This is a genomic window from Edaphosphingomonas haloaromaticamans (assembly GCF_001853345.1).
Taxonomy (GTDB): domain Bacteria; phylum Pseudomonadota; class Alphaproteobacteria; order Sphingomonadales; family Sphingomonadaceae; genus Sphingomonas_E; species Sphingomonas_E fennica.
In genome coordinates this window covers 3,190,378-3,301,960 of record NZ_MIPT01000001.1, presented here as the reverse complement: position 1 = coordinate 3,301,960, position 111,583 = coordinate 3,190,378, and the positions used below count along the sequence as shown (strand labels likewise).

113 protein-coding genes (2 of these 113 running past the window's edge) are annotated in these 111,583 nt (G+C 67.8%); 55 read left to right on the top strand and 58 right to left on the bottom strand.

Annotation, left to right across the window (positions count from 1 at the left end; translation table 11 throughout):
• The 4 genes from addB to BHE75_RS15260 form a co-directional block, all read left to right on the top strand.
• Positions 1-2,608, top strand: the 3' portion of a protein-coding gene (addB, locus tag BHE75_RS15275; RefSeq protein WP_070935966.1) for a double-strand break repair protein AddB. It extends 380 nt beyond the left edge of the window; only the last 2,608 of its 2,988 coding nucleotides appear in the window; the start codon falls outside the window, past its left edge; the stop codon is at positions 2,606-2,608.
• Between the two features lie 4 nt (positions 2,609-2,612).
• A complete protein-coding gene (gene addA, locus BHE75_RS15270; RefSeq protein WP_070935964.1) occupies positions 2,613-6,035 on the top strand; it encodes a double-strand break repair helicase AddA in 3,423 nt (1,140 codons plus the stop codon).
• A gap of 53 nt (positions 6,036-6,088) precedes the next feature.
• Entirely contained in the window at positions 6,089-6,409 is a 321-nt protein-coding gene (gene trxA, locus BHE75_RS15265; RefSeq protein ID WP_015457642.1) for a thioredoxin TrxA, read from the top strand.
• Between the two features lie 105 nt (positions 6,410-6,514).
• Positions 6,515-6,874: a thioredoxin family protein gene (locus BHE75_RS15260; RefSeq protein WP_236626850.1), complete on the top strand. Its 360-nt coding sequence runs from the start codon at positions 6,515-6,517 to the stop codon at positions 6,872-6,874.
• A gap of 13 nt (positions 6,875-6,887) precedes the next feature.
• Here the strand turns inward: BHE75_RS15260 and BHE75_RS15255 are convergent, their stop codons facing one another.
• From BHE75_RS15255 to BHE75_RS15245, 3 genes are read right to left on the bottom strand one after another with little or no spacing between them, the layout of a single operon-like run.
• Positions 6,888-9,203 carry a CHASE2 domain-containing protein gene (locus BHE75_RS15255; RefSeq protein WP_070934373.1) on the bottom strand — a complete coding sequence of 772 codons (2,316 nt, stop codon included), beginning with the start codon at positions 9,201-9,203 and terminating at the stop codon, positions 6,888-6,890.
• Positions 9,200-10,561, bottom strand: coding sequence for a FecR domain-containing protein (locus tag BHE75_RS15250; RefSeq protein WP_070934372.1), 1,362 nt, complete (start codon positions 10,559-10,561; stop codon positions 9,200-9,202). Before BHE75_RS15250 ends, BHE75_RS15255 begins: the two co-directional genes overlap by 4 nt.
• A complete protein-coding gene (locus tag BHE75_RS15245) occupies positions 10,558-11,259 on the bottom strand; it encodes a response regulator transcription factor (protein WP_041864788.1) in 702 nt (233 codons plus the stop codon). Before BHE75_RS15245 ends, BHE75_RS15250 begins: the two co-directional genes overlap by 4 nt.
• Positions 11,260-11,429: 170 nt before the next feature.
• Here BHE75_RS15245 and BHE75_RS25225 point away from each other — a divergent pair, with 170 nt between their 5' ends.
• The gene (locus BHE75_RS25225) at positions 11,430-11,561 is read left to right on the top strand and encodes a hypothetical protein (RefSeq protein ID WP_269078700.1); all 132 of its coding nucleotides are present in this window, start codon (positions 11,430-11,432) and stop codon (positions 11,559-11,561) included.
• An 18-nt stretch (positions 11,562-11,579) separates the two neighbouring features.
• Here the strand turns inward: BHE75_RS25225 and BHE75_RS15240 are convergent, their stop codons facing one another.
• The 3 genes from BHE75_RS15240 to BHE75_RS24540 are packed head-to-tail and all read right to left on the bottom strand — an operon-like array spanning position 11,580 to position 12,308.
• Positions 11,580-11,873 (bottom strand): hypothetical protein, encoded by a 294-nt coding sequence (locus BHE75_RS15240; RefSeq protein WP_070934371.1) that lies wholly within the window; start codon positions 11,871-11,873, stop codon positions 11,580-11,582.
• 48 nt (positions 11,874-11,921) lie between these two features.
• Positions 11,922-12,089 carry a hypothetical protein gene (locus tag BHE75_RS24545; protein ID WP_191225206.1) on the bottom strand — a complete coding sequence of 56 codons (168 nt, stop codon included), beginning with the start codon at positions 12,087-12,089 and terminating at the stop codon, positions 11,922-11,924.
• 42 nt (positions 12,090-12,131) lie between these two features.
• Complete coding sequence (locus tag BHE75_RS24540; protein ID WP_191225205.1) at positions 12,132-12,308, bottom strand: hypothetical protein; 177 nt, start codon at positions 12,306-12,308, stop codon at positions 12,132-12,134.
• 147 nt (positions 12,309-12,455) lie between these two features.
• Between BHE75_RS24540 and BHE75_RS15235 the strand changes: the two genes are divergently transcribed.
• The gene (locus BHE75_RS15235; protein WP_139181736.1) at positions 12,456-13,334 is read left to right on the top strand and encodes a hypothetical protein; all 879 of its coding nucleotides are present in this window, start codon (positions 12,456-12,458) and stop codon (positions 13,332-13,334) included.
• Positions 13,335-13,352: 18 nt separating this feature from the next.
• Here the strand turns inward: BHE75_RS15235 and BHE75_RS15230 are convergent, their stop codons facing one another.
• The 3 genes from BHE75_RS15230 to BHE75_RS15220 are packed head-to-tail and all read right to left on the bottom strand — an operon-like array spanning position 13,353 to position 16,859.
• Complete coding sequence (locus tag BHE75_RS15230; RefSeq protein WP_015457634.1) at positions 13,353-15,341, bottom strand: ATP-binding protein; 1,989 nt, start codon at positions 15,339-15,341, stop codon at positions 13,353-13,355.
• A gap of 57 nt (positions 15,342-15,398) precedes the next feature.
• Positions 15,399-16,604, bottom strand: a complete 1,206-nt coding sequence (spt, locus tag BHE75_RS15225) for a serine palmitoyltransferase (RefSeq protein ID WP_070934369.1) — start codon at positions 16,602-16,604, stop codon at positions 15,399-15,401.
• A 12-nt stretch (positions 16,605-16,616) separates the two neighbouring features.
• A complete protein-coding gene (locus BHE75_RS15220) occupies positions 16,617-16,859 on the bottom strand; it encodes an acyl carrier protein (RefSeq protein ID WP_015457632.1) in 243 nt (80 codons plus the stop codon).
• A gap of 258 nt (positions 16,860-17,117) precedes the next feature.
• On the opposite strand from BHE75_RS15220, the gene BHE75_RS15210 reads away from it, so the two are divergent.
• Positions 17,118-18,887 carry a tetratricopeptide repeat protein gene (locus BHE75_RS15210; RefSeq protein ID WP_070934367.1) on the top strand — a complete coding sequence of 590 codons (1,770 nt, stop codon included), beginning with the start codon at positions 17,118-17,120 and terminating at the stop codon, positions 18,885-18,887.
• 76 nt (positions 18,888-18,963) lie between these two features.
• Here the strand turns inward: BHE75_RS15210 and BHE75_RS15205 are convergent, their stop codons facing one another.
• The 4 genes from BHE75_RS15205 to BHE75_RS15190 form a co-directional block, all read right to left on the bottom strand.
• Positions 18,964-20,478 carry a SulP family inorganic anion transporter gene (locus BHE75_RS15205; RefSeq protein ID WP_015457630.1) on the bottom strand — a complete coding sequence of 505 codons (1,515 nt, stop codon included), beginning with the start codon at positions 20,476-20,478 and terminating at the stop codon, positions 18,964-18,966.
• A gap of 5 nt (positions 20,479-20,483) precedes the next feature.
• The gene (locus BHE75_RS15200; RefSeq protein ID WP_070934366.1) at positions 20,484-21,182 is read right to left on the bottom strand and encodes a carbonic anhydrase; all 699 of its coding nucleotides are present in this window, start codon (positions 21,180-21,182) and stop codon (positions 20,484-20,486) included.
• 101 nt (positions 21,183-21,283) lie between these two features.
• Positions 21,284-22,606: an ATP-binding protein gene (locus tag BHE75_RS15195; RefSeq protein ID WP_070934365.1), complete on the bottom strand. Its 1,323-nt coding sequence runs from the start codon at positions 22,604-22,606 to the stop codon at positions 21,284-21,286.
• A 6-nt stretch (positions 22,607-22,612) separates the two neighbouring features.
• Positions 22,613-23,323, bottom strand: coding sequence for a response regulator transcription factor (locus BHE75_RS15190; protein WP_015457627.1), 711 nt, complete (start codon positions 23,321-23,323; stop codon positions 22,613-22,615).
• 281 nt (positions 23,324-23,604) lie between these two features.
• Between BHE75_RS15190 and BHE75_RS15185 the strand changes: the two genes are divergently transcribed.
• Positions 23,605-24,210, top strand: coding sequence for a hypothetical protein (locus BHE75_RS15185; protein ID WP_191225204.1), 606 nt, complete (start codon positions 23,605-23,607; stop codon positions 24,208-24,210).
• Between the two features lie 21 nt (positions 24,211-24,231).
• Here BHE75_RS15185 and BHE75_RS15180 read toward each other — a convergent pair whose 3' ends face one another.
• The 3 genes from BHE75_RS15180 to BHE75_RS15170 form a co-directional block, all read right to left on the bottom strand.
• Complete coding sequence (locus tag BHE75_RS15180; protein WP_070934363.1) at positions 24,232-24,447, bottom strand: hypothetical protein; 216 nt, start codon at positions 24,445-24,447, stop codon at positions 24,232-24,234.
• Positions 24,448-24,578: 131 nt separating this feature from the next.
• Entirely contained in the window at positions 24,579-25,373 is a 795-nt protein-coding gene (locus BHE75_RS15175) for a ferredoxin--NADP reductase (protein ID WP_015457625.1), read from the bottom strand.
• 386 nt (positions 25,374-25,759) lie between these two features.
• Positions 25,760-26,242 carry an aminoacyl-tRNA deacylase gene (locus BHE75_RS15170; RefSeq protein ID WP_070934362.1) on the bottom strand — a complete coding sequence of 161 codons (483 nt, stop codon included), beginning with the start codon at positions 26,240-26,242 and terminating at the stop codon, positions 25,760-25,762.
• Between the two features lie 200 nt (positions 26,243-26,442).
• On the opposite strand from BHE75_RS15170, the gene BHE75_RS15165 reads away from it, so the two are divergent.
• The 7 genes from BHE75_RS15165 (at position 26,443) to BHE75_RS15135 (ending at position 34,982) form a co-directional block, all read left to right on the top strand.
• Entirely contained in the window at positions 26,443-27,345 is a 903-nt protein-coding gene (locus tag BHE75_RS15165) for a Ku protein (RefSeq protein WP_070934361.1), read from the top strand.
• Between the two features lie 6 nt (positions 27,346-27,351).
• Positions 27,352-29,901 carry a DNA ligase D gene (gene ligD, locus BHE75_RS15160; protein ID WP_084653246.1) on the top strand — a complete coding sequence of 850 codons (2,550 nt, stop codon included), beginning with the start codon at positions 27,352-27,354 and terminating at the stop codon, positions 29,899-29,901.
• A 271-nt stretch (positions 29,902-30,172) separates the two neighbouring features.
• Positions 30,173-30,922 carry a LuxR C-terminal-related transcriptional regulator gene (locus tag BHE75_RS15155; RefSeq protein ID WP_070934360.1) on the top strand — a complete coding sequence of 250 codons (750 nt, stop codon included), beginning with the start codon at positions 30,173-30,175 and terminating at the stop codon, positions 30,920-30,922.
• A 254-nt stretch (positions 30,923-31,176) separates the two neighbouring features.
• Complete coding sequence (locus BHE75_RS15150; protein ID WP_041864784.1) at positions 31,177-32,208, top strand: sulfate ABC transporter substrate-binding protein; 1,032 nt, start codon at positions 31,177-31,179, stop codon at positions 32,206-32,208.
• A 10-nt stretch (positions 32,209-32,218) separates the two neighbouring features.
• Positions 32,219-33,094 (top strand): sulfate ABC transporter permease subunit CysT, encoded by an 876-nt coding sequence (gene cysT / locus BHE75_RS15145; RefSeq protein WP_070934359.1) that lies wholly within the window; start codon positions 32,219-32,221, stop codon positions 33,092-33,094.
• Complete coding sequence (gene cysW, locus BHE75_RS15140) at positions 33,094-33,933, top strand: sulfate ABC transporter permease subunit CysW (protein WP_015457618.1); 840 nt, start codon at positions 33,094-33,096, stop codon at positions 33,931-33,933. Before cysT ends, cysW begins: the two co-directional genes overlap by 1 nt.
• Positions 33,930-34,982 carry a sulfate/molybdate ABC transporter ATP-binding protein gene (locus BHE75_RS15135; RefSeq protein ID WP_070934358.1) on the top strand — a complete coding sequence of 351 codons (1,053 nt, stop codon included), beginning with the start codon at positions 33,930-33,932 and terminating at the stop codon, positions 34,980-34,982. Before cysW ends, BHE75_RS15135 begins: the two co-directional genes overlap by 4 nt.
• A 9-nt stretch (positions 34,983-34,991) precedes the next feature.
• Here BHE75_RS15135 and BHE75_RS15130 read toward each other — a convergent pair whose 3' ends face one another.
• From BHE75_RS15130 to sdhC, 10 genes are all read right to left on the bottom strand, one after another.
• Complete coding sequence (locus BHE75_RS15130) at positions 34,992-35,966, bottom strand: ornithine cyclodeaminase family protein (RefSeq protein ID WP_070934357.1); 975 nt, start codon at positions 35,964-35,966, stop codon at positions 34,992-34,994.
• Positions 35,963-37,144 carry a membrane dipeptidase gene (locus BHE75_RS15125; protein WP_070935959.1) on the bottom strand — a complete coding sequence of 394 codons (1,182 nt, stop codon included), beginning with the start codon at positions 37,142-37,144 and terminating at the stop codon, positions 35,963-35,965. The genes BHE75_RS15130 and BHE75_RS15125 overlap by 4 nt, the downstream gene beginning before the upstream one ends.
• Before the next feature lie 2 nt (positions 37,145-37,146).
• Complete coding sequence (locus BHE75_RS15120; protein ID WP_254684464.1) at positions 37,147-38,544, bottom strand: amidohydrolase family protein; 1,398 nt, start codon at positions 38,542-38,544, stop codon at positions 37,147-37,149.
• A gap of 211 nt (positions 38,545-38,755) precedes the next feature.
• A complete protein-coding gene (locus BHE75_RS15115) occupies positions 38,756-39,046 on the bottom strand; it encodes a GIY-YIG nuclease family protein (RefSeq protein ID WP_070934355.1) in 291 nt (96 codons plus the stop codon).
• A gap of 102 nt (positions 39,047-39,148) precedes the next feature.
• Positions 39,149-40,261: a cell division protein ZapE gene (gene zapE / locus BHE75_RS15110; RefSeq protein ID WP_015457612.1), complete on the bottom strand. Its 1,113-nt coding sequence runs from the start codon at positions 40,259-40,261 to the stop codon at positions 39,149-39,151.
• A complete protein-coding gene (locus tag BHE75_RS15105; protein WP_015457611.1) occupies positions 40,258-40,704 on the bottom strand; it encodes a PaaI family thioesterase in 447 nt (148 codons plus the stop codon). The genes zapE and BHE75_RS15105 overlap by 4 nt, the downstream gene beginning before the upstream one ends.
• A 14-nt stretch (positions 40,705-40,718) precedes the next feature.
• Positions 40,719-41,504: a succinate dehydrogenase iron-sulfur subunit gene (locus tag BHE75_RS15100; RefSeq protein WP_015457610.1), complete on the bottom strand. Its 786-nt coding sequence runs from the start codon at positions 41,502-41,504 to the stop codon at positions 40,719-40,721.
• Between the two features lie 9 nt (positions 41,505-41,513).
• Positions 41,514-43,316: a succinate dehydrogenase flavoprotein subunit gene (sdhA, locus tag BHE75_RS15095; RefSeq protein WP_015457609.1), complete on the bottom strand. Its 1,803-nt coding sequence runs from the start codon at positions 43,314-43,316 to the stop codon at positions 41,514-41,516.
• Positions 43,316-43,705, bottom strand: coding sequence for a succinate dehydrogenase, hydrophobic membrane anchor protein (gene sdhD / locus BHE75_RS15090; RefSeq protein WP_015457608.1), 390 nt, complete (start codon positions 43,703-43,705; stop codon positions 43,316-43,318). Before sdhD ends, sdhA begins: the two co-directional genes overlap by 1 nt.
• Positions 43,706-43,709: 4 nt before the next feature.
• Positions 43,710-44,141 (bottom strand): succinate dehydrogenase, cytochrome b556 subunit, encoded by a 432-nt coding sequence (gene sdhC, locus BHE75_RS15085; protein ID WP_041864783.1) that lies wholly within the window; start codon positions 44,139-44,141, stop codon positions 43,710-43,712.
• 163 nt (positions 44,142-44,304) lie between these two features.
• Between sdhC and BHE75_RS15080 the strand changes: the two genes are divergently transcribed.
• A complete protein-coding gene (locus BHE75_RS15080; RefSeq protein ID WP_070935957.1) occupies positions 44,305-45,624 on the top strand; it encodes a methyl-accepting chemotaxis protein in 1,320 nt (439 codons plus the stop codon).
• A gap of 151 nt (positions 45,625-45,775) precedes the next feature.
• Here the strand turns inward: BHE75_RS15080 and BHE75_RS15075 are convergent, their stop codons facing one another.
• Both BHE75_RS15075 and BHE75_RS15070 read right to left on the bottom strand, forming a co-directional pair.
• Positions 45,776-46,996 carry an NADP-dependent isocitrate dehydrogenase gene (locus BHE75_RS15075; RefSeq protein WP_070934354.1) on the bottom strand — a complete coding sequence of 407 codons (1,221 nt, stop codon included), beginning with the start codon at positions 46,994-46,996 and terminating at the stop codon, positions 45,776-45,778.
• 185 nt (positions 46,997-47,181) lie between these two features.
• Positions 47,182-47,991 (bottom strand): TorF family putative porin, encoded by an 810-nt coding sequence (locus tag BHE75_RS15070; protein ID WP_015457604.1) that lies wholly within the window; start codon positions 47,989-47,991, stop codon positions 47,182-47,184.
• A gap of 236 nt (positions 47,992-48,227) precedes the next feature.
• Between BHE75_RS15070 and BHE75_RS15065 the strand changes: the two genes are divergently transcribed.
• Complete coding sequence (locus BHE75_RS15065) at positions 48,228-48,986, top strand: phosphatidylserine decarboxylase (protein ID WP_302622709.1); 759 nt, start codon at positions 48,228-48,230, stop codon at positions 48,984-48,986.
• Positions 48,986-49,837: a CDP-alcohol phosphatidyltransferase family protein gene (locus tag BHE75_RS15060; protein ID WP_015457602.1), complete on the top strand. Its 852-nt coding sequence runs from the start codon at positions 48,986-48,988 to the stop codon at positions 49,835-49,837. The genes BHE75_RS15065 and BHE75_RS15060 overlap by 1 nt, the downstream gene beginning before the upstream one ends.
• Here the strand turns inward: BHE75_RS15060 and BHE75_RS15055 are convergent.
• Positions 49,773-49,997: a hypothetical protein gene (locus BHE75_RS15055; RefSeq protein WP_015457601.1), complete on the bottom strand. Its 225-nt coding sequence runs from the start codon at positions 49,995-49,997 to the stop codon at positions 49,773-49,775. The genes BHE75_RS15060 and BHE75_RS15055 overlap by 65 nt on opposite strands.
• A gap of 224 nt (positions 49,998-50,221) precedes the next feature.
• Between BHE75_RS15055 and rpsB the strand changes: the two genes are divergently transcribed.
• The 14 genes from rpsB (at position 50,222) to BHE75_RS24140 (ending at position 62,521) form a co-directional block, all read left to right on the top strand.
• Positions 50,222-50,977, top strand: coding sequence for a 30S ribosomal protein S2 (gene rpsB / locus BHE75_RS15050; RefSeq protein WP_015457600.1), 756 nt, complete (start codon positions 50,222-50,224; stop codon positions 50,975-50,977).
• Positions 50,978-51,078: 101 nt separating this feature from the next.
• Positions 51,079-52,002: a translation elongation factor Ts gene (gene tsf / locus BHE75_RS15045; RefSeq protein WP_015457599.1), complete on the top strand. Its 924-nt coding sequence runs from the start codon at positions 51,079-51,081 to the stop codon at positions 52,000-52,002.
• Between the two features lie 328 nt (positions 52,003-52,330).
• Positions 52,331-53,053, top strand: a complete 723-nt coding sequence (pyrH, locus tag BHE75_RS15040; protein ID WP_015457598.1) for a UMP kinase — start codon at positions 52,331-52,333, stop codon at positions 53,051-53,053.
• A gap of 3 nt (positions 53,054-53,056) precedes the next feature.
• On the top strand, positions 53,057-53,614 hold the full coding sequence (gene frr / locus BHE75_RS15035) for a ribosome recycling factor (RefSeq protein ID WP_015457597.1): 558 nt from the start codon (positions 53,057-53,059) through the stop codon (positions 53,612-53,614).
• Positions 53,611-54,354 (top strand): isoprenyl transferase, encoded by a 744-nt coding sequence (locus tag BHE75_RS15030; protein WP_084653244.1) that lies wholly within the window; start codon positions 53,611-53,613, stop codon positions 54,352-54,354. The genes frr and BHE75_RS15030 overlap by 4 nt, the downstream gene beginning before the upstream one ends.
• Positions 54,351-55,172 carry a phosphatidate cytidylyltransferase gene (locus BHE75_RS15025; protein ID WP_070934353.1) on the top strand — a complete coding sequence of 274 codons (822 nt, stop codon included), beginning with the start codon at positions 54,351-54,353 and terminating at the stop codon, positions 55,170-55,172. The genes BHE75_RS15030 and BHE75_RS15025 overlap by 4 nt, the downstream gene beginning before the upstream one ends.
• Positions 55,163-56,329, top strand: a complete 1,167-nt coding sequence (locus tag BHE75_RS15020) for a 1-deoxy-D-xylulose-5-phosphate reductoisomerase (protein ID WP_070934352.1) — start codon at positions 55,163-55,165, stop codon at positions 56,327-56,329. The genes BHE75_RS15025 and BHE75_RS15020 overlap by 10 nt, the downstream gene beginning before the upstream one ends.
• Positions 56,326-57,465, top strand: a complete 1,140-nt coding sequence (rseP, locus tag BHE75_RS15015) for an RIP metalloprotease RseP (protein ID WP_070934351.1) — start codon at positions 56,326-56,328, stop codon at positions 57,463-57,465. Before BHE75_RS15020 ends, rseP begins: the two co-directional genes overlap by 4 nt.
• A 133-nt stretch (positions 57,466-57,598) precedes the next feature.
• A complete protein-coding gene (bamA, locus tag BHE75_RS15010; RefSeq protein WP_070934350.1) occupies positions 57,599-60,283 on the top strand; it encodes an outer membrane protein assembly factor BamA in 2,685 nt (894 codons plus the stop codon).
• Positions 60,283-60,855: an OmpH family outer membrane protein gene (locus tag BHE75_RS15005; protein WP_015457591.1), complete on the top strand. Its 573-nt coding sequence runs from the start codon at positions 60,283-60,285 to the stop codon at positions 60,853-60,855. The genes bamA and BHE75_RS15005 overlap by 1 nt, the downstream gene beginning before the upstream one ends.
• A 4-nt stretch (positions 60,856-60,859) precedes the next feature.
• A complete protein-coding gene (gene fabZ, locus BHE75_RS15000; protein ID WP_015457590.1) occupies positions 60,860-61,351 on the top strand; it encodes a 3-hydroxyacyl-ACP dehydratase FabZ in 492 nt (163 codons plus the stop codon).
• A gap of 169 nt (positions 61,352-61,520) precedes the next feature.
• A complete protein-coding gene (gene rpmE / locus BHE75_RS14995; protein ID WP_015457589.1) occupies positions 61,521-61,751 on the top strand; it encodes a 50S ribosomal protein L31 in 231 nt (76 codons plus the stop codon).
• A gap of 113 nt (positions 61,752-61,864) precedes the next feature.
• On the top strand, positions 61,865-62,230 hold the full coding sequence (locus BHE75_RS14990) for a teicoplanin resistance protein VanZ (RefSeq protein WP_070934349.1): 366 nt from the start codon (positions 61,865-61,867) through the stop codon (positions 62,228-62,230).
• Positions 62,231-62,332: 102 nt separating this feature from the next.
• Positions 62,333-62,521 (top strand): hypothetical protein, encoded by a 189-nt coding sequence (locus BHE75_RS24140; RefSeq protein WP_139181734.1) that lies wholly within the window; start codon positions 62,333-62,335, stop codon positions 62,519-62,521.
• Between the two features lie 13 nt (positions 62,522-62,534).
• On the opposite strand, the gene BHE75_RS14985 is transcribed toward BHE75_RS24140, so the two are convergent.
• From BHE75_RS14985 to BHE75_RS14965, 5 genes are all read right to left on the bottom strand, one after another.
• Complete coding sequence (locus BHE75_RS14985) at positions 62,535-62,945, bottom strand: hypothetical protein (RefSeq protein WP_015457587.1); 411 nt, start codon at positions 62,943-62,945, stop codon at positions 62,535-62,537.
• A gap of 38 nt (positions 62,946-62,983) precedes the next feature.
• Positions 62,984-63,373 (bottom strand): hypothetical protein, encoded by a 390-nt coding sequence (locus BHE75_RS14980; RefSeq protein ID WP_015457586.1) that lies wholly within the window; start codon positions 63,371-63,373, stop codon positions 62,984-62,986.
• Positions 63,374-63,427: 54 nt separating this feature from the next.
• Positions 63,428-63,970 (bottom strand): demethoxyubiquinone hydroxylase family protein, encoded by a 543-nt coding sequence (locus BHE75_RS14975; RefSeq protein WP_070934348.1) that lies wholly within the window; start codon positions 63,968-63,970, stop codon positions 63,428-63,430.
• Positions 63,949-64,410, bottom strand: coding sequence for a disulfide bond formation protein B (locus tag BHE75_RS14970; RefSeq protein ID WP_070935953.1), 462 nt, complete (start codon positions 64,408-64,410; stop codon positions 63,949-63,951). The genes BHE75_RS14975 and BHE75_RS14970 overlap by 22 nt, the downstream gene beginning before the upstream one ends.
• 78 nt (positions 64,411-64,488) lie before the next feature.
• Complete coding sequence (locus BHE75_RS14965) at positions 64,489-65,751, bottom strand: S41 family peptidase (RefSeq protein ID WP_254684463.1); 1,263 nt, start codon at positions 65,749-65,751, stop codon at positions 64,489-64,491.
• On the opposite strand from BHE75_RS14965, the gene BHE75_RS25030 reads away from it, so the two are divergent.
• The gene (locus tag BHE75_RS25030; protein WP_254684462.1) at positions 65,750-65,980 is read left to right on the top strand and encodes a hypothetical protein; all 231 of its coding nucleotides are present in this window, start codon (positions 65,750-65,752) and stop codon (positions 65,978-65,980) included. The genes BHE75_RS14965 and BHE75_RS25030 overlap by 2 nt on opposite strands.
• Before the next feature lie 53 nt (positions 65,981-66,033).
• On the opposite strand, the gene BHE75_RS25360 is transcribed toward BHE75_RS25030, so the two are convergent.
• The 5 genes from BHE75_RS25360 to BHE75_RS14940 form a co-directional block, all read right to left on the bottom strand.
• Positions 66,034-66,531 (bottom strand): murein hydrolase activator EnvC family protein, encoded by a 498-nt coding sequence (locus tag BHE75_RS25360; protein ID WP_438830626.1) that lies wholly within the window; start codon positions 66,529-66,531, stop codon positions 66,034-66,036.
• 703 nt (positions 66,532-67,234) lie between these two features.
• Positions 67,235-67,657: a 23S rRNA (pseudouridine(1915)-N(3))-methyltransferase RlmH gene (locus BHE75_RS14955; RefSeq protein WP_015457581.1), complete on the bottom strand. Its 423-nt coding sequence runs from the start codon at positions 67,655-67,657 to the stop codon at positions 67,235-67,237.
• Between the two features lie 4 nt (positions 67,658-67,661).
• Positions 67,662-68,054, bottom strand: coding sequence for a ribosome silencing factor (gene rsfS, locus BHE75_RS14950; protein WP_015457580.1), 393 nt, complete (start codon positions 68,052-68,054; stop codon positions 67,662-67,664).
• Positions 68,055-68,062: 8 nt separating this feature from the next.
• On the bottom strand, positions 68,063-68,740 hold the full coding sequence (locus tag BHE75_RS14945; RefSeq protein WP_070934345.1) for a nicotinate-nucleotide adenylyltransferase: 678 nt from the start codon (positions 68,738-68,740) through the stop codon (positions 68,063-68,065).
• Entirely contained in the window at positions 68,704-70,014 is a 1,311-nt protein-coding gene (locus tag BHE75_RS14940; protein ID WP_084653242.1) for a glutamate-5-semialdehyde dehydrogenase, read from the bottom strand. Before BHE75_RS14940 ends, BHE75_RS14945 begins: the two co-directional genes overlap by 37 nt.
• A gap of 59 nt (positions 70,015-70,073) precedes the next feature.
• Here BHE75_RS14940 and BHE75_RS14935 point away from each other — a divergent pair, with 59 nt between their 5' ends.
• Genes BHE75_RS14935 through BHE75_RS14925 form a run of 3 tightly spaced genes read left to right on the top strand, consistent with a single transcriptional unit; the run spans position 70,074 to position 71,986 of the window.
• On the top strand, positions 70,074-71,222 hold the full coding sequence (locus tag BHE75_RS14935; protein ID WP_070934344.1) for a DUF3667 domain-containing protein: 1,149 nt from the start codon (positions 70,074-70,076) through the stop codon (positions 71,220-71,222).
• 22 nt (positions 71,223-71,244) lie between these two features.
• The gene (locus tag BHE75_RS14930; protein WP_070934343.1) at positions 71,245-71,526 is read left to right on the top strand and encodes a GNAT family N-acetyltransferase; all 282 of its coding nucleotides are present in this window, start codon (positions 71,245-71,247) and stop codon (positions 71,524-71,526) included.
• Positions 71,519-71,986 (top strand): OsmC family protein, encoded by a 468-nt coding sequence (locus BHE75_RS14925; RefSeq protein ID WP_070934342.1) that lies wholly within the window; start codon positions 71,519-71,521, stop codon positions 71,984-71,986. The genes BHE75_RS14930 and BHE75_RS14925 overlap by 8 nt, the downstream gene beginning before the upstream one ends.
• Before the next feature lie 36 nt (positions 71,987-72,022).
• Here BHE75_RS14925 and BHE75_RS14920 read toward each other — a convergent pair whose 3' ends face one another.
• On the bottom strand, positions 72,023-72,925 hold the full coding sequence (locus tag BHE75_RS14920) for an AraC family transcriptional regulator (protein ID WP_015457574.1): 903 nt from the start codon (positions 72,923-72,925) through the stop codon (positions 72,023-72,025).
• 181 nt (positions 72,926-73,106) lie between these two features.
• Here BHE75_RS14920 and BHE75_RS14915 point away from each other — a divergent pair, with 181 nt between their 5' ends.
• The 3 genes from BHE75_RS14915 to BHE75_RS14900 all read left to right on the top strand — a co-directional run bounded on the left by BHE75_RS14915 (position 73,107) and on the right by BHE75_RS14900 (position 76,574).
• Complete coding sequence (locus BHE75_RS14915; protein ID WP_070934341.1) at positions 73,107-74,066, top strand: SDR family NAD(P)-dependent oxidoreductase; 960 nt, start codon at positions 73,107-73,109, stop codon at positions 74,064-74,066.
• A 49-nt stretch (positions 74,067-74,115) separates the two neighbouring features.
• Entirely contained in the window at positions 74,116-75,174 is a 1,059-nt protein-coding gene (locus BHE75_RS14910) for an NAD(P)-dependent alcohol dehydrogenase (RefSeq protein WP_070934340.1), read from the top strand.
• Between the two features lie 275 nt (positions 75,175-75,449).
• Entirely contained in the window at positions 75,450-76,574 is a 1,125-nt protein-coding gene (locus BHE75_RS14900; protein ID WP_084653524.1) for a 12-oxophytodienoate reductase, read from the top strand.
• Between the two features lie 18 nt (positions 76,575-76,592).
• Here the strand turns inward: BHE75_RS14900 and ggt are convergent, their stop codons facing one another.
• From ggt to BHE75_RS14880, 4 genes are all read right to left on the bottom strand, one after another.
• Positions 76,593-78,407 carry a gamma-glutamyltransferase gene (gene ggt / locus BHE75_RS14895; protein ID WP_070934337.1) on the bottom strand — a complete coding sequence of 605 codons (1,815 nt, stop codon included), beginning with the start codon at positions 78,405-78,407 and terminating at the stop codon, positions 76,593-76,595.
• Between the two features lie 147 nt (positions 78,408-78,554).
• A complete protein-coding gene (gene aguB / locus BHE75_RS14890; protein ID WP_070934336.1) occupies positions 78,555-79,403 on the bottom strand; it encodes an N-carbamoylputrescine amidase in 849 nt (282 codons plus the stop codon).
• Between the two features lie 77 nt (positions 79,404-79,480).
• Positions 79,481-80,467: an agmatine deiminase family protein gene (locus BHE75_RS14885; RefSeq protein WP_070934335.1), complete on the bottom strand. Its 987-nt coding sequence runs from the start codon at positions 80,465-80,467 to the stop codon at positions 79,481-79,483.
• Between the two features lie 15 nt (positions 80,468-80,482).
• On the bottom strand, positions 80,483-82,120 hold the full coding sequence (locus BHE75_RS14880; protein ID WP_070934334.1) for a M28 family metallopeptidase: 1,638 nt from the start codon (positions 82,118-82,120) through the stop codon (positions 80,483-80,485).
• 155 nt (positions 82,121-82,275) lie between these two features.
• Here BHE75_RS14880 and BHE75_RS14875 point away from each other — a divergent pair, with 155 nt between their 5' ends.
• Both BHE75_RS14875 and BHE75_RS14870 read left to right on the top strand, forming a co-directional pair.
• Entirely contained in the window at positions 82,276-84,243 is a 1,968-nt protein-coding gene (locus BHE75_RS14875; protein ID WP_070934333.1) for an alpha/beta hydrolase family protein, read from the top strand.
• 59 nt (positions 84,244-84,302) lie between these two features.
• A complete protein-coding gene (locus BHE75_RS14870; RefSeq protein WP_070934332.1) occupies positions 84,303-85,865 on the top strand; it encodes a hypothetical protein in 1,563 nt (520 codons plus the stop codon).
• Positions 85,866-85,973: 108 nt separating this feature from the next.
• Here BHE75_RS14870 and rpsD read toward each other — a convergent pair whose 3' ends face one another.
• Positions 85,974-86,588, bottom strand: coding sequence for a 30S ribosomal protein S4 (rpsD, locus tag BHE75_RS14865; protein ID WP_015457564.1), 615 nt, complete (start codon positions 86,586-86,588; stop codon positions 85,974-85,976).
• A 240-nt stretch (positions 86,589-86,828) separates the two neighbouring features.
• On the opposite strand from rpsD, the gene BHE75_RS14860 reads away from it, so the two are divergent.
• Positions 86,829-87,131, top strand: coding sequence for a chorismate mutase (locus tag BHE75_RS14860; protein WP_015457563.1), 303 nt, complete (start codon positions 86,829-86,831; stop codon positions 87,129-87,131).
• A gap of 3 nt (positions 87,132-87,134) precedes the next feature.
• On the opposite strand, the gene BHE75_RS14855 is transcribed toward BHE75_RS14860, so the two are convergent.
• From BHE75_RS14855 to rpiB, 4 genes are all read right to left on the bottom strand, one after another.
• Complete coding sequence (locus BHE75_RS14855) at positions 87,135-88,178, bottom strand: TrmH family RNA methyltransferase (RefSeq protein WP_084653240.1); 1,044 nt, start codon at positions 88,176-88,178, stop codon at positions 87,135-87,137.
• Positions 88,179-88,266: 88 nt separating this feature from the next.
• Positions 88,267-88,731: a transcriptional regulator NrdR gene (nrdR, locus tag BHE75_RS14850; RefSeq protein WP_015457561.1), complete on the bottom strand. Its 465-nt coding sequence runs from the start codon at positions 88,729-88,731 to the stop codon at positions 88,267-88,269.
• 61 nt (positions 88,732-88,792) lie between these two features.
• Positions 88,793-90,106, bottom strand: a complete 1,314-nt coding sequence (glyA, locus tag BHE75_RS14845; protein ID WP_070934331.1) for a serine hydroxymethyltransferase — start codon at positions 90,104-90,106, stop codon at positions 88,793-88,795.
• Positions 90,103-90,561, bottom strand: a complete 459-nt coding sequence (gene rpiB, locus BHE75_RS14840; RefSeq protein ID WP_070934330.1) for a ribose 5-phosphate isomerase B — start codon at positions 90,559-90,561, stop codon at positions 90,103-90,105. Before rpiB ends, glyA begins: the two co-directional genes overlap by 4 nt.
• A 126-nt stretch (positions 90,562-90,687) precedes the next feature.
• On the opposite strand from rpiB, the gene BHE75_RS14835 reads away from it, so the two are divergent.
• Positions 90,688-91,158, top strand: a complete 471-nt coding sequence (locus BHE75_RS14835) for a hypothetical protein (protein ID WP_070934329.1) — start codon at positions 90,688-90,690, stop codon at positions 91,156-91,158.
• Positions 91,159-91,212: 54 nt separating this feature from the next.
• On the opposite strand, the gene hemA is transcribed toward BHE75_RS14835, so the two are convergent.
• Together hemA and murI are read right to left on the bottom strand one after the other, a co-directional pair.
• Positions 91,213-92,451, bottom strand: coding sequence for a 5-aminolevulinate synthase (gene hemA, locus BHE75_RS14830; RefSeq protein WP_413818411.1), 1,239 nt, complete (start codon positions 92,449-92,451; stop codon positions 91,213-91,215).
• Positions 92,452-92,670: 219 nt separating this feature from the next.
• Positions 92,671-93,468 (bottom strand): glutamate racemase, encoded by a 798-nt coding sequence (gene murI / locus BHE75_RS14825; protein ID WP_015457556.1) that lies wholly within the window; start codon positions 93,466-93,468, stop codon positions 92,671-92,673.
• A gap of 124 nt (positions 93,469-93,592) precedes the next feature.
• On the opposite strand from murI, the gene plsY reads away from it, so the two are divergent.
• A complete protein-coding gene (plsY, locus tag BHE75_RS14820) occupies positions 93,593-94,198 on the top strand; it encodes a glycerol-3-phosphate 1-O-acyltransferase PlsY (RefSeq protein ID WP_015457555.1) in 606 nt (201 codons plus the stop codon).
• A gap of 4 nt (positions 94,199-94,202) precedes the next feature.
• A complete protein-coding gene (gene dprA, locus BHE75_RS14815; RefSeq protein ID WP_070934328.1) occupies positions 94,203-95,306 on the top strand; it encodes a DNA-processing protein DprA in 1,104 nt (367 codons plus the stop codon).
• 17 nt (positions 95,307-95,323) lie between these two features.
• Here dprA and BHE75_RS14810 read toward each other — a convergent pair whose 3' ends face one another.
• Both BHE75_RS14810 and BHE75_RS14805 read right to left on the bottom strand, forming a co-directional pair.
• A complete protein-coding gene (locus BHE75_RS14810; protein WP_015457553.1) occupies positions 95,324-95,848 on the bottom strand; it encodes a hypothetical protein in 525 nt (174 codons plus the stop codon).
• Between the two features lie 62 nt (positions 95,849-95,910).
• Positions 95,911-96,408, bottom strand: a complete 498-nt coding sequence (locus BHE75_RS14805) for a GNAT family N-acetyltransferase (protein WP_070934327.1) — start codon at positions 96,406-96,408, stop codon at positions 95,911-95,913.
• A 97-nt stretch (positions 96,409-96,505) separates the two neighbouring features.
• Between BHE75_RS14805 and topA the strand changes: the two genes are divergently transcribed.
• From topA to BHE75_RS14790, 3 genes are all read left to right on the top strand, one after another.
• On the top strand, positions 96,506-99,076 hold the full coding sequence (gene topA, locus BHE75_RS14800; RefSeq protein ID WP_070934326.1) for a type I DNA topoisomerase: 2,571 nt from the start codon (positions 96,506-96,508) through the stop codon (positions 99,074-99,076).
• Between the two features lie 258 nt (positions 99,077-99,334).
• Positions 99,335-99,961, top strand: a complete 627-nt coding sequence (locus tag BHE75_RS14795; protein WP_070934325.1) for a glutathione S-transferase family protein — start codon at positions 99,335-99,337, stop codon at positions 99,959-99,961.
• Positions 99,954-100,451, top strand: coding sequence for a DUF4019 domain-containing protein (locus tag BHE75_RS14790; RefSeq protein WP_070934324.1), 498 nt, complete (start codon positions 99,954-99,956; stop codon positions 100,449-100,451). Before BHE75_RS14795 ends, BHE75_RS14790 begins: the two co-directional genes overlap by 8 nt.
• Positions 100,452-100,515: 64 nt before the next feature.
• Here the strand turns inward: BHE75_RS14790 and BHE75_RS25025 are convergent, their stop codons facing one another.
• Positions 100,516-101,733 carry an NF038122 family metalloprotease gene (locus BHE75_RS25025; RefSeq protein ID WP_051128695.1) on the bottom strand — a complete coding sequence of 406 codons (1,218 nt, stop codon included), beginning with the start codon at positions 101,731-101,733 and terminating at the stop codon, positions 100,516-100,518.
• A gap of 343 nt (positions 101,734-102,076) precedes the next feature.
• Here BHE75_RS25025 and alaS point away from each other — a divergent pair, with 343 nt between their 5' ends.
• Positions 102,077-104,743, top strand: coding sequence for an alanine--tRNA ligase (gene alaS, locus BHE75_RS14780; RefSeq protein WP_070934323.1), 2,667 nt, complete (start codon positions 102,077-102,079; stop codon positions 104,741-104,743).
• A gap of 44 nt (positions 104,744-104,787) precedes the next feature.
• Here the strand turns inward: alaS and BHE75_RS14775 are convergent, their stop codons facing one another.
• Positions 104,788-105,306 (bottom strand): hypothetical protein, encoded by a 519-nt coding sequence (locus BHE75_RS14775; protein WP_070935948.1) that lies wholly within the window; start codon positions 105,304-105,306, stop codon positions 104,788-104,790.
• Between the two features lie 11 nt (positions 105,307-105,317).
• Positions 105,318-105,833: a hypothetical protein gene (locus BHE75_RS14770; RefSeq protein WP_070934322.1), complete on the bottom strand. Its 516-nt coding sequence runs from the start codon at positions 105,831-105,833 to the stop codon at positions 105,318-105,320.
• Positions 105,834-105,938: 105 nt separating this feature from the next.
• Here BHE75_RS14770 and BHE75_RS14765 point away from each other — a divergent pair, with 105 nt between their 5' ends.
• Genes BHE75_RS14765 through BHE75_RS14755 form a run of 3 tightly spaced genes read left to right on the top strand, consistent with a single transcriptional unit; the run spans position 105,939 to position 107,621 of the window.
• On the top strand, positions 105,939-106,160 hold the full coding sequence (locus tag BHE75_RS14765) for a hypothetical protein (protein WP_015457544.1): 222 nt from the start codon (positions 105,939-105,941) through the stop codon (positions 106,158-106,160).
• Between the two features lie 53 nt (positions 106,161-106,213).
• Positions 106,214-107,134 (top strand): EamA family transporter RarD, encoded by a 921-nt coding sequence (gene rarD / locus BHE75_RS14760; protein WP_070934321.1) that lies wholly within the window; start codon positions 106,214-106,216, stop codon positions 107,132-107,134.
• Between the two features lie 55 nt (positions 107,135-107,189).
• A complete protein-coding gene (locus tag BHE75_RS14755) occupies positions 107,190-107,621 on the top strand; it encodes an ExbD/TolR family protein (RefSeq protein ID WP_070934320.1) in 432 nt (143 codons plus the stop codon).
• A 154-nt stretch (positions 107,622-107,775) separates the two neighbouring features.
• On the opposite strand, the gene BHE75_RS14750 is transcribed toward BHE75_RS14755, so the two are convergent.
• The gene (locus BHE75_RS14750) at positions 107,776-107,946 is read right to left on the bottom strand and encodes a DUF1674 domain-containing protein (RefSeq protein ID WP_070934319.1); all 171 of its coding nucleotides are present in this window, start codon (positions 107,944-107,946) and stop codon (positions 107,776-107,778) included.
• A gap of 67 nt (positions 107,947-108,013) precedes the next feature.
• Between BHE75_RS14750 and htpX the strand changes: the two genes are divergently transcribed.
• Both htpX and BHE75_RS14740 read left to right on the top strand, forming a co-directional pair.
• Complete coding sequence (gene htpX, locus BHE75_RS14745) at positions 108,014-108,949, top strand: zinc metalloprotease HtpX (RefSeq protein ID WP_070934318.1); 936 nt, start codon at positions 108,014-108,016, stop codon at positions 108,947-108,949.
• 75 nt (positions 108,950-109,024) lie between these two features.
• Positions 109,025-110,293 (top strand): RsmB/NOP family class I SAM-dependent RNA methyltransferase, encoded by a 1,269-nt coding sequence (locus BHE75_RS14740; RefSeq protein WP_084653238.1) that lies wholly within the window; start codon positions 109,025-109,027, stop codon positions 110,291-110,293.
• 11 nt (positions 110,294-110,304) lie between these two features.
• Here BHE75_RS14740 and BHE75_RS14735 read toward each other — a convergent pair whose 3' ends face one another.
• Positions 110,305-111,123 (bottom strand): ATP-binding protein, encoded by an 819-nt coding sequence (locus BHE75_RS14735; RefSeq protein ID WP_015457538.1) that lies wholly within the window; start codon positions 111,121-111,123, stop codon positions 110,305-110,307.
• A gap of 119 nt (positions 111,124-111,242) precedes the next feature.
• On the opposite strand from BHE75_RS14735, the gene BHE75_RS14730 reads away from it, so the two are divergent.
• Positions 111,243-111,583, top strand: partial view of an amidohydrolase gene (locus BHE75_RS14730; protein ID WP_070934317.1) — the 5' end (the start) only. Its footprint extends 976 nt past the window's final position; 341 of the gene's 1,317 nt are visible here — the first part of the coding sequence; it begins with the start codon at positions 111,243-111,245; the stop codon falls past the right edge of the window.

Genomic DNA, 111,583 nt, shown 5'->3' with positions numbered 1-111,583 from the left:
GCTGGCGGCGGAGCTGGCCCGCACGCTGGATCAGCTTCTGGTCGAGGATAAGGAGCCGAAGCGGCTCGCCCGGCTGATCGATCCGGCGACCGAGCCCGATCTCGCCCGCCACTGGCAGGCGGCGCTCGCCACGCTGGAGCTGGTGCTGGAACGCTGGCCGAGGGAGCTGGCCGCGCGCGGCCGGATCGACGCCGCCGATCGCCGCAACCGCCTGCTCGATCGCGCCGCGCGCCGCTGGGGGCAGGGGGTGCCGGCGGGCTTCGTCGTCGCGGCGGGCATCACCACCTCGGCTCCGGCGGTGGCGCGGCTGCTGCGCACGATCGCGCTGGCGCCCGAAGGCATGGTTGTGTTTCCCGGCCTCGATCTCGCCATGCCGGCGGACGCATGGGACATGCTCGGCCCGCACGATCCCGATCCCGAAACCGGGCGCCGGCGGCGCTCGATCGAAACCCATCCCCAATTCCATCTGAAGCTGCTGCTCGATCGCATGGGCGTGGGGCGCGGCGAGGTGCGGCTGTGGCGCCGGGGCGGCGGCCATGATGCGCCGGCCGCGCGCACCCGTGCCATCGGCCATGCGATGACGCCGGCGCCGCTCACCGGCGGATGGGCGACGCTGAAGCCCGCCGATCGCCGCCTGAGCGGGGTCCGCGCGCTGGAGCTGGACAGCCCGGCGGAGGAAGCGCAGGCCATCGCCATCGCGCTGCGCGAAGCGACCGAGACGGCGGGGCGGACGGCCGCGCTGGTGACGCCCGATCGCGATCTCGCCCGCCGCGTCTCCGCCCATCTGCGCCGCTGGGCCATCGAGGCGGACGATTCCGCCGGCCGGCCGCTCACTGCCACGCCGGCCGGCGGGCTGCTGCTCGCGCTGGCGGAGGCGGCGGCCGAACGGTTCGCGCCGGTGCCGCTGCTCGCATTGCTCAAGCATCCGCTGGTGCAGGCGGGCGACAAGCGGCTGGATTGGCTGGAAGGCGCGCGCCGGCTGGATCGCGCCCTGCGCGGGCCGCGCCCGGCGGCGGGGCTGGCCGGCATCACCCGCCACCTGGGCGAAGGCGACGCGCGCGAACGCAGGGTGCGCGCGCCCGCTTCGGATTGGTGGACGGCCGCCGCCGCCCTGCTCGCCCCGCTGGAGGCCGCCTTCGCCGATGCCGGGGCCGGCCCGCGCGCGCTGATCGCCGCGATCCGCGAGGCGGCGAGCGCGCTGGCCGGCGATGCGGCGTGGNGCGGGCCGGACGGGCGCTCCGCCGCCGATCTGGTCGCCGCGCTGGAAAGCGCGGCCGATCTCGGCCCCGCGCGCGCCGGGGCGGACGATATCCATCGCATCCTCCGTCAGCTCATGGACGGCACGGCGGTGCGGCCGCCGCAGGGCGGGCATCCGCGCATCTTCATCTGGGGCCTGCTGGAAGCGCGGCTGCAACAGGCGGATCTGATGATCCTGGGCGGGCTCAACGAAGGGGTATGGCCGGCCGCGCCCGCGCCGGACCCGTGGCTGGCGCCCGCCATGCGCGCCGCGCTGGGCCTGCCGGGGCTGGAACGGCGGATCGGCCTCGCCTCCCATGATTTCGCCTGCGCGCTCGGCGCCCGTCAGGTGCTGGTGACGCGCGCGCGGCGCGATGCCCGCGCGCCCGCCATCGCATCGCGGCTGTGGCTGCGGCTGGAAGCGATGACCGGCGGCATCACCCGCCACCCGCGCCTGAAGGGCTGGGCGCGCGCCATCGATCGGCCGGCGGGCGAACCCGCGCCCGCCGCGCGCCCCGCGCCATGCCCGCCGGTGGCGGATCGTCCGCGCCGCATCGCCGTCACCCGGCTCGACCGGCTGAAGGCCGATCCCTTCGCTTTCTATGCCGATGCCATGCTGGGCCTGTCGCGGCTGGATGCGGTGGATGCCGATCCCGGCCCGGCCTGGCGGGGCAGCGCCGTCCACCGCGTGTTCGATGCCTGGCTGAAGGAGGATGGCTGCGATCCCGCCAGGCTGATGCCCCGCGCCCGCGCGATGCTGGATGAAACCGCCGCCCATCCCGTGCTGCGCGCGCTCTGGACGCCCCGGCTGATGGAGGCGGTGGAATGGGTGGGCCGCACCGTCGCCGAAGGCCGCGCCGCCGGCCGCGTGCCGATCGCCTCGGAAATCTTCGGCGAGGCCGACGTGGCGGGCATCGCCCTTTACGGCACGGCCGACCGGATCGATCGCCTCGCCGATGGCGGCCTCGCCATCGTCGATTACAAGACCGGCCAGCCGCCCCGCACCGCGCAGGTGGCGGCGGGCTTCGCCATGCAGCTGGGCTTGCTCGGGCTGATCGCCGAAAAGGGCGGGTTCAAGGATGTGGAAGGCGTGCCGGCGGCGTTCGAATATTGGTCGCTCGCGGCCAAGGCGGGCGATCTCGGCCATGTCGCCAGCCCCAATAGCGGCCGTTCGGCGACGATCGCGGCGGAAGATTTCACCACGGTCGCCGCCAGCGTGTTCGCGGAAGCCGCCGGCCGCTGGCTGACGGGGGAGGCGCCGTTCACCGCCAGGCTGCACCCCGAATATTCGCCTTATGCCGATTATGATCAGCTGATGCGGCTCGATGAATGGCTGGGCCGCGACGGCGGCGGCGCGGAAGGGGAGGCATAGGGGCATGGCCAATCGTCTCCGGCCTTTCGATCGGCTGCTCGGCGATCAGGCGATCGCGTCCGATCCCGAAAAGCTCGTCTGGCTGTCCGCATCGGCCGGCACCGGCAAGACGCATGTGCTGAGCGCGCGGGTGCTGCGCCTGCTGCTGGGCGGCGCGCGGCCGGAAACCATCCTCTGCCTCACCTTCACCAAGGCGGGTGCCGCGGAAATGGCGGAGCGCATCCACGCCCGCCTCGCCTGGTGGGTGCGGCTCGACGAGGCGAAGCTGCGCAAGGAATTGTTCGCGCTGGGCGCCGCGCATGATGACGATGCGGTGGCCCGCGCCCGCGCGCTCTTTGCCGGCGTGCTCGATGCGCCGGGCGGGGGCCTGCGCATCCAGACGATCCACGCCTTCTGCCAGACCTTGCTGGCGGGCTTTCCCGACGAGGCCGGGCTCGCCCCCGGCTTCCGCCCGCTGGAGGGGCGGGAGGAATCCGCGCTCGCCCGGCGCGTGCTGGGCGAGATGCTGGAACGGGCCGAGGCCGGCGGCGAGCTTGGGCTGATCGCCGACGTGCAGGCGCTCAGCCGGCGGCTGGGGGAAAGCGAGGCCGAATCCTATCTGATGGCCTGCGCCCGCGCGCCGGAGGCGATGGAGGCGCTGGGACCGGGCGTCGCCGCGCGGGTGCGCATGGCGCTGGATGTGCCGCTGGGCGATGTGGAGGAAGCGATCGCCGCGGCCTGCGCCGATGCCGCCTTCGATGTCGCGGCGGTCCATGCCGTCTCCCGCGCCAATGCCGCCTGGGGCACGGCGACGGGGCTGAAGGCGGCGGATGCCTGCGCGGCCTTCCTCGCCGCCTCCGCCGGCGCGCGCGCGGCGATGCTCGACGATCTCGCCGCCGTGGTGCTCACCAGGACGGGGGAGCCGCGCAAGGCCAGCGCCAGGCTGCTTGCGGAGGAGCCGGCCTATGCCGATCTCGCGCAGCGGGTGGGCGATGCCTGCGCGGCGCTGATCGGCCTGCGCCTGCGCGCGCAGCTCGCCGATCTGCTGGCGGCCGGCCTGCGCGCGGGCCAGGCCTATGCGCGGGCCTATGCCGATGCCAAGCGGGTGGCCGGCGTCGTCGATTTCGATGATCTGATCCGCTCGGCCGTGCGCCTGCTCCAGACGGAGGGGATGGGCGATTGGGTGCGCTACAAGCTCGATCAGGCGATCGATCATATCCTGGTGGACGAGGCGCAGGATACCAATGTCCGCCAATGGATGATCGTCGCCGCGCTCGCGGGTGAATTTTTCGCGGGCGCGGGCGCGCGGCATCCGGCGCATCGCACCATCTTCACGGTCGGCGATTTCAAGCAGGCGATCTTCGGTTTCCAGGGCACCGATCCCGCCGCCTTCCTCGCCGCCAGCCGCGTGTTCGATCATCGCGCGCGGGAGGCGGACCGGCAGTTCCACCAGCTCTCGCTCGATCGCTCCTTCCGCTCGACCCCGCCGGTGCTGGATGTGGTCGATCGGCTGATCGCGGATCTCGGGCATGAGGCGATGGGCCTCGATCGGCCGCCGCCCCGCCATCTCAGCGCGCGCGAGGGGCGGCCCGGCGTCGTCACCCTGTGGCCGCCGGTCGCCGCCGGATCGGCGGAGGAGGAGGATGCCGAGGAAGGCTGGATCGACGATGCCGCCCGCGCCTTCGCCGCCCGGCTCGCCCGGCAGGTGCGGCAGTGGATGGACGATCCCTTCTGGGTGGACGGGCGCGGTCGCCCGTTCCGGCCGGAAGACCTGCTGATCCTCGTCCGCAAGCGGGGGGAGCTCGCCTCGCTGATCGTCGCCCGCCTCCATGCCGAAGGCGTGCCCGTGGCCGGCGTCGATCGCCTGCGGCTCACCGCTCCGCTCGCCGTGCGCGATCTGCTGGCCGCCGTCCGCTTCGTCCTCCAGCCGGAAGACGATCTGAACCTGGCGGGCCTCATGGTCTCCCCGCTGGTCGGCCTTTCGCAGGACGATCTCTACGCCGTCGCCTTCGGCCGCAAGGGCAGCCTGTGGCAGGCGCTCCGCGCCGCCGATCGCTTCGCCCCCGCGCGCGATGCGCTTTCCAACCTGTTGGGAATCGCGGACCTGACCACTCCCTACCGGTTCCTTGAGCATATCCTTTCCGGCCCCCTCGACGGCCGCCGCCGCCTGATCGCCCGCCTCGGCCACGAGGCCCGCGACCCGATCGAGGAGCTGCTGAACGCCGCCCTCCAGTTCGAAAGCGACGCCACCCCCTCCCTCCAGCGCTTCATCGACTGGTTCGATCGCGGCGATGTCGAAATCAAGCGCGATCCCTCCGCGCCGATGGATGCCGTCCGCGTGATGACCGTCCACGGCTCCAAGGGCCTCCAGGCGCCGGTGGTCGTGCTGGCGGACGCCACGGGCGATCCCTCCGCCTCGCCGGTCCGCGGGCTGGACTGGACGATGGAGGAGGGGCTTTCCGTCCCCGTCTTCCGCCCGCGCAAGGCGGAGCTGGCCGGCGGCGGCATGGCCGAGGATGTCGAGCGCGCCCGGCGGCGCGACATGGAGGAACATTGGCGGCTGCTCTACGTGGCGGCGACGCGGGCCGAGGAACGGCTGGTGATCGGCGGCGCGCTGGGGCCGAAGGCGAAGGGCGCGCCGCCGCCGGCAAGCTGGTATCGCGCGCTGGCGGACGCGATGGAAGCGCTGGGCGCCGTTGCCGAGCCCGATCCCGAATGGGGTGAGGCGCGCCACCATCGCGGCGGCGCCGCGCGCGGCGGGCGGGCACGCGCGCCGCGCGCCGCCATCCCCTTCGCCCAGCCCGAATGGCTGCGCCGTCCCGCGCCGCGCGAGGCGCAGCCGCCCCGGCCGCTCGCGCCATCCTCGCTGGGGCTGGATGCGGTGGCCGATCCGCCGCCGACGCCGGCGATGCAGGAAGCCGCCCGGCGCGGCACCTGGCTCCATGCCCTGTTCGAACGGCTGCCGGCCTTGCCGGCCGACCGGCGGCACGCGGCGGCGCTCGCCTGGCTGGAACATTCGGCCGGCGTGACGGACGCGGCGTTGCGCGAGCGGCTGGCGGCCGATGCCTGCGGCGTGATCGCCGATCCCGCCTTCGCCGACGTGTTCGGCCCGGATTCGCTGGCCGAGGCGCCGATCGCCGCCGTGGTGGAGGGCCGGGTGGTGGCCGGCACGGTCGATCGGCTGCTGGTGGGGGACGGGGCCGTGCGCATCGTCGATTTCAAGACGGGCCGGCGCGTGCCCGCCGGCCTGGAAGCGGTGCCGGACCACCATCTGCGGCAGATGGCGGGCTATGCCGCCGCGCTCGCCGTGGTATTCCCCCGCCACCGGATCGATGCCGCGCTCCTCTATACCGGCGGTCCGCGCATGATCGTGCTGCCGCCCGACCTGCTGGCGCGTCACAAGCCGAGCTTGACCCCCGAGGAGCAAAACCTGCCCCTTGCCCGTTGAGGAAGGCGGCGGCGCTGCCTACATCGTTCCGGAACACCAAGGAGTCTGCCAGCATGGCCACCAAGACCGTTACCGACGCTTCGTTCCACAGCGATGTCCTGAATGCCGACGGCCCCGTGCTCGTCGATTTCTGGGCGGAGTGGTGCGGGCCGTGCAAGATGATCGGCCCAGCGCTGGAGGAAATCTCCGACGAACTCGGCGAGAAGGTGACGATCGCCAAGCTCAACATCGACGACAATCCCGATGCGCCCAGCAAATATGGCGTGCGCGGCATTCCGACGATGATCCTCTTCAAGAACGGCGCCCCTGCCGCCACCAAGGTCGGCGCGGCACCCAAGAGCCACCTCAAGGGCTGGCTGGAGGGCGAGCTTTAAGATCGGGCCACCCGATCGAGCCTGCCGTAAAGACATCGACTTGCAAGCGGGGCGGAGCTGTGGCCAAAGGCGGCCATGCTTCGCCCCTTGCTTTTCAGCCTTCTAATGATCCTCCCTGCGGCCGCGCCGGCGGAGGTGATCCGTCCCGTCAGCGAGAAGAGCAGCTTCCAGATCGCCCTGGAAGGGGAGCGGCCGGTGCTGGTGCTGTTCCAGGGCAAGAATTGCGCCGCCTGCCGCGCGGTCGAGCAGTGGATCGACCAGCTTTCCGGCGAACTCGACGGCAAGGTCGACATCGTAAGCCTCGATATCGACGAGAATCCCTACACCAAGGAAGCCTTCGGGGTTGAGGGCACGCCGACCCTGCTGATGTTCAAGGATGGCGAGCAGGTGGGCGGCATGGTCGGCGCCACCGCGCGGGAAGACCTGCGCGCCTTCATCGCCAAAAGCGCGCACATCCCGCTCTGACGCGGGCGGCCGTTCAGTCCGCCGCTTCGGGAGGCATTAGCGGCAGTTCGATCGTGAAGGTCGTGCCTTCGCCCGGCCGGCTTTCGCAGCGGATGATGCCGCCGTGGCGCGCCATCACCGTGCGGACGAAGGCGAGGCCCAGGCCCACCCCGTCGATATGGGCGGCGTCCGCGCCGGGCGCGCGCTGGAAGGGTTCGAACAGCAGGGCGATCTGGTCTGGCGCGATGCCGATGCCCTGATCGCGGATGGCGCACAGGCCCACCGGCCCCGAATCGCGCTCCGCCCGATCGAGCCGGCAGAGGATGCGGCCGCCATCCGGGCTGTATTTGATGGCATTGTCGATCAGGTTGATAAGCGCGCGGGTGAGGAGCGATCGGTCCCCGGCGACGATCAGGTCGTTCCGTTCGCCCTCGATCGCGATCGCGATCGCCCGGCCGGAGGATTGCGGCCAGAGATCGTCCACCGCGTCGATCAATATCTCGGCAAGGTCGATCTCCTCCTTAACGAAGGCGAGCGTATGCGCGCGGGCGAGCTGGACGAAGCCGTCGGCCAGATCGAGCGTGCGCTGGGCATAGCCCCTGATCCGGCGACCGATTTCTTCGCTGACTTCCCCAGGCTTGCTGTTGTCGATCACCGCCAGGATCGATGCCTGGGGCGACCGCATGTCGTGGGTGAGGAGCTGGCGGAGATCGTCCTGCTGGCGCTGCGCGGCCTTGGCGGCGCTTATGTCGATGAAGCGGGCGATCCAGCCGGCGGCAGTGCCGTCGCCCGAATATTGGCGGGCGAAGCGGATGTCGAACCAGCGTCCGTCGGGCGCGATGGCTTCCACCGGCCGATCGTTGGCCTGGGTCGCATCGGCCGGGGCGGCGGAAGGGAGCGATGGCGTCGCGCCTTCCGGCCCGCCCGCCAGACGCAGTTTCGCGAGCAGGCCGGCGATGCCCATGCCGGTGCCGCCGGGCAGCGCGAGGCTGCGCAACAGCCGTTCGGCATCGCCGTTCATCAGCAGCACGGCGCCGGTGGGATCGAGGACGAACACGGCATCGGGCATCTGGTGCAGGCGATCGGTGGCGAAGCGGCGGAGATCGCGCACGTCCGCGATCGCTCCTTCCAGAAGCTGCACCTGCCGGTCGACCACATCCGTGGCGCGGGGCCGCGCGCGGGCATAAGGCAGGATGGCAGGCTCCCCGCCCAGCCGCTCCAGCTCGCGCACCATATAGGCGCTCACCGCCGCCAGCCGCCGCCAGCCCCAGAGCGGATAGATGATGGCCAGCGCGATCAGCGCCGAAGCCGGGGCGAACCATATCCCGCCCAAAAGCAGCCCCGCCACGGCGGCGGCGACCAGCGCAACGAGGCCAGCCAGCAGCAGCACGGTGCGCCGGGGGCTGAGCATGCGGAAACCCGCCAGCAGCAGCCAGAGCGGCAGCAGCGACCCGACCAGCAGGGGGATGCCTTCCACCGGCCGGATCGTCCGCCCCGCCTCCATCGAATCGAGCACGTTGGCGACGATTTCGACACCGGACATCACGCCCTTACGGCCGGCGAAGGGCGTGGGATATTGATCCCCCAGCCCATCGGCGGTGGCGCCCACCAATATGGTGCGGCCGGCGATGAAATCCGCCGGCACCTCGCCCCGCAGCACCGCGCTGGCCGATATGGTGGGGAAATGGCCCGGCGGCCCGGCGAAGGCGATCATCTGGGGGCCATCCTCCGGCGAGGCGGGATTCCGGCCGGGTTCCGCCACGGCGGGATCGCGCCGATGGGCCAGCACCGCCAGATGCGGCCAGATATGCCGCGCGTCGCCCACTGCCGGCCAGAAACGGCGGACCAGCCCGTCCGCATCGAAGGCAAGGCTGGCATGGCCGATGCCGGCGGCGGCCGCGCGGACGGGGGCGATGGGCTGGATGTCGTCGAAGGCGGCGCCGTTGCTGCCGGGTGCGCTCAGCAGCAGCGGCACGATCACCGGCGCGGCGACGCTGGCCATCGCCCGGCCCAACGCGGCATCGTCGGCGGGTGCGCCGGGTTCCACGAACAACACGTCATAGAGGATGGCGCGGGGGCGGGGGGCGTCGATCCGCTGGAGCAGTGCGGCGTGGCGCGCGCGGGGCCAGGGCCAGGGGCCGACTTCCTTCAGGCTGCGATTGTCGATGGTGACGAGGAGGATATCGGGCTGCGGCGCCCGGCGGGTGAGGCGCAGCAGATTGTCATAGATCAGATTGTCCAGCCGGATCGCCGTCCGGTCGGCCGTCAGCAGGATCGTCAGCAGCGTGGATATCAGCGCCACCAGCCACCATTCGGCGCGGAGCCGCGAAGCGCCGGCCGGCCGGATCATCGCGCCGATGCGATGTGGAAGCGTTCCATCGCGGACCAGTCGCCCGCCGCCTTGCCGTCGCCGATCCTGAGCGACATCACCCGCCAGCAATAGGTGCCGGCAGGCAGGTTGCGCAGGGTGACGCTCTGGCTGTCGAGGCCGATCTCGTCCACCAGCGGCGGCGCATCGCCCTCGCACTGGCCGAGCTGGAAGCGGAAGCGGTGCGCGCCTTCGCCCAGCACCTGCCAGCCGAACTGGTAGTAGCGGTCGCGGCCCGCGCGCTTCTCCGTCATCGCGGTGCGCACCATGTTCAGCCGCCGTTCGAAGGCATAGGTTTCGGCAAGGCCGGCGAGGCCGTGGCCGTCGATCGCGGCGATGCGGACGAAATAGGTGCCGTCCGCCACCGGCGGCAGGATTGCATCCGGCGTCGCGCTTTCCTTCTCACGGACGATATCGAGGAAGCCGGCATCGCGGGCGAGGGCGATGCGATAGGCGGCGGCATCCGCCTGCGGCACGATGCGGAAGGTGAGGTCGCCCTCATTCTGCACCCGGCCGGGATCGGCGAGCGCAGGCGCGGGCAGCAGCGCGATCGGCGCCGATATCCCGTCGGCTTCGGTGATGGCGCCGAAACCCGCGCCCACCAGCGTCGCGGCGGGATTGCCGGGGGCGGAAAAGCCCACCGTGCCCTCCGTCACCTCGGTCGCGGCGCGGGCGCCATCGGCGTCATAGGCCACGCGGAAGGCGGTGCCCCGCACGGCCGACACCGCGACCGGCGTGGAGATGTGGAAGCTGCTGCCGGGGTCCTTCATGGGCGCGACCACGGCATCCGCCCGGCCGCGCCGGATTTCGAAGCTCCGCGTCACCGTGCCGGTCAGCGCGGTGCGCCGCAGCCTTTCTATGCGCACCCGGCTCTGCGACGGGATGGCGACGGTCGATCCGTCCGCAAGCCGGAGGCTGAGGAAGGCATCGGCCCCGGTCTCGATCTCGGCGCCCTCGTTCACCGGCAGGCCGGGGGTGATCTTCACCGGCCGGCCGGCGACCGCGATCGTCACCGGGCCGCTGAAGGCGCGCACGCTGGCGGACACCAGCTCCTCGCGCAGCAGGGCCACGGGGATGCGGATCGTCCGGCCGATCGGGATGCGATAGGGATCGGCGATCCGGTTCAGGCGCTGCACCACGGCAAAGTCCCGCTGCCGGGTCAGATAGCGTTCGGCGATGACGTAGAGATTGTCGCCCTTCACGGCGACATAGCTGGCCGTGGCGGCCTGCGCCGGGGCGGACGGGGAGGAAGGCGGCGCGGCCTGCGCCGTCGGGCTCCACAGCATTGCGGCGGGCCACAGCAGGGCCGCGGGGCCGATCGCCCGCCTCAGTGCATTCATCCCGATATCTCTCGCAACAGCTTTTCCAGCCGATAGCCATAGGCATAGACCGGGGCCAGCCGGTAACCATTTTCGGGGCGGAGATTCAACTTGCTGCGGATCTTGGAGACATGGGCGTCCAGCGTCCGCGTCGGCAGGTCCGGGCTGCGGCCCCACAGGGCCTCGAAGATATAGGCCCGCGAAAGCGCGCGGTGCATGTTGCGGAACAGCAGCAGCGCCAGCAGGAATTCCTTGGCCGTCATCGCCACCGGCCGGCCGGCATGCGTCACCCGTTCCTGCCCCAGATCGAAGACATAATCGTCGAACGTCTCGATATTGGCGGGCGGCGGCGCGGGATAGGCGCGGCGCAGCGCCGCCTCCACCCTGGCGACGAGGATCGCGGCCTGCACCGGCTTCACGATATAGTCGTCCGCGCCAGCCCGCAGCCCGTCGACGATATCCTCCTCGGTCGATCGGCTGGTGAGCAGGATCACCGGGGGATATTTCTCGATATGCTCCTTCATCCAGCCCAGGATGTTGAGGCCGGAGAAATCGGGCACGTTCCAGTCGAGGATCAGAAGGTCGAAAGTCTCGTGGTGAAGGACGTTCAGCAGCCGGCGGCCGCTGTTGAAGATCATGCAGCTATGGCCGGCCGCCGTGAGGATTGCCTCCACATGCGATGCCAGCGTGGGCTCATCGTCCAATATCCCGATTCTCATGTCGATCCGCCACGCCCCTCCATGAAACCCGAACCCCCTCTAGGGCCGCATGAGGCGTAAAGAAGGCGTTAGCCAACGATTTTACAATCTTTCACAAGCTTGGCGCCCACCGCCATGGCATTGGCGCCGCGTGGGCGGCACCGCCCGGCGGCGCGGACTGGCGAAAGACGATGCGGAAAAGGGGCGTCCGCCGGACGCTGGCGGCGATCTGGCCGCAACAGGATCGAGGCTTCAGGCACAGGGCCGCGCTGGTCGCGGGGCTTTACCTGCTGGTGCTGCTGATATTGATGGGGGTGGCGTGAAGGCCACCCCGTCGTCCGCTAGAATCTGCGCTGGCCGGGATCGACCTTCTCGCAGGTGCCCGAAAAGTCCTGGCCGGTGCCCTTGATGTTGATCTCGCCCGTCTCGCGATCGATGCGTATCTTGGGCTTGTTCAGGCCGTTCAGCCGGTAGCTGGCCCTGATTTCGTTCTGGCCGACGATAAGATCGTCGAGCTGCCACCAATGGCGATGGTCTCCGCCGGAATTGATCGGCGGGATCAGCTTCTCGGGCAGCCGGATGCGCCCGTCATTCCCGTAAATCTGCAGCGTGACGGCGGATTCAAAGCCCCGCATGCTCGTTTCATAGCCGCTGCGCGTCCGGTATTTGTGATCGTAGCGATCTCATTCCAGGCTGCTGGTATAGCCGCTCGCCAGCTTCTCTCCCCGCCCCGTGCAGATCAGGTTGATGGCCTCGCTATCCCCGTTCCCGTCGTCGGCCGGTTGGGCAAGGGCTGGCGTGCAGATGATGAGCGCGGCGCCAAACGCCTTCAAGGCCGATCGCAAGTGCATGGCTATTCCCCCTTTTGTGACGAGACGTTAGATGATGGTGCCTCAGCGGCGGTCCTTCAGCCAGAAAGCGACGGATATCGCCGCGCCGATCGCGGCGCCGACCAGCAGGCCGGCGGAAGGCTGGCCCAGGATGCTGCCCACCGCCGCGCCGGCGAGGATAGCGAAGGCGAGAATCGATCCGGTGGCGCGCGGCGCGCGGCTATTGGGGGACTGCGACATGGCGGCTCCTTTGCCATCACTCGCCGCCGGATTCCAGCCCATGGGGAGGGAAGATGCCATGGCGCGGGGCCGCGGTGTCCGTCCCGCTTTGGCTTTCGCGGTCACGAATGCTATTAGCCGCGCTTCGCGTTTGGCGCGGGAGGGGGAATGCGGCGGCGATCGGGCGGAGACAGGCCGGTGGATGACGGCACGCCGTTGGCCGATCGCGCCATGCGGCCGGCCGGCACGCCCGCGCGCTTCGCCGGGACGAGCGAGCTGCTGCTTGCCGAGGATGATCCGCCCGAAATCGGCCCGCCGGCTGCCAATGGCGGCCTCGTCTACAGTTATTCGCGGGTCGAGGAGCAGTGGGATATCCGGCTCCGTCCCGATGGATCGGCGCGGGCTTCGGTGGTGGTGCGCCGCGAACGGCAGGTCAGCAGCGATCGGCGCTGGCGATTCGTGGCGCGGCGCGAGCTGCCGCAGCAGGCGGATATCCGCCGTTCGCGCCTCGCGATCGGCCTGTCCTGCGCGGCGGCGCTGATGGCCGGCATCGCTGCCGTCGGGGCCTGGTGGGCGGCGAATCGGCCGGTGCCGCGCGACACGCTGGTGCTGAGTCTGCCGCCCGTCCCGCCGCAGGCGCCGCCCGTTGCCATCATGCCCCCTCGGGGCGAAGCATCCTCCGCAAGGCCGATCGTCGCCGCTCCGCCGCCCCGCCGGGATGCGCAGGCGGATGCCGGGCCTGCCGGGCCGCGCGCGCCGAAGCCGCTGCTATATCCCGCTGCGCCTGCGCCGGCCCGGACCGAGGCGAGCAAGCCCTTCGCGCCCGATATTCCGCTGGAGCGGCGGCCGGCGGTGCGCGCGGCGATGGCCCGTGCCTTTGCGTCGGGGGAGGCGGAGGCATGGCGCGAGGACGGTCTCAGCGGCTTTGTGGTGGTCGGGCCGGCCGAGATGGAAGGCGCGGCCGCGTGCCGCAACACCGTGATCCTCGCGCGCGGCGGCGAGGATGGCGACCGCACCGTCAGCCGGCGGCGCTGCAGCCCCGATTGAAATTCAGGAGTTCAGGGTTCAGGCGGCGTCGGGCGCGGCCGTGCTGCGGGCCAGTGCCCCCGCCACCGCGCTTTCCAGCGCGCTGACCGTGAAGGGCTTGCGCAGCACGTCGCGGCCGGTGAGCTGGCCGGCCTCTCCCGCCTCGCCGACGAAGCCGGTGACGAACAGCAGCCCCAGCGCCGGATGGCGGCGGGCGATCTCCTCGGCCAGCTCCGGTCCGGTCATGCCCGGCATCACCACGTCGGTGATGACGAGCCGGATTTCCGGGTGGCCGGCCAGCAGTCCCAGCGCTTCCTCGCCGCTGCCGCAGGGAAGGGGGCGGTAGCCCAGTTCCACCAGCGCGCCGACCGTGGCGGTGCGCACGCGCGGATCGTCCTCCACGACGAGGATGGTCGCGCCGGCGGCATCGGCCGGCGCCACGGCGACGACATTGTCGCGCGTCCGATCGCGGTCGACGCCCGTGGCGCCGATGTGGCGCGGCAGATAGAGAGTGACGGTAGTGCCTTCGCCGGGGGCGGACCGGATCGCGATCTCGCCTTCGGACTGGCGGATGAAGCCGAATATCTGGCTGAGGCCCAGCCCGGTGCCCTTGCCGACGGGCTTGGTGGTGAAGAAGGGTTCGAACGCGCGGTCGCGCACTTCGGGGGACATGCCGATGCCCGTGTCCGTCACCGCGATGCGCACATAATCGCCGGCCGGCGCGTGGCCCACCTCGCCGGCGCCGAGCGTGACGTTGTCGGCCTCTATCGTTAGGTCGCCCTCGCCGTCCATCGCGTCGCGGCCATTGACTGCGAGGTTCAGGATCGCATTTTCGAACTGGCTGGGATCGCACCAGACCGGCCATACGTTCTCGGCCGGGATCAGCCGCACGCGGATGCGCTCGCCCAATGCGCGATCGAGCAGGTCGGACATGCCGGCGATCAGCCCGGCCGGGTCCAGCCCCTCGGGCAGCAGCGGCTCGGCGCGTGCGAAGGCCAGCAGCCGCTTGGTGAGCGCGGCGGCGCGATTGGCGCCTTCCATCGCATTGTCGAGATGGCGGCCGACTTCCTGCGCCTCATGATCCAGCCGGCGCCGCGCGAGATCCAGCCCGCCGACGACGACCGCCAGCATATTGTTGAAATCATGCGCGATCCCGCCGGTGAGCTGGCCCACGGCCTCCATCTTCTGCACCTGGCGGAGCTGGGCCTCGGCGGCCGCGCGTTCCATCCCTTCGCGGCGGAGCGATTCATTGGCCTCGCGCAGTTCGCGTGTGCGCTCGGCGACGGCCTGTTCCAGCGTCTCGGCGCGCTCCGCCTCGGCCAGCGCGTCGCGCCGGGCGAGCCGCCGTTCGGTGAAGGCGCCCACCGTCGCCCAGCCGAGGCCCATCGCCGCCAGCACCAGCAGCACGCCCAGCCCGGACAGCAGGGCCGCGAGATAGTTGGAGCGTTCCGCCGACATCGCCGCCAGCTGCGATCGCTGGCGCAGCACGGCGCGTTCATGATCGCTGATCTTGGTGAGGATGGCGGTGATGCGCGTGAGGCTGGCCGCCTGGCCGGCCTGGTAGAACAGGCCCACTGCTTCCCAGCCGCGCCGGTAATTGGATCGCGAGGCCGGCGCCGCCAGCTCCCGCCCGCGCGCTTCGTAGAGCTGGGCCAGCTCGGTCGCCAGCGCCGCCTGTTCGGCATTGTCGCGGGTCAGCTCGCGCAGGCGGTTGAGCAGGCGCCCGGCCCGGCGCCATTCGTCATAATAGAGCGCGCCGGTCTGCTTGTCGGAGCTGACCACGTAGCGGCCGAGCGCAGCCTCCGACCGGGCGAGCGCGGCATCGAGCGCGCGGCTGACGATCACCAGTTCGTAGCTGTGCCGTTCGCGCTGCAGCGCCGCATCGCGTTCCCGATTGGAGGAGGCGACGAGAAAGACGAGCGCGATCAGCGCCGCCGCCGCGGCCAGCGCCGTGACGCTGGCCAGGCCGCGACGCCAAGCATCCCGCAGCGCCCCTTCGTCCGTGGCTTCGATGCCCTCTCTCCCCATGTCCAGGCGAGACTAGCCAGCACCCCGAAGCTTGGCAACGGCCGGTTAAGGCGGAGTTTACGAAATGCAGCCCACTGCCTGGCCGGCCGCGCGGAAGCGATCGAGAATGTCGCCCACTTGATCGTCCGAATGTTCGGCGCAGAGCGAGCAGCGCAGCAGGAAGGTGCCGGCGGGCGTGGCCGGCGGGCGCGCCATGTTCACATAGACGCCCTGTTCCAGCAGGGCCTGCCACATGCGCACGGTGGTTTCCTGATCGGGCAGCATCACCGCGATGATCGCCGATTGCGCGGTCTCGGTGCCGAGGGTGAAGCCCATTTCCCGCAGGCCGGCGTGGAGCCGCTTGGAATTCTTCCACAGATGCGCGCGCTTGTCGCCGGCATGCATCAGCTTGCGGATCGAGGTCGCGGCCGTCGCCACCACGGATGGCGGCAGCGAGGCGGTGAACACATAGGGCCGGCAGACGAGGCGCAGCACCTCGAACTTCGGATGGTTGGACACGCAGAAGCCGCCCACCGTGCCGACCGACTTGGAGAAGGTGCCGACGACGAAATCGATATCCTTCTCGACCCCCAGCTCCTCATAGACGCCGCGGCCGTTGGGGCCGAAGAAGCCCATGCCGTGGGCCTCGTCCACCAGGATCATGCAATTGGGATGCTTGCGGATCGCGGCGACCATCTCCGGCAGCGGCGCGATATCGCCGAGCATGGAATAGACGCCTTCCAGCACCACCAGCTTCTGCGCGTCGGCGGACAGGCGGCCGAGGCGCTTGTCCAGATCCTCCACCGAATTGTGGCGGAAGCGGACGACCTCCGCATTGCCGAGGCCGCAGCCGTCGTAGATCGAAGCGTGGCTGTCGGCATCCAGCACCACATAATCGCCCTTGCCGGCGATGGTGGAGATCATGCCCAGATTGGCCTGATAGCCGGTGGAGAACACCATGGCATGCGCGGTGCCGTAAAACTCCTTCAGCGCATCCTCGCACGCCTTGTGGCCCTGATAGGTGCCGTTCAGCACGCGGCTGCCGGTGGTGCCCGCGCCGAAATCGTCGAGCGCCTTCTTGCCGGCGGCGATCACGTCCGGATCGAAGGTCATGCCCATATAATTGTAGGTGCCGAGCAGGATGGTGGGCCTGCCCTGGATGATCGCCAGCGTCGGCGATTTCACCTCGTCCATGACGATGGCGAAGGGATCGCGCACGCCGGTGTCGAGCAGGGCCTGTCGCTCGGCGATGAGCGCGTCGAACTTGGAGAAGAGGTCGGTCATCGCTCTATCCGATCAGCCGCGCAGCTTCTCGACCGCGTCGACAAGCTGGCCGACGGTTTCGATTTCCGCCTGCATGTTCATGGTGATGATGATGTCGAACTCGTCCTCGATCGCGGCGACGAAATCCATCACCGTCAGGCTGTCCCATTCGAGATCACCGGCGAAGCTGGTGGATTCCGCAAGGTCGATGCCCTTCTTGTTGAAGGGTTCGATGGCCTCGGCCACCTTGGCGAAGGTTTCGTCGCGATTGCTCATGGAAAGCGTCCTTAATGCTGTGCCCGGCCGCTTGCCAAGCGAATGCGGCGGCAAAGGGGCGGCAGCCGGGCAAAGCACGAATTTTCGAACCGGCGGAAATGCCCCGATCGCTGGAGAAGGGCGGCCCCCGGATCAGGGCCGGCATCAATCGCAATATCCGCCGCGACTATCCGATTGCGCGTTTGTGGCCGCAAGCCTGGGCATGATAGCAGCCCGCCAGGACCAGTCGGCCCGAACCTTTGGGGAAGGGGATGAAGCATGGGGGCCTTCGTTAAAGCCGCGATCCTGGCCGGAGCGGGTCTTTCGCTGACAAGCTTCTCCTTGGAGCCGCGCCTGTCGCCCGCGATCCTTGCGGCGCTCGACCCCAGCCGTATCGCCGGCACGCTTTGCGGCGCGCAGCGCGCCGGATCGGCGCTGGCCGCCAGGCTGCTCGTCGCCGCGGCGTTCGCGGCGCCGGCAAGCGCGGCCCTGCCGATCCCGCTTTATGACGATCTGGCCGGATCGCCCTTTCCGGTGACGACGGCCAGCCTGCAGGCGCGACGCTATTTCAGCCAGGGCCTGCTGCTTTCCTATGGCTTCAACCATGCGGGCGCGGTCCGGTCCTTCCGAGAGGCCCAGCGGCTCGATCCCGACTGCGCGATGTGCTGGTGGGGGGAGGCCGTGGCGCTCGGGCCGAACATCAATGCGCCTATGGACGACCGCGACCGGGCGGCGGCGCTCGATGCGATGGACCGCGCCATGGCGCTGCGCGACCGGGCATCGCCGATGGAAAAGGCACTGATCGAGGCGGTGGCGCTGCGCTATTCGCGTGATCCGGCGGCGGATCGCGCCGCGCTGGATGCCGCCTATGCCGATGCCATGCTGGCGGCGGCGCGGCGCTTTCCGGGCGACGACGATGTGGCAGTGCTGGCGGCCGAGGCGGCCATGGACACGACGCCGTGGAACTATTGGGAAGCCGACAAGATAACGCCGATCGGCCGGACCGGCGAGGCCGTGCGCCTCGTCGAGGCGGTGCTCGCCCGCAATCCCGCCCACCCGCAGGCCGCGCACCTCTATATCCATCTGGTCGAAGCCAGCGACGCGAAGCGGGCGGAAGCCGCCGCCGATCGCCTTTCCAGCCCGGTCGCGCCCAGCGCCGCGCATCTCGTCCACATGCCGGGCCATATCTACTACGTGCTCGGCCGCTATTCCGATTCCATCCGGGTCAACATCGCCGCCGTGCGTTCGGACGAAGCGTTCATCCGCGCGACGGACGATCGCAGCCTGGTGCGCTACGGCTATTATCCGCACAATATCCATTTCATCGTGACGTCGGCGCAGATGGCGGGCGACATGGATACGGCGATCCGCGAGGCGGCGCGGCTGAGGACCGTGCTCGATCCCGAGACATCGGCGAAGATAGCCTGGATACAGGCGATCGACGCCGCGCCTTACCAGGCGATGGCGCAGTTCGCCGCGCCGGACGAAATTCTCGCCATGCCCGCGCCGGATGCGCGGCTGCCTTATGCCGCGGCGATGCGCCATTATGCGCGCGCCGTCGCGCATGCCGGGCGCAAGGATCGCGCGGCTTTCGATAGCGAGATCAAGGCGATGGACGCGCTCCTCGCGTCGGATGCCTTTGCCGATATGGTCGCGCAGGGCATGCCGGCGCCGGACCTGATCGCGCTGGCCAAGGCGGTGGCGCAGGGGCGGCTGGCGACGGCGCAGGGGCGGTATGACGAGGCGGCCGGTTTCTATCGCGCGGCGATAACCATCGAAGGCACGCTGCCTTATATGGAACCGCCTTACTGGTATTATCCCGTCCACCAGTCCCTGGGCGCCGCGCTGTTCCTTGCCGGCCGCTATGACGAAGCCAGCCAGGCCTTCCGCACGGCGCTGGCGCGCGCGCCGCGCAACGGCTGGGTGCTCTACGGCCTGTCGCGGAGCGAGGCGGCGCAGGGGCGCAAATCGGAAGCCGCGGCGGCGCGGCAGGCTTTCTCCAGGGCGTGGGCCGGGAAGGACGAATGGCTCCGGATGGAGCGGCTCTGACCGCGGCTTCGTGAAGCCAGCGGGGTCGAAGCAAAAAGGGGAGGGACGGCCTTTTCCCGCCGTCCCTCCCATGCGCTCAGGCCGGTGCCAGCATGCCGGCAATGCGGCCCTTCGCGCCATGCGCCTCGACAATGGCTCCCCCGGCGCGGCGGCGCTGGAACCATTCGGCCAGCATCTCCGCGCAGGTATGGTCGACCGAACGCAGATTCTCGCAGTTCACCCGCACCGGCTTGCCGGTGGGCACCGCATCCAGCGCGGCGGAGAGCTTGGGCAGCGAGACGAAGCTCGCCACGCCGTCCAGCCGGATCTCGCACGCATCCTCGGCTTCACGCTGGTCCACGTTCAGCTTCAGGCGCTTGAGGTTCGGCACGATCTCGATCAGCGAGAGGCCAAGGCCCACCAGCACGCCGGTCAACAGATCGGTCGCCACCACCATCACCAGCGTCGCCGCCCAGATCACGGCGGGTAGGGGCCCGTGATTGTGGAACAGGTGGCGGACATGCTGGAGGCTGACGAGGCGCCAGCCGGTGACGACGAGGATGCCGCCCAGTGCCGCCATCGGGATCTCGCGCAGCAGCCAGGGGAGGGCCGCCACGAAACCGAGGATCCAGACGCCGTGCAGCACCGCCGACATGCGCGTCACGGCGCCGGCCTGCACGTTGGCGGAGCTGCGGACGATCACGCCCGTCATCGGCAGCGCGCCGGCAAAGCCGCAGAGCAGGTTGCCCACGCCCTGGGCGCGCAGTTCCTTGTTGTAATCGGTGCGCACGCCATCGTGCATGCGATCGACGGCGGCCGCCGACAGCAACGTCTCGGCGCTGGCGATGAAGGCGATGGCGAAGGCCGTCGCCAGCAGCGCGGGCGAGAAGACGCCGAGCAGGTCGCCCGATGACGGCACCGCCACGGCGGCGACGATCGATTCCGGCACGTCGACGCGGGCGACGTCCAGCGCCAGGAAGAAGGCCGTCAAGGTCGCGATCACCACGCCGACCAGCGCGCCCGGCACCAGCCGCATCGAGGCGGGGCGCACCTTTTCCCAGATCAGGGTGGCACCGATCGACAGCAGGCCGATGGCGAGCGCCGGCACCGCCGGGTGCCCGTCGGCCGGCCACAGGCCCAGCACGCGGCCGGGGATGGCGATCAGGTTCTCAAGCCCGTTGGGCAGCGGCTTGGCATCGAACAGCACATGGAACTGGCCCACCACGATCAGCAGGCCGATGCCGGCCAGCATGCCGTGGACCACGGCGGGCGAGATCGCGCGGAACCAGCCGCCCAGGCGGAAGATGCCGGCCACGACCTGGATGGCGCCGGCCAGCACCAGGATCGGCCCCAGCGCCGAAAGGCCCTGCTGCTGGACGATTTCGAACACGATCACCGCAAGGCCGGCGGCCGGCCCGCTCACCTGCAGCGGCGAACCCGCCAGCAGGCCCACGACGATGCCGCCGATGATGCCGGTGATCAGGCCCTTTTCCGGCGGCACGCCGGATGCGACGGCGATGCCCATGCAGAGCGGCATCGCCACCAGGAACACGACGATCGACGCGGTGAAATCCCGCGCGATCCAGCCGCTCTTCTTCTCAGACGCAACCATGTTGCTCACTCCGCAGCCTCAAGCTGCACCACATCGGCCGCAAGGCGGCGGGCGGCGGGCAGCGCCACGGGCAAAGGGCGGTCGTCGCGCAGCGGCATGAAGCGGCCGGTCACGCCGTCCAGCCCCAGGATGGCGCCGGCATGGATGTCGACGAACCAGCCGTGCAGCGAGATTTCGCCGCGCGCGATGCCGGCCGCGACGGACGGGTGGGTGCGCAGATGGGCGAGCTGGGCGACGATATTCTCCAGCGCCATGATCCGCACGCGGGTATTGTCATCCCCGCCTTCCGGGTAGCTTTCCGCCGCGACGCGCTGGGCGGCGGAGGAATGGCGCAGCCAGGCGGCGACGTTGGGCATGGTTTCCAGGCTGGCCGGGTTGACCAGCGCCTTCATCGCGCCGCAATCCGAATGGCCACAGACGATGATGTCGCGCACGCCCAAGGCCACCACGGCATATTCGACCGTGGAGGATACGCCACCATTGGCGGTGGCGAAGGGCGGGACGATGTTTCCCGCATTGCGGCAGACGAACAGGTCGCCCGGCTGCGCCTGCATGATATGTTCCGGCACGACGCGGGAGTCCGCGCAGGATATCATCAGCGCCTTGGGGAATTGCCCGTCGGCGGCCAGCTTCGAATAAAGGTCGATCTGGCTTGGGAAAACCTGCTTCTCGAAATGGAAGACACGCCCGATAAGCTCGTTCATGGCGATTTCCTCGATGAATGGGGGGCAGCGGGCGCGCCGCCGCCTTCATCTTCGGAAATTAAGGATCGGCTATTGCTGCGGAGCAGCGTTGGCGTAAGGAATCATTGCTGCCCGGCAGAGCGTTTCGGCAGCACGATTTCCGCCCGCAATCCCCCTTGCGCGCGGTTGGAGAGGGTGAGCGATCCCTTCTCCCGCGCAACCATCTGCTGGACGATGGCGAGGCCGAGGCCGAGCCCCTTGGTGTTGCGGCTGCGCGCGGGATCGAGCCGGGCAAAGGGCTGGAGCACCTCGGCCATCCGTTCGGGCGGGATGCCGGGGCCGTTATCCTCGACGCGGAGCACGATGGCGTCCGGCCATTCGGCCAGGCTCACCACCACGTCGTCGCCATGGTGGTGGGCATTGTCGATCAGGTTGTAGGCCGCGCGCTTGATGCCGTTGGGGCGCAGCTCCACCTCCAGATGGTCCGGCCCTTCATAGCGGGTCGCGGCGCCGGCATCGCCGAAATCGTCGACCAGCGTCGCCAGCAGCACGGCAAGGTCGGTGCGGGTGGCGGGCTCGGGATCGTTCTCGCCGCCCAGATAGGCGAGCAGCGATCCGATCATCGCCTCCATCTCGGCCACGTCCTCCTCCGCCGCGTGGCGCAGATCGCGGTCGGCGGCGCCTTCGAGGCGGAGCTGGAGCCGGGCGAGCGGGGTGCGCAGATCATGGCCCACGGCGGCCAGCGCCTGGGTGCGATCGGCGAACATCCGCTGGATCTGTTCCTGCATGCGATTGAAGGCGCGGATCAGGTTGCGCACCTCGCGCGGGCCTTGTTCGCGCACGATCGCGCTTTCGCCGCGCCCGATCCGTTCCGCCGCCTGGCCGAGCATGTTGAGCGGGCGGAGCGTCCGCCGGACGAGCAGCCCGCCCAGCACCGCGAGCGCGATCGCCGGCACCAGCGCCAGCACGATGCGGTTGAGCTGGAGGCTCCAGCCCGAGACCAGATCGTGCATCTTGAAATGGATCCACGTCCCGTCCTCCAGCGTGAGGGTGCCGACGACGATGTCGTGCCGGCCGGGCGAGGCGAGCTGGAGGCGCAGGTCGCTGCGGGCGAGCGCGGGTTCCCACTCCACCACCTGATCGCGCATCACGCGAAGCTCGGGCGCGAGCGGGCGGGGTTCGGGCGAGGAGCGCTGCCAGTGGACGCCGTAGCGATCGGTGGAGAGATAGCTGGCGATCGCGGGCCGCTCGGCGGGCGGGCGCTCCCCGATCAGCCGGTGGACGATCACGAGATGCTCGGCCAACCGCCGGGCCTCATCCTCCTTGATCGAGAATTCGCTGGCGCGTTCGTAGAGCAGGGTGCTGGCGGCGAACTCGATCGTCACCGTCAGCAGGATGATCGCGACGATCCGCCCGAGCAGGCCGAGCGAGGGGCGCCCCAGCACGGCCGGTCAGTCGCGGGTGACGGGCGTGTTCAGCATGTAGCCGACGCCGCGCACCGTGATGATCGGCGCGGGCCTGCTGCCGGTGGAAAGTTTCCGGCGCAGGCGGCTGACCAGCACGTCGATGCTGCGATCGGAGGAATCGCCGATCCGGGCGCGCGACAGCTCGATCAGCCGTTCGCGCGCGATCACCCGCTGCGGATGGCTGAGGAAGCTCGCCAGCAGATCGAACTCCGCGCCGGTGAGCGAGATCAGCGCGCCGCTTTCCGAATAAAGCTCCCGCCGGGAGAAATCGACCGTCCAGCCATCGAACCGCGCCTTCTGCGAGGGCACGCCGTTGCCGCGCTGCTCCAGCCCGCCGCGGCGGAGCACGGCGCGGATGCGGGCCACCAGCTCGCGCGTGCTGAACGGCTTGGCGAGATAATCGTCGGCGCCAAGCTCCAGCCCGACCACCCGGTCCGTCTCGCTGCCCTTGGCGCTGATGAAGATGATCGGCACGTCGCTCTTGCGGCGGATCATCTGGCAGAGGTCGATGCCGCTGGTGCCGGGCAACATGATGTCCAGCAGCACCAGATCGACGGGGCCGGCATCGAAGGTCGCCCACATCTCGGCCGCCGTCGCCGCCGGGCGGACGACATAGCCGTTCTCCTGCAGCGCCCGCGTGGTCAGCGTGCGCAGCGGCGGATCATCCTCGACGAGCAGGATCGACGGCGCGGTCATGGATGCGGGACGGTCAATGGATTCATCTCGGCAAGGAAATAGGTGGCCAAATCCCCGCGTCAACGATCGCACGGCGCTTATGCCCTTGAATTTGCCGGTGCTGGCGCATGGGCAACATTTCCTCACAAGGAAAATGCAAGCCGGAAACGATCCGGCCGTCCCGATATCGGACGATGAGGCGATTCCGGCAAGATTTTCCGTGTCAGGCACCGCCGGCCGGGCCTATCCTTTATATGCCGTTGACCATGTTCGGCGGCCTGACGATGGAGGTTGCGATGCGCGTGTCCGTTCCGGTCCTGGCTGTTCTGGCGGCTGCGCTGGCCACGGGGCCGGCGGTGGCGGGCGGCGTTTCCCCACCGGACGCGGCCACCTTCCGCGCCGCGATCACTGTCGCGGCGGACGATCTGGAACCCGACACCCTTCTTTCCACCCGCACGGCCCATGCCCGGCAGGTCCGGCTTGACGGTGGCACCTGGGGGGATGGCTATCTCGTCGCCCGGATCGACCGGCGGAGCGGTGCTGCGCGCTATGAGGTGCATCAGCGGGTGCGCTATATCGGCCAGCGGCGCGATTATGCCGCCGTCCATTACCGGCTGGCGGACGGCACGCTCGCCATCCGCCCGATCGCTGGCGACAGGCGCGGCGAGGATGTCTGCTCCACCGGCGAGTTCAACGGCGCCTGTCCGCTGACGAGCGAGCTGGTCTTCCAGATCGAGGAGGGCGTGCTGGCCGCCATCGTCGACGGAGGGGCGCAGGGCTGGGACGTGAAGTTCAAGGAAGCGGACGGCGATGCCGGTGTCCGCGCCACGGTGCCGATGGCCGAGATTCGCGGGCTGATGCTGGCGGTCGCGGACTATCGCGCCGGCCGGCTTTCGCCGCGCGGCTGATCCCGCTCCGGCCTTTCCGGTTCAGCGGAAGGCCATTCTGGTGGGGCCGACCTGGAAGATGCGGCGCCACCAGGCCCTGTTTCGGGGGCGTTCCCCAAATCGAGCTTCGCCTGCGTCGATGGGTGGATGCTGAAACGAGTTCAGCATGACGAAGGCGGGGAGGGCTTGCTTATCCTCCGCGCCCATCTCTCCAACGTCATGCCAGCGCAGGCTGGCATCGTCGGCGGCGACGATCATGCCGGAGGAGGTTCGACAGGGGCAACGCGATGCCAGCCCGCGCCGGCACGGCGTCATCATGGGGCATCATATTCGGGGATGCCCATCGGCTTTCGGGGCTCCAGGGCGGGTGGGCGCCCTGGAGGTCCGTGTCAGCCGACGAAGGCCCGCTCGATCACATAATGGCCGGGCTTGGCGTTCGATCCTTCCTCGAAGCCGATGCCGTCGAACTGGGCGGCGAGATCGCGGATCATGTCCATGCTGCCGCACAGCATGATGCGATCGGTTTCGGGATCGAGGTGGCGCGGCCCGTTCAGCCCGTCGAACAGGCGGCCGCTTTCGATCAGCGCCGGGATGCGGCCGCTGGTGTGGAACGGCTCGCGCGTCACCGTCGGCAGGTAGCTGAACTGGACCAGCGCCTGATCCTGCACCAGCGGATCATCGGCAAGCTGGGCCTCCAGCACGTCGCGGAAGGCGAGGTCGCTGACATGGCGCACGCAATGGACGAGCACGATCTGCTCGTAATATTCATACACGTCCGGATCGCGCACCAGGCTGAGGAAGGGGGCAAGGCCGGTGCCGGTGGAAAGCAGGAACAGCCGCTTGCCGGGCAGCAGCGCATCCGTCACCAGCGTGCCGGTGGGCTTGCGGCCGAGAAAGAGCTGGTCGCCCGGCTGGATCTTCTGCAGGCGCGAGGTGAGCGGACCGTCCGGCACCTTGATCGACAGGAATTCCAGCTCGTCCGAATAAGCCGGGCTCGCGATCGAATAAGCGCGCAGCAGCGGGCGGTTGTCGCCGGGCAGGCCGATCATCACGAATTCGCCCGAACGGAAGCGGAAGCTGGCCGGGCGGGTGATCGAGAAGCTGAACAGATGCTCGTTCCAGTGGCGCACGGAACGAACCTCCTCCACCGAAAGCGCGGTGGAAGGCGCGAGCGCGGGCTGCATCTCGCTCACGGCCTTGCGTTCCGCTGGGCGGCGTAAGCCCGGATGGCCAGGCGATCGGTGAACAGGTACATGATTGTCCTCAGCTTGCGGTGACGGTGGCGGTGAATGCGCGAGATCGCGTGCCTGTCCGGTCGTCCATCCTCGCCAGTTGCTCCGATACACGGGCGGCATCCGGCCCAGCCAGGCCGCCCGCCGCCCCTATGATATGCGTGTCGCGATTTTCGAAGCGCGGATTTGTTTAGCCCCGCTCACAATCGCTTTAATGCGAAAGATTCGCAATAGTGCGTATTATTGTCTTCCGCCTGACCGGTCAAGCCGGCGCGGGCGCGCCATAAGGCCCGGCGTGGCCGCCTGCAAGCCTTTCCCGCAGGCGGCCGCCATCTCCCTTATTCCATGACCGACCAGCGCTCGCTGAAGCGGCCGTGGCGGGCATCGGCGCAGAGGCGGGCGAACTCGCCGCCGTCCATGTGGATCAGCGAGGCATGGTCGCCGGCCTCGAAATAGATGTCGGGCTGGTCCTCCAGGCTGTCGTCGACGATGGTGACGACGCCGTAGCGCGTGCCGAAGGGCGGCACCGCGCCGATCGCGCAATCGTCGAAGATCAGGCCCACCTCGTCCTCGCCGGCCAGCCGGGGCTTCTGCCCCAACTCGGCCCGCAGGTCACCCAGCTGCACCTTGCAGTCGGATGGCAGCACGGCCAGCAGATAATCTCCTTCCGTATCCAGCAGCACCGCCTTGGCCAGCCGATCGGGCGGGATGTGGGCGAGGCTGGCGGTCTGAATCGCCGATTTGGTCGGCGGGTGGACCACGAGATCGTAATCGGCATGCTCGTCATCCAGGAACTGGCGGAGCTTGGGTGCGATGCTCATCTCGTCTCTCCCCTGGCAATGGCGCCCGGAAGGCCGGGCCGGGGGCCGCGCGCGAACGATCGCCCGTGGCGGCGATCATCCCAGAACGTCCGGCCACACCGTTCGATCCTGCGGCCCGGGGCGCCGCCCCGGCGATCCGGCGGAACCTCCGCCCTCCTCCCGGATTGAGGGGTGGGAAGGGCGCTCATGGAGGGACCGCGATGGCGGCACGGCCCAGTTGGCGCGGCCAGATCAGGCTCGCATTGGTATCGATCCCGGTGGAGATCTTCCCCGCGACGAAGAGCGGCGCGACCATCGCCTTCCACCAGATCCACGAGCCTTCGGGCAAGCGCATCCGATATGAGAAGGTCGTGCCCGGCATCGGCCCGGTGGATACGGACGAGATCATCAAGGGCTTCGAATATGAGAAGGGAGAATATGTCCTCCTCGACGAGAAGGAGATCGAAGGCGTCAAGCTGGAAAGCCGCAAGACGCTGGAGCTGACCCAGTTCGTCGACAGCGACGATATCGATCCGATCTATTTCGAAAAGCCCTATTATGTCGTCCCGGCGGATGACCTGGCCGAGGAAGCCTTCATCGTGCTGCGGGAGGCGCTGCGCCGCACCCGCAAGATCGGGCTGGGCCAGCTTGCCATGCGCGGGCGCGAATATGTCGTCAGCCTCAAGCCCTGCGGGCGCGGCATGGTGCTGGAAACGCTGCGCTATGCGGACGAGGTGAACAAGGCCGCCAGCTATTTCCGGGGCATCGGAGATGCCAGGCCCGATCCCGAGCTGCTCGACATGGCCGAAACCCTGATCGACAAGAAGGCCGGCAGGTTCGACGCCGCCGAGTTCCACGATCGCTATGTCGACGCGCTGAAGGCGCTGATCGAACGCAAGAAGAAGGGCCGGGCGATCAGCATCGAGGCGGACGAGGCCCCCGCGCCGCGCGGCGGCAACGTGATCGATCTGATGGCGGCGCTCAAGCGGTCGCTGGACAATCCCCCCGGCCGGGGCGGCGGCAAATCCGCCTCGACCAAGAAACCCGCCGCCAAGCCGGCCGCGCGCAAGGCGCCGGCGGCGAAGGCCAAGCCCGGCCGCGCCGCCAGCCGCAAGCGGGCCTGACCGGCCATGGCGCGCGCGAAATCCGCCGTGTCCCGCGCCGCGGGCAAACCCCGGCCGAAACCCAAAGTGAGGGCGGCGGCGGCGAAGGGCGAGGCGGCGCTCGATCGCTATCGCGCGATGCGCGATTTCAGCCGCACGGCCGAACCTTCCGGTGCGACGCGGCCGGCATCGGGGCACGGCTTCGTCGTCCAGAAGCATGATGCCACCCGGCTCCATTATGATTTCCGGCTGGAAATGGACGGCGTGCTGAAAAGCTGGGCGGTCACGCGCGGCCCCAGCCCCGATCCGGCGGACAAGCGGCTGGCGGTGCGGACGGAGGATCATCCGCTCGATTACGCCCATTTCGAAGGCATCATCCCCAAGGGCCAATATGGCGGCGGCACGGTGATGCTGTGGGATGAAGGCACGTGGGAGCCGATGCCCGGCAAGGACCCGCGCCGCACGCTGGAGGAAGGCCATCTCCATTTCATCCTCCACGGCCGCCGGATGAAGGGGGAATGGCTGCTCGTCCGCCTCAAGCCCCGCGCCGGGGAAAAGCGCGAGAACTGGCTGCTCCGCAAGGTGGACGATGATTTCGCAGGCGGGCCGGACGATCTGGTAGGCCAATATCTCACCAGCGTGGAAAGCGGGCGCAGCATGGCCGAGATCGCCGATGGCGCGGCCCCGCCGAAGCGGGCCACCGCGAAGGCGGCGGCCGGGACAGGGAAGGCGAAGCCCGCCACGATGCGGGGCCGCGCGGATTCGCCTCCACCCTTCCGGCCGGTGCAGCTTGCCACGCTGGTCGATCATGCGCCCGCCGGCGACCGCTGGCTGCATGAGCTGAAATATGACGGCTATCGCCTGCTGCTGGCGGTGGGCGGCGGCAAGGCGCGGGCCTATACCCGCTCGGGCCTCGACTGGTCGGATCGCTTTCCCGCTGTCGTCGCCGAGGCCGCCGGCCTTGCCGTCCGTTCCGCGCTGATCGACGGCGAGGCGGTGGTGCTGGATGCGGAAGGGCGGTCCAGCTTCCAGGCTCTCCAGGCCGCGCTCAAGGGCGATCCGGCGGCGATCATCTTCTTCGCCTTCGATCTCCTCACCCTCGATGGCGAGGATCTGACGGCGTTGCCGCTCCTCGAGCGCAAGCAGCGGCTGGCGGCACTGATCGGGGCGGGCGGCGATCATCTGCATTATGCCGATCATGTCGCCGGCCGGGGCGAGGCCTTTTTCCAAAAGGCGTGCAAGGCGGGGCTGGAGGGCATCGTCTCGAAACGGGCGGACGCGGCCTATGCCGGCAGGCGATCCGGCAGCTGGGTGAAGGTGAAGTGCCTCCACCGCCAGGAATTCGTGCTGCTGGGCTGGACTTCGTCGGACAGGAACAGGGGCTTCCGATCCCTGCTCCTCGGCCTTAACGAGGAGGGCGGGCTGCGTTATGCCGGCAAGGTCGGCACCGGCTTCGACATGGCCGAGATCGATCGCCTGCTCGCCGCGATGAAGCCGCTCGAAACCGCCACGGCCCCGGTCTCCGCCCCCCGTGCCGCGACCCGCGGCGCCCATTGGATCGAACCCCGGCTGGTCGTGGAGGTCGCCTTCACAGAATTCACGGGCGACGGCGTTCTCCGCCACCCAAGCTATATCGGCCTGCGCGAGGACAAGCCCGCCGAAGCCGTCATCCGTGAGGAGGAAGTGCCCGTGGCCGAGCTTGCCGAACGATCGCCCAGCCCCGTGCGGATCACCAATCGCGATCGGGTGATCTTCCCCGATGCCGGAATCACCAAGGGCGCGCTCGCCGATTATTATGAGGCGATCGCGCCGGCGATGCTGCCCTGGGTTGCGAACCGGCCGATCAGCCTGGTCCGCTGTCCGCAGGGTCGGGCGCGAAAATGCTTCTTCCAGAAACATGATGCCGGCAGCTTCGGCGATCATGTCCACCACATCCCCATCCGCGAGAAGGACGGCGGGGAGGAGCCCTATCTCTATATCGAGGATGCCGCCGGCCTGCTCGCCTGCGTGCAGATGGGCACGATCGAATTCCACGGCTGGGGCGCCCTTATCGCCGACATCGAGCGGCCGGACCGGCTGGTCTTCGATCTCGACCCGGACGAGGGGCTGGAATTCGGCGAGGTCACGGCCGCCGCCGCCCATATCCGCGACGAGCTTGCCGCCATCGGCCTGGCGACCTTCGCGATGGTCACGGGCGGAAAGGGCGTCCATGTCGTGGCGCCGCTCCGGCCGGAAGCGGAATGGCCGGAGGTCAAGGATTTCGCCCGCCGCTTCGCGACAGCGCTGGCGGAGACCCAGCCCCAGCGCTTCACCTCGGCCTTGGCCAAGGCGCGGCGGAAGGGGCGCATCTTCGTCGATTATCTGCGCAACGAGCGGGGCGCGACGGCGGTGATGCCTTATTCCGCCAGGGCGAGGGAGGGCGCCCCGGTCGCAGCGCCTCTGACCTGGGAGGAATTGCGCGCGCTGGACAGGCCCGCGCCCTGGCATGTCGGCGATGTGGACGATCTGGTCCGCCGCGCGGCCTCCCGCGATCTGGCGGGCTGGGGCAGGGCCGATCAGGCGCTGCCCGGCGTGTGACCCCGCTCGCGTGGCCGCCGATCGCTCCGCGCCGAATATCCTTGAGAATCAAATCGGATGGCAAATCGCCTGAAGAACGGCCGGGGTCGTGACGAGATCGGAATGTGCCTCCAAGCAGTCAAGATTCCATAAAAAGTTGAAAATTGGTTAATAGTGTGAGAGCGTCCTTTCGGATTTCTCGATACTATTGAGGAGTATCAACATGGAGACGGGCCGATAGAAAAGGAGTGATTCAGGGTCGCACCTAATGGCATGGTTTTGGGGATTAATCATGCAGTGTACAATTAGTATAGCGATTCTCGCTCCTTATGAGCTGGTCCGTGAAGGCCTGCGCCGGGTGCTGGCGAACGGTGCCTTCAATGTCGTCGCAGCCGCCGGCGGTTGGAACGCGCTGGAGGCCGATCTTGCCCGGTCGCCGGCCGATATCCTTGTGGTGGATGGCGACGCTGCCTTCAATGCCAGCGAACTCACTGAAATCAGGAAGCGATTTCCCGAAATGCGGATCGCCATGTTCGTCGACGGGGCGGACATGGAATATGCGATGCAGGCGCTCGAGTCGGGCGTGGACGGCGTGCTCGAGAAGGAGGTTTCCTGCGAGCAGGTGGCGGCCGCGCTCAACATGGTCGCGCTTGGCCAGCGGGTGGTGCCGTCGCGCCTCGTCGAATCGCTGGCCAATCTGCATTTCGGTTATGCGTCCAGCGACTGGGAGGCGAACCGGGCGACCGCGAAGCTTTCCGATCGCGAGATCGAGATATTGAAATGCCTGGCCGTGGGCGAGGCGAACAAGGTGATTTCCCGCCGGCTGAACATCACCGAGGCGACCGTGAAGGTCCATATCAAGGCGATCCTGCGCAAGCTGCACGTGATGAACCGCACGCAGGCGGCGATCTGGGCGGTGGTGCGCGGGCTCAACGGATCGGCGCTTCCCCGTCCAGAGCCGTCCCGCTCCATGCCGGCGCACATGGAGCCCATCCGCATCGCGGCGAACGGCGCCGATATCGCGGCGACGGAGGCGATCTAGGGCGGATCGCCGCCAGTGGGAGCGTCGGCCCGCCCGGCGATCCCGTCCAGCCCGCCTGCCCGGCAATATGCCGACCGAAGGTAGGATTCCGCTGCCGGCTCCGTTAGGTAGGGGGCAATGAAATGCAATTGCCCTCGCCGTTTCGGAGGCCGCCGGCTGGCGGCCGCAACGGCAGCTTCGCCTTCGCCAAAGATTGCTTTGTTCTCTACTCTGGTGATCGAGATATGAGGGCGTGTGGGAGGAAAACGGCCATCATGCCCATCAGCAGACGAAATCTGACTATCGCCATGCTTCTGGGCGCGGTTGCGCTCACCGGCTGTTCCGGCGGCAAGGCGCCGGGCGACGGTGTCGTCCTGCTCAACGTTTCCTATGATCCGACGCGCGAGCTCTACAAGGAGATCAACGCCGGCTTCGCCAACCACTGGAAGGCGGATCATGGCCAGACGGTGAGCTTCAAGATGAGCCACGGCGGATCGGGCAAGCAATCGCGTGCGATCCAGGACGGGCTGGAGGCGGATGTCGCCACGCTGGCGCTTTCCTACGACATCGATGCCATCGCCGCCGCGAAGCCGGGCCTGCTCGATCCCGCCTGGCGCCAGCGCCTGCCGGACAACAGCGCGCCCTATACCTCGACGATCGTGTTCCTCGTCCGCAAGGGCAACCCCAAGAATATCCGCGACTGGAACGACTTGGTGAAGCCGGGCGTGAAGGTGATCACCCCCAATCCCAAGACCGGCGGCGGCGCGCGCTGGAACTTCCTGGCGGCCTGGGCCTATGGCCGCAAGGCGGGCGGATCGGAAGCCGCGGCGCAGGATTATGTATCGAAGCTGCTGGCCAATGTGCCGGTGCTCGATTCGGGTGCGCGCGGTTCCACCACCACCTTCGTCGAGCGCAATATCGGCGACGTGCTGATCACCTGGGAGAATGAGGCCTTCCTCGCCCAGAAGGAGATGGGAGCCGGCAAGTTCGAGATCGTCGTGCCGTCCATCTCCATCCTGGCGGAGCCTTCGGTCGCCGTGGTCGACGGCAATGTGAAGAAGCATGGCACCGCCGAGGTCGCCAAGGCCTATCTCGAATATCTCTACACGCCCGAGGCGCAGGACGTGATCGCGCGCAACTTCTATCGCCCGCGCGATCCGCAGGTGGCCGCCCGCTATGCCGCGACCTTCCCGACGCTGAACCTCGTCACCATCGACAAGGATTTCGGCGGCTGGAAGGCGGCGCAGGCGAAATATTTCGCGGATGGCGGCGTGTTCGATACGATCTTCGCCAAGATCAAGCGCTGAGGCGAACCGCATGACTTCGCTTGCCGCCGACGGGCCGCGGGGCCGGGTGAGGCGGCGTCCGCTGTTCCGGGCGCCATCGATCATCCCCGGCTTCGGCTTGACCTTCGGCCTCAGCCTGACATGGCTGTGCCTGATCGTGCTGATCCCGCTTTCGGCCGTCTTCATCAAGACGGCGGGAATGGGGTGGCAGCATTTCGCGGACGTCGCGCTCTCCGAACGCGCCATCGCCGCCTACCGGCTGAGCTTTGGCGCGTCGCTGGGGGCGGCCTTCATCAATTCGGTGTTCGGCCTGCTGATCGCGTGGATGCTGGTGCGTTACGACTTTCCCGGCAAGCGGGTGGTGAACGCGCTGGTCGATCTGCCCTTTGCCCTGCCCACCGCCGTGGCCGGCATCGCCTTCACCACGCTCTACACCGCCAATGGCTGGATCGGGCGGGTGCTGGAGCCGCTGGGCATCCAGGTGGCCTTCACCTGGGTGGGCGTGGTCATCACCCTGATCTTCATCGGCCTGCCTTTCGTCGTCCGATCCGTGGAACCCGTGCTCGCCGATGTGAGCCGGGACGTGGAGGAGGCGGCGGCATCGCTGGGCGCGACGCGGGCGCAGACCTTCCGCCGCGTGATCCTGCCCGCCATCTTCCCGGCTTTGATGACCGGCTTCGCGATGGCCTTCGCGCGGGGCGTGGGCGAATATGGATCGGTGATCTTCATCGCCGGCAACATGCCCTATCGCACGGAAATCGCGCCGCTGCTGATCATCACCCAGCTCGAACAATATGATTATCAGGGGGCGACGGGCATCGCGACGGTGATGCTGATCGCCTCCTTCTCGCTGCTGCTCGTCATCAACCTGCTGCAGGCGTGGAGCCGGAAGCGGACGGTGGACTGATGCGCAACGGAGCCACTTCGGAATCGCGGCTGGCCCGCGCCGTCATCATGGCGATCGGCCTCGGCTTCTTCGGCCTTTTCCTGCTGATGCCGCTGCTGGTGGTGTTCGCGCAGGCGCTGGCCGGCGGCATCGGCGCCTATCTCGACGCGATTGTCGAGCCGGATGCGCTGGCGGCCATCCGCCTGACCCTGCTGGTCGCCGCGATCAGCGTGCCGGCCAATATCGTCTTCGGCATCGCCGCGGCCTGGGCCATCACCAAGTTCGATTTTCCGGGCAAGAGCATCCTCATCACCTTCATCGACCTGCCGTTTTCGGTGTCGCCGGTGGTGTCGGGCCTGATCTACGTGCTGCTGTTCGGCGCGCAGGGCTGGCTGGGGCCGTGGCTGGCGGAGCATGACATCCAGATCATCTTCGCGGTGCCGGGCATGGTGCTGGCGACGATCTTCGTCACCTTCCCCTTCGTCGCGCGCGAGCTGATCCCGCTGATGGCGGAGCAGGGCCGCGACGACGAGGAAGCGGCGCTGTCGCTGGGCGCGACCGGCTGGCAGACCTTCTGGCATGCCACCCTGCCCAACATCCGCTGGGGCCTGCTTTACGGCGTGCTGCTCTGCAATGCGCGCGCCATGGGGGAATTCGGCGCGGTTTCCGTTGTTTCCGGGCATATCCGGGGCGAGACGAACACCATGCCGCTGCATGTCGAAATTCTCTACAACGAGTATAATTTCATCGCTGCCTTCGCCGTCGCTTCGCTGTTGGCGCTGCTGGCCCTCGTCACCCTGGTGCTGAAGAGCCTGCTTGAATGGCGCTATGACTATCACGGCAAGGGGACCGGGCATTGAGCATCAGGCTCGACACTATCGGCAAGAGCTTCGGCGGGTTCACGGCGCTTGGCGACATCAATCTGGAGATCGAGCCGGGTGAGTTCCTGGCGCTGCTCGGGCCGTCCGGATCGGGCAAGACGACCTTGCTGCGTATCGTGGCGGGGCTGGAATTCCCGGACCATGGCCGCGTATTCTATGACGGTGAGGACATAACCGACCTGAAGGTGGCGGATCGCGGCGTCGGCTTCGTGTTCCAGCATTATGCGCTGTTCCGCCACATGACGGTGGCGGACAATGTCGCCTTCGGCCTCACCATCCGCAAGCGGCGCGACCGCCCCGCCAAGGCGGAGATACGCGATCGGGTGCAGAAGCTGCTCGATCTCGTCCAGCTCGGCCAACTCGGCAACCGCTATCCGGCGCAGCTTTCGGGCGGGCAGCGGCAGCGGGTGGCGCTGGCCCGCGCGCTGGCGATCGAGCCGCGCCTGCTGCTGCTGGACGAGCCGTTCGGGGCGCTGGACGCGCGTGTCCGCAAGGATCTGCGCCGCTGGCTGCGCGAGCTGCACGACCGGATGGGACTGACCTCCATCTTCGTGACGCACGATCAGGACGAGGCGCTGGAACTGGCCGATCGCGTGGTGGTGATGGACCATGGCGTGATCGAGCAGGTGGCGACGCCGCAGCAAATCTATGACGAGCCGGCCAGCGCCTTCGTGTTCGATTTCGTGGGGGAATCGAACCAGGTGCCGGTGACGGTGGACGGCGACCGGGTGATCGCCTTCGATCGGCTGCTGGATGTGCCGCCGGCGACGCTGGCGGGCATGGGCGGCGCGGCGCGTTTGTTCTTCCGCCCGCATGATGCGGAGATCGTGGGCGAAGGCGCGAACGGGCTCGCCGCCACCGTCACGCTCGTCCGCCCCAATAGCGGCTCGATGCGGGTGGAAGGCAAGCTGGAAGGCAGCGACCGGCTGGTGGAGATCGACGTCGCCCAGGGCGCGGCGCCGGGGCAGGGCGAACGCATCTTCGTGCGTCCCACCCGCGCGAAGCTCTATGCCGGGACGGCCGGCTGAAGGATATCGTCAGTCGAACGCGGCGTCGGTGCCGAAGCCGCGTTCCCGCGCCAGCCGGTAGAGATGCCAGCCCGCCGCCAGATCCTGCACGATCGACCCGAGCGATTTGTATAGCGTGACATCTGCGGCCGCGATCCGGCCGGGCAGCGTGCCTGCCATCACTTCGCCGATCTCGCCCAACACATGGCTCTCGTCGATCAGGCCGGCCTGAAGCGCGCGGAGGATTTCCGCCCCCTGCGCCAGCGCGCCGGCGCGGTGATCGGCAAAGAGGCGGCCGCGCGCCACCAGAGCGCCATCGACCTCGGCCGGGCCTGCCCGGCTCGATCCCACCAGATTGATATGGGCGCCGTCCGGCACGTCGGCGGAAAACAGGATGGGATCGGCGGCGGCGGTGGCGGTGCAGATGATGTCGGCATCCGCCACGGCCCCGCCCGCCGTCTCGACGGCGGTGGCAGCGATCCCCAGATCGGCGCGGATGCGCGCGGCGAACGCCTCCGCTTTCGCCCGCGATCGGCCCCAGACGGCGATGTGGGAGAGGGCACGGACATGGGGGAGGGCGGCGGCGTGATGCCAGGCCTGCTCGCCATAGCCCAGGATCGCCAGCCGCCTGGCATCGGGCCGCGCCAGCGCATCGGTGGCGGCGGCCGACGCGGCGGCCGTGCGGATCGCCGTCACCTCGCCGGCATGGACCAGCGCGACCGGCGTGCCGCTCGCCGGATCGTGGAGGACGATGATGCCCTGATGGGTCTGCTCGCCAAGGGCGGCGCGCGCCGGATAGACGCTCACCAGCTTCGCGCCGAAGGTGGCGCCGTCCAGCGCGCCCGGCATCACGCCGAAGGCATTGCCGCCTTCCAGATCGACGATCTGGCGCAGCAATTGCCGGCTGTTGCCGGTCGAAAGCGCGATCATCGCATCCCGCATCAGACCGATGCAGGCGGCCGGATCGAGATGGCGGGCCACATCCTTCCGGCCGATGACGATCATGTCCGGGTTTCCCCGGCCCAGATCTCCTCCGCATAACGGACGAAGTTGAGGCCGAGGATCTTTTCGATCCGTGCGGTGGAATAGCCCTTCTGCCGCAGCAGGCCGGCGAGCTTGCGGAACTGATCCTGCCCGCGCAGATCGACGACGAAGGGATAGGTATCGGGCCGTTCGCCGGTGGCGCTGATTCCGGCGGCGCGGCGTTCCGCGATCTCCTTCGCGAGGTCCGCCTCATAGGCCTTGAGGTCGTCGATCGGGGTGGTGCCGCCATCGGTGCCGATGCCGACATGGTCCTCCCCGCAGACGTTCACGGCATGATCGATATGAGCGACCACATCCTCCGCCCGGGCATGGCCGGTGGGGTTGAGGAAAGGCATGAAATAGATGCCGACGAAGCCGCCGCGATCGGCGACGAGGCGCAGCTCCTCGTCCGTCTTGTTGCGGGGCACATCGGTGACGGCGCGACAGCCGGTATGGTTGATCGAGATCGGCTGCTTCGATGCGCGGGCCGCCTCCAGGCAGGTGCGCTGGCCGCTGTGGGAGAGATCGACCATCACCCGATTGGCGTTCAACCGTTCGATCACCTCGCGCCCGAACGGGGTGATGCCGCGATTTTCCGGGGCCATCGATCCGTCGCCAAGCTGGTTGGCGGGATTGTAGGTGAGCTGGACGATGCGGACGCCGAGATCGGCGAAGATATCGACGCGGCTGGCATCATCGCCCATCATCGCCGCATTCTGGAAACCGAGGATCAGGCCCATCCGCCCTTCCGCCTTGGCGCGGCGGATATCGGCGGCGGTGAGGATCTTGATGAGATCGCGTGGATTTTCGCGGATCAGCCGATCCCAGCTCGCGACATCGGCCACGCTCTGCTGGAAAGGCTCCTTCTTGCCGGAGACATAGCCGATGGTGATGTTCACCGCCGTCTGCCCCGAGGCGCGGGCATCGGCGAGGACGCGGGGCTTGAGGATTAGCGGGCTGGGGCCTTCCTTGCCCTTCGCGGCATCGCCCGACCGGTCGTTGGGATCGTCGAAACCGCCGAGCGCGTTGATGACGATCATGTTCGCGATCGGATCGGCGGCGGCTGGCGTGGCCGCCAGCGCGCGTGCGGGCGCGGAGAGCGCCGGTGCCGCCAGCATGCCGGCCCCGAGCGCCAGGAAGGCACGGCGATCCTGTTCCAGGCTCATTCCTCGTCCCCCAGCTCGTCCTTGGTCAGCGGCTTGAAATCGGTGCGCGGGAAGGCGTGGCCACGCTTCACCGTCATCACGATGCTGTCGATATTGCGGATATTCTCCAGCGGGTTCCTGGCGAGCACCACGAAATTGCCGAGCTTGCCGGCCTCGATCGAGCCCATATCCTTTTCCTGCCCCGCGGCGCGTGCGCCGACGAGGGTGGCGGAGCGGATCACCTGCGCGGGCGTCATCTTCGCGCGTTCGACGAGGAAGGCCAGTTCGTCGTGCAGTTCCGGCCACGGCTTGTCCGCCGCATTGGTGCCGTCGGTGCCGGTGGAGATTTCCACGCCCGCCCGCCGCGCCTGATCGATCAGCCGTGCGGCGAGATCGGCGGTGCAGAGCGGCGGCTTGGCCGGATTGGCAGCGGCCCGCTCGTCATATTCCAGATAGACACGGCCGGTGGCGTCGAGGATCTGGCCATGCTGGGCCATTTGCCTGAACAGGCCGCCGATGACCGGATTGTCGCCCTTGGCGAGGCGATCATAAGCAACGGGCACGCGCTGCTGGTAGGAAGCGGGCACGCTGTCCGACACCTGATAGGCGAGGTAGCAGACGTGGCTGACGACATCGACGCCCGCGCCGATCACCTCGGCCGGGCTGGCAGGGAAGATCGCGCCATGCGCCCAGACCGGGAAATGCTGGCGATGCGCCTCCGCCACGATCGCGGCGACGGTGCGGCCGGGCATGTTGGCATAGGCCTTGATCGCGGTGGCGCCGGTGCCGCGCGACATGGCGACGGCGAGCGGCATGTCCGTATCGTCGGTGATCGCCTGCATCCACGGCACGGCGCCGGGGGTGACGCCCTTGGAGACGGCCCAGGTGCGCTTGTCGTCGAAGAAGCTGGGGCCGGCCATCAGTGCCGCGAAATAGATGTCGGGCGCGGCGATCTCGCCCAGGCGTGAGGCGCGGGTGATCTCGGCGACCGAGCGCAGATCGTCCGCCATGTCGCGGATCGCGGTGACGCCGCCATAGAGGTTGCGGCGGAGCACCGCCTCGGCGCGCACGCGGTCGGGCGGGGTGGCGATGTGGACATGGGTATCGATCAGTCCGGGCACGACATATTGGCCCTTGAGATCGACGACATCGGCGCCGGCAAGCGCGGCGGCGGGCAGATCGCGATCGGCGACGACATCGGTGATGCGATCGCCATCCATCACGATCGCCATGCCACGCCGGAGCGGACCGCCGGTGCCGTCGATCAGCGTGACGTTGCGGTAGACGGCACGGCTGCCCTTGGCGGGCGCCGCGAAAGGGGTGGGCGTGGCGGCCGGCGCCGATATCGCGCCGAGCGCGGCACCCGCCAGCGCCGCGCCGGTGAGCGCGCGCAATATCATTTTCATTCCAGCCATTTGCCCCTTCCCGTTTTTGCGACCTGGCCAGCTTGGTAATGACCGGACGTGGCATTGGGCAAGGGGAGATGTGGTGGGCGGTCACTGCGGGGGCTTGCGGTGCCGCGGTCATGGTGGCGGGGATGGGGAAGGGGCGAGGGCTTCGGGTGAAAGGGACGAGGGCGAGCGTTCCGAATAACGTCATGCCAGCGCAGGCTGGCATCGCTGGCGGCTACAGGATGCGATCGAACAGATCCTCCCATTCAGGATTGCCCTGTTCGATCAGTCGGATTTTCCAATCCCGTTTCCAGGCCTTCAGAGCCTTTTCGCGAGCGATGGCTTCGACCATGCTGTCATGGGGTTCGGCGAAGACGAGCCGGTCGAGACCATATTTGCGGCAGAAGGCCGAGCCCGTGCCGGTGCGGTGCTGCATCATCCGCGCGGCCAGGTTGGCGGTGACGCCGATATAGAGAATGCCCTTCGGCTTGTTCGACAGAATGCAGGTCCAGCCGCCCCTGGTCATGCGGGTTGAGGTTACACCAGCCTCAAAGCGATGCCAGCCTGCGCTGGCATGACGTTAAGAGGAATGACCACCGCCGATCCGCGCAGGCCCCTTATGCCGCCCTCAGTCCGCGCCGTGGCCGGCGGCGAGATAGTCGCGGGATTGCATTTCCATGAGGCGGCTGACGGTGCGTTCGAATTCGAAGGCACCGTCGCCCGAGGGGTAGAGCTGGGCGGGTTCGGCGTCGGCGGTGGCGATCAACTTCACCTTATGTTCGTAGAGCGCGTCGATCAGCGTCTTGAAGCGGGCGGCCTCGTTGCGCCGTTCGGGGCCGAGGACCGGGATGCCGACGATGATGACGGTGTGATAGTTGCGCGCGATCGCCAGATAATCGGTGGCGCCGCGCGCTTCGGCGCAGAGCCGCTTGAAGGAGAAGACGGCGACGCCCTTCAGGCTTTTCGGCACGTGCATCGATCGCCCGCCATGGATGGCAAGCTCCGCGCTCGGCACATGGACCGAATCCTCCGGCGGGAAATCGGTGAGGCGGAAGAAGGCGGCGCGCACCGCTTCCGTCGATTCCGGCCCGTTGGGGACATACCAGGTGGGCGCGCCGCCCAGCCGGGCGAGGCGATAGTCGGTCGGGCCGTCCAGCGTCAGCACGTCCATCCGCGCCTCGATCAGCGCGATGAAGGGCAGGAAATGCTCGCGGTTGAGGCCGTCCTTGTAGAGGTCCTTCGGCGGCCGGTTGGACGTGGTGACGACGACCACGCCGGCATCGATCAGGCCGGTGAACAGGCGGCTCATGATCATCGCGTCGGCGGTGTTGTTGATCACCATCTCGTCGAAGGCGAGAAGGCGGGCTTCCTCCGCCAGCGCGGCGACGACGGGGGCGATGGGATCGCCTTTCTCCCGCTCGCGCTCGATGCGGAGGCGATCATGCACCTCGATCATGAATTCGTGGAAGTGGACGCGCCGCTTGCGCTCCATGGCCACGCAATCGAAGAACAGGTCCATCAGCATGGACTTGCCCCGGCCGACGCTGCCCCAGATGTAGAGGCCGCGCGGCGGCGGTGGCGCCTTGCGCAGCATCCGCCACAGCACGCTGCCCTTTTCGGGCCGCACCGAAAGCTCGGCCGCCAGCGCGTTCAGCCGATCCACCACCTTGGCCTGATCGGGATCAGGGCGGAGCTGGCCGGAGGCGATGAGATCGGCGTAGCGATCCTTGACGGTGCTCATCGCTGGCCGGCCTTGCGCAGCGTGGCGGAGAAGGAGGCGACGATGCCGTGGGTCTGTTCCACCAGACCGCGCACGAAGATCAGCCGGCCGGTCTCGCGCAGCACCTCCACCACCGCGTCCAGCGGCTCATCGAGCGTGCCGCGGCTGAGAAACTGGGCGGTGAAATCCAGGGTGACGCCGTTGCCGGCCGCCTTCGCGCCGCAGGCTTCCGCGCCGGCGAACAGCGCGATATCGACGAAGCCCATCACCGCGCCGCCATGGACGGCGTTGATCATGTTGGAATGGCGGCGTTCCGGGAACATGCGGACCCGCGCCTTGCCGCCCGGTTCGGGGCGGACAAGGACACGGCCGAGCTGATCGAGGAAGCGATCGCGATCGTTGAGCTCCCAGCGGTTCCAGCCCGGATGGTCCGGGTCCGGGGCGCTGGAGAAGAGGGGTTCCACCGTTTGTCGAAGCCTCAGATCTGGCGTTCGACTTCCATCTTCTTGATCTCCGCGATGGCGCGTGCCGGGGACAGACCCTTGGGGCACACGTTCGCGCAGTTCATGATGGTGTGGCAGCGATAGAGGCGGAAGGGATCTTCCAGCTCGTCCAGCCGCTCGCCGGTGAACTCGTCACGGCTGTCGGCCAGCCAGCGATAGGCCTGGAGCAGGATCGCCGGGCCGAGGAACTTGTCGCTGTTCCACCAGTAGCTGGGGCACGAGGTCGAGCAGCAGGCGCACAGGATGCACTCGTAGAGGCCGTCCAGCTTGGCGCGGTCCTCTGGCGACTGGAGACGCTCCTTGCCCGAGGGGGCAGGCGTGACCGTCTTCAGCCAGGGCTGGATCGAGGCATATTGCGCATAGAAGTGCGTGAAATCGGGAACGAGGTCCTTGATCACGTCCATGTGCGGCAGGGGCGTGATGCGGACCTCGCCCTTGCAATCCTCGATCGCGGTGGTGCAGGCGAGGCCGTTCTTGCCGTTCATGTTCATCGCGCACGAACCGCAAATGCCTTCGCGGCAGGAGCGGCGGAAGGTGAGCGAGGGGTCCTGCTCGCTCTTCATCTTGATGAGCGCGTCGAGCACCATCGGGCCGGTTTCGTCGAGATCCAGCTCGAACTTGTCGTAGCGCGGATTTTCGCCCGAATCCGGATCGTAGCGATAGACCTTGAAGGTCTTGACGTTGCTGGCGCCGGGCTCGGCCTTGTGGACCTTGCCGCCGGACTTGATCTTGCTGTTCTTGGGAAGCGAGAATTCAGCCATGGTCCGTCCTCAGTAAACCCGCGCCTTGGGCTTGATATATTCGATCTCGTCGGTGAGCGTGTAATCGTGCACCGGACGGTAATCGAGCGTCACCTTGCCACCCTTGCCTGCCTCGCCCTCGAACCACGAGACGGTGTGCTTCATGAAGTTCTCGTCGTCGCGGTTGGGGAAATCCTCATGCATGTGCGCGCCGCGGCTTTCGTGCCGGTTGGCGGCAGAGTGCATGGTGACGACGGCCTGGGGCAGCATGTTGTCCAGCTCCAGCGTCTCGATCAGATCGGTGTTCCAGATCAGGCTGCGATCGGTGATGCCGACGTCGGCGAGGCTCTGATAGACCTTGTCGATCTTGCCCATGCCCTCGGTGAGCAGCTCCGTCGTGCGGAACACGGCGCAGTCGGACTGCATCGTGCGCTGCATGTTGTTGCGGATTTCCGCCGTGGGCGAGCCGCCCTTGGCGTTGCGGTAGCGATCGAGGCGGGAAAGCGCCTTGTCGTCCGCTTCCTTGTTGATCTTGCCGTGCGGGCTGTTGGGCTTGATGATGTCGGTGATGCGGTGGCCGGTGGCGCGGCCGAACACCACGAGATCGATCAGCGAGTTGGAACCCAGGCGGTTGGCGCCGTGGACCGACACGCAGGCCGCCTCGCCGACCGCGAACAGGCCGGGGACGACCGTGTCCGGATTGCCGTCCTTCAGCGTCACGACCTCGCCGTGATAATTGGTCGGGATGCCGCCCATATTGTAGTGGACGGTCGGCACCACCGGCAGCGGCTGGCGGGTGAGATCGACGCCCGCGAACACCTTGCCGGTCTCGGTGATGCCGGGAAGGCGCTCCGCCAGCACCGCCGGATCGATATGATCGAGGTGCAGGTAGATGTGATCCTTGTTCTTGCCGACGCCACGGCCCTCACGGATCTCCATCGCCATCGATCGCGAGACGACGTCGCGCGAGGCGAGGTCCTTCGCGGAGGGGGCGTAACGCTCCATGAAGCGTTCGCCCTCGGAATTGGTGAGGTAGCCGCCTTCGCCGCGCGCGCCCTCGGTGATCAGCACGCCCGCGCCGTAGATGCCGGTCGGGTGGAACTGCACGAATTCCATGTCCTGCAGAGGCAGGCCGGCGCGCAGCACCATGCCGCCGCCGTCGCCCGTGCAGGTGTGGGCCGAGGTGGCGGAGAAGTAGCAGCGGCCGTAGCCGCCGGTGGCGAGCACGGTCGCATGGCTGCGGAAGCGGTGGATGCTGCCATCTTCCATGCAGATGGCGAGCACGCCCTTGCACTCGCCATCCTCCATGATGAGGTCGAGCGCGAAATATTCGATGAAGAAGTCCGCGTCATACTTCAGGCTCTGCTGGTAGAGCGTGTGGAGCATGGCGTGGCCGGTGCGGTCGGCCGCGGCGCAGGTGCGCTGCGCGGGCGGGCCGGCGCCCATATTCTGCATCATGCCGCCGAACGGGCGCTGGTAGATCTTGCCCTCGTTGGTGCGGCTGAACGGCACGCCGGCATGTTCCAGCTCGTAAACGGCGGCCGGTGCCTCGCGGCAGAGATATTCGATCGCGTCCTGGTCGCCCAGCCAGTCCGATCCCTTGACGGTATCGTACATGTGCCAGGTCCAGTGATCCGGACCCATGTTGCCGAGGCTCGCCGCGATGCCGCCCTGCGCCGCGACCGTGTGGCTGCGGGTGGGGAACACCTTGGTGATGCAGGCGGTCTTGAGACCCTTTTCCGCGACGCCCATCGTGGCGCGCAGGCCCGAGCCGCCCGCGCCGACGACGACCGCGTCGTAGATATGGTCGATGATCTTATAGGCTTCGGACATCAGCCATGAACTCCACCGAACGCGATCTTCAGGATCGAGAAGATCGCGAGCGCGGCCGAGCCGACCGCATAGAAATTGAGGGCGAGGAGGGCCGCGACGCGCGAGGCATCGTCATGCACATAATCCTCGATGAAGACCTGGAGGCCGAGGCGCAGGTGCCAGAATACCGATACGGTGAGCAGGACGAGCGCCACCGCCACGAAGGGCGATCCGATCCACGTCGTGACGGTCGCGTAATCGAGCACCGGCAGGCGGAAGATCGATACCACGAACCAGAGGAGGAGGATGACGTTGCCCGCGGCCGTCAGCCGCTGCTGCCACCAGTGAAGCGATCCATGCTTGGCCGAGCCAAGCCCGCGGACGCGGCCGATGCCGGTTCCCGTTCCCATCCGATCAGCCCCTAGCCAGAAGGATGCAGCCCCAGATCAGGGCGGTGAAGGTGATCGAGCCCACGATGGTGAGGATCGACCACATGCGATTGGTCTTCAGCTCATAGCCCGCGCCCGTATCGAGCACGAAATGGCGAAGGCCGGAAAAGAGGTGCTGGAAGAAGCTCCACGTCAGCCCGATCGCGACAATGCGCGCGAGGACGTTGACGATGCAGCCCAGCGTGTCGCCCGCTTCCGCCTGGACGGCATAATAACGGAACGATTCGTAATAGTCCGGCCCGCTGGCGGCGGCGGCCAGCCACCAGGCGAACAGGATGCCCCCGCCGATGGCGAGCGCTGTGCCCGTCGCGCGATGCAGGATGGAAACCAGCATGTGCGGCCCCCACCGCCAGATGGTGAGGTGAGGAGAGAGCGGGCGTGCGGCGTTTCGAGACATGGAAGTCCCCCTAATCGATATGCGGGGCTCCTTTAGCCGAACCTCGTCGTCATGCAACCTTACGCGGACGTTCGCCGGAATAACCCTGCATTTACCACCGCGCCTTAAGATGGCCCCGAAACCGGATTTGTGCGTGGGGAGACAAGGGTTGAGCGGCCAATATATGCGACAGACCTCTGCCGATATCCATGTGCCCCTGCCGGACGAGGAAGTGGCCGAGCGGCTGGCGCTATACAATCGCGACGGGCGGCTGAGCGAGGATCTGCGCTTCCTGTGGGAACATGGCGCCGACGCCATAAGCGATGCATCGCGCGCCTTCTGGGAAGGGATGACGCCGCGCAGCCCGCTGCCGGTGGAGGAATTCATCGCGCATGCGACCGGCAAATATCGCCAGCCGGTGGATGCGGACTGGATCGCGCTCGTCGCGCGGCCCGCGGCCGACATCTACCATAGCGACGTGCCGCCGCCCGTGTTCATCGAGGCGGTGATCACCGCTTCCGAGATGATGTGCGATCAGCTCCGCCTGGCGATCGGGGACCCGGACACGCGCCGCCGCGCGATCCGCATCGTCCATCGCCTGGCCTGCATCGAGACCGAGATCATCCTGGCCCAGATCAACAATCTGAAGCGCAACGCGGCGGGCGTGCAGCGCGCCGACGCGAGCAGCCGGTTCAAGGGTACGGTTGTGGCCATCCTCGCCGATACGGTCGCGAATGCGCGCGATCTGAAGGGAAAGACGGTGAACACCGCCGCCGCCGCGCGTGGCATGCTGGGCAAGGCATCCGAGGTGGCGGCCGCCGCCGAGCAATCGGCCACCGCCATGCGCGAGGCGGCGCATACCGCCGCCGGCCTGATCCGCGCCATCGAGGAAGCGCGCGGCGAGGTGGAATCGGCGGCCCTGGTGGCGACCAAGGCGGCGACCCAGTCGGCCGAGGCCGTGGTGGTGACGGAGGCGCTTTCCGACCACGCCAAGGCGATCGAATCCATCCTCGGCCTGATCCGCGACATTGCCGGGCAGACCAACCTCTTGGCGCTCAACGCCACGATCGAGGCGGCACGCGCCGGCGATGCCGGCCGGGGCTTCGCCGTGGTGGCGCAGGAGGTGAAGAGCCTCGCCTCGCAGACCGCGCGGGCGACCGACGACATCGCCGCCAAGATCGCCGCGATCCAGGCGGCGACGCACCAGACGCTGGAAGCCAACGGATCGATCCGCGACACGGTGGGCGAGGTGCAGACATCGGCCCGGCGCATCCAGCAGGCCATGGAAGTGCAGGCGCAGACGGTGACCTCGATCACCGCCGCCGTCGACGAAACGGCCCTGGCGGCCGACTCGATGTCCGGCACCATCGCCGCGATCCGATCCGACACGGTATCCGTAGCCGGCGAGATCGACCGGCTGGAAACCGGCTTCCAGACCGTGGACGCCCGCCTTTCCGACCTGGAAGCGGCAACGAGCGAGTTCGTTTCCCGGATCGCGGCTTGAAAGGAGCGCGGCGGGCATTCCCGATCTGATCCGGGATGCCCGGCTAGGTAGTGGCAATCGACTTGAGTTGGCCGAGATACGAGTCCCAAAAGAAAAGGCGCCGCCCCGGTGGACCGGAGCGGCGCCTTTTTTGGGGCCGATGGCGGGAAGGTTACTTCCAGTTGGCCATTTCGGCTTCGAGGTTGACGCGGATCGCCTCGAAGAACTGCTCGGTCGTCATCCAGGGCTGATCCGGGCCGATCAGGATGGCGAGGTCCTTGGTCATCTGGCCCTTTTCGACCGTCTCGATGCAGACGCGCTCCAGCGTTTCGGCGAAGCGGGTGACGTCCGGCGTGCCGTCGAACTTGCCGCGGAAGGAGAGGCCCTGCGTCCAGGCGAAGATCGAGGCGATCGGGTTGGTCGACGTCGCCTTGCCCTGCTGGTGCATGCGATAGTGGCGGGTGACGGTGCCGTGGGCGGCTTCCGCCTCGATCGTCTTGCCGTCCGGCGACATCAGCACCGAGGTCATGAGACCCAGCGAGCCGAAGCCCTGCGCGACGGTATCCGACTGCACGTCGCCGTCGTAATTCTTGCAGGCCCAGACGAACTTGCCGCTCCACTTGAGCGCCGAGGCGACCATGTCGTCGATCAGGCGATGTTCGTAGACGATGCTCTTTTCCTTGAACTGGGCGGCGAATTCGGCGTCGAACACCTCCTGGAACAGATCCTTGAAGCGGCCGTCATAGGCCTTGAGGATCGTGTTCTTGGTGGAGAGGTAGAGCGGCCAGCCGCGGCCCAGCGCATAGTTCATGCTGGCGCGGGCGAAATCGCGGATCGAATCGTCGAGATTATACATGCCCATGGCGACGCCGGACGACGGGAACTGGAACACTTCCTCGTCGATCACGTCGCCATTGTCGCCTTCCCAGACGAGGCGGAGCTTGCCGGGGCCGGGCACCCTGAAATCGGTGGCGCGATACTGGTCGCCGAAGGCGTGACGGCCGACGACGATCGGGTCCGTCCAGCCCGGAACCAGCCGGGGAACGTTCTTGATGACGATCGGTTCGCGGAACACGACGCCGCCCAGGATGTTGCGGATCGTGCCGTTCGGCGACTTCCACATCTTCTTGAGGCCGAATTCCTCGACGCGGGCCTCATCCGGGGTGATCGTGGCGCACTTCACGCCGACGCCGTACTTTTGGATCGCGCGGGCGGAATCGATGGTGATCTGGTCCGCCGTCTCGTCGCGCTTCTGCACGGAGAGGTCGTAATATTCGAGCTTGAGATCGAGATAGGGCAGGATCAGCCGCTCGCGGATCCATTGCCAGATGATCCGGGTCATTTCATCGCCGTCGAGCTCGACGACGGGGGTCTTCACGGTGATCTTGGCCATGGGGGTCCGCTTTCTCCAGGGAGTGGGTTTCGCGCCCGTCTAGGCAATGCCGGGGCGAGGATCAACCTTGCGGGCGGCGGAAGGCGCGGCGGGCAAAAGGAATGGCGCGCGGGAAAAAGCGACGCCCCCGGAGCGCTGAGCCCCGGGGGGCGTGGGACGGCCGGGAAGGTCTGGCCGTCACCGCATCAGAAGGCGGCCGTGACGGAGAAGACCACCCGCCCGCTGGCGATCGACGAACCGTTCTTGGTCGACGAGAAATTGGGCTGGATATAGGCCGAATCCGCCTTGCTGATATCGGTATCGACATAGGCGATGCCGAGCGTGACCGGCCCGACGACCGCATCGGCGCCCACCAGCCAATCCCAATATTTGCCCGTGGGCGCGATGCTGGTGCCGTTGGGGCCGAGGCCGGGATTGCCGTCCGAATAGCCGATATGGGCCTTCACGCTGAGCGGGGTGGAGGGAATGCCGGCGCTGGCATCGCCCCAGAGATAGAGATTGTCCTGCTTCTGCCCCCGGCTCTGCGGCGTGTTGGAATAGTTGCCGAGCGCCTGCTGCTTGGGCGCATAGGCGACGCCGCCGAGCAGCGAGACCGGCCCCACCGTGCCGCTGACCTTCACATAAGGCTCGGCGAAGTCGGTATCGTCCGCGCCGCCCGGATACATATACCAGGTGAGGCCGACATCGATCGTCGCGCCGCCGACCGGCAGCTTGTAGCCGGCATAGAGATCAAGCTCGATATTGCCGCCGCCGAAGGTACCCCAGCCCGAGAGGCTCGACGCCCAGGTGCCGGCATAGAGGCCGCTTTCGTGCGAGACACCGATGCCGCCCTGCACGGCCATCTCCTTGTCCGACTGCGAGACGCCGCGGAACCGGTAATCGGAAACGAGGCCGGCGCTGCCGGAGATGGTGAAGGGGCCGGACGCCTCTTCCTGCGCCAGCGCCGGCGTCGCGAACAGGGCTGCCGCAACCGCGGCGACCAGACGATAAGACATGGAACATTCCCCTTTTATGGTTGGAATGTTCCTCCTGCATCCCGCGGGCGCGGCCTCTTGCGGCTGGCGGGCCGCCGTGCGCGCGTCCCCCGGGATGGAAGGCAGCCTAAAGGGCGCCTGTGATCCGCCTGTTTCCCGCGCGTAACGAAATGTTGCGCTGCCGCATCGCGTGGGCCGAAGGGGGCGCGGGGAGGGCGATTGCAACATTGTTGCCCACTGCGCCGTTGTCAGCCGCCATGGCCGATCGTAAGAACGCGGACATGACATCATTGGAAAAGCCGGACGTCGGCACCACCACCGTCCGCTGGCGCTGGCCCTCGGTTCATCCCGAAGGCCGCAAGTTCGCCCTGATCGGCGCGGCCATCACGCTCATCTTCGCGTTGATGGCCTGGGAAACGCTTGCCTGGCCGATGGCGGGCGTGACGATCTGGATCCTCGCCTTCTTCCGCGATCCGATCCGCACCTTCCCGAGGGGGGAGGGGCTGATCGTGTCGCCGGCCGACGGGCTGGTGACGATGATCGCCACCGTGCCGCCGCCGCGCGAGCTGGCAGGCCCCGACGGGCTGGGCGACGAGCCGATGACGCGGGTTTCGATCTTCATGAGCGTGTTCGACGTGCACATCAACCGCACGCCGATCGCCGGCACGATCCGTCGGGTCGTCTACATCTCCGGCAAGTTCCTGAATGCGGACCTCGACAAGGCGAGCGAGGAGAATGAGCGCCAGCACATCCTGGTCGAAGGCAATGACGGCACCCGCATCGGCTTCACCCAGATCGCCGGGCTGGTGGCGCGGCGCATCGTGCCGTTCGTGAAGCCGGGCGACATCGTCGCCGGCGGGCAGCGCATCGGCCTGATCCGCTTCGGCAGCCGGGTGGACGTGTATCTGCCGGCCGGCACCCAGCCGCGCATCGCGCTGGGCCAGCGGGCCATTGCCGGCGAGACCGTGATCGCGAGGATCGGCGAGGCGGAACGGGTATACGGAACCGCGCTCTGATGGCGCCGCGCCCCGACAATGCCCGCATCCAGCGCCCGTTGAAGGGCATTCCGCTGCGCGCGCTCGCGCCCAACGCGGTGACGGCGCTGGCGCTGTGTTCGGGGCTGACCGGCGTGCGCTTCGCCATCGGCGCGATCGGGCGCGTGCCGGGATCGGAACGCTGGTGGCTCGAATGGCAGATGGCGGCCGCGCTCATCATCCTGGCGGGCGTGCTCGACGGGCTGGACGGGCGGATCGCCCGGCTGCTGAAGGGCGAGAGCCGGTTCGGTGCGGAGCTCGATTCGCTTTCCGACGTGATCGCCTTCGGCGTGTCGCCGGCGATCATCATGTTCCTCTGGTCGCTGCAGGCGCTGCCGCGCTACGGCTGGCTGTTCGCGCTGGGCCATGCGGTATGCTGCGCGCTGCGGCTCGCCCGCTTCAACGCCCAGATCGACGCGAGCGAGCAGCCGCACAAGTCGGCCGGCTTCCTGACCGGCGTGCCGGCGCCCGCGGGCGCGGGGCTCCTGATGCTGCCGCTCTACCTCTGGCTGTGCACCGGCCTGGACATCTTCCGCGAAACCTATGTCGTGGCGCCGTGGGCGGCGTTCGTCGGATTCCTGCTGATCTCCAACGTCGCCACCTATTCCTGGTCGTCCCTCCGCCTGCGCAGCGGCATCCGGCTGTGGCTGCTGCTGGCCGTGGCGTTGCTGGGCGCGGCGCTGATCGTGGCGACGTGGGAAACGCTGGCCATCGCCAGCATCGCCTATGTGCTGTCCATCCCCTTCGGGATGCGCAGCTATGCCCGCGTCAGGCGGCAGCGCGCAGCGGCGGCTGCGCGATCCGCGCAGGAACGGCCCGCGGCTGAAGCCTGACGCGCGCCGCCGGCAGCGGCGGCAGGGCCGGCGATGCGGCCGGGCGGGCGCCGAGCGCCATCGCGATCCGATCGGCATATTCCATCACCATCCCCGCGATGATGCCGAGCGCCGTGCCGCCCATGGCGAGGAAGAAAAGGATCGTCGCAAGCTGTGCCATAACCGCCTCCCGCTTCGCCCTGCCCGATGGGGCATTTCCGCGAATCCCGTGTTGCGGCCTTTATGTTCCTGTTTTGTTCCTGTCGTCAAGGGTTGATTTCCGGCGCCCGAATGGCTAGGTGCGCCGCCATTCCACATCCGGGGTTCATAAACCGGTGCCGCTGATGGGCGTTCCGCCCGTCCGGTCACTGCCCCGGAGAGGTTCAACCGGAAGGAGACTATCCCATGGCGGTTCCCACCGTCTCGATGCAGGCGCTTCTCGACGCCGGCGCCCACTTCGGCCACCAGACCCACCGCTGGAACCCGAAGATGAAGCCCTACATCTTCGGCGAGCGCAACGGCGTCCACATCATCGATCTGTCGCAGACCGTGCCGCTCTTCGCGCGCGCGCTCGACTTCGTGAGCCAGACCGTCGCCCATGGCGGCAAGGTGCTGTTCGTCGGCACCAAGCGCCAGGCGCAGGAGCCGATCGCCGAGGCCGCCCGCCGTTCGGGCCAGCATTATGTCAACCACCGCTGGCTGGGCGGCATGCTCACCAACTGGAAGACCATCTCGGGCTCGATCAAGCGTTACAAGACGCTGGAAGAGCAGCTTTCGGGCGACACGCACGGCCTGACCAAGAAGGAAGTGCTGCAGCTGACCCGCGAGCGCGACAAGCTGGAGCTTTCGCTGGGCGGCATCCGCGACATGGGCGGCATCCCGGACGTGATGTTCGTGATCGACGCCAACAAGGAAGAGCTGGCGATCAAGGAAGCCAACACGCTGGGCATCCCCGTCGTCGCGATCCTCGATTCGAACGTGTCGCCGGACGGCATCGCCTTCCCGATCCCGGCCAATGACGACGCCGCCCGCGCCATCCGCCTCTATTGCGACGCCGTCGCCGCCGCCGCGACCCGTGGCGAGCAGGGTGGCCGCGCCGCCCGTGGCGAGGACCTGGGCGCCGCCGCCGAGCCGGTCGCCGAGGAAGCGCTGAGCGCCTGATCGCGCTCCACGCGCCCTCCCTGGAGCGCGTGCGTCATAACAAGATCACGGGGCGGGCCTATCGGCTCGCCCCGACCCGTTCATAACGAAAGGACAAGGACATGGCGGAAGTCACTGCCAAGACCGTCAAGGAACTGCGCGACCGCACCGGCGCCGGCATGATGGACTGCAAGAAGGCGCTCGCCGAGACCAATGGCGACATGGAAGCCGCCGTCGACTGGCTGCGCACCAAGGGCCTCGCCGCCGCCGCCAAGAAGGCCGGCCGCCAGGCGGCCGAGGGCCTCGTGGGCGTGACCGTGAAGGGCACCAAGGGTGCCGTGGTCGAGGTGAATTCGGAAACCGACTTCGTCGCCAAGAACGATCAGTTCCAGTCGTTCGTGAAGACCGTGACCGAGCTGGCGCTCGACACCGGCGATTCGATCGAGGCGCTGGCCGCCGCGACCTATCCGGGCGAGGGCACCGTTGCCGAGAAGCTGACCAGCAACATCGCCACCATCGGCGAACAGCAGGCGCTGCGCCGCGCGGCGACCCTTACGGTCGATCAGGGCGCGATCGTCTCCTACGTCCACAACGCCGCGGCCCCCGGCCTCGGCAAGATCGGCGTGCTCGTCGCGCTTGAGAGCGCCGCGCCGGCCGACAAGCTGGAAGCGCTGGGCAAGCAGCTGGCCATGCACATCGCCGCCGCTGCCCCGCTGGCGCTGACCGCCGATGGCCTGGACGCCGAGACGATCGAGCGCGAGCGCGCGATCGCGACCGAGAAGGCCGCCGAATCGGGCAAGCCCGCCAACATCGTCGAGAAGATGGTGGAAGGCGCGATCGCCAAGTATCGCAAGGAGAACGCGCTGGTGAGCCAGGCGTTCGTGATCGACGGCAAGACCCCGGTGGCCGACGTCGTCGCCGCCGCCGGCAAGGAAGCCGGTTCGCCGATCGTGCTGAAGGGTTATGTGCGCTTCCAACTCGGCGAAGGCATCGAGAAGAAGGAAAGCGACTTCGCCGCCGAAGTTGCCGCCGCCGCCGGCGTCTGATCCTTCTGCCTCCCTTCCGCTTGCGGAAGGGATCGGGGGCGGGCGCCTCGGTCGCGGCATTCGGGCCTGCGGCGGACGCCCGCCCCCCCCAATCCCCTCCCTGATCCGGGAGGGGAAGCAAATTGCGCCCCTGGCACTAGGCGTGCGCCCGCACGGAACCTCGATCGGGCCGGGCCATTCGCCCCGCCGGTGAATCGCGATCCCGCATAAGGGATCGGAGCCTGATTCACGTATCTTCGATGGGAGCGCATAGCGCTTCCATCTCGAACGATCAGGCTCTAGGGTGCGCGCCGTTTCCCTTCCTGATGCATGAGAGAATCCCACGGCGATGACCCGGCCGCGCTTCAACCGCATACTCCTGAAGCTTTCCGGCGAAGTGCTGATGGGGCAGGGGCAGTTCGGCATCGATCCCGAGACGGTCGCCCGCGTCGCCCAGGAGATCGCCGACGTCGCCAAGGACCATGAGCTCTGCCTAGTCGTGGGCGGGGGCAATATCTTCCGTGGCCTGGCCGCCGCCGCCAAGGGCTTCGAACGGACCAGCGCCGACTATATGGGCATGCTGGCGACGGTGATGAACGCGCTCGCCGTGCAGAACGCGCTGGAGCAGATCGGCGTCGACACCCGCGTGCAATCGGCCATCCCGATGAACACGGTGTGCGAGCCCTTCATCCGCCGCCGCGCCGAGCGCCACATGGAAAAGGGCCGGATCGTGATCTTCGCGGCCGGCACCGGAAACCCCTATTTCACCACCGACAGCGCGGCCGCCCTCCGCGCCGCCGAGATGAATTGCGATGCGCTGTTCAAGGGAACCTCGGTGGACGGCGTCTATGATGCCGATCCGAAGAAGGTGCCGGGCGCGAAGCGTTATGACAGCGTCACCTTCAGCAAGGTCCTTTCGGACGACCTGAAGGTGATGGATGCGAGCGCCGTGGCGCTCTGCCGCGACAATAATATTCCGATCGTCGTCTTCAACATCCGCGAGCGGGGCAATCTGGCCCGGGTGCTGGCGGGCGATGGCGTGGCGACGATCGTCCAGAACGAGGGAGTGTGATCGATGCCCGCCTATAACAAGGCTGACCTGGAACGCCGGATGCACGGCGCGGTGGAATCGCTGAAGGGGGATTTGCAGGGCCTGCGCACCGGCCGCGCCAGCACCTCGCTGCTCGATCCGGTGACCGTGGAGGTCTATGGCGCGCAGATGCCGCTCAACCAGGTGGCGACCGTCAGCGTGCCGGAACCGCGCCTCATTTCCGTGCAGGTGTGGGACAAGTCCAACGTGACGCCGGTGGACAAGGCGATCCGTTCGGCGGGCTTGGGCCTCAACCCGATCGTCGACGGCCAGACGCTGCGCCTGCCGATCCCCGACCTGACCGAGGAACGGCGCAAGGAGCTGGCCAAGCTTGCCGGCCAATATGCCGAAAAGGCCCGCATCGCCGCGCGCAACGTGCGCCGCGACGGCAATGACGCGCTGAAGGCCGACGAGAAGAAGGGCGAGATCAGCGAGGACGAGCGCAAGCGCGCCGAAACCGAGGTGCAGAAGCTGACCGACAGCACGATCGCCGAGATCGACGCGGCGGCGGCGGCCAAGGAAAAGGAAATCCTCGGCAAGTGAGCGCCGCCTCGGCCTCGACCCTGCGGGCGAGCGACGGCGGCGCCGGGCTTCCCCGCCATGTCGCCATCATCATGGACGGCAATGGCCGCTGGGCGAAGGCCCGGCACCTGCCGCGCGTCGCCGGCCACCGCAAGGGCGCCGAAGCGGTGCGCGCCACCATCCGCGCCGCGCGCGAGCTGGGCATCGAGGTGCTGACGCTCTACGCCTTCTCGTCCGAGAATTGGCGCCGGCCGGAGGAGGAGGTTTCCGACCTCAAGGGCCTGCTGCGCCATTATCTGTTGGGCGAGATCGAGGAACTGGCCGCCAACGGCGTGCGCCTGCGCGTGATCGGCGAATATCGGCGGTTCGGCCCGGAGCTTGCCCGCCTGCTGGACGACGCGATCGAGCGGACGGTGGGCAACCGGGCGATGACGCTGGTGATCGCGCTCAACTACGGCGCGCAGGACGAGATCGTCCGCGCTGCCCGCGCGCTGGCCGAGGATGCTCTGGCCGGCCGGATCGACCCGGCGGCGATCGATGCGGAAACGCTGGACGCGCGGCTGGACACGCGGGAACTGCCGCCGCCCGACCTGCTGATCCGCACGTCCGGCGAGCGGCGGCTTTCCAACTTCCTGCTGTGGCAGGCGGCCTATGCCGAGCTGCTGTTCGTCGATACGCTGTGGCCGGATTTCGGGCGGGAAGCATTGTTCGCGGCCGTCGCCGATTATGGCCGGCGCGAGAGACGTTTCGGAGGGCTATGACCGAACTGACGCAGCGCGTGCTGGCCGGGATCGTGATGATCGCCGTCGCATTGGGGGCGCTGTGGGCTGGCGGCATCTGGTTCGGCCTGCTCGCATCGGCGGCGGGCCTGCTGATGATCGGCGAATGGGCCGGGCTGCTGCGGGCCGACCGCTGGCGGACGCGGGTGATGCTGGTGCTGCTGGCCCTGTTCCTCGTCCAGACCCTGCTGATCGCCAATGGCGCCGCCGGCCAGTTCGGCCCCGGCCTGGTGGGGATCGTGCCGGCAACGATCTGGCCGGGCGGCGGCGTCGTGACCATGGCCATGGTGCTGGTGCTGCTGTTCGCGCTGGGTGCGCTGCTCACCCGGCGCGTCGGGCTGGCGGCGGGCATCCTCTATGCCGGGCTGCCGGCGCTGGCGCTGATCTACCTGCGCGAGGAGCGGGGCCTGCTGCTGACGCTGTGGGCGATGGCCCTGGTGTGGGCGACCGATATCGGCGCCTATTTCGCCGGGCGCGGGATCGGCGGGCCGAAGCTCGCGCCGCGCATCAGCCCCAACAAGACCTGGGCGGGCCTGATCGGCGGCGTGATCGCGGCCGAGCTTCTGAGCCTGGTCATGGCGATATTCTTCGGGCTTTCGTGGATCGCCGTCTATTTCGCGACGACGCTGGCGGTGGCCGCGCAGATTGGCGACCTGTTCGAAAGCTGGCTGAAGCGCCGGGTGGGCGCCAAGGATAGCGGACGGCTGCTGCCGGGCCATGGCGGCGTGATGGACCGGCTGGACGGACTGGTGCCGGTGGCGGTGATCGTGGCGGGGCTGGTGATCCGGGGATGGCTGTGATGCGCACCGTCAGCATATTGGGCGCGACCGGATCGGTCGGCACCTCCACGCTGGACCTGATCGATCGCAACCGCGACTCCTTCGAGGTCGTGGCGCTGACGGCGCATAGCGACGTGAAGGGCCTGGCCGATGCCGCGCGGCGGACGCGGGCGCGCTTCGCGGCCATCGGCGATGCGGCGCTGGGCGGGGCGCTGGCGGAGGCGCTGACCGGCACCGGGATCGAGACCGGGGCGGGCGAAGGCGCGCTGATCGAGGCGGCCGCGCGCGATGCCGACTGGACGATGGCCTCGATCGTCGGCTGCGCCGGCCTCAAGCCGGTGATGGCGGCGCTGAAGCGCGGCGCGACCGTGGCGCTGGCCAACAAGGAATCGCTGGTTTCCGCGGGCGATCTGATGACGCTGACGGCGCGCACCCATGGCGCGACGCTGCTGCCGGTCGATTCCGAGCATAACGCCATCTTCCAGTGCCTGGATCGCGACCGGCTGGACAAGGTGCGTCGCATCATCCTGACCGCGAGCGGCGGGCCGTTCCGCACCTGGAGCCCGGCCGAGATGGCAGGGGTGACGCCCGAACGCGCGGTGAAGCACCCCAACTGGTCGATGGGCGCCAAGATTTCGATCGATTCGGCGACGATGATGAACAAGGGGCTGGAACTGATCGAGGCCCACCACCTGTTCCCCGTCGGGCATGAGCGGATCGACATATTGGTCCACCCGCAATCGGTGATCCATTCGATGGTGGAATATGTCGATGGATCGACGCTGGCGCAGCTCGGCACGCCCGACATGCGCACGCCGATCGCCCACGCGCTCGCCTGGCCGCAGCGGATGGCGGCGCCTGCCGAACGGCTGGACCTGGCCCGCATCGGATCGCTGAGCTTCGAGGTGCCGGACCCGGTGCGTTTCCCCGCACTGGCGCTCGCCCGCGCCGCCGTGGAGGCGGGCGGCGCCCGGCCGGCCATTCTGAACGCCGCGAACGAGCAAGCGGTGGCCGCATTTCTCGGGCGGCGCATCGCTTTCCTCGATATTGCCGCAATCGTGGCGAAAGTTCTGGACAGTTATGATCCATCGTCGCCTACCAGCCTCGATGAGGTATTCGCGATCGATGCTGAGGCGCGCAGGCTCGCGACGGCAATGATGGAGGAGAAGGCCGCGTGATAGAGACCCCCGGCATCCCGCTGACGATTATAGCTTTTCTTCTCGTCATAGGGCCGCTGATCTTCATTCACGAGCTTGGCCATTATTTCGCCGGCCGGATTTTCGGCGTGAAGGCGGAGGCTTTCTCGATCGGATTCGGGCGCGAGCTTTTCGGCTGGACCGACCGGCGCGGCACGCGCTGGCGCGTGGCGGCGCTGCCCTTGGGCGGTTATGTGCGCTTCGCCGGCGACATGAACCCGGCCAGCGCCCACAATCCCACCGCCGAATGGCTGGCGATGCCGGCCGAGGAACGGGCGCGGACCTTCCAGGCCAAGCCCTTGTGGCAGCGCTTCATCATCGTCGCGGCCGGGCCGCTCACCAATTTCCTGTTCGCCATCCTGGTGTTCATGGCGGTGTTCGCGGTGAACGGGCAGGCGCGCACGCCCGCCCTGGTGGCGACGGTGCAGGCGGGATCGGCGGCGGAAGCAGCGGGGCTGCGCCCCGGCGACAGGATCACCACGGTCAGCGGCCAGCGGATCGAGCGATTCGAGGATATTCCCGCGATCGTCGCGATCCGGCCCGGCGAGCGGCTGGGGCTGGAGGTGGTGCGCGACGGGCGGCCGCTTTCGCTCAACGCCACGATCGGCGTGGAAGTAGAGCGCGATCGCTTCGGCAACGAATTCCGGCGTGGCCTGCTCGGCATCAGCCCCGGCCAGCCGGTGTGGGTTGAGGTGCCCTTCTGGCGCCTGCCGGGCGCCGCCATCGAGCAGACGGGCAATATCGTCCGCATGATGGTGGATACGCTGGGCCAGGTGATCACCGGGCGGCGTTCGGTGAAGGAACTGGGCGGGCCGTTGAAGATTGCCCAGATTTCGGGGCAGCAGGCGACGCTCGGGTGGTTCGATTTCATCCTCTTCATGACGATGATTTCGATTAATCTGGGATTCATCAACTTGTTGCCAATTCCATTGCTGGATGGTGGCCATTTGTTGTTCTACATGGTCGAGGGAGTGGTTCGGCGGCCGCTGAATCCCGCGATCCAGGAGTGGGCTTTCAGGACGGGGCTGGCGGTGCTGCTGGCTTTCATGATCTTCGTCACCGTCAACGACCTGGCGTCTTTTGGGGTGTGGCAAAGGCTTGCCGGGTTGATCGGCTGACATCGATCGGGCAGGGCAGGCGGCGGGACCGGCGTACCTTTTGGGGGGCGCCTGATTTGAAGACCAGTTGGGACAAGGGCGGGTACGCGTGACGGCAATGAAGGCACGGACCATCGGGGGCGAACGGCAAGCCATGAACTCGCTCCGGCGGATGGGACCGCTGCTGCTGGTGGGGACGATTTTGGGCGGAATGCCCGTCGCCGCCGCATATGCGCAGGATGCGGCGCCCGCAGCGTCGGCGCCGGCGGCCGCGGCATTGCCGGGCAGCGGCGTGGTGCGGACCATCGCGGTCGCCGGATCGCAGCGGCTGGAGCCGGATACCGTCCGCTCCTACATCAAGCTGAAGCCGGGCGACCCCTATACGCGCGAGACGCTGGACCAGGCGCTGAAGGACCTTTACGCCACCGAATTGTTCGCCGACGTCCAGATCCGCGACGATCACGGCGCGCTGACCATCCAGGTGCGCGAGAACCCGGTGATCAACCGCATCGTCCTGGAAGGCAATAAGCGCCTGAAGGAAGAGAAGATCCGGCCGGAGATCCGGCTGGCGCCGCGCCAGATTTTCACCCGTTCCAAGGCGCGCGCCGACGTGGCGCGCATCATCGAGCTCTATCGCCGGCAGGGCCGTTTCGCCGCCACCGTCGAGCCGAAGATGGTGCAGCTCGACCAGAACCGCGTCGATATCGTGTTCGAGATCAACGAGGGCGCGAAATCCAAGGTCCGCCAGATCAACATCATCGGCAACCAGCATTTCTCGGCCGGCGAACTGGAAGGCGAGATGGCGACCAAGGCCTCGCGCTTCTGGCGGATATTCTCCTCCAACGACAGCTATGATCCCGATCGCCTGGCCTATGACCAGCAGAAGCTGCGCCAGTTCTACCTGACCCAGGGCTATGCCGATTTCCGCGTGATCTCCGCCGTTGCCGAGCTGACGCCGGACAAGCGCGATTTCATCATCACCTATGTGATCGAGGAGGGCGATCGCTACAAGTTCGGCGATATCGACGCCGAGAGCGAGATCCGCGACATCAAGCCGGACACGCTGAAGGCACTGATCCGCATCCGCAAGGGCGACTGGTACAACGCCAAGACGGTGGAAGATACCGTCGACGCCATCACCGAGACCACCGGCCTCTTGGGCTTCACCCCCGACGTCCGCCCCGATTTCGTGCGCGACAAGGACAAGCTCACCATGTCGGTCACCTTCAAGGTGAACGATGCGCCGCGCGTCTATGTCGAGGACATCGCGATCAACGGCAACACGCACACCAAGGACAAGGTGGTGCGCCGCGAGTTCCGCCTTTCGGAAGGCGATGCGTTCAACAGCTTCCGCGTCAAGCGCTCGCGCGATCGCATCCAGTCGCTCGGCTATTTCCAGGAAAAGCTGGAGATCGAGCAGAAGCCCGGGTCGGCACCCGACCGCGTGGTGCTGGAAGCGAATGTCGAGGAGAAATCGACCGGCGAGCTGCAGGTCTCGGCCGGCTTCTCGAGCCTCGAGAAGTTCATCGTCGATCTTTCGATCCGTGAGCGTAACTTCATGGGCAAGGGCCAGGAAGTCCGCGCCGGTGTCAATTATTCGACCTATTCCAAGTCGATCGAGCTGGGTTTCACCGAACCCTATCTGATGGACAAGAATATCGCGCTCGGCTTCGACGTGTTTCGGCGCGATTACAACTCGTTCAACTATTACGGCAACGATCGCCGGACCACCTACGAGCAGACGACCACCGGCTTCCAGGTGCGCGCGGGCGTTCCGCTGACCGAATATGTCAGCCTGGCGCTGCGTTACGGCCTGAGTTTCGACGACGTCTCGCTCGACAAGAACACATTCTACATGGTGAACTCCCAGGGCGAACTGGTCTGCGATCCGCTGCTCGCAGGCCGCTATCTCTGCGATGCGCTGGGCAAGCGGACGACCTCCTCCGTCGGCTACAGCCTTGTCTTCGACAATCTGAACAACCGCGTTCGTCCCAGCCGGGGCCAGCGCGTTGTGTTCAGCCAGGATGTCGCGGGCCTCGGCGGCAGCGTGCGTTATGTCCGCTCACGCATCGATGCCGACAAATATTGGAATGTCGGCAGCGGCTTCATCTTCTCGCTGGGCGTCGAAGGCGGCGCGATCCTGCCGTTGCAGAGCAGCCCGGGGCCGGGCGTGGACGCGGTGCGGCTGACCGATCGCTTCTTCCTGGGCGAGCCGCAGATGCGGGGCTTCGCGATCCGCGGTATCGGTCCCCGCGTGCTGCGCATCCCTTACGATGCGGATGGCAAGCCGATCACCAACCGTGACCAGATGTATGACGACGCGCTGGGCGGCCGTTATTACTATATGTCGCGCGCTGAACTTGAAATTCCGCTTGGTTCGGGTGCGCGCGAGATGGGGCTGCGTCCGTCCATCTTCCTTGACGTCGGTTCGGTTTTCGGCGTCAAGAAGCCGTTGCCGACGGCTACGTTCGAGGACACGGATGGCGATGGCAAGCTCGACCCCGTGACGCGGCCGGTGCGGGATAGCTCTGGCAATCCGCTATATCTGATCCCGGAGGGGCAGACGAATGCGGGCACGTATACGACCTGCGTCACCGGCCAGAAGAACGACGCCGGTACTTGCGTAGGCAGTGTTCCCAACAATGCCGCGACCAATTCCTATGGCCCTTGGGACGAGAAGTTCCTGGGCGATACCTGGAAGCCGCGCGTTTCCGTCGGCTTCGGGGTCAACTGGAATTCGCCCTTCGGGCCGTTCCGCATCGATATCGCCAAGGCGCTGGTCAAGCGTGACGGCGACGATACAAAGCTCATCACCTTCAACGTAGGGACTCAATTCTGATGAAGACCATTTCCAAGGCGGCCGTTCTGCTTGCCGCGATTGCCGCCCTTCCGGGCGTGGCTCAGGCCCAGAAGGTTCCGGGGGCGGTGATCGTCACCGTCGACACCCAGAAGATCTATGCGGAATGCAATGCCTGCAAGGCCGCGCAGACCCAGCTTCAGAGCCAGGCGCAGCAGCTGCAGCAGCTGCAGGAATCGCTGGGCGCCCCGATCCGCACCGAAGCGGAAGCGATTTCCAAGGCGGCCGGCGGCAAGGCGCCCGACGCCGCGCTGCAGCAGCGCATCCAGGCGCTCCAGACCAAGGAGCAGCAGGCCAACCAGCAGCTGCAGCAGCGCCAGCAGCAGTTCCAGCGCAACCGCGCCTATGTCGCCCAGCAGATCACCGAGAAGCTGAACCCGATCGTCACCCAGGTGATGCAGGCGCGCGGCGCCAACATCGCGGTCGACACCGGCGCCACGCTGGCGGCCTCCGCCGGGCTGGACGTGACCAACGACGTGATGACGCAGCTCAACTCGCAGCTGCCGAGCGTCAACACGACGGCGCCGGCCGCGCCTGCGCCCGCGAGCCGCTGATCCGGTGAGCGAGACGACGGACGTGGCTGGCGACGCGGCCGGGAATCGCGGCCCGCTGGATATCCGGCGGGTGCTGGCGGCGCTGCCCCATCGCTATCCGATGCTGCTGGTCGATCGCGTCGAGGAGCTGATCCCCGACCGGTCGATCGCGGCGATCAAGGCGGTGACGATCAACGAGCCCTTCTTCCAGGGCCATTTCCCCGGCCGGCCGATCATGCCGGGCGTGCTGATCGTCGAGGCGCTGGCGCAGGCGGCGGGCGTGCTGGCGGTGGAATCGCTGGGCCTCGCCGGTTCCGGCAAGCTCGTCTATTTCATGGCGATCGACGAGGCGAAGTTCCGCGTGCCGGTGGAGCCGGGCGTGCTGCTGCGCCTAGAGGTCGAGTTCGTGCAGAAGCGCGCGACGGTCTGCAAGTTCGCGGGCCGGGCGCTGGTGGACGGCAAGGTCGCCGCGCAGGCGAACTTCACCGCCATGATCGCGGACCCGCCGGCGGCCTGAATCCTCCGGCGAAACGCAGGATCATGAAGGGGCGGTTCCGCGTGGCGGGGCCGCCTCTTTCATTCGGGACGACGGGGCAAGCGCGCCTTGTCAATCGCGGCATCTGCCGCTATGGCCGCGCCTTCATTGCCCAGGCTGGTCGGAAACCAGCCATTTCAGGAGCGAAATGATGAAGAAGGACATTCACCCCGACTACCACATGATCAAGGTCCAGATGACGGACGGAACCGTCTTCGAGACCCGTTCGGTCTGGGGCAATGCGGGCGATACGCTGCAGCTCGACATCGATCCGACCGTCCACCCGGCGTGGACCGGCGGCAAGTCGACCCTGCTGGATTCCGGCGGCCAGGTCGCGCGCTTCAACAAGCGCTTCGGCGGCCTCACGCTCGGCAAGAAGTGATCGCATGGGCGGCGGAGCCAGGAGGCTCCGCCGCTCTGCCATATCGGGCGCGACGGCGCCCCGGCGCCGCCTGAAGGCGCCATTTCCTTTCCCGATCGGATGAGGCCGGCCGCATGGCCCTGATCGAACGCCTCGCGCGGCCGCTATTCTGGGCGGCGCTGATCTTCGCCTATGGCGCGGCGATCATGCCGCAGGCCGAAGCACCGCACATCGCCGCTTCCGATAAGATCGAACATATGATCGCCTTCTTCACCCTGGCGCTGCTGGCGGGGCTGGGCTGGCCGCGCCGCGCCCTGTGGCGGACCGGGCTGGGGCTGGCGGGGGTGGGTGCCGCGATCGAAATCACCCAGGCGATCCCGATGCTGCACCGGGATGCCAACGCCATGGATTTCCTGGCCGATTGCGCGGCGATCCTGTTCGGCCTCGGCATGATCGCTGCGATCCGCCTGCTGCCTGCTTATCGCGCGCCCACCGATTGATCTGCCGTAGCGAATATCTTAACCATAAAGATATAAGCAGGAAAACGGACCGTCGGCGGCGCCGTGGGGATGGCATCGATCGGCGGGGACAAGGGGGTCGCCATGTCCTTATTATGCCGATTGGGGCTGCATCGCAGCGAGACGCCCGGCGTGTGGAATGACGGGCTGTTCTTCGATCGCTGCCGGGCGTGCGCCGAACCGCTGATCCGGCGGCCGGACGGCCGCTGGACACGAGTGCCGGACGATTATGTCGTGATATGGAGCGATCGGCGGCCCTGCCACCAGGGCTGATGTCGCACGGCCGTCAGGGAATGTCGGCTGCTTCCTGCCGGGCCTGTTCGCGTTCCGCGCGCGCCTGGCGCATGAACATCTGGTAGCAGCCGGTGGCGCCGCCGCTGCCGACTGGGGAGCAACTGTTGGGCGTGCCGGCGCGGCTGACCCATTCGAGCTGGCGCACGGTATTGGACCAGCTTTGCTGGGCGGGCTCGGCCTTCTTGCCCCTGAAGCGCTTGGGCACGCGGTAGCGTTCGCTTTCCGGTTCGCGCCCGCACACGACGATCTCGTCGCTGGTGCTGCGCGGGCAGGGATCGTCGCCATAGACGACCAGCGAGGAGACTTTCTCCGGCGGGGTTCCGGTTGTCGCGTCCTGGGCGTAGGCAGGCAGCGCGCCCAGCAGGCCCAGCGTGACCAGGCCGAGGCGGATGGTGCTGCGCATATGGTCTGTCCTCAAGGATCGGGAGGGGGGCGGCCGGCTCAGAATGGGATGCCGGTCTTCTCGCCATTGGCGGCGCGCTCGTCCCGCGCCTTGCGGAACATTTCGCGCATGCAGCCCGATGCGCCGCCGCTGCCGACCGGCGAGCAGCTCTGGGCGCCGGAGCGGCCGACATATTCGAAGCTGCGCGCGCGCTCATTCCAGGCATCGTTGCCCGTGAGTTCGGAATCGCGGAGGTCCTTGGGAATGCGATACCGCTCATTTTCGTCGAGGCGGCGGCAGACGACGATTTCCTCGCCATTGCTGGTGGGGCATTTGTCGTTGCCGTAGATGGTCAGCACCCTTTCGGATCGCTGCGCCTGCGCGACGTCGAAGGGCATGGCCGCCGACGCGGCGATCACGAAAGCGAGGCTGGCGATCACGGTCTTCATCGTGCCGATCCTATATTGTCCTACCCCAACGTCTGAACCAGGGGCAGGGATGCGTCAAATCCGCTTCGAAAGCGCTATCGCGGCCCGGCAGCCGAGACGGATGGCGCCGGAGAGCAAGGGATAAGCGGGCGCTTCCTCGGCGCCTTCGGCCAGTGCTATCTCGCGATGTTCGACCTCCTCGGCCCGGAAATCGGCGATGGCCTCGCTGAGTTCGGGGTCGCCGGTGCCGATCCGTTCGAGCTGCTCGCCATAATGGCGGTCGATCTCCGTCTCGATCGCCGCGGTGCAGGCCATCGCGGCCTTGGGGCCGATCAGCGCCGTCGCCGCGCCCAGCGCGAAGCCCGCGACGTTCCACAGCGGCTGGAGCGCGGTCGGCCGCACGCCGCGTTCGGCGATCATCGCATCGAAGCGGGCGCGGTGGCGTTCCTCCTGCAGGGCCATGCGCGCGATCAGGCGGCTGCCCGGCGCATGATCGCCCATCACGGCGAGTTGCCCGGCATAGATGCGGGTCGCGCCATATTCGCCGGCCTGATCGACCCGCAGCATCGAGGCGCGGGCTTTTTCGTCGATCGGCATCAGCGGGGGCGTTTCAGGCATAGGGCCAATATAGTCGCTCCGCCGGCAAGCGAAACGATCGCATTCCATCCGGCGAGAGAAATTCCGAACAGCGACCATTGCACCTCATCGCAACGGACCATCGGCGCCGCCATGATATCGGCGAGGACATCGCCCGAATTGCCGATCGTGCTGCAGCGGGTGAGCCCTTCCCACCAGCCATATTCGACCCCGGCGTGAAAGACGCCGATCGCGCCGCTGGCCATGATCGCCAGCGCCGCCAGGATGGTGAGCGGCCGCGCGGCGGGGCGGACGAGAAAGGCGAGGAGCGCGATCGCGATCGCCGCATAATGCGGCCAGCGCTGCCAGTGGCACATCTCGCACGGATAGAGGCCGCCGATGAACTGCGATCCCAGCGCGCCCGCCATCAGCGCCGTGGGGATCAGGAGGGCGAGCAGGCGGGCCGTGGCGAATCTGGTCATGGGGAGGGCGGAGATCCCTTGGGATTGCGGCTCCCCTCACGCGGCCTTCCGGGCCGGGAGGGGAGCCGGACGAGAGGTTTAGCGGCCGCCCTTGGGGCCGGCGCCCGCTGTCACGGTGCCCTTGGCCGCGGCGCTGGTGGTCGCGGCGGCGGCGGTTGCAGGCGCACCGCCGAGGCGGGCGAGGGTCTTCACCGCATAATCGAGCTGGAAGTCCGAAACGCCCTGCTTCTCAAGCTGGGTGGCCGTCAGCTGGAAACGGGGATCGGCCTTGGTGTCGTCCTCCAGCACGCTTTCGTCGAGCTTCGCCTCGTTGATGAGGTGACGGCGCAGATCGGCCTCGCGCAGGCGCGGACGGTCCTTGTAATCGGGGTCGGTGAGCTGGGGCACGCGGATATCCGGCTGGATGCCGCCTTCCTGCACCGAGCGGCCCGACGGCGTGAAATAGCGCGCGGTGGTGAGCCTGAGCGCGGTATCCTCGGTCAGCGGCAGCAGCGTCTGCACGGATCCCTTGCCGAAGCTGCGTTCGCCCATCACCAGGCCGCGCCGGTGATCCTGGAGCGCGCCGGCCACGATTTCGGCCGCCGAGGCCGATCCCGCGTCGATCAGGACGATCACGGGCAGGCCATGGGCGAAATCGCCAGGGCGGGCATACCAGCGTTCGATATCGCTCTTCTCCCGGCCGCGCTGGGAGACGATCTCGCCGCGATCGAGGAAGGCGTCCGAAACCTCGATCGCCTGATCCAGCAGGCCGCCGGGGTTGGAGCGGAGATCGACGACATAGCCGAGCGGCTGGCCGCCGACCGCCTTGTCGATCGACACCAGCGCCGCGCGCACCGCTTCGCCGGTCTGCTTGTTGAAGGTGTTGATGTTGACGATGCCGACCTTGTCCTTCACCTCCCACTTGACGGGCTTCAGGGTGATGACCTCGCGCGTCAGCGTCACGTCGAAGGGCTTGTCGCGGCCCGGGCGGACGATGGTTAGCTTCACCTGCGTGCCCGGCTTGCCGCGCATCTGATCGACCGCTTCGTCCAGCGTGCCGCCATAGATCAGCTTGCCGTCCAGATGGGTGATATAGTCGCCCGACTTGAGCCCGGCCTTGTAGGCAGGCGTATCCTCGGTCGGCGCGATGATCTTGACCGCGCCGTCCTCCATCGAGACCGTCAGGCCCAGGCCGCCATAGGCGCCGTCCGTCTGCGTACGCAGATTCTGATAGTCGCGCGAATCGAGATAGGAGCTGTGCGGATCGAGGCTGGCGAGCATGCCGTCGATCGCGCCCTTGATCAGCGTCTTGTCGTCAACCTTGTCGACATATTCCGATCGCACGCGATCGAAAACGCTCATGAACTGGTCCATTTCGCGGAAAGTTTCCGCATCCGCGGCCGCCAATGCCGACGTGACGGTGGGAACCAGCGCAACAGCGCTGACGAGCAAGGCGGAACGCAACAATAATCTGGCCATCGACAGGGTGCCTTCGCTGGATATTGCCACCACGTTACAGCCTTTCCATCTCCGGCAACAAGGCTGCCGGATGAAAAGCCTGGGCGGGGGCATGGTCGATCACCGGCGATGAAGATGCGGTGAACGGGATGNGGGGGTAGGGGNGGCGGGGTGCGGGGCGTGCCATCAGCCCTGCCCCAGCAGCGGAACGATATCGATGGGCTGGCCGGCGCGGCGCAGCTCGACCGTCACGCCGCCGGCGCCGCCATGGGCGCGGCCGATCGGGCTGCCCTGGTCCACCGCCTCGCCCACCCTGGCGTTGAGCGCGGCGAGGCCGGTGACAAGGCTGGTCCAGCCGCCGCCATGTTCGATGATGACGATATTGTCATAGCCCCGGAAGGGGCCGGCATAGGCGATCCGGCCACGCGCCGGCGCAACCACCAGCGCATCGGCCCTGGCGCCGATGGTGAGCCCGCGGGCGCGGACGCCGGCGTCCGAAATCTCGCCGAGGCCGCGCACCAGCTTGCCGGTAACGGGCAGGCGATAAGCGAGGTTGAGCGGGCCTTCGGGCGCGGGCTCGGCGGGNGGGGCCGCCGCCTGGCCCGGGACGAGCGGGCGGAGGACCGGGCCGGGGAGCGCGGCCAGCCGATCGCGCGTGCGCGACTGGCTGTCGAGGCGATCCATCAGGTCGGCGACGGTGCGGGCCTTTTCCCCCAGCGCCATCGCCCGATCGGACTGGGCGAGCGAATCATCGGTGAGTGCCTGGGCGCGGATGCGGTGCCGGGTTTCGAGCCGGGCGAGTTCCGCGCGTTCCGCCTGCAGTCGATCGCGGCTGTCGCGCAGGCTGGCGGCCGCCTGATCGGCCTCGCGCTGGAGAGCGAGGCCGTGGGCGACCTCGCGCCGGAGCCCGGCGGTGCGATCGCGGATCGCCGGCACCTGCGCATCGAGCAGCGCGCGGACATGGACGACATCGGCGATGGAGCCGGGCTGGACGAAGGCGAGCGCGGTCGGCCGGCGGGCCATCGTCTGCAACGCGGCCGTGAGCCGGACGATCGGGGCCTGCTCCTCGGCGAGCCGCGCGCGCTGGCGGGCGCGGAGCGCGGCCACGTCGCCCATCCGCTTCTCGGCGGCGGCGATCTCCGCCTCGGCGGCCATCACGCGGCTGGCGACGGCGGCTTCCGCGGCGCGGGTGCGGGCGGCGTCCTCTGCGGCGCGGGCGGCCTGTTCCTCCAGCCCCGCCGCGCGGGCGGCGGCGGCATCGGCCTGGCGACGGATCTGATCGGCCGAAATCTCGGCCGCCGTGGGCACCCGCGCGATTGCCAGGCCCGCCACGGCGCCGGTGGCGATGGTCGCGGCGATCAGCAGGGGGCGGGCCATTGCGATGTGCTCAGCCTTCGCGATGATAGGGGTGGCCGGCCAGGATGCTGGTCGCCCGCCATAATTGTTCGGCCAGCATCGCCCTGGCCAGCATGTGCGGCCAGGTGGCGGCGCCGAAGGCCAGCAGCAGATCGGCGCGTTCGCGATCGGCGGGTTCCAGCCCGTCGGCCGCGCCGATCAGGAAGCGGGCCTCGCGCCGGCCGTCGTCCCGCCAGCGGCCCAGCTTTTCCGCGAACGCCAGCGAGGGCAGCTGCTGGCCTTTCTCGTCCAGCGCCACGAGGATGGAATCATTGTCCAGCACGGGTGCGCGGCCGCCCTTGTCGGGCAGCTCGGTAACGCGGGTCGGCCAGGCGATCCGCTTCAGATAGCGATCGACGAGCTCCGCCTCGGGGCTGCGGCCGATCTTGCCCCGCGCGACGATGTGGAGCAGCAACGCCTCAGGCTTCGCCGGCCGGGCGGCGTTCCTCCTCGAAACCCCACATGCGTTCGAGATTGTAGAAGCTGCGGACTTCGGGGCGGAACAGGTGGACGATCACGTCGCCCGCGTCGATCAGCACCCAGTCCGCCGTCGGCAGCCCTTCGATACGGGCGATGCGGCCGGTTTCCTGCTTGATGCGATCGGCGAGCTTCTGCGCCATCGATGCCACCTGGCGCGACGAACGGCCGCTCGCGATCACCATGTGATCGGCGATGCTGCTCTTGCCGGCAAGCGGGATGGTTACGGTCTCGACGGCCTGGTCGTCGTCGAGCGAGCGGAGCACGAGCTGGTGAAGCGCGGCCGACGGCTCGGGTTCGTTGGTGCCCCGAAGGGCGGCGGTACTGGCGGGCAAAGGGCCTCCTAGTCGATGCACCGGCGCGTCACGGGGTCGCGCAGGGCCTGTTGATGATATGCGTGAAACCAAAGCGGGTCTTCAGCCCGCAAGCGCGTGGCGGAACCGGGATCTGGGCGAAAGCGCAGCAGCACGAGCGCCGGCGGTCTCCACGTCGTCCAGTTTCTCGCCTGGCTTGCGGGCCGGACGAAACGCCGCAGCCAGCCCATCGCCCTCGTAGCGTGAGCAGCCCCATCATAACCCGGACGGGCGATTACGGCAATCGGAACCGTCCGCGCGATCCTGCGCCAGTCCCGCCAGCGGTGGAACTGGACGAGATTGTCCGATCCCATCAACCAGATGAAGCAGCGATCGGGGTAGAGGCGGACGAGCTTTTCCAGCGTCTCTGCGGTGTAGCGGGTGCCCAGCCGCCGCTCGATCGCGGTGACGCGGATCGGCGCGCGCCGGGCCATGGCGCGGGCGCTGGCGACGCGGGCCGACAGGGGGGCCATGTCGGGCGCGCCATCTTTCAGCGGGTTGCCGGGGGAAACCAGCCACCATGCCTCGTCCAGCCCCAGCGCCTCGATAGCGGCAAGGGTGATGCGACGATGGGCGCGATGGGCGGGATTGAACGATCCGCCGAGCAGGCCGGTCGCCCTTCTGCGATGGCTCAAGGGCGGAGCTGTCCCGTGCCGCGCACCACCCATTTATAGGTCGTGAGCCCTTCGAGCGCGACCGGGCCGCGCGCGTGGAGACGGCCGGTGGAGATGCCGATTTCCGCGCCCAGGCCGAATTCGCCGCCATCGGCGAACTGGGTGGAGGCGTTCCACATCACGATCGCCGAATCGACTTCCGCCAGGAAGCGTTCGGCGGTGGCGGCATCCTCGGTGACGATCGCGTCCGTGTGATGGGAAGCATGGGCGGCGATATGGCCAATCGCCTCGTCCGCCCCGGAAACGGCCCGCACCGCGCAGATGGCATCGAGATATTCGGCATCCCAATCCTCGTCCCCCGCCGGCAGGATCCGGGGATCGAGGGCCTGGATTTCCGGGGTTCCGCGCAGTTCGCAGCCGGCATCAAGCAGGGCCTTCACCACGGCCGCGCCCTCGGGGAAGGCGCGGTCGATCAGCAGCGTTTCGGTCGCGCCGCAAACGCCGGTGCGGCGCATCTTGGCGTTGACGGCCAGCGCCACCGCCTTCGCGGGATCGGCGGCGGCATCGATATAGGTGTGGTTGATGCCGTCGAGATGGGCGAGCACGGGCACGCGCGCCTCGGCCTGGACACGCGCGACCAGCGACTTGCCGCCGCGCGGCACGATGATGTCGATGAGGCCGGCGGCCTTGAGCATCGCGCCCACGGCCGCGCGATCGGTGACGGGGACGAGCTGGATCGCGTCCTCGGGCAGGCCGGCGGCGCGGAGCCCTTCGATAAGGGCGGCGTGGATCGCCCGGCTGCTTTGGATCGCTTCCGATCCGCCGCGCAGGATCGCGGCGTTGCCGGCCATCAGGCAGAGCGCCCCGGCATCGGCGGTAACGTTGGGGCGGCTTTCGTAGATGATGCCGACGACGCCCAGCGGCACGCGCACCCGGCTCAATTCCAGGCCGTTGGGTCGCGCGGCGCGATCGACGACCTGGCCGACCGGATCGGCAAGGGCGGCCACCGCCTCCAGCCCGGCGGCGACGCCTTCCAGCCGCGCGGGATCGAGCCTCAGCCGATCGAGCAGGGCGAGCGACAGGCCGTTTTCTCGGCCGCGCGCCATATCGGCGGCATTGGCGGCGAGAATCCCGGCCTCGTTCGCGCGCAGAGCGGCGGCGGCGGCGCGGAGCGCATCGGCCTTCACCGCGGTCGGCGTGCGGGCCAGCACCGCGGCGGCGGCGCGGGCGCGGCGGCCCATATCCTGGATCAGCGCCTCCGCATCCGGGACGGGCGCATCCGTGGCGGACGTAGCGGCGGACGAAGCGAGGCTGGCGGCGTCTGTCATGGCCGAGCCCTATCACGTCGCCCCTCGCTTCGCCACGGTCACGCCGCTATCCTGGGCACATGACCGGAGAATTCGAAGCAGCGGCGAATGTCGCGACCGGGGCCCTTGCGGCTCATGCGATCGAGGGCGAGCGGCTCGGGGGCCGCCGCGCCACCGATGACGGCCACACCCACGAAAGCGCCTGCCTGAACTGCGGCACGCCGCTTGCGGGCCATTTCTGCCAGAATTGCGGGCAGGCGGCGCACCTGCACCGCACGGTGATGGCGCTGGTGCACGATATCGCCCACGGCGTGTTCCATTTCGAAGGGAAGATGTGGGGCACGCTGCCGCTGCTGTTCTGGCGGCCGGGGGAGCTGACCCGGCGCTATATATTGGGCGAGCGGGCGAAATTCGTGTCGCCGCTGGCGCTCTTCCTGTTTTCCGTATTCCTGATGGTGGCGGTGTTCTCCTGGGTCGGCCTGCCGATCCGCGGCGCGAGCGGGCATACGGTGGAGGAGGTGGCGAGTGGGTTGCAGGAGGCCCAGCGCGAGATTGGCAGCGAGAATGACAGGTCCGCCATCCGCCTGAAGGAGTTGCAGGCCGCCCGCGACGAGCTGAAGGCGGCGGGCGACAACACCCGCGCGCTGGACCGGCAAATCGCCGATCTGCAGCGCGAGCTGGCGGTGACCAACCTCATGACCGGCCGGGTGGCCGAGCAGGCCGCCCTGGTCGGCAAGGATAGTGCCAGGGCACCGGTCGCCGAGCCGACCCATTCCGGGATCAACGCGAACACCGGCTGGCCCGCATTGGACGAAGGCATTGAGAAAGCATCGAAAAATCCGGCGCTATTGCTCTACAAGCTGCAATCCTCCGCCTATAAATTCTCCTGGGCGCTGATCCCGATATCGCTGCCCTTCATCTGGCTGATGTTCGCCTGGCGCTGGCAGTTCGGCCTCTACGATCATGCCATCTTCGCCATATATTCGCTGGCGGCGATGACGCTGATGATGGTGACGATGAGCTTCGCCGCGCTGATCCTGCCGGCNACCGCGATCATCATATTCATGACCTTCTTTCCGCCATGGCACATGTATCGCCAGCTGAAGGGCGCCTATTCGCTCGGCTGGTTCAGCGCGCTGTGGCGGACCTGCTTCCTGCTGTTTTCCGCGACCTTCGCGGCGACCCTCTTCCTGCTGCTGCTGCTGGCGATGGGCGTGACGGGGCATTGAGGAAGGCGGACGGGAGACGCAGATGGCTTCGGTGATCGACAATCCGGCGCAGCACCGGTTCGAACTGGCGCTGGACGGCGACAATGTGGCGGCGGCCTATTACCGCATCGACGAGGAAGGCCGGGTGGTGCTGACCCATACCGAGGTGCCGTTCGAATATTCGGGGCAGGGGATCGGCACGAAGCTGGCGACCGGCGTGTTCGATGCGATCCGCGCGAGCGGGCGCAAGGCCGTGCTGAAGTGCAGCTTCATGAGCCGCTTTTATGCCGGCCACCCCGAATATTCGGATATCGTCGATGGATGAGCGGGCCCAGGAAGGGCGCGGCACGGGCGGGGAGAGCGGCATGAGCGACAAGGTGGAAGTGACTGTGAGCGAGACGGGCGCGAGCCCGTTCGCGGTGCGGATCGAGACCGGCGGGCATAGCCTGATCGGCGACGAGCCGGTGGCGATGGGCGGTGCCGACCTCGGCCCGTCGCCCTATCAGATGCTGGCGGCGGCGCTGGGCGAATGCACGACGATGACGGTGCGCTGGTTCGCCCGGCAGCAGCAATGGCCCGTCGACCATATCGAGACCGAAGTGACGCACGAGAAGGCGGCCGTGGAAGGCCGGCCGGGCAAGACGGACGTTTTCCGCAAGACCGTGCGCATCCGTGGCGATGCGCTGACCGGCGAGCAGCGCACGCGCCTGCTGGACGTGGCCGCCAAATGCCCCGTCCACCGGACGCTGGAGAACAGGTCCGCGATCGAGACGCTGGCCGGCTGATTGGGGGCCGGCTGATCGGGGGCCGGGTGATCGGGATCAGGCCGCGCTGCTGATTTCCGGCAGGCCGATGCCGGCGCCGCGCAGCCGCTCCGCATCGCGCGAGGGCGGGACGCCGAACATGCGGGCATATTCGCGGCTGAACTGCGAGGCGCTTTCGTAGCCGACCCGGTAGGCGGCGCGCGTCGCATCCGCGCTGATGACGAGCAGCCGCCGCGCTTCCTGCAGGCGGAGCACCTTCTGATATTGCAGCGGGCTCATCGCCGTGGCGGCCTTGAAATGGCGGTGGAAGGAAGCGGGGCTCATGCCGGCAATCTCGGCCAGCGCCTCGACGCGGAGCGGCTCGTCGAAATGCTCCCTGATCCAGGCGATCGCCTGGCGGACCTGCGACAGGCGGCTGTCCGCCTGGGCGATCTGCCGCAGCACGCCGCCCTGCGGGCCCCGGAGCAGGCGATAGAGGATTTCGCGTTCGTGCAGGGGCGCGAGGACGGCGGCATCCTCCGGCGTATCGAGCAGGGCAAGCAGCCGGAGGCAGGCATCGAGCAGGTGCGGCGTGACCGGGCTGACGGCGAAGCCGGCGGTGCGGCCGCCGGACGCGGGCGGGGCATCCGGCAGCAGCGCGGCCAGCGCCTCCCGATCGAGCGTGAGGCTGAGCGCGACATAAGGGCGATCGGGGCTCGCCTCGACGATGCGGCCGGATGCCGGCAATTCCAGCGAGGCGACGAAATAGGATGCGGGATCGTAGCGCAGCACGCGATCGCCGATCAGCACCTGCTTGGCGCCTTGCAGGACCAGGCACAGCATCGGCCGGTAGAGCGTGGCCGTGGAACATGTCTGCCCGCTGGAAGCATAGAGGGCGAGGCGGGGGAGGGCGGCTTCCCGGTGCGGGTTGTGGAGGTGGCGCTCGGCAAGGGCGAGCATCTGATCGAGCTGATGGCGCATGGCCTCGAAGATTGGCGCGCGCCGACCCGGTGGCAAGGGCGGGCCTGCATCCCGGCCCGTGCTTTGATAGGATCAGGCAAGAGATCGACACGATCGGGCGCCCGGAAGCGGGGACTGCCATCCATATCGGCCCCGGCTTCGAGGGGGCGATGGGCCTCCTCCACGGCAATGGAGAACAGCCATGACCATATTCGGCGCGGAATCGACGACCGACGAGGTGCTGGAAGGCGTCGATCTTTCCGGCCGGCGCATCCTGGTGACCGGCGTTTCCGCCGGGCTGGGCGTGGAGACGGCGCGGGCGCTGGCGGCGCACGGCGCGGACGTGGTGGGCGCGGCGCGCGACCTCGCCAAGGCGGAAGCCGCGACCGCAAGCGTGCGCGCGGCGGCGCGGGACGGCGGCGGCAGCCTGGAGCTGATCCGGCTCGACCTCGCATCGCTGGCGAGCGTGCGGGCGGCGGCCGACGCGCTGATCGCCGATGGCCGGCCGCTGGACATCATCATCGCCAATGCCGGCGTGATGGCCTGCCCCAAGGGGGTGACGGCCGACGGCTTCGAAACGCAGTTCGGCACCAATCATCTGGGGCATTTCGTGCTGGTCAACCGGATCGCCCCGCTGCTGAAACCGGGCGGCCGGCTGGTGAACCTTTCGTCCGCCGGCCACCGATATTCGGACGTCGACCTGGACGACCCCAATTTCGATCATACCGCTTACGAAGAGTTCGTGGCCTATGGCCGATCGAAGACCGCCAACATCCTGTTCGCGGTGGAGTTCGACCGGCGCCATCGCGACCGGGGCATCCGCGCGGCGGCCGTGCATCCGGGCGTGATCCGCACCGAGCTGAGCCGCCACATGACCCAGGAGGCGCAGGACGCGCTGATCGCGTCCATCACGGCGAACCAGCCCGAGGGGGCGCCCGCCTTCCACTGGAAGACGGTGCCACAGGGCGCCGCCACCTCGATCTGGGCGGCGATCGTGGCCGCGCCGGACGAGATCGGCGGACGTTATGCCGAGGATTGCCATGTGGCCGAGATCGCCACCGGCACTTCGCGGCGCGACGGCGTGCAGCCCTACGCCCTCGATCCCGAGCGGGCGAAGGCGCTGTGGGCCAAAAGCGAGGAAATGGTCGGCGAGCGTTTCTGACCGACCCGCAATTCAACACCACACATCCACCATCACCCGAGGAGTGAAGATGAAGACCACCGGCTATGCGGCGCTGAACGCCGAGACCCCGCTTGCTCCCTACAGCTTCGACCGTCGCGAGCTTCGTTCCGACGACGTGGCGATCGAGATCCTCTATTGCGGCGTATGCCATTCCGACCTGCACCAGACGCGCAGCGACTGGCCGGGCACCATATACCCCTGCGTTCCGGGCCACGAGATCGTCGGCCGGGTGATCGAGGTGGGCGGCGACGTGACCCGGCACAAGGTGGGCGATGCCGTCGCGGTCGGATGCCTGGTCGACAGCTGCGGCCATTGCGACCAGTGCCTCGCCCATGAGGAGCAGATGTGCCGCGAGGGCGTGACGCTGACCTATAATGGCCGCGACCGGATCACCGGCGACGTGACCTATGGCGGCTATTCCAAGCATGTCGTGGTGCGCGAGGAGTTCGTGCTTTCCATCCCGGAAGGGCTGGACCTGGCGCGCGCCGCGCCGCTGCTCTGCGCCGGCATCACCACCTATTCCCCGCTGCGCACCTGGCATGTGGGGCCGGGCAGCCGGGTGGGCGTGATCGGCCTGGGCGGGCTAGGCCATATGGCGGTGAAGCTGGCCGCGGGCCTTGGCGCCGACGTGACCGTCATCAGCCGCAGCGACGCCAAGACCGCCGACGCGCTGGCGCTGGGCGCGGACCGGGTGCTGGTTTCGACCGACGCGGAAGCGATGGCGGCCGCCGCCAACGCCTTCGACCTGATCATCGATACCGTGCCGGTGCGGCATGACCTCCGCCCCTATATGCCGCTGCTCGATATCGATGCGACGCTGGTGATCGTGGGCCAGCTGGGGCTGGTGGACGAGATCAGCACCCTGCCGCTGCTGATGGGACGGCGGCGGATATCGGGATCGCCCGTGGGCGGCATCGCCGAGACGCAGGAGATGCTGAACTTCTGCGCGAAGAAGAACATCCTGCCCGAATGCGAGATGATCGCCATACAGGAGATCAACGGCGCGTTCGAACGGATGGAAAAGGCCGACGTGCGCTACCGCTTCGTCATCGACATGGCGACGCTGGAAGGGCCGGCGGCGGCATAGGTTCGCCAATGCGGCGCCGCGCAACCTTGGGGTGCGCGGCGCCGCATTCGTGATGCCCGCCCGGAAGGACGGGTGCTGCGCCAATCGATCTTGCGGCTGGGGCGGCACGATCTTCGAGGGGGATCACCGCTTTCCGGTGGTGATCCCCCTTGGGGAGGACGGGAGGTCCCGCCGGTTGACCATGACGATCCCTGGGGGCCGGATTATGGCGCTATCGGCGGGTCGGGCGTGATCGCCGGCTGGCGATGGCGCTTGCGGCGGATCATAATCCGGCCATGACCGATCCGCTCTTTTCGCCGCTGGCGCTGGGTTCGCTGGCGCTGCCCAACCGCATCGTCATGGCGCCGATGGGGCAGGGCAAGGCGCCCGGCGGCCTGCCCCATCCCGATTATCCCGCTTATTTCCGGCGGCGGGCCGAAGGCGGCACCGGCCTTATCATCAGCGGCGCGACGGCCGTTGGGCACGACAATGCCGCCTTCGACGAGAATGAGCCGCGCTTCCACGGGGCCGCGCTGGCGATCTGGCAGAAGGCGGCGGAGGCCGTGCACGGGGCCGGCGGGCGGATGATGCCGCAGCTTGCCCATGCCGGCCTGCAGGGCATCGCGCAGGTGCCGCCGCCCTGGCGCGGCATCGGCCCGTCCGGCATCTGGCTGGCGGGGGCCGAGGTGGGCCGGCCGCCAGCGCCGGAGCGGATCGAAGGCCCGCCGATGACCTTGGCGGAGATCGACGCCGTGATCGCGGCCTTTGCCGAGGCCGCCGCCGCCGCCCGGCGCATCGGCTTCGACGGCATCGAGATCCACGGCGCGCACGGCTTCCTGATCGATCAGTTCCTGTGGCACCGCACCAACCGGCGCGACGATGCCTATGGCGCCGATCGCGTGCGCTTCGCGGCCGAGATCGTCGCCGCCTGCCGCAAGGCCGTGGGGCCGGATTTCCCGATCGCGCTGCGCTTTTCCCAGTTCAAGATGACGGATTATGCCGCGAAGCTGGCGGAAAGCCCGGCCGATCTGGAGGCGCTGGTGGTGCCGCTGGCCGAGGCCGGCGTCGACATGTTCGATTGTTCGCTGCGCCGTTTCTGGCGGCCGGAATTCGCAGGCAGCGGCCTGAACCTCGCCGGCTGGATCAAGCATATCACCGGCCGTGCCACCATCGCCGGCGGCGGCATCGGCCTGGCGGCGACCGCGCTCGAATATGGGCAGGGGGACGTCTATGGCCGCGTCGCCGAGCCTTCGGACCATTATCTCGACGACGTGCGCGGCCGCATCGATCGCGGCGAATTCGATCTGGTGGCGCTCGGCCGATCGCTGCTGGGCGATCCGGCCTGGCCGGCCAAGGTGCGCGCCGGGGACCATGAATCGCTGCAGCCCTATCGGCCGGAGCTGCTGGCCGGGCTCAACTGAACCCGGCCGGGAAGGCGATCAGTAGGCTAGCGCCACGCCGTCGGCGCGCATCTCGCTTGCCGCCGCATAGACGCGCTCGCCGTTGCGGTCGATCCGCTCGACGCACTGGTAGCGGCCGAAGCCGCCGTCCGACGCCCCGATCTTCCAGCCCATCGCGGCAAGCCGGGTGCGGGTGGCCTCGGGCACGCCCTTTTCCAGCCGCAGCGTGCCGGTGGGGCCTTCGTCGCCCGAATCCTCGCCCATGCTTTCGGACGACCCTTCATGGTGCCAGCGCGGGCTGTCTCCGGCGGCCTGCGCATCGAGGCCGTAATCGGTGCGGTTGAGGATGATCTGCGTCTGCCCCTGCGGCTGCATGTCGCCGCCCATCACGCCGAAGCTGAGCCAGGGCTTGCCGTCCTTCGTCGCGAAGCCGGGGATGATCGTCTGGAACGGGCGCTTGCCCGGCGCATAGATGTTGGGATGGCCCGGCTGGAAGGAGAAGAGCTGGCCGCGATCCTGGAACATGAAGCCGAGGCCGTCGGCCACCAGCCCCGATCCCATGCCGCGGAAGTTGGACTGGATCATGGAGATCATCAGCCCGTCCTTGTCGGCGCAGGTGAAATAGGTGGTGTCGCCGCGCGACGGCGCCTTGCCGGGCTGCACGTCCGTCATCAGCCGGTCCGGGCGGATCAGCCGCGCGCGCTCCGCCGCATATTCCTTGGAGGCGAGCCACTCCATCGGGACCTTGGCATATTCCGGGTCGGCGTAATAACGGGCGCGATCCTCATAAGCGAGGCGCTTGGCCTCCGCCTGCAGGTGGATCGACAGCGCCGACTGGAAGCCCGCGCCGGCCATGTCGAAATGCTCGAGGATGTTGAGCATCTGCAGGGTGGCGAGGCCCTGGGTATTCTCGCCGATCGCCTGCACGCCGATGCCGCGATAGGTGGTTTCCAGCGGCCTGGTCCATTTCGCCTGATGGGCGGCGAGGTCCGCGCGGGTCATCCAGCCGCCGATGCGCCGGAAATAACGCTCGATCGTGTCGGCGATCGGGCCGTCATAGAAAGCGTCGCGCCCGCCCTGGGCGATCAGGCGATAGGTGCGGGCGAGATCGGGGTTGCGGAAGGGATCGCCCTCCTTCGGCGCGGCGCCGTTCGGCATCCATACCTTGCGGGCATTGTCCACTTCCTCGATGCCGGCGCCGGGCTTGGTGAAATTGGCCATGGCCCGGCCGATATAATAAGCGATCATCGGCGCCACCGGCACGCCCCCTTCCGCCATCGCGATCGCGGGCTCGAACAGCTCGGCCCATTTCAGCTTGCCGTGGCGCTGGTGGAGCGCCCACCAGCCGGCGACCGTGCCGGGCACCGAGACCGAGGCGGCACCATAAGCCGGCAGATGGCCGTTCTTCGTGCGCGACTGGGCGATATCGAACGTCAGCGCGCGGGGCGACCGGCCGGAGCTGGCGAGGCCATCGACCTTGCCCTGCTTCGGGTCCCACAGCAGCGCGTAGAGATCGCCGCCCACGCCGCAGGCGGTCGGCTCCAGGAAGCCCAGGCAGGCGTTGATCGCGATGGCGGCATCGACGGCGGAGCCGCCCTTCTTCAGGATTTCGATGCCCGCCTGCGTGGCCAGCGGCTGCGCGGAGCCGGCGGCGCCCGAAAGCCCGTAGACCACCGAGCGCGAGGCGAAGCTCGCCCCGACCGGGCGATCGCCGCCATGCACGTCCGGCCGATCGAACCGCACCTCGCCCGGCGTCCAGATCGGCGCGGGGACGGGGGAGGGCGCTTGCGCCCGCAGCATGGCGGGGGCAGCGGCGGCGGCGGGAATGGCGGCAAGGAATGTGCGGCGGCGCATGGACGGCTTTCCTGAAAGGGCTTGGACCCGAATGGGATAGCCGAGCGCTTGCCGGGAATCGACTCCCCTCCGCATGTCGGCAGGCGGTTTGCCGATCAGGAGGGGGGCCGCCGGTGCCGTTCTGCCGGCGGCAGCCGTTCTTGTCCGTCAGATATCCTGGGCGAGGCGGCCGTAAAGGTCCGGCCGGCGATCGCGGAAGAAGCCGAAGGCGGCGCGGTGGCGCTTCACGCGATCGAGATCGAGCGTGGCGGTGAGCACGCCGGTTTCGCTCGCGCCGAATTCGGCCACCAGATCGCCGCGCTCGTCGGCGATGAAGCTGTGGCCGTAGAAGGTCATCGTCCCTTCGGTGCCGATGCGGTTGGATGCGATCACCGGCACCACGTTCGACACGGCATGGCCGATCATCGCCCGGCGCCAGAGGCGGCTGGTGTCGAGATCGGGATCGTGCGGCTCGTTGCCGATCGCGGTGGGGTAGAAGAGCAGCTCCGCCCCCATCAGCATCATCGTGCGCGCGGTTTCGGGATACCATTGGTCCCAGCAGATGCCGACGCCCAGCGTGGCATGATCGGTCGGCCACACCTTGAAGCCGGTGTTGCCGGGCCGGAAGTAGAATTTCTCCTCATAGCCCGGCCCGTCGGGGATGTGGCTCTTGCGATAGACGCCGGCCACCTTGCCGTCCGGCCCGATCATGGCGAGGCTGTTATAATGGTGCGGGCCGTCCGCCTCGAAGAAGCTGGTCGGGATATGGACCTTCAGCTCCTCCGCCAGCTTGCGCATCGCCAGCACGGCGGGATGGCGATCGGTGGGCCTGGCGCGGGCGAACAGGCCCTCATCCTCGACCTGGCAGAAATAATGGCCCTCGAACAGCTCGGGCGGAAGGATGACCTGCGCGCCCTCGGCCGCCGCCTCGCGCACGAGTTCGGACACGGCGGCGATGTTGGTATCGACATCGTCGCTGAGCGCGAGCTGGAGGGCGGCAACGGTCACTTCGGTCATCAAAGGGTCTCCACGGGCGGCGGGCTCAGATAAGGATGCGGGGCCGCGAAGCCAAGGCCGGGGCCGCCGCGCCCATTTTAGGGGCTGGGCACCTGCTGGCTGATGCAGTGCAGGCTGCCGCCGCCGGTCAGCACATGATCGGCGCGGATGCCGATCGCCCTGCGGCCGGGGAAGAGCGCGCCGAAGGCGGCCACGGCGGCATCGTCATTGGCGGCGCCGTAGACGGGAACCACCACGGCGGCATTGCCGACATAGAAGTTCATATAGGATGCCGGCACGATCGCCCCGTCCCGCTCGACCTTGCCGGGGGAGGGGACGCCGACCACCTCGAGCCCGAAGGCGCGGGCGCGGGCGGCGGCATCGCGATAGACCGCCTCGTTCGGATCGTCCGCCGTCGGCTCCGGTATGGCGATCCGCCCTTCGCCCACGAAGCGGGCGAGGTTGTCGACATGGCCGTCGGTATGATCGTTGAGCAGGCCGCTGCCCAGCCACAGCACGCGATCGAGCCCGAGATCGGCCTTCAGCCGCGCCTCGATATCGGCGCGCGACAGATAGGGGTTGCGGTTGGGATTGAGCAGGCACTGCTCGGTCGTCACGACGAGCCCGGTGCCGTCCACGTCGATGGCCCCGCCCTCGAAGATCCAATCGCACGCCTTCACCGGGAAGCGCGCGGCCTCCGCCAGCGTGCGGCCCACGGTATCGTCGTTCGGCAGGTCATATTTGCCGCCCCAGCCGTTGAAGCGGAAATCGAGCGCGGTCGGCACGCCGCCGGCGCTGTCGTGCACGATGATCGGCCCGGTATCGCGCAGCCAGATATCCCCGAACGGGGCCACCACCACATCGACATTGGGGCCGGCCGAAGCCAGCGCCGCCTTGGCGGCCGTCTTGTCCGCCGCGACCAGCACGACGCGCTCGCCCGCGCCATCGGCGTCCACCGCGCGGGCGAAGGCGATCACCTCCTCCCGCGCCGGCTCCAGATCGTCCTCCCAAAGTTCCGGATGGCTGGGAAAGCCGATCCAGACGCGGTCGTGGCGGGCCCATTCGGGCGGTTGACGATAGGTCATCGGTTCTGCCCTGCCTTACTTGCCGGCGCGAGACTTGTCGCGGACGGCGCGGAACTCCGCCGTGGGATACCAGTTGGGCCAGGCATCCGAATCCGCCAGCTCGCGACCGATAGTATAGAAAAGCTTCAGGTCGGAGACCGCGCCGGACCAATCCCAATTGGGATCATATTCGTCCTTCGGCCCGTGATAGCGGTTGGTGATATAATCGGCCGCCAGCTTGCTGCCGCGCTCGCGCCCGCCATTCACCAGATCCTCGCCGCTTTCGAAATAGATCATCGGCACGCCGAGCTTGGCGAAGCTGAAATGATCCGAACGGTAATAATAGCCCTTTTCCGGCGTCGGTTCGGGCACCAGCACGCGGTTCTCGCCCACGGCGGCACGCTTCAGATAATCCTCCAGCTCGGACTTGCCGGGGCCGACGACGACGATGTCGTTGGTCTTGCCGATCACGTTCAGCGAATCCATGTTCACGCCGCCCACCGTCCGGGCCAGCGGGTAGATGGGATTGGCGGCATAATATTCGGAGCCGAGCAGGCCCGATTCCTCCGCCGTCACCGCCAGGAACACCACCGACCGATCCGGCTGGCCGCCCGCCTTATAGGCTTCGGCCAGCGCGACGAGGCCGGCGGTGCCGGAGGCGTTGTCCACCGCGCCGTTGCAGATATTGTCGCCGTCCACCGGCTCGCAGATGCCGAGATGGTCCCAGTGCGCCGAATAGAGCACATATTCGCCGGGGCGCTTCTTGCCGGGAATGATGCCGACGACATTCTTCGATTTCTGGCGGCGGATCGACTGGTCGAACGACAGCGACGCCTTCATCCCCGTGAAGGGGACGGCGTGGAAGCCCTTTTGCCCGGCGGCGGCGACCAGCGCGTCATAATCCTGGCCGGCGGACGCGAAGATGCGGCGCGCGGCATCGTTGGTGATCCAGCCGGCGGCGGCCGACTGGTCCATATGGTTGCCCGGCTCGTCGAAGCCGAGCTTGCCGCCGCTGTTGGAGGAGACGACGACGTTGAAGCCGTAGGCCGCGGGCTCGGTATCGTGGATGATGATCGCGGCCGCCGCGCCCTGACGGGCGGCTTCCTCATATTTGTAGGTCCAGCGGCCATAATAGGTCATCGCCCGGCCGCCGAAGGGGCCATCCAGCGACTGCATCTTCCAGTCCGGATCGTTGATCAGGATCAGGACGGTCTTTCCCTTGACGTCCAGCCCGGCATAGTCGTTCCAGCCGCGTTCCGGCGCGTTGATGCCATAGCCCACGAACACGATATCGCTGCCCGCGACGTCGATCCGGGGCTGCACCTGGTAGGACCAGGTGATGTGATCCGTCTTGTAATCCAGCGTGATCGGCGTCTTGCCGCCGGTGATGCTGATCGGGAAGGCCGCGTTGGGCGTCAGCTCCACCAGCGGCACGTCCTGATACCAGCTTCCCTTGTTGCCCGGCTTCAGCCCCGCCCTGGCGAAGCGATCGGCGATATAGGCCACCGTCTTGTCCTCCGCCGGCGTCGCGGGCGCGCGGCCCTGGAAGCTGTCGTCGGAAAGCGTCCTGGTGATGTCCTTCAGCGTCTCGACATTGATGGCCGGCACGGGGGCGGCGGCAGCGGCCGTGGCGACCGACAGGGCAAGGAGCGAAGCGGCAAGGGCGAAGCGCATATCGTTATCCCGGGTAATGATGTTGCGTGCCTCATGGCAGCGCTACGGCCGGCGGGCAAGGGTGGGGCGGGAAAGGGAAAAGCGAACCAGATGGCGGCTTGTTTCTTTACCGAGAGGAGATAAATGCGAAGAGGGGAATATATATGGGGGGATCGATGCTGCGTTGTTCTGCGCCTATACTTGGCGCCATGTTCTTTTGTGGGGTTGCGTCGGCGCAGACGCTGCCGCCGGAAGCGGCTTTCGGCGCGCGCGAAGGGGTAAGCGGCGCGTCGCTTTCCCCGAATGGGGAGCGTGTCGCTTTTCTTGCCCCCGGTAAGGGGCAGAGCAATGCGCTCTTTACCGTGCCGATAGATGGAAGCGCACCGCCCACGCGCGCGCTGCTTGCCAGCGGCAATCCCGAACGGATTTCACGCTGCGATTGGGTTTCGGACAAGCGGTTGGCGTGCCAGATATATTCGGTTCAACGCGGCGCCGGCCAGGTCGTCAACACCAGCTCCATGATAGCCATCAACATCGACGGCAGCGATCCCAAGCTGCTTTCGCGTCGGACAAACGGAGATGCGCTATATTTCAATGGGTTCGGTGGAACGATCGTGGACTTGCTGCCGGGGCAGGACGGAGCGGTGCTGATAGGCCGCGCCTATGTTCCCGAAGCTAGGATCGGAAAGCTCGTCGAAAGCCGCCTCGAAGGCTTCGGTGTCGATCGGGTGGATACGACCACCCTGGCTTCGAAGAGGGTCGTCAATCCCATGCGGGATGCCTCGGAATTCATCACGGACGGCCTCGGCACGGTACGGATAAAGGGTGCATGGGAACTCAAGGGTGATGGCTACACCACGGGCGTCACGCGCTATTCCTACCGGTTGGCAGGCCAGGATGGGTGGAAGGATCTGGGGGAGTATAATTCCCTGACCCGTCAGGGCTTCAACCCCTATGCCGTCGATCCCGAGGAAAATGCCGCTTATGGCTTCATGAAGAATAACGGTCGACTGGCCCTATACAAGCGATCGCTGGACGGTTCTCTACGTGACCAACTGGTTTTCAGCCATCCAGAGGTGGATGTGGATGGTCTGATCCGGCTCGGTCGGAAGAGGCGGATCGTGGGTGTGTCCTTCGCAACCGACCATCGCCAGGCGGTTTATTTTGACGAAAACCTTAATAAGCTCGCCGACGGCTTGAGCAAGGTTTTGCCAAAACAACCAAAAATCAATTTCGAAAGCGAAAGCGCCGATGGACGGAAGCTGCTGATCTGGGCCGGCGGCGATACCGATCCAGGCCAATATTACCTGTTCGATCGAGGCACCAAGCAACTGCGGCCCTTGATCCTGAGCCGGCCCGAACTGGCGGATTATCCGTTGGCACCCATGCGATCGGTTCAGGTGCGGGCTGCCGACGGGACGTTGATACCGGCCTATCTGACGCTGCCGGTCGGATCTTCGGGCAAGGGCCTGTCGGCCATCGTGATGCCGCATGGAGGGCCGGGCGCACGTGACGAATGGGGCTTCGATTGGATGGCGCAATATTACGCCAATCGCGGCTATGCCGTTCTTCAGCCCAATTTCCGCGGCTCGACCGGCTATGGCGATGAATGGTTTCGTAATAACGGCTTCCAATCCTGGAAGATTGCCATTGGCGACGTGGTGGACAGCGGGCGGTGGCTGGTATCCGAAGGTATCGCCGACCCGAAGAAGCTTGCGGTGCTCGGCTGGTCCTATGGCGGCTATGCCGCGCTCCAGTCCGGCGTGCTCGCGCCGGATCTCTACAAGGCGATCGTGGCCATTGCGCCGGTCACCGACCTTAACGGTCTGAAGGAGCAGTATCGCAACACCGCAACCTTTGTGGAGATACAGCGATTTGTCGGAAACGGCCCTCATGTCCGCGAGGGATCGCCTGCCCAGAACGCTGCGGCGATCCGTGCGCCGGTGATGCTGTTTCATGGAGATGTGGACAGCAATGTGGAGGTGCAGGCTTCCAGGCTGATGGCGGACCGGCTGACGGACGCCGGAAAGAAGCCTGAGCTCGTAATCTATCCGGCGCTCGACCATGATCTCGAAGACTCGGCGGTTCGTGCCGATATGCTCGGGAAGAGCGATGCATTCCTCCGAAAAGCGATGGGAATGTAAATATGGGCGGCGATCACGGCATCAGAACGAAACGGTCAGTCCGGCGTGGGTGGTCTCTGTTGGCGCTGCTGGCGGCGGGGCTTTCCTCCGGCACGGCCCATGCCGCCTGGCTGAAGGCCGAGACGGAGCATTTCCGCATCTACAGCGAAGGCGGCGAGGCTCAGTTGCGGACCTTTGCCTCGAAGCTGGAGGATTATGACCGTATCCTCAGGCTGGTAACGGGAACGAAGCTGCCGCCGGCGCCGGGCAAGCTCGACATCTATCTGGTCGGCAGCAACGCGGACCTGCGCCAGGTCCGCCCGGTCAGCGCCAGCGTGGCCGGCTTCTATTCGGCGACACCGGGCGCGATCGCGGCCTTCGCGATCCGCAGGGATCGTGGGGGGCTGGATGGCGACGAAGTGCTGCAGCACGAATATACGCACCATTTCATGCTGCAATATTACCCGATGGGTTATCCCGCCTGGTATGTCGAAGGCTTTGCCGAATATATGATGACGGCCGACATATTGGAGAAGGAGTTCCATGTCGGCCGTTACAATGCGGGGCGCGGCTATATGCTGGTGAATGCCCCATGGCTGCCGGTCCAGCGCATTCTGGACGGCAATGCGGAGGGCCTGAACAGTCTCCAGATGGCGCAATTCTATGCGCAGAGCTGGCTGATAACCCACTGGATGTTCGGGCAGAAAAAGCATCTGCAGTTGAAGCGTTATCTGGCGGCTCGCAACAGCGGCGAAGACAGCCAGGCGGTCTTCCAGCGCGAATTCGGCATGAACTATGCCGAATTCACCAAGGCCCTGAAGACATATGTGTCGAGGCCGCTCACCTATTTGAAAATAGGTCGGCCGGAGGATTGGGGGCCTGCCTCCGTCACGATCACGGCCCTGCCCAAATCGGCGGACGACCTGCTGTTGCCCGGTGCGGGCATATCGCTGGGGATCGATGAGGAGCGCGGCAGGCCGATGCTGGCGCGGGTGCGCAAGGCGGCCGCCGCTTTTCCGGGCGATCGGCTGGCGATGGCGACGCGGGCGGAGATCGAGCTGGACGTCGGCGATGTCGCCACCGGCCGGACGCTTGCGGAAAAGCTGGTGGCCGGCGAGGGCGCGCAGGATGCGCGTGCGCTGTTCCTGCGGGGCTATGCCGATCTCTCCGCCGCCCGGAAGCTGGAAGGGCAGGCGCGCGCGCCGCTTTACGATAGCGCCCGGAAGTGGTTCGTCCGGGCCTTCAAGGCGGACAAATATTATGTGCCGGCGCTCTGGGCCTATGTGGAAACCCGATCGCTGGAGCCATTGTCCGATAACGACCTGAACGTCCTGCTCGAAGCGCAGCGGCTTGCCCCGCAGGTGGACGAACTGCGCGGGAGCGCGGCCGTCGCCCTGATGCAGAAACGCTATTTCGACGAGGCGGCGCGCATGATCGAGCCCCTGGCCGCCGATCCGCACGGCGGCGGCTCGGCAGCGCGGGCGCGTGCGTTGCTCGCCATGGCGAAGAAGCATGAGCCCTTGTCCGGCGCGGTGCAGTCCTGGGAAGGGCTGGCCACGGCGGCGGAGGCCGATGCCGGCGATGAGGGGACGGACAAGAGCCCCGCGCCGCAGGACAAGGCCAAGGCGCCGCCGGCCGGTTGAGAGAGGCGGCGGGCCGGAGCCGCCTGCTCGCGGCCGTCCATCACCAGCAAACAAAAAGGGCGGCCCCGATCGGGACCGCCCTTTTTGCTCGAGCGATGGAACGCCGGATCAGCGCGAATAGAATTCGACGACCAGGTTCGGTTCCATCTTCACCGGATAGGGCACTTCGTCGAGCGAGGGCACGCGGACGAAGGTGACCTTGGCGGCGCCGTCGGCGGCCACATATTCCGGGATGTCACGCTCGGACAGGCTCTGCGCTTCGAGCACGAGGGCCATTTCCTGCGCCTTCTTGCCCAGCGTGATCTCGTCGCCCGGCTTCACGAGGCGCGAGGCGATGTTGCACTTCACGCCGTTCACATAGACGTGGCCGTGGCTGACGAGCTGGCGGGCCGAGAAGATGGTCGGCGCGAACTTGGCGCGATAGACCAGCGCGTCCAGGCGGCGCTCCAGCAGGCCGATCAGGTTCTGGCCGGTGTCGCCCTTCATGCGCGACGCCTCGATATAGGCCTTCTTGAACTGCTTTTCGGTGACTTCGCCGTAATAGCCCTTCAGCTTCTGCTTGGCCTTGAGCTGGATGCCGTAGTCGGACATCTTGCCCTTGCGGCGCTGGCCGTGCTGGCCGGGGCCGTATTCGCGGCGGTTCACCGGGCTCTTCGGGCGGCCCCAGATGTTCTCGCCCATGCGGCGATCGATCTTGTACTTGGCGCTGTTGCGCTTCGACATGTCACTTCCTTCAATTGCTACAGGGTCGGCCATCCGCTTGGGGACGGCCTCGTTCCCGGTATCGCCTGCACGGATCGGATCCGGCAGGGCCACCGCTTCACCGGGATGCGGGGCCAATCGCGAAGCGGCGCCTATGGCGGGATGGTGCCGGCGAGTCAAGTTCGGCGGGGCGGGGCAGGGCCTCGCGCGTTCCGCACCGGCGGATTTCCCTCCGCCCCCAAATCGATCTAGGGAGGCGGCATGACCGACATACTCGCTCCCGAAGACTGCACGACCATGATCGAGGTCCGCGCCGGCGTCGATGCGCTCGACGAACAGATCGTCACGCTGCTCGGCCGGCGCATGCGCTACATGGACGCCGCCGCCCGCATCAAGACGACGCGCGGCGCCGTGCGCGACGAAGCCCGCAAGGCGCAGGTGATCGACAATGCCGCCGCCGTGGCCGCGCGCGTGGGCGTGCCGCCCGCTCTGGTGCGCGCGCTCTACGAACAGCTCGTCGAAGGATCGATCGCCTACGAATTCGACAAGTTCGACGCGCGCTGAGCGTCAGCGCGGCCGGGGCTTGGCGAGCGCGCTGAGCACGCCGCGCATGGTGCGCACCTCCTGCGCGGTCCAGGCCGGCTTGGTCAGCATGGTGCGCAGCGTGCGCCTGGTCGCGGGCACGCGATCGGGCGGGAAGAAATAGCCCGCCCCGTCCAGCATGGCTTCGAGCTGGCCGATCATGCCGTCGAGGTCGCCCTGCGGCGCTGGGGGATCGAGGTCCGTCGCGGGCGGGGAGGCGAGCGCCTGGCCCTTCGACCATTCATAGGCGACCAGGATCACCGCCTGGGCGAGGTTCAGGCTGCCGAATTCCGGGTTGATCGGCACCGTCAGGATCGTGCGGGCGACCGCCACGTCATCGGTTTCCAGCCCCGAACGTTCCGGCCCGAACAGGATCGCGGACCGGCCGGGCTCGCCATGGATGGCGCGGGCCGCTTCCTCCGGCGTCACCACAGGCTTGGTCACGCCGCGCTTGCGCACGGTGGTGGCATAGACATGCGCGCAATCCGCCACCGCATCGGCGACGCTCTCATAGACCTTCGCATCGGCCAGCACGATATCCGCGCCGGACGCGGCCGGGCCGGCATCGGGATTGGGCCACCCGTCGCGCGGGGAGACCAGCCGCATCTCGGCTAGCCCGAAGTTCAGCATGGCGCGCGCCGCCTTGCCGATATTTTCGCCAAGCTGCGGGCGGACGAGGACGATGACGGGGGGCTGGGACACAGGAGATTCCGTTGGGTTCGAGCGAGCGTCGAGCGAAGTCGAGACGCGGGGTCGAGAACGTGCCGCGTTTGCAATCGAAGCCCAGTCCTCGCGGAACAGGGCCTCTTTCTTCTTGCGCGACCAATCCTTGATTTGTCGTTCGCGGTCGAGCGCTTCCAGGCGGGTCTGGAAGCTTTCGCTGAACATCAGCTCTACCGGGCGACGATCCTGCGTGTAGCCGGCGAAAATCCCCGATTGATGCTCAGCGATCCGACGATCGAGATTGTCGGTGTGGCCCGTATAATAGGAGCCGTCGGCGCAACGCAGGATGTAGACATGGAAGCTCATCTATGGGCTGTTCCCGATAAGCTTGTATTCGACGGATAGGGGCGGGTTCTCGACAAGCTCGAACCGAACGGAAGGAGGGGGAGGCGGCTCACCCGTCCTTGCCCGCCTCCGCCACCGCGCCGGCGAAATCCTCGAAGTCCTTGGCCTCGGTGAAGTCCTTATAGACGCTGGCGAAGCGGATATAGGCCACGCTGTCCATCGCCTTCAGCCCGTTCATCACCATCCCGCCGACCTGGGCGGCGGCGACTTCGCTTTCGCCGCTGGTTTCGATCTGGCGCTGGATGGCGGAGACCAGCCGGTCGATCCGGGCGGGATCGATCGGGCGCTTGCGGCAGGCGACGCTGATCGACTGGGCCAGCTTGTCGCGATCGAACGGTTCGCGGCGGCCGTCGCTCTTGATGAGCGTCAGCTCGCGCAGCTGGATGCGCTCGAACGTGGTGAAGCGCGCGCCGCAGCCTTCGCACTGGCGCCGGCGACGGATCGCCGCCCCATCTTCGCTGGGGCGGCTGTCCTTCACCTGGCTGTCTTCATGGCCGCAGAACGGGCAGCGCATTATCGCGCCCTCCGGGCGAGCGGCACCAGCCCGCACCCCCACCCGCGAGAGCGGATCGAACTCACTGGGCGGGGTAGATCGGGAAGCGGGCGCAGAGCGCCTCGACCCGGGCCTTGACCGCGGCTTCCACGGCCGGATCGCCATGCTCGCCCTTGGTGCGCAGGCCTTCGAGCACGTCGGCGATCATGTCGGCGATCTCGCGGAATTCGGCCGGGCCGAAGCCGCGCGTGGTGCCGGCCGGCGTGCCGACGCGGATGCCCGAGGTCTTGACCGGGGGCAGCGGATCGAAGGGGATGCCGTTCTTGTTGCAGGTGATCGACGAACGTTCCAGCGCCTCGTCCGCATCGCGGCCGGTGACGCCCAGCGGGGTCAGATCGACCAGCGCCAGATGCGTGTCGGTGCCGCCGGAGACGATCTCCGCGCCGCGTTCCTTCAGGCGGGCGGCCAGCACCTTGGCGTTTTCGACCACCGCCTTGGCATAGCTCTTGAATTCGGGCTGGAGCGCCTCGCCGAACGCCACCGCCTTGGCGGCGATCACGTGCATCAGCGGGCCGCCCTGCAGGCCGGGGAAGACGGCCGAGTTGATCTTCTTGGCGATCGCCTCGTCATCGGTCAGCACCATGCCGCCGCGCGGTCCGCGCAGCGTCTTGTGCGTGGTGGTGGTGACGACATGGGCGTGGCCGAAGGGCGTGGGGTGCACGCCGCCCGCCACCAGGCCGGCGAAGTGCGCCATGTCGACCATGAAATAGGCGCCCACCTCGTCCGCGATCGCGCGGAAGCGGGCGAAATCGATGTGGCGCGGATAGGCGGAGCCGCCGGCGATGATTAGCTTCGGCTGATGTTCCCTGGCCAGCGCCTCCACCTGATCGAAATCGATGAGGTGATCGTCGCGGCGCACGCCATATTGCACGGCATTATACCATTTGCCCGAAAGCGCCGCCTTGGCGCCGTGGGTCAGGTGGCCGCCGGCATCGAGGCTGAGGCCCATGATCGTGTCGCCCGGCTTGGTGAGCGCCAGCATCACCGCGCCATTGGCCTGCGCGCCCGAATGGGGCTGCACATTGGCGAAGCCGCAGTTGAAGAGCTGCTTGGCGCGCTCGATCGCCAGCGTTTCCACCACGTCGGAGGGCGCGCAGCCCTGATAATAGCGCTTGCCCGGATAGCCTTCGGCATATTTGTTGGTGAAGACGGAGCCCTGCGCTTCCAGCACCGCGCGGGACACGATGTTTTCCGAAGCGATCAGCTCGATCTGGTTCTGCTCGCGCGACAGTTCCTGGCGGACGCCGCCGAACACGGCCGGATCGGCATCGGCGAGGCCACGGGTGAAGAAGCCGTCGGGCTGGACCTCCGACAGGGATGCGGGGTTGGTGCTCATGCTGGCTCCTTGGCGAATGCGGGGTTGGAAAGCTTGTCGATGCGGCGCTGGTGGCGGCCGCTTTCGAACGGGGTGGCGAGGAAGGCGGATACGCAATCCTTGGCGGTATCGACGCCGATCAGCCGCGCCCCCATGGCGATGATGTTCGCATCATTATGCTGGCGCGAAAGGCGGGCGGAAAGATTGTCCGAAACGAGCGCGCAACGCACCGCCGGGTTGCGGTTCACCGCGATCGAGATGCCGATGCCCGATCCGCAGAGCGCGATGCCCCGCGCGGCGCGGCCGCCGGCCACGGCTTCGGCCAGGGCATAGCCATAATCGGGATAGTCGACCGAATCCGCCGTCGCGGGGCCGAGGTCGATCACCTCATGGCCCTGCTCGCGCAGCCATTGGGCGAGCGTGGCCTTCAGGTCGATGGCGGCGTGATCGGATGCGATGGCGATTGTCTCGGCCATGATACGGGTTCCGGATTGAGTCGAATGGCGGCTATCTAGGGGCTCGGGCGGCGAAACGCCACCTGCCATGTTGCCAAGTCGCGATCCGTGCGTTGGAAGGGCATCCACCATCAAGGGAGCTTGCCGATGAAGCCCACCATCATGATTCTTGCCTGCGCCATGCTTGCCGCCTGCGGACCGGCGGCCAAGCCGGCGGATGTCGATGCCGGCGGGGCGGACGCGGCCGGCAATGCGATCCTGCCGGCGGAACCGGACATGGCCCCCGGCAATGCCGTGGCGGACCCCGGCATCGGCAATGCCGCCGTCGCCTCGACGCTGCCGACCGCCGCGTGGATCGGCAAATGGGTGGGCGTGGAAGGGCTGGCGCTGGAGATCGAGCCGGGGCCGGAGGAGGGGATATATGCCCTCAAGGTCACGCTGCTGGACGGCACCAACAATTATGTCGGCACCGGCGCCGGCGAGACGATCCACTTCACCCGCGACGGCAAGGAGGAAGTGATCCGCAAGGCAACCGGGGATGAGACCGGCCTCAAATATCTGGCCGGCAAGAAGGATTGCCTGATGATCCGGCAGGGCGAAGGCTTCTGCCGCGATTGACGATCGCGGCCGGAGGGAGAAGCGGGCGGCGCGCCGGCCGCTTGCCCCGATGCGTCAGGCCGCGAGCCGAAGTTCGATCCGGTCCCAGATTTCGAGCAGCGCGGACGTCAGGTCGCGCATCATCGCCTCGTCATGCTGCGGGCCGGGCGTGAAGCGCAGCCGTTCCGTGCCGCGCGGCACGGTGGGATAATTGATCGGCTGCACATAGACGCCATATTCGGCGAGCAGGATGTCGCTCACCCGCTTGGCCTTCACCGGATCGCCCACCATCAGCGGCACGATATGGGTGGTGGATTCCATCACCGGCAGGCCGGCTTCGCGGAACATCGCCTTCAGCATCGCGGCGGCGGCCTGCTGGCCGTCGCGCTCCTCCGAGGAGGATTTGAGATGGCGGATGCTGGCGAGCGCGCCGGCCACCAGCACGGGCGAGAGCGAGGTGGTGAAGATGAAGCCCGGCGCATAGCTGCGGATCACGTCGATGATCGTGCGATCGGCCGCGATATAGCCGCCCATCACGCCGATCGCCTTGGCCAGCGTGCCTTCGACGATCGTCAGCCGGTGGGCCGCGCCCTCGCGATCGGCGATGCCGCCGCCGCGCGGGCCATACATGCCGACGGCGTGCACCTCGTCCAGATAGGTCAGCGCGTTATACTTGTCCGCCAGATCGCAGATCGCATGGATGGGGGCGACGTCGCCTTCCATCGAATAGACGCTTTCGAAGGCGATCAGCTTGGGGGCCTCGGGGTCTTCGGCGGCCAGCAGCTCTTCCAGATGGGCGAGATCGTTGTGGCGGAAGACCCGCTTCTCGCAGCCCGAATTGCGGATGCCCGCGATCATCGAGGCGTGGTTCAGCTCGTCCGAGAAGATGATGCAGCCAGGCAGCACCTTGCCCAGCGTCGAAAGCGTGGCATCGTTGGAAACATAGCCGGAGGTGAAGAGCAGCGCGGCTTCCTTGCCGTGCCAGTCCGCCAGCTCATTCTCCAGATCGATATGGTAATGCGTGTTGCCGCCGATATTGCGGGTGCCGCCCGAACCGGCGCCGACATCGTGCAGCGCCTCTTCCATGGCGGTGATCACCTTGGGGTGCTGCCCCATGGCGAGATAATCGTTGGAGCACCAGACGGTGATCGGCTTCGGCCCATTATGGCCGGCGAAGCAGCGCGCGTTGGGAAAAGCGCCCTTGTTGCGCAGGATATCGATGAAAACCCGGTAGCGGCCCTCCGCATGGAGCCTGTCGATCGCATCCGCAAAAACGCGCTGATAGTCCAAGGAACCTACTCCCCCGGGGGCCATCGCCCTCGAAATATGCGGGCGCTTCTAGGGAAGCTCGCCCACTTTTTCCAGCGCGAACGGTTCGCAACTGGCGGCCATATGTGCAGCGATGCTGCGCACATGGCGGTTAACATCCCGCGACCGGGCACGCGATCATGGCCGAAACATAGGATGGCGGGGCCGGGATGTGTAGCGCAAAGCCCCGTTTTCGCTGATCGTTTCCCCCGATAAGCNGCGAGATCAGAGGAAGCGGATATCTTCCAGCCCATGGGCGGCGAGGCCGGCGACGAGGCCGGCCGGAACCTCGAACGGGGCGGTGAACAGGGCGATGCCCGGCGGGGGCGATTGCGGCCATTCCTGCCCCTCGGTCAGGTGGGCGATGCGCCGGGCGATGCCGTCGCCGCCATGGACGAAAGCCAGCGGGCGCGGCGATGCGGCGGCAAGCTCCGCCTCCACCAGCGGGAAATGGGTGCAGGCCAGCACCACGGTATCGATCCGGTCGCCGCCCGGCTGATCGACGAGGCCGGCCATCACCTCGGCATAGTCGGCCGCTGCCGTGGGCTCGCCGCGCAGCTTCGCCTCGGCCAGCTCGACCAGCCGGGCCGATCCGTGGCGCAGCACCAGGCAATCGCCCGCGAAGCGCGCGGAAAGATCGTCGACATAAGGCTGGCGCACCGTGGCATTGGTGCCGAGCACGCCGATCGCGCGGGTGCGGGACTGTTCGGCGGCGGGCTTGATCGCCGGGACCGTGCCGACCACGGGCAGGTCGAGCGCGGCGCGCACCGCGCCCAACGCGATGGTGGAGGCCGTGTTGCAGGCGATCACCACCAGCCGGGGATTGTAACGCTCCACCAGCCGGCCCAGCAGGGCGGGCACGCGCGCGGCGATCTCCGCCTCGCTCTTCGTGCCATAGGGGAAGCCGCCATTGTCGGCGGCATAGACGATGGGCGCGCGGGGCAGCAGCCGGCGCGTGGGCGCGAGGACGGATAGCCCGCCCACGCCCGAATCGAAGAAGAGGAGGGGGCGGTCGTCGCTCATGCCCGCCTCATAAGGGCAAAGGGCGCGATGGGGAATCGTCCCTCGCCCGAGGGAGGGAATGTGACGGAAATCTTGCGTAAGGCACGGCAGCGCTTATTGTCGCCGCACAACGACAGGGTGGTGTGTGCTTTCTGAAACCTGGCTTTGGCCGCTGATTGCCCTGCTGGGCGGATATCTGCTGGGGTCCATCCCGTTCGGCGTGCTGCTGACGCGCGCGGCGGGCGCTGGCGACCTGCGCCAGATCGGATCGGGCAATATCGGCGCCACGAACGTGCTGCGCACCGGCCGGAAGGGGCTGGCGGCGCTCACCTTGCTGCTGGATGGCGCCAAGGGCGCGGCGGCGGTGCTGATCGCGGCCGCGATCTCGCCCGATCTCGGCGCGCCGGCGGCGGCGGGCGCCTTTTTCGGCCATCTCTATCCGGTGTGGCTCGGCTTCCGGGGCGGCAAGGGCGTGGCGACGCTGCTGGGCATCGCGCTGGCGCTGCTGTGGCCGGCGGGCATCGCCTTCGCGGTGGTGTGGATCGGCGCGGCGCTGATCAGCCGTTATTCCTCCGTCGGCGGCATGGCGGCGGCCTGCATGCCGCCGGTGGTCGCCGCGGTGATGGGGCAGTTTCCGCTGGTGCTGCTGTTCCTGGCCTTCGCGCTGATGGTGCTGTGGAAGCATCGCGGCAATCTGGAACGGCTGCTGGCGGGCACCGAACCGCGCATCGGCGCCAAATCCGCCGGCTGAAGCGATGGCGGACGGCGCCGATCCCGCGATCGAGGAAGATCGCATCGCCCGGCTCCGGCTGATCCGTTCCGCCAATGTCGGCCCCGTCACCTACCATCAGCTGCTCCAGCGTTTCCGCCGGCCGCAGGATGCGCTGGATGCCTTGCCCGATCTCGCCCGGCGCGGGGGCGGGCGGGAAATCCGCGTGGCGGGCCGCGCCGAGGTGGAGCGCGAGGTGCAGCGCGTCGCCGCGCTCGGCGCGCGATACCTGTTCCGGGGCATCGGCCTCTATCCGCGCCACCTGGCGGAGATCGAGGCCGCGCCGCCGGCCCTGATCGTGAAGGGGCGGCTGGCGCTGCTCGACCGGCCGATGGTGGCGATGGTGGGCGCGCGCAACGCCAGCGCGCTCGCCATCCGCTTTGCCCGCCAGCTTGGCCATGAGCTGGCCGATGCCGGTGCCTCGGTGGTTTCGGGGCTGGCGCGCGGGATCGATGCCGCCGCCCATGCCGGGGCGCTGGAAGGCGGCACGGTGGCGGTGATCGCGGGCGGCATCGACATCACCTATCCGCCGGAAAATGCCGCATTGCAGGCGGATATCGCCGAACGCGGCCTGCTGGTGGCCGAACAGCCGCCGGGGCTGGAGCCGCGCGCCCGGCATTTCCCCTATCGCAACCGGATCATCGCCGGGCTCGCCGCCGGCACGGTGGTGGTGGAGGCCGCGCCCAAATCGGGATCGCTGATCACCGCGCGCTATGCCGCCGATTATGGCCGCGAGGTGATGGCCGTGCCCGGCTTCCCCCTCGATCCGCGCGCGCAGGGCTGCAATTTGCTGATCCGCGAGGGCGCGACCCTCGTCCAGTCCGTCGCCGATATCATGGAGGCGCTTCGCCCGATCGTGGATGGCGTGGCGGCTCCGCGCCAGCCTTATGCCGCGCCGCCGGCCGCGATCGATGCCGACGATCGCGATCGCCGCGCCGTCACCGGCCTGCTCGGCCCGTCGGCGGTTCCGGTGGACGAGCTGATCCGCCTGTCCGGCCTCGCGCCCGCCGTCGTCCAGCTGGTGCTGCTGGAACTGGAGCTGGCGGGCAGCCTGCAACGCCATGCCGGCGGACGGGTGAGCCTGGGCTGAGGCCGGCCCGCGCGCTTTCAGCCGCGCTTGTCCTTTGCCGCCTGCGCCTTCCTGGTCGCCTGCGATGTGCTGCCGATACGGCTGCCGGCGATATGCGATTTGCCGCGCTTGCTGGGAATGGCGCGCGCGCCCTTGCCGGCGGTGGGGCTGTTGGCGGGGCGGGCGAACTCCTCACCCGATTTGCGCAGCGCCAGGGCCCGCTTGGCCGATTCCGTCATGGCCTGGCGCCCCTCGATCTTGCGCAGCCGGCTGAATTCGCTGTTCACCCGCTTCAGCGCATTGGCGAACACCTGCTTGCGCCTGGCCGGCTGATCGGCCGTGCCGGGAAAGCTCGTGCCGCGCGCTTCGGCCTTACCGCGTATCTCGCGCAGCTTCTGGCGGAGCAGCGTGCGTTCCCGATCGCGCAGGGCCCGCAATCGCGTCCGCATATCCTGCAGCTCTTCCCGCGTCAGATCGTGGATGGCGGGATGGTGCGTCTTCGCGATCAGTTGGCCATCCTCATGGTCGAGCAGGCTGAGCTCGGCCTTGTGCGGTACGGACATGAATGCCTCCGGTGCCATGGCTTCCGGGGGCGTAACCCTTCGGCGCCGGAAACGATCCGGGGTCAGCCCGGCGCGTCCAGCCGCAGATAGATGCTGTCGCACCAGCCGATATGGGTGTGATAGGTCCGTTCCGCGCGGCCCGCCTCGTAGAAGCCGAGGCCGGCGAGCATCCTGAGCGAGCCGATGTTGCGCGGATCGACGTCCGCGACCAGATGGTCCACGTCCGGCCGGCGGAAGACATGGGCGACGAACCCGCCCAGCGCCTCCCGGCCGAGGCCCAGCCCCCAATGATCGGGGTGGAGGATATAGCCGATCTCCGGCAGCCGGAACGCGCCTGCCTTGCCGATCACCCCGCCGTCGCGCACGACCACGAAATCCTCGCTTTCCTCCGCCGGTGACTCGATCATCGCGGCCAGCCATGCCTCCGTTTCCGCGCGCGTGGCATGGGGCGGCGTCGACCAGTAGCGCATGGCCCGATCGTTGGAGAGAATGGCGTGCAGCGCATCGACATCCTCCGGGCGGGCGCGGCGCAGCAGCAGGCGTTCGGTGGCGATCTCCATGAGGCGGTCATATCCCTGGGCTGAAACTGCGTGCTTGACGAAGGGCAAGGCGGGTCTCCACCTTTACGCGTACACATACGAGGAACAATCAGAACCCATGAAGCTCGTCGTCGTTGAATCGCCCGCCAAGGCGAAGACCATCGAGAAATATCTCGGCCCCGGCCATCGCGTGCTGGCATCCTATGGCCATGTCCGCGATCTGCCGGCGAAGGACGGATCGGTCGATCCGGACAACGGCTTCGCGATGGAGTGGGAGGCCTATGCCGACAAGACCCGCCAGCTGAAGGCGATCGCGGACGAGGCGAAGGATGCCGACACCCTGATCCTCGCGACCGACCCCGATCGCGAGGGCGAGGCGATTTCGTGGCATGTGCAGGAGGTGCTGAGGAAGCGCCGGGCGCTGCCGCAGGATGTGCGCCGCGTCACCTTCAACGCCATCACCAAGCCGGCCGTGCTGGATGCGATGGCGCATCCCCGCGCGCTGGATGAGGATCTGATCGACGCCTATCGCGCGCGGCGCGCGCTGGATTATCTGGTCGGCTTCACGCTTTCGCCGGTGCTGTGGCGCAAGCTGCCGGGCGCGAAATCGGCGGGCCGCGTGCAATCGGTGGCGCTGCGCCTCGTCGTCGATCGCGAACGCGAGATCGAGGCGTTCAAGCCGCAGGAATATTGGTCCGTCACCGCCGACATGGAGCAGGACGGCGTGCCCTTCGTCACGCGCCTCGTGCGCTGGAAGGGCGAGAAGATCGATCGGCTGACGATCGGCAACCAGGGCGATGCCGAGGCGGCGAAGAAGGATGTCGAGGCCGGCCGCTTCGCCGTCGCCTCGGTCGAGACCAAGCCGCTCACCCGCAATCCCCCGCCGCCCTTCACCACCTCCACCCTCCAGCAGGAGGCGGCGCGCAAGCTGGGCTTTTCCGCCAGCCACACCATGCGGGTGGCGCAGAACCTCTATGAGGACGGCGCCATCACCTACATGCGAACCGACGGCGTGCAGATGGACGGCGGCGCGATCTCGGCCGCGCGCGGCGCGATCGCCGATCGCTACGATGCGTCCTACGTGCCGGACAAGCCCCGCCAGTATCAGGCGAAGGCCAAGAACGCGCAGGAAGCGCACGAGGCGATCCGGCCCACCGATTTCAGCAAGGATCGCGTGGGCACCGGCGATCACGCGCGGCTGTACGATCTGATCTTCAAGCGCGCGCTGGCGAGCCAGATGGCGTCCGCGCGGCTGGAACGGACCACCGTGGAGCTGGTGGACGGCAGCGGCAGCCACGGGCTTCGCGCGACCGGGCAGGTCGTGCTCTTCCCCGGCTATCTCGCGCTCTACGAGGAAGGCCGCGATGACGAGGGCGACGAGGACAGCAAGCGCCTGCCGCGCATGAAGGAAGGCGATGCGCCGGCCAAGAAGGCGGTGCAGGCCGAACAGCATTTCACCCAGCCGCCGCCGCGTTATTCGGAGGCGAGCCTCGTCAAGAAGATGGAGGAGCTCGGCATCGGCCGGCCTTCCACCTATGCCTCGATCCTGCAGACGCTGAAGGATCGCGAATATGTGACGCTGGAGAAGAATCGCTTCATCCCGCAGGAAAGCGGCCGGCTGGTCACGTCCTTCCTGGAGCGCTTCTTCGATCGCTATGTCAGCTACGATTATACCGCCGGGCTGGAGGAGAGCCTGGACGATATCTCCGGCGGCCGGGCGGAATGGCAGAAGGTGCTGGAAGCCTTCTGGCGCGATTTCAAGCCCAAGACCGTCGAGGTGATGGAGCAGAAGCCATCCGAGGTGACGGCGGCGCTGGACGAGTTCCTCGGGCCGTATCTGTTCCCCGACAAGGGCGACGGCAGCGATCCCCGGCTGTGCCCGGCCTGCCATGAGGGCCGGCTCAGCCTGCGCGGTGGCCGCTTCGGCGCGTTCATCGCCTGCTCCAACTATCCCGAATGCAAATATACCCGCCGTTTCGCGCAGAAGGGCGGGGCGGACGAGGGCGAGGATAGCGGCCCCGTCACCCTCGGCACCGATCCCGCGACCGGGCTGGAGGTGACGAAGCGCAGCGGCCGGTTCGGGCCTTATGTCCAGCTCGGCGACGGCAAGGACGCCAAGCGCGGATCGATCCCCAAGGATATCCCGGCCGAGGATTTCGGGCTCGACTGGGCGTTGAAGCTGCTGTCGCTGCCGCGCGAGATCGGCCTGCACCCGGAGACCGGCAAGCCGATCACCGCCTCGATCGGCCGTTACGGCCCCTATCTGGCGCATGACGGCAAATATGGCCGGCTGTCGTCCACCGCCGAGGTGTTCGAAACCGGCATGAACGCGGCCGTCGTGAAGCTGGCGGAAGCGGCGGCCGGCGGCGGCCGTTCGCGCGGCGCCTCCCGCGAGCCGCTGAAGATGTTCGGCGCGAACCCGGAAACCGGGGCGGAGGTGAAGCTGATGGAAGGTCGCTTCGGCCCCTATGTGACCGACGGCACCACCAACGCCACCCTGCCCAAGAGCGCCGATCCCGCGACGCTCACGCTGGAAGGGGCCCTGGCCCTTCTCGCCGAACGCGCGGCCAAGGGGCCGGCCAAGGGCAAGAAGAAGGCGGCGCCGAAGAAGGCGGCCGCCAAGACGGCCGCGCCCAAGAAGACGGCGGCGAAGAAGGCGCCGGCGAAGAAGAAGGTGGAAAAAGCCTAGGCTGCGGGTTGGGATTGGCGGCAGCGTTGGCAGGGATGCCGGCAATGCTGCCATTGCCGCACACAAGCTCCATCGTCACCCCCGGGCCTGGCCGGGGTGACGGTGGGGGATCTGTGCCACTCCGTCCGAATCCCTCGCGCAGCCTGGCGGCGACGCGATCCGTCCGCAGGCAGGCCCCGGGATGCAGGGCGAAATTTCCCTCGCATCCCGGCCCGTCCACGGGCATTCCTTTGCCGCCGCCGTGGAAGAGGGCCGGAAATGACGATCACCGTCCATCATCTCGAAAATTCAAGGTCGCAGCGCGTGCTCTGGCTGCTGGAGGAACTGGATCTGCCTTATGAGGTGATCCGCTATGCCCGCGATCGCAAGACGATGCTGGCGCCGCCCGAATTGCGGCGGGTGCATCCGCTGGGCAAATCCCCGCTGATCGAGGATGAAGGCCGCGTCGTCGCGGAAACGGGCGCGATCGCCGAATATCTGGTGGAGAAGGCCGATGGCCAGCTTGGGCCTCCCGGCAATCGCGAGGCCGCGCTGCGCTACCGCCATTTCCTCCATTATGCCGAAGGATCGATGATGCCGCCCCTGCTGGCGATCCTGGTGGTGAACCGGCTGGGCCTGCTGGGCCGGCCGGCGCGCAAGCCCTTGCGGGCGATGCTGGACCGGCATCTCGACTGGCTGAACCTCGAACTTGCCGATCGCCCCTGGTTCGCCGGGGACATGTTCACCGCGGCGGACGTGATGATGAGTTTTCCCGTCGAAATATCGCGCCATCGCGGCGGGCTGGACCACGGCCGCCCGCACCTGATGGACTGGCTGGAGCGCATCCACGCCCGCCCGGCATATGGCCGCGCGCTCCTTGCCGGGGGCGCTTATGCCTATGCCTGAATGGCTGTTGCTGGCGGCGGCGCTGCCGGCGATGGCGGGCGACGCGGTCCCCGGCGAGGCCGTGCAGCGGGCGGTGGTCGATCGCACCCAGGCTTATTTCGCGGCCAAGGATGGCGGGGATTATCACCGCGCCTATGCGCTGATCGCGGCCTCGATGCGCGGCTATCTGACCGAGGATTTCTATACCGCCGAAGCCCGGCGCTTCAATGCGGAGGCGGGCAGGGCGGAGGCGCGCGATGTCGTTCGCCTCACCTGGTATCGCGATCCGCCGGATGCGCCGGAGCCGGGCCTTTATGTTGCGGCCGATTTCCGCAGCCGCTTTCCCAACATCCACGCGCATTGCGGCTATCTGATGTGGCACCAGGATGCCGACGGGCAGTTCCGCATCGTGCGGGAGGAGCAGAGCTTCATCGACAAGGCGACGGCCGCGCAGCTGCCGCCGGAAAGGCTGGCTTCCGCCGACCGCCAGCTCGGCTGCGTCGATCCCTGATGGCGGCATGAAATGGCCGGCGGACCCATGGGATCCGCCGGCCGAAGGTCGATCGAAAGGGCGTTCAGGCCGTGGCGGCGGCCGCCTTTTCCCGGCGGGCACGGCGGATGGCGCCGCCGATGACGCCGAAGCCCAGCAGCATCTGCGCCCAGGTGGCCGGTTCCGGCAGGGCCGGCATCTGCGCCGTGCTGTAGCTGCGCGGGCGGGCCAATATGTCGAAGTTGAGCTGGTAGCCCATGGCATCGAACGCGGCGAGATCGAGCGCCTCGACGATGTCCTGGTGGCCGTAGGCGACCGTCGGGTCCATCACGCCGATCTGCGGCACGCCGGGCAGATTATCCTTCCAGTGCGATGCCTGCTGGCCGTCGCCATTGTAGCGCCCGGTGGAATAGCGCGAATCCCCGAACAGCTGGGTCAGGCCGCCGTCGATCGAGAAATAGGGATTGCCCCCGGCGGCGATATAGGCGGCATCGGCGACCGACCAGTCGAGCACCGGCCCGCCATCGGGCGAAAGGCCGGAAGGATCGTTGCTGAAGCGGAACAGGTCCAGCACGCTCATCAGGCCGCCGTCGGGATTGTCGAAGTCGAACCCGCCCTGCTGCCAGGCCGGCCCCTTGGAATAGCCATAGACGTCATAGAGATCGACGCCGCTGACGAAGCCGAGCGCATGGCCGATCTCGTGCACCGCGACGCCGACGAAATCGATCGCATCGGCATCGATGCCGTCCTCGGGGTGGAAATCGAACTTGAACTGCGAGCTGAAGGTGATGCTGCCGTCGGTCGTGTTCGTAAAATCGTTGCCGCGAATGTCGGTGGTAAGGCCCAGCGCCTTCAGATTGGCGGTGTTGCCCCAGATGTAGCTGTTGTTCTCGCTGGAATCATTGTCCCATTCGCGGAAGCGGGTATCCACGCCGAGCGTGCCCTGCAGGGGCGTGTTGGTGATGGCGTTCACCGATCCGCTGTTGGTGAGCTGGGCCTTGACCGCAGCGACGGCGCTGGCGTCCAGCGCGGAGGTGGCCTTGGCTTCCAGCGCCGCCACCACGTCGGTCAGGTTGACGTCGGCGCGCGTGCTGCTCGTCGATCCCAGAACATTCGGGGCCAGCACCGCATAGCTGACGTTCAGATTCACCGTGGAATCGCCGACGAGCATGTTTTCCCAGAATTTCGCCGCCGTCAGGAAACCCATATAGGCGGCGGAATCATTGGCGCTGCCGGCGCCTGTATAGTTGAGGTTGATGACGATCGCCGATGCCGGTGTCGAAGCGATTGCCGCAACGGCCAAAGCTGCGCCAGCCAGAAGCTTGCATACTTGCATGAGCAGTCCCCGTTCCAAAGGGCGACCACGCCACGCCCCCGTGGCGCGATTCGATAGGGGATGGTATCTTTTTGTTGCGGCGCCGAAAACTTGTTTTTAACCAAATATTAACGATTATTACGTGTCCGTTATATTGGCGTTAACTATATGGCTTGATGGGATATTCCGTTTATCTGGCCTTTTCAGTGGGATCGGCCTGCCCCAGGCCATTGGTCGTACCTATTCCGAGACATGCGCCGCAGGCCGCGCCGCTGCCGCCTTGCCTTCGACTCCGCTTGAGAAGAGACGCGCGCTCCACTAAGTCGCGCGCATGACATCGACGAACGACATCCGCCGCTCCTTCCTCGACTATTTCGGAGGCGAGGGGCATCAGATCGTGCCTTCCGCGCCGCTGGTGCCGCACAACGATCCCACGCTGATGTTCGTCAACGCGGGCATGGTGCCGTTCAAGAACGTCTTCACCGGCCTCGAAACCCGGCCCTATTCCACGGCGACCTCCTCGCAGAAATGCGTGCGCGCCGGCGGCAAGCATAACGATCTCGACAATGTCGGCTATACGGCGCGGCACCACACCTTCTTTGAAATGCTGGGGAATTTCTCCTTCGGCGATTATTTCAAGGAACGCGCGATCTCGCTCGCGTGGAACCTCATCACCCGCGAATGGGGCCTCGACAAGAACCGGCTGACCGTCACCGTCTATCACACGGACGACGAGGCCTATGACCTCTGGCGCAAGATCGCCGGCCTGCCGGAAAGCCGCATCATCCGCATCCCGACCTCGGACAATTTCTGGGCGATGGGCGATACCGGCCCGTGCGGCCCCTGTTCCGAGATCTTCTGGGATCATGGCGACCATATCTATGGCGGCCCTCCCGGCAGCCCCGAGGAGGATGGCGACCGTTTCGTCGAGATCTGGAACCTCGTCTTCATGCAATATGAGCAGGTGACGAAGGAGGAGCGGGTCAACCTGCCGCGACCCTCGATCGACACCGGCATGGGGCTGGAGCGGATCGCCGCCGTGCTGCAGGGCGTGCACGACAATTACGATACCGACACCTTCAAGGCGCTGATCGCGGCTTCCGGCGAGCTGACGCGCACCGACACCGCCGGGCCGGCGAAGGCCTCGCACCGCGTGATCGCCGATCACCTCCGCGCCTCGGGCTTCCTGGTGGCGGATGGTGTGCTGCCGGCCAATGAGGGCCGCGGCTATGTGCTCCGCCGCATCATGCGCCGCGCCATGCGCCACGCGCATCTGCTGGGCGCTGCCGAGCCGCTGATGTATCGCCTCGTCCCGGCCCTGGTCGCCGAGATGGGCGCCGCTTATCCCGAGCTGGTCCGCGCCCAGCCGCTGATCGAGGAAACGCTGAAGCAGGAGGAGACCCGCTTCCGCCAGACGCTCGCCAACGGCCTGCGGCTGCTGGACGAGGCGACCGGATCGATGAAGGCGGGCGAAACCCTGCCGGGCGCGGTGGCCTTCAAGCTCTACGACACGTTCGGCTTCCCTTACGATCTGACCGAGGATGCGCTCCGCGCCCAGGGCTTCGGCGTCGATCGCGCCGGTTTCGATGCGGCGATGGCCGAGCAGAAGGCCGCCGCCCGCGCCGCCTGGAAGGGATCGGGCGAGAAGGCGTCCGACGACGTCTGGTTCGACATTGCCGAGGAAGCCGGCGGCACCGAGTTCACGGGCTATAGCAGCAATGTCGGCGAGGGCAGCGTGATCGCCATCGTCCGCGACGGCGAGCGGGTGAAGGCCGCCCAGACCGGCGACGAGGTGATGATCGTCACCAACCAGACGCCTTTCTACGGCGAAAGCGGCGGCCAGATGGGCGATGTCGGCGAGATCAGGGGCGAGGGCGGCTTCTTCGCCACCGTCACCGACACGCTGAAGCCGCTGGGCCGCATCCACGCCCACAAGGCCGTGATCGAGGGCGGCGAGGTGCAGGTGGGCGATGCCGTCCAGCTTGCCATCGATGTCGAATATCGCGCCCGCGTCCGCGCCAACCATTCGGCCACCCATCTGCTGCACGCCGCGCTGCGCAAGCATCTGGNCGGGCATGTGACGCAGAAGGGCAGCCTGGTGGCGGCCGATCGCTTCCGCTTCGATTTCTCGCACCCCAAGGCGCTGACCGCGCAGCAGATCGCCGAGGTCGAGGCCGAGGTGAACCGTCACATCCGCGAGAATGGCGACGTCATGACCCGGCTGATGACGCCGGACGATGCGATCGCGGCCGGCGCGATGGCGCTGTTCGGCGAGAAATATGGCGATGAGGTGCGCGTGCTTTCGATGGGCGCGGCCGATGGCGCGAGCTATTCGGTCGAGCTGTGCGGTGGCACCCATGTCGCCGCGCTGGGCGATATCGCGCTCTTCAAGATCGTGTCGGAAAGCGCGGTCTCGTCGGGCGTCCGCCGTATCGAGGCGCTGACCGGCGAGGCCGCCCGCGCCTGGCTCACCGGCCGCGAGGACCGGCTGAAGGAAGCCGCCGCCACGCTCAAGACCGCGCCGGAAGACGTGCCCGCCCGCGTCCTCTCGCTGGTCGAGGAACGCAAGCGGCTGGAGCGCGAGCTGGCCGATGCGAAGAAGGCGCTGGCGCTTTCCGGCGGCGCAAGCGTGACGCCGCAGGCCGCCCGGTCCGAAACCATCGCCGGCCGCGCCTTCGTCGGCAAGGTGATCGAGGGGCTGGACCCCAAGGGCCTGCGCGGCCTGATCGACGAGGAGAAGGCCCGGATCGGCTCCGGCGTCGCCGCTTTGGTGGTGGTGAACGAAGGGCGCGCCTCGGTGGCCGTCGGCGTCACCGACGATCTGAAGGGCGAGGTGAGCGCCGTCGATCTCGTCAAGGCGGCGGTGGCGACGCTGGGCGGGCAGGGCGGCGGCGGCCGGCCGGACATGGCCCAGGGCGGCGGACCGGACGGCGCCAAGGCGGCCGATGCGCTGGCCGCGATCCGCGCGGTGATGGAGGCGGCGCCGGTCGCCGCCTGATCGGACGACCGGCGGGCGGAGCGGCTCGGGGCTCCGGCCACGCGCTATTGCGCGCCGGCGCTCCCGAGCAGGCTGACCACCGTCTTGCCGCCTTCGCGATTGGCGGTGAGGGTGAAGCCGCCCTCCTTGCCGTGCTTGCCGTTCAGCATCTCCATCGTGCCGGCCTTCACCTCGGCATCGACGGCATAGCCCGCTTTCCGGGCGCCGGCCTTGTAATAAGCGATCACCTGCGCCGGCATGTCCGGCGTGTCGAAGCTCAATATCGTGCTCCTGGCGGCCGCTTCGCCGGTGATCCGGGTGCTGCTGGTCACGGTGGCGCCGGGATAGAGCGAAAGGCCGGCCGGCAGGGCCGCGTCGCCGGTGCCGCTCACGATCCGGGCCGTGCCCTTGTCCGAACGCACGGTCAGCGTGCTCTGCCCGTTGCTCTCGCTGAGCTGGTAGCTCGCATCCCCCCCCGCACTGTCCTTGCCGGCCGTGCCGCTCTTGCCGCAACCGGACAGGGCGGCGGCCAGAGCCAGCGCCAGGATCGCGGGGTGGGGCCTGTTCTTGGTCGATCCGGTCATCTGGCCGCCTTTCAATCCAGGATCGTCAGCGCGCCCTTGCTGCCCGTGCCCGCCGGCTCGATGGCGATCCGCACCTTCTTGCCCTTGGCGTTGGTCAGGTTCAGCACGTCGGCCGCGCCTTCGCGGGTGGAAGCCGCGGACGTGAAGCCCTTGTCCTTGGCCGCCGCCTCATAATAGGCCTTCAGCTTGTCCGGCGCGTCGGCGCTGGCGTAGCTGATGCGCACGCTGTTCGCGCTCGCATCGCCCGCGGCCTTCACGTCCACGCCCGTCACCCTGGTGCCGGGATAGAGGCGCAGGCCGTCTATATCCATGTCGTCGCTGCCGAGGCTGGTCGCCGGCACGTCCACCTTGGCGCTGAAGCCCGGTATGTCGAGCGACACCTGCCCGCCATTGTCGGCCGAGGAAGCCGCCGCCCCGTTGCCGGCGTCGGCCTTGTCGTCCTTGCCCACCTTCACCTCGCAGGCGGTGAGCAGCAACAGGCCTGAAACCGCTACGGCAAGGCCGATCGGCAGGGTGGTGCGACGCATTTTCTTCTCCCCAGTTTTCCGGTCGGTTTCCCTTATCGCATGTGTATTATATGGGCAATACAGTTTCCGCTTGCATCGCGGAGCGGAGAAGGCGATCATCCTGCCATGCTGAACGTCATCTCCCTGTTTATCGGCGTCATCGCGGCGGTCCTCGCGATCTTCGCCTTCATTCCCTTTCTGGGCTGGGCCAACTGGCTGATCCTGCCCGTGGCGGTGGTGGGGCTGATCGTCGGCCTGCTGTCCCGATCGAAGGAAGGGCAGACGCTCAACCTCGTCGTGATCGCGATCGGCTGCCTGCGCCTGTTCCTGGGCGGCGGCATCATCTGATTGAAATCATATCGGGTTGACGGCGGCCATGGGACGGCCGAAGGGCCGCGATCATGAGCCGGCAATCTCCCTCCGCATCCCAGGATGAAGCCCGCAGCGGCGTGCTCCTGGCCTTATCGGCCTATCTGATCTGGGGGCTGCTGCCGCTCTACCTGAAACAGATCATGCATGTGCCGCCGGTGCAGATCGTCGCGCACCGCACCGTCTGGTCCTTCGTGCTGGTCGCGATCATCGTCCTCGCCTTCGGCCGGCTGAAGGGCATCCGCGCGGCGCTGCGCACGCGCGGCACTTTCGGCCTGTTGATGGTCAGCGCCACGCTGATCGCGCTCAACTGGCTGTTCTACACCTGGGCGATCCTGCACGAACATGTGCTGGAGGCGAGCCTAGGCTATTTCATCAACCCGCTGGTCAATGTCGCGCTCGGCATGATCTTCCTCAAGGAAAGGCTGCGGCGGGTGCAGTGGCTGGCGGTGGGGCTGGCGGGCGCGGGCGTCATCGTCATGGCAGCGGCGCAGGGCGGGGCGGTGTGGATATCGCTCGCCCTCGCGTTCACCTTCGGGCTCTACGGCCTTGTCCGCAAGGTGGTGGCGATCGATGCGCTGGGCGGCCTCGCCGTGGAGACGACCCTGCTCGCGCCGGTCGCGCTCGGCTGGCTCATGTGGTGCGCGCATACGGGGGAGGGCGCCTTCGGCGTGGATCGCGATACCGATCTGCTGCTGATCGCCGGCGGCCTGCTCACCACCACGCCCTTGCTGCTGTTCGCGGCGGCGGCGCGGCGGATGCGCTACACGGCGATGGGGCTGATCCAGTATCTCACGCCCACGCTGGTCTTCTTCCAGGGCATATTGCTGTTCGGGGAGCCGCTGACGACGGTCCACATCATCACCTTCGGGCTGATCTGGGCGGGGCTTGCCGTCTATGTCGCCGATATGCTCCGCGCACATCGCGCCATGCCCGTTACGCTGCCGGAATAGGCTTTCCTCGGCGACTGGTTATGATATCCTGTATCCTCCAGAAAAGGAGGATGCCATGGCCCGTTCCCGCTATCGTCCGATTCCCTTCACCGATCCCCGCCCGATGGTGGAGATGAACACCACGCCGCTGATCGACGTGCTGCTCGTCCTCCTCATCATGATGATCCTCACGGTGCCCGTGGTGACGCACAAGGTCGCGATCGATCTGCCGGGCGACGGGCGGCGGGATGCCGCGCCGCCGCCGGTGCATCGCCTGGATATCGCGGCTTCGGGCGCGCTTTCCTGGGATGGGGCGCCGGTGGCGGTCGCGGCCTTGCCCGCGCGGCTGGCGGGCCACCGCGCCGATCCGGCCGGACCCATCCTCCATGTCCGCGCCGATGGGGAGGCGCCCTACGGCGTCGTCGATCAGACGCTGGCCGCGATCAAGCGGGCGCGGATCGACCAGATCGGGCTGGTCGACAATGCGCGCTATGCCGGGCTCGACTGATCGGGCCTCGCGGATGCAATGGCCCTGTAACATCGCCGAGTCATAAGATGCCTGCACGCTTCCGGAGCCGCGTTTCCGACCCCTAGGGCGGCTCCCCCTCCCGGACGCGCGGCGGCCCCTACCCCCGAACCGCCGCGCGTCCCCCTGGAGGTCCCTAGAAATCCACCGCTATGCCTTTGCTTTCCCAGTCGCCGTAGCGGACGGGATCGTGGCCGCGCGCCTCCGCCTCCTCCGGGTCGGGCACATATTCGGCCGGCTCCGGCACGGGCGGGCTGGGCGAAAGATGAGCGGGCGGCTTCACATGGGGCGGGCGCTTGCCGGACATGGCGTTGGTTCCGATTGAAGATTGCGGGGCTGCGCCCCACATTGCGCTCTGGAGGTAGAAGCGCAAGATGAACGGTATGAAGACGACCATGCTGCTCGCGGCGATGACCGCGCTGTTCATGGGCCTGGGTTATGCGATCGGCGGTTCGGGCGGGGCGATCATCGCCCTTCTGGTGGCGGGGGGCATGAACCTCTTCACCTTCTGGAATGCGGACAAGATCGTGCTGCGCATGCACGATGCGCGCGAAGTGAACGCCGGCAACTGCCCCGAATTCGTCGGGCTGGTGCAGGGCCTCGCGCGGCGCGCCGGCCTGCCGATGCCGAAGGTCTACATCATCGATTCGCCGCACCCCAACGCCTTCGCCACCGGCCGGAACCCGGAAAATGCCGCCGTCGCGGCGACGACGGGCCTGCTCGCCATCCTCGATCGCGACGAGATCGAAGGGGTGATGGCGCATGAGCTGGCCCATGTGCGCAACCGCGATACCCTGATCATGACGATGACGGCCACGATCGCCGGCGCGATCTCGATGATCGCGAATTTCGGCCTGTTCTTCGGCGGCCATGGCGAAAACCGGCCGAACATGCTCGTCACGCTCGCCGCCGTCATCATGGCGCCCTTTGCGGCCATGATCGTCCAGATGGCGATCAGCCGCACCCGCGAATATGGCGCGGACCGGGGCGGGGCCGAGATTTCCGGCAAGCCGCGCGCGCTGGCCTCCGCGCTCGCCAAGCTGGCCAGGGGCGCGGCCCGCATCCCCAATCCCGTGGTGGACCGCAACCCGGCGGCCGCCCAGCTCTATATCGTGCCGGCGCTGTCGGGCAGGGGCGGGGACAATCTCTTCTCCACCCACCCGGATACCGGCAACCGCATCGCCCGGCTGGATGCGATCGCGGCGGAAATGGGCGATCTGCCCCGCCAGCGGCCGGCCGCGCCGCGCGTCGCCTCGGTGCCCGCTTCGCGCCGCCGCGCCAGCGCGCTCGATCCCAACGGGCGCCGCTGATCCGCCTGGCGCGCGATTTCCGCCCGGCCTGGAAATGCTCTATGGCCGCGCGGAAACGACCGATGGGAATATGATTTGAGCGATAACGAACCCGCCGGCGTCGCCGCGCGCCGCGCCGCGATGCGCCTGCTCGATGCCGTGCTGCGGCAGGGCCTGCCGCTGGAAGCGGCGCTGGGCAATGCCACGGCGGGCATCGACCGCGCGGACGATCGCGCCTTCGCCCGCGCCATCGCGGCGGAAGTGCTGCGCCGCCTGCCCGATCTCGATGCCCTGATCGATTCCCACACGGCCAAGAAGCTTCCCCACGATGCCAAGGCCCGCTTCGCGCTGCGCATCGCGCTCGCCCAGGCGCTGGCGCTCGGCACGCCGCCCCATGCCGCCATCGCCACCGTGCTGCCGCTGATGGATGGCGGCCCGCGCCGGCTGGTCCATGGCGTGTTCGGCGCGGCGATGCGGGCCGGCGCCACGCTGCCGGGTCAGCCCGCGCTCCCGCGTCCGGTGGAGAAGCGCTGGCGCAAGGCCTGGAAGCAGGACATGGTCGATGCCGCCCGCGCTGCGATCGCCGCGCCGCCGCCGGTCGATCTCACGCTCCGCGATCCCGCCGCCACCGCCGAATGGACGGAACGGCTGGGCGGCGTCAGCCTCACCCCCGGCCATGTCCGCCTGGCTCGTGGCGGCGCGATCGCCGATCTGCCGGGCTTCGCGGATGGACAATGGTGGGTGCAGGATATCGCCGCCTCGCTGCCCGCGCGGGTGGCGGGCGCGGGGGAGGGGCACAGCGCGCTCGATCTCTGCGCCGCGCCCGGCGGCAAGACGATGCAGCTCGCCGCCGCCGGCTGGCAGGTGACGGCGACGGACCTGTCCGCGCCCCGGCTGGAACGGCTCCGCGAAAATCTCGCCCGCACCGGCCTTGCCGCCGAGGTCCGGCAGGCGGACGTGATGGCGGAGGAGCCGCGCCCGGTTTTCGATGCGGTGCTGCTCGATGCGCCCTGCTCGGCCACCGGCATCTTCCGCCGCCATCCCGATGTGCTCCACCGCGCCACCGATCGCGCCATCGCCGGTTTCGCCGAACAGCAGGCGGCGATGCTCCGCCAGGCGGCCGGCTGGGTGAAGCCGGGCGGCACGCTGATCTATGCCGTCTGCTCGCTGGAACCCGCCGAAGGCGAGATGGTGGCCGATGGCTTCGCGGCCGAACAGGGCTTCGCCCGCGATCCGATCCGGCCCGAGGAACTGCCCGAAGGCATCGTGCCGGGCGGCGCGGGCCGCGTCCGCGTGCTGCCCGGCGCGCTGGCGGAGCAGGGCGGGGCGGACGGCTTCTTCGTGGCGCGGTTCCGGCGAGGGTGACGCTGGCGGCCTTAAACCGATTTCCCCGCCCGACCGGCCAGCTCCACCACATATTGCCAGGCGATGCGGCCCGATCGGCCGCCGCGCTGCGTCGCCCAGGCGATGGCGTCCTGCGGTTCGAACGTCAGGCCCAGCTTCGCCGCATAGCCTGAAACCATCGCGACATAGGTATCCTGATCGCACACGTGGAAACCCAGGCTGAGGCCGAAGCGGTCGGCCAGCGCCATGCGATCGTCCACCACGTCGCGCGGGTTGATCGGGCTGTCCTGCTCCCGCATGTCGCGGTGGACGATGTGGCGGCGGTTGGAGGTGACGTAGAGCCGCGCATTGGCCGGCCGCGCCTCCGCGCCGCCTTCCAGCAGCGATCGCAGGATGCGGGGCGCGTCGCTCCCTTCCTCGAAGCCCAGATCGTCGATGAACAGCACATAGGCGCGCGGCACGTCCGCGATGCGGGCGAACAGGCGCGGCAGCGTGCCGATCGCGTCGCCCGCGACCTCGATCAGCGCGATATCCAGCCCTTCCTGCTGGAGGGTGCCGACGCTCGCCTTCACCAGCGCGGATTTGCCCGCCCCGCGCGATCCCCACAGCAGCACGTCGTGCGCGGCATGGCCGTGCGCCAGCCGGCGGCTGTTCTCGATCAGCGCGGTCTTCTGTGGGTCGATCCCGGTCAGCAGGTCGAGCGCGATCGGCCGGAACGCGCGGGTCGGCTGCAGCGCCCCCATGTGCCACACATAGGCCGGATGCGCGGCGGGATCGCCATCGGGCGGCGGCGGCGGCGCGATCCGTTCCAGCGCGGCGGCGATGCGGGCAAGGGCTTCACTGTCGGTCACGGGCGTCCTCCGCTACGGTCCGGGCGGCCATAACCGACTGTGGCGCAAGATTGAATCCCTTTCCCTCGGATAACCTTCCTGCCAGAAAAACCGCCGGATACTGAATTTTCGGAGTCGCCATGAAGAAAGCGCTGCCCGCCCTGGCCCTGATCGGCCTTCTTTCCACCCCCGCGGCGGCCGACACGCTGTCCGATGCGGTGCGCGCGGACATGCCGTCGCTGCTCACCATCTATCGCGATCTGCACGCCAATCCGGAACTGAGCTTCCAGGAGGTGAAGAGCGCGGCGAAGCTCGCGGCCGAGGCGAAGAAGGCCGGCTTCGAGGTGACGACCGGCGTCGGCAAGACGGGCGTCGTCGCGGTGATGAAGAACGGCCCCGGCCCGGTCGTGCTGCTCCGCGCCGATATGGACGCGCTTCCCCTCGTCGAGCAGACGGGCGTGCCCTATGCCAGCAAGGTGAA

Coding starts and splice junctions, on each gene's coding strand:
- addA (WP_070935964.1), top strand. CDS start 2,613: ATGGCCAATCGTCTCCGGCCTTTCGATCGGCTGCTCGGCGATCAGGCG.
- trxA (WP_015457642.1), top strand. CDS start 6,089: ATGGCCACCAAGACCGTTACCGACGCTTCGTTCCACAGCGATGTCCTG.
- BHE75_RS15260 (WP_236626850.1), top strand. CDS start 6,515: ATGATCCTCCCTGCGGCCGCGCCGGCGGAGGTGATCCGTCCCGTCAGC.
- BHE75_RS15255 (WP_070934373.1), bottom strand. CDS start 9,203: ATGATCCGGCCGGCCGGCGCTTCGCGGCTCCGCGCCGAATGGTGGCTG.
- BHE75_RS15250 (WP_070934372.1), bottom strand. CDS start 10,561: ATGAATGCACTGAGGCGGGCGATCGGCCCCGCGGCCCTGCTGTGGCCC.
- BHE75_RS15245 (WP_041864788.1), bottom strand. CDS start 11,259: ATGAGAATCGGGATATTGGACGATGAGCCCACGCTGGCATCGCATGTG.
- BHE75_RS25225 (WP_269078700.1), top strand. CDS start 11,430: ATGCGGAAAAGGGGCGTCCGCCGGACGCTGGCGGCGATCTGGCCGCAA.
- BHE75_RS15240 (WP_070934371.1), bottom strand. CDS start 11,873: ATGCGGGGCTTTGAATCCGCCGTCACGCTGCAGATTTACGGGAATGAC.
- BHE75_RS24545 (WP_191225206.1), bottom strand. CDS start 12,089: ATGCACTTGCGATCGGCCTTGAAGGCGTTTGGCGCCGCGCTCATCATC.
- BHE75_RS24540 (WP_191225205.1), bottom strand. CDS start 12,308: ATGTCGCAGTCCCCCAATAGCCGCGCGCCGCGCGCCACCGGATCGATT.
- BHE75_RS15235 (WP_139181736.1), top strand. CDS start 12,456: ATGCGGCGGCGATCGGGCGGAGACAGGCCGGTGGATGACGGCACGCCG.
- BHE75_RS15230 (WP_015457634.1), bottom strand. CDS start 15,341: ATGGGGAGAGAGGGCATCGAAGCCACGGACGAAGGGGCGCTGCGGGAT.
- spt (WP_070934369.1), bottom strand. CDS start 16,604: ATGACCGACCTCTTCTCCAAGTTCGACGCGCTCATCGCCGAGCGACAG.
- BHE75_RS15220 (WP_015457632.1), bottom strand. CDS start 16,859: ATGAGCAATCGCGACGAAACCTTCGCCAAGGTGGCCGAGGCCATCGAA.
- BHE75_RS15210 (WP_070934367.1), top strand. CDS start 17,118: ATGGGGGCCTTCGTTAAAGCCGCGATCCTGGCCGGAGCGGGTCTTTCG.
- BHE75_RS15205 (WP_015457630.1), bottom strand. CDS start 20,478: ATGGTTGCGTCTGAGAAGAAGAGCGGCTGGATCGCGCGGGATTTCACC.
- BHE75_RS15200 (WP_070934366.1), bottom strand. CDS start 21,182: ATGAACGAGCTTATCGGGCGTGTCTTCCATTTCGAGAAGCAGGTTTTC.
- BHE75_RS15190 (WP_015457627.1), bottom strand. CDS start 23,323: ATGACCGCGCCGTCGATCCTGCTCGTCGAGGATGATCCGCCGCTGCGC.
- BHE75_RS15180 (WP_070934363.1), bottom strand. CDS start 24,447: ATGATCGTCGCCGCCGACGATGCCAGCCTGCGCTGGCATGACGTTGGA.
- BHE75_RS15175 (WP_015457625.1), bottom strand. CDS start 25,373: ATGCAGCCCGCGCTCGCGCCTTCCACCGCGCTTTCGGTGGAGGAGGTT.
- BHE75_RS15170 (WP_070934362.1), bottom strand. CDS start 26,242: ATGAGCATCGCACCCAAGCTCCGCCAGTTCCTGGATGACGAGCATGCC.
- BHE75_RS15165 (WP_070934361.1), top strand. CDS start 26,443: ATGGCGGCACGGCCCAGTTGGCGCGGCCAGATCAGGCTCGCATTGGTA.
- ligD (WP_084653246.1), top strand. CDS start 27,352: ATGGCGCGCGCGAAATCCGCCGTGTCCCGCGCCGCGGGCAAACCCCGG.
- BHE75_RS15155 (WP_070934360.1), top strand. CDS start 30,173: ATGCAGTGTACAATTAGTATAGCGATTCTCGCTCCTTATGAGCTGGTC.
- BHE75_RS15150 (WP_041864784.1), top strand. CDS start 31,177: ATGCCCATCAGCAGACGAAATCTGACTATCGCCATGCTTCTGGGCGCG.
- cysT (WP_070934359.1), top strand. CDS start 32,219: ATGACTTCGCTTGCCGCCGACGGGCCGCGGGGCCGGGTGAGGCGGCGT.
- cysW (WP_015457618.1), top strand. CDS start 33,094: ATGCGCAACGGAGCCACTTCGGAATCGCGGCTGGCCCGCGCCGTCATC.
- BHE75_RS15130 (WP_070934357.1), bottom strand. CDS start 35,966: ATGATCGTCATCGGCCGGAAGGATGTGGCCCGCCATCTCGATCCGGCC.
- BHE75_RS15120 (WP_254684464.1), bottom strand. CDS start 38,544: ATGGCTGGAATGAAAATGATATTGCGCGCGCTCACCGGCGCGGCGCTG.
- BHE75_RS15115 (WP_070934355.1), bottom strand. CDS start 39,046: ATGACCAGGGGCGGCTGGACCTGCATTCTGTCGAACAAGCCGAAGGGC.
- zapE (WP_015457612.1), bottom strand. CDS start 40,261: ATGAGCACCGTCAAGGATCGCTACGCCGATCTCATCGCCTCCGGCCAG.
- BHE75_RS15100 (WP_015457610.1), bottom strand. CDS start 41,504: ATGGCTGAATTCTCGCTTCCCAAGAACAGCAAGATCAAGTCCGGCGGC.
- sdhA (WP_015457609.1), bottom strand. CDS start 43,316: ATGTCCGAAGCCTATAAGATCATCGACCATATCTACGACGCGGTCGTC.
- sdhD (WP_015457608.1), bottom strand. CDS start 43,705: ATGGGAACGGGAACCGGCATCGGCCGCGTCCGCGGGCTTGGCTCGGCC.
- sdhC (WP_041864783.1), bottom strand. CDS start 44,141: ATGTCTCGAAACGCCGCACGCCCGCTCTCTCCTCACCTCACCATCTGG.
- BHE75_RS15080 (WP_070935957.1), top strand. CDS start 44,305: ATGCGACAGACCTCTGCCGATATCCATGTGCCCCTGCCGGACGAGGAA.
- BHE75_RS15075 (WP_070934354.1), bottom strand. CDS start 46,996: ATGGCCAAGATCACCGTGAAGACCCCCGTCGTCGAGCTCGACGGCGAT.
- BHE75_RS15070 (WP_015457604.1), bottom strand. CDS start 47,991: ATGTCTTATCGTCTGGTCGCCGCGGTTGCGGCAGCCCTGTTCGCGACG.
- BHE75_RS15065 (WP_302622709.1), top strand. CDS start 48,228: ATGGCCGATCGTAAGAACGCGGACATGACATCATTGGAAAAGCCGGAC.
- BHE75_RS15060 (WP_015457602.1), top strand. CDS start 48,986: ATGGCGCCGCGCCCCGACAATGCCCGCATCCAGCGCCCGTTGAAGGGC.
- BHE75_RS15055 (WP_015457601.1), bottom strand. CDS start 49,997: ATGGCACAGCTTGCGACGATCCTTTTCTTCCTCGCCATGGGCGGCACG.
- rpsB (WP_015457600.1), top strand. CDS start 50,222: ATGGCGGTTCCCACCGTCTCGATGCAGGCGCTTCTCGACGCCGGCGCC.
- tsf (WP_015457599.1), top strand. CDS start 51,079: ATGGCGGAAGTCACTGCCAAGACCGTCAAGGAACTGCGCGACCGCACC.
- pyrH (WP_015457598.1), top strand. CDS start 52,331: ATGACCCGGCCGCGCTTCAACCGCATACTCCTGAAGCTTTCCGGCGAA.
- frr (WP_015457597.1), top strand. CDS start 53,057: ATGCCCGCCTATAACAAGGCTGACCTGGAACGCCGGATGCACGGCGCG.
- BHE75_RS15025 (WP_070934353.1), top strand. CDS start 54,351: ATGACCGAACTGACGCAGCGCGTGCTGGCCGGGATCGTGATGATCGCC.
- BHE75_RS15020 (WP_070934352.1), top strand. CDS start 55,163: ATGGCTGTGATGCGCACCGTCAGCATATTGGGCGCGACCGGATCGGTC.
- bamA (WP_070934350.1), top strand. CDS start 57,599: ATGAACTCGCTCCGGCGGATGGGACCGCTGCTGCTGGTGGGGACGATT.
- BHE75_RS15005 (WP_015457591.1), top strand. CDS start 60,283: ATGAAGACCATTTCCAAGGCGGCCGTTCTGCTTGCCGCGATTGCCGCC.
- rpmE (WP_015457589.1), top strand. CDS start 61,521: ATGAAGAAGGACATTCACCCCGACTACCACATGATCAAGGTCCAGATG.
- BHE75_RS14990 (WP_070934349.1), top strand. CDS start 61,865: ATGGCCCTGATCGAACGCCTCGCGCGGCCGCTATTCTGGGCGGCGCTG.
- BHE75_RS24140 (WP_139181734.1), top strand. CDS start 62,333: ATGTCCTTATTATGCCGATTGGGGCTGCATCGCAGCGAGACGCCCGGC.
- BHE75_RS14985 (WP_015457587.1), bottom strand. CDS start 62,945: ATGCGCAGCACCATCCGCCTCGGCCTGGTCACGCTGGGCCTGCTGGGC.
- BHE75_RS14980 (WP_015457586.1), bottom strand. CDS start 63,373: ATGAAGACCGTGATCGCCAGCCTCGCTTTCGTGATCGCCGCGTCGGCG.
- BHE75_RS14975 (WP_070934348.1), bottom strand. CDS start 63,970: ATGCCTGAAACGCCCCCGCTGATGCCGATCGACGAAAAAGCCCGCGCC.
- BHE75_RS14970 (WP_070935953.1), bottom strand. CDS start 64,410: ATGACCAGATTCGCCACGGCCCGCCTGCTCGCCCTCCTGATCCCCACG.
- BHE75_RS25030 (WP_254684462.1), top strand. CDS start 65,750: ATGAACTGGTCCATTTCGCGGAAAGTTTCCGCATCCGCGGCCGCCAAT.
- BHE75_RS14965 (WP_254684463.1), bottom strand. CDS start 65,751: ATGAGCGTTTTCGATCGCGTGCGATCGGAATATGTCGACAAGGTTGAC.
- BHE75_RS14945 (WP_070934345.1), bottom strand. CDS start 68,740: ATGGGTGGTGCGCGGCACGGGACAGCTCCGCCCTTGAGCCATCGCAGA.
- BHE75_RS14940 (WP_084653242.1), bottom strand. CDS start 70,014: ATGACAGACGCCGCCAGCCTCGCTTCGTCCGCCGCTACGTCCGCCACG.
- BHE75_RS14930 (WP_070934343.1), top strand. CDS start 71,245: ATGGCTTCGGTGATCGACAATCCGGCGCAGCACCGGTTCGAACTGGCG.
- BHE75_RS14925 (WP_070934342.1), top strand. CDS start 71,519: ATGGATGAGCGGGCCCAGGAAGGGCGCGGCACGGGCGGGGAGAGCGGC.
- BHE75_RS14920 (WP_015457574.1), bottom strand. CDS start 72,925: ATGCGCCATCAGCTCGATCAGATGCTCGCCCTTGCCGAGCGCCACCTC.
- BHE75_RS14915 (WP_070934341.1), top strand. CDS start 73,107: ATGACCATATTCGGCGCGGAATCGACGACCGACGAGGTGCTGGAAGGC.
- BHE75_RS14910 (WP_070934340.1), top strand. CDS start 74,116: ATGAAGACCACCGGCTATGCGGCGCTGAACGCCGAGACCCCGCTTGCT.
- BHE75_RS14900 (WP_084653524.1), top strand. CDS start 75,450: ATGACCGATCCGCTCTTTTCGCCGCTGGCGCTGGGTTCGCTGGCGCTG.
- ggt (WP_070934337.1), bottom strand. CDS start 78,407: ATGCGCCGCCGCACATTCCTTGCCGCCATTCCCGCCGCCGCCGCTGCC.
- aguB (WP_070934336.1), bottom strand. CDS start 79,403: ATGACCGAAGTGACCGTTGCCGCCCTCCAGCTCGCGCTCAGCGACGAT.
- BHE75_RS14885 (WP_070934335.1), bottom strand. CDS start 80,467: ATGACCTATCGTCAACCGCCCGAATGGGCCCGCCACGACCGCGTCTGG.
- BHE75_RS14880 (WP_070934334.1), bottom strand. CDS start 82,120: ATGCGCTTCGCCCTTGCCGCTTCGCTCCTTGCCCTGTCGGTCGCCACG.
- BHE75_RS14875 (WP_070934333.1), top strand. CDS start 82,276: ATGCTGCGTTGTTCTGCGCCTATACTTGGCGCCATGTTCTTTTGTGGG.
- rpsD (WP_015457564.1), bottom strand. CDS start 86,588: ATGTCGAAGCGCAACAGCGCCAAGTACAAGATCGATCGCCGCATGGGC.
- BHE75_RS14860 (WP_015457563.1), top strand. CDS start 86,829: ATGACCGACATACTCGCTCCCGAAGACTGCACGACCATGATCGAGGTC.
- BHE75_RS14855 (WP_084653240.1), bottom strand. CDS start 88,178: ATGAGCTTCCATGTCTACATCCTGCGTTGCGCCGACGGCTCCTATTAT.
- nrdR (WP_015457561.1), bottom strand. CDS start 88,731: ATGCGCTGCCCGTTCTGCGGCCATGAAGACAGCCAGGTGAAGGACAGC.
- glyA (WP_070934331.1), bottom strand. CDS start 90,106: ATGAGCACCAACCCCGCATCCCTGTCGGAGGTCCAGCCCGACGGCTTC.
- rpiB (WP_070934330.1), bottom strand. CDS start 90,561: ATGGCCGAGACAATCGCCATCGCATCCGATCACGCCGCCATCGACCTG.
- BHE75_RS14835 (WP_070934329.1), top strand. CDS start 90,688: ATGAAGCCCACCATCATGATTCTTGCCTGCGCCATGCTTGCCGCCTGC.
- hemA (WP_413818411.1), bottom strand. CDS start 92,451: ATGGCCCCCGGGGGAGTAGGTTCCTTGGACTATCAGCGCGTTTTTGCG.
- murI (WP_015457556.1), bottom strand. CDS start 93,468: ATGAGCGACGACCGCCCCCTCCTCTTCTTCGATTCGGGCGTGGGCGGG.
- dprA (WP_070934328.1), top strand. CDS start 94,203: ATGGCGGACGGCGCCGATCCCGCGATCGAGGAAGATCGCATCGCCCGG.
- BHE75_RS14810 (WP_015457553.1), bottom strand. CDS start 95,848: ATGTCCGTACCGCACAAGGCCGAGCTCAGCCTGCTCGACCATGAGGAT.
- BHE75_RS14805 (WP_070934327.1), bottom strand. CDS start 96,408: ATGGAGATCGCCACCGAACGCCTGCTGCTGCGCCGCGCCCGCCCGGAG.
- topA (WP_070934326.1), top strand. CDS start 96,506: ATGAAGCTCGTCGTCGTTGAATCGCCCGCCAAGGCGAAGACCATCGAG.
- BHE75_RS14795 (WP_070934325.1), top strand. CDS start 99,335: ATGACGATCACCGTCCATCATCTCGAAAATTCAAGGTCGCAGCGCGTG.
- BHE75_RS14790 (WP_070934324.1), top strand. CDS start 99,954: ATGCCTGAATGGCTGTTGCTGGCGGCGGCGCTGCCGGCGATGGCGGGC.
- BHE75_RS14775 (WP_070935948.1), bottom strand. CDS start 105,306: ATGACCGGATCGACCAAGAACAGGCCCCACCCCGCGATCCTGGCGCTG.
- BHE75_RS14770 (WP_070934322.1), bottom strand. CDS start 105,833: ATGCGTCGCACCACCCTGCCGATCGGCCTTGCCGTAGCGGTTTCAGGC.
- BHE75_RS14765 (WP_015457544.1), top strand. CDS start 105,939: ATGCTGAACGTCATCTCCCTGTTTATCGGCGTCATCGCGGCGGTCCTC.
- rarD (WP_070934321.1), top strand. CDS start 106,214: ATGAGCCGGCAATCTCCCTCCGCATCCCAGGATGAAGCCCGCAGCGGC.
- BHE75_RS14755 (WP_070934320.1), top strand. CDS start 107,190: ATGGCCCGTTCCCGCTATCGTCCGATTCCCTTCACCGATCCCCGCCCG.
- BHE75_RS14750 (WP_070934319.1), bottom strand. CDS start 107,946: ATGTCCGGCAAGCGCCCGCCCCATGTGAAGCCGCCCGCTCATCTTTCG.
- htpX (WP_070934318.1), top strand. CDS start 108,014: ATGAACGGTATGAAGACGACCATGCTGCTCGCGGCGATGACCGCGCTG.